We start from the raw sequence: 115343 nt of genomic DNA, 5'->3' as shown, positions 1-115343 counted from the left end.
TGGTTTACGTGAAAGGACACAAAGTACTGGAAATTCCAGTTATTTTTCTCGACTGCCTGCTTGGATAAAATCTGCCCGAAATCGCAAAGAAATTCTTAAAGCAATTTTGCGTTTAGAGCAAATGGCATCTACTATTCAACCATTAACAAATAAGTGAACAAACTCAATGATCGGATGTCTTATTGGTGAAGTCTTAGCTTTAGAAGCACCTACCGTACTTTTAAATGTAAATGGCGTGGGTTATGAGATCGACACGCCACTCTCAACATTTTGCCAATTACAAAAAGGTCAAAAAGTTACCTTATGGACACATTTAGCCGTCCGTGAAGATGCTCAATTGCTATATGGCTTCTCTAATGCTCAAGAAAAAACCATCTTTCGCACCCTGCTAAAAGTGAATGGTGTCGGTCCTAAAATGGCTTTAGGCATTCTCTCTACACTCAGTGTGGAAATGTTGGTACATACTGTTGAGAATGGTGATGTCAAAACTTTAGTTAAAGTGCCTGGCGTTGGTGCGAAAACAGCCGAACGTTTAATGATTGAACTTCGTGATCGCTTTAAAGCCTTTGCTACAGGTACCACACCGAGTAGTTCGACTTCAACTCAAATACAATTTACGGGCAATTCTGCTGTTGCAGAAGCTGAAGCGGCATTGCAATCTTTAGGTTATAAACCTTTGGAAGCACAAAAACTGATTAATGCCGTGAAAGCAGACTATACTGAAGCAAGCGACATTATCCGTGCTGCACTTAAATCCATGAATAAATAAGACAGATTAAGACACTCATGCAAGACCGTTTAATCAGTGGGGCTGAAAAACCCGAAGATCATTTTGATCGTGCCATTCGTCCAACCTCTTTGGATGATTATATAGGCCAACCTGTTGTACGAGAGCAAATGGAAATCTTCATTGGTGCTGCTCGTGGTCGTGGTGAAGCACTTGATCATACCTTGATCTTTGGCCCACCCGGTTTAGGTAAAACCACATTGGCCAATATTATCGCCCGTGAAATGGGGGGAAATCTTAAATCTACCTCTGGCCCAGTACTGGAACGTGCAGGTGATTTGGCTGCAATGCTGACCAATCTGGAAGAAGGTGATGTGCTATTTATCGATGAAATTCATCGCCTCTCTCCAGTGATTGAAGAAATTCTTTATCCTGCGATGGAAGATTACCAACTCGACATCATGATTGGTGAAGGCCCTGGCGCACGTTCGATAAAATTAGACTTACCACCATTTACCTTGGTTGCTGCGACAACACGTGCAGGTCTACTCACCTCACCTTTGCGTGATCGTTTTGGAATTGTGCAACGTTTAGAATTTTATTCAGTTGAAGATTTGACCCATATTGTGGCGCGTTCAGCATCATTAATGAATGTTCCCACAACAGCAGACGGTGCAAAAGAAATTGCTCGTCGTGCGCGTGGTACTCCGCGTATTGCTAACCGTTTGTTACGTCGTGTTCGTGACTATGCACAGGTTAAAGGCACAGGTGAAGTTACTCAACACATGGCACAACGTGCATTGGATATGTTAAATGTTGATAAAGATGGTTTAGATACTTTAGACCGTCGTTATTTATCGATGTTATTAGAGCGTTTTGATGGCGGCCCTGCTGGTGTTGAAGCTTTAGCTGCAGCAATGGCTGAAGATTCAGGCACCTTAGAAGATGTGATTGAACCCTATTTGATTCAGCAAGGTTATGCTATGCGTACTGCTCGTGGGCGTATTGCAACCAACCAAGCATATTTACAATTTGGGATGACACCACCTGAACCCAAATAATCGAAACAAAGGAATATTCAATATTCCCTTGTTTATTTTATAGTTTTATATAGAAAAGCCCTATACAAATAGGGCTTTTATAATGCTAATCGAAGATAAGTTTTATTAGAATTTAAACGTTGTGCTCAATTGAACACGGCGTCCTTCTTGGGTATTTTTATACCGATTAAAATAGTCTGCGCCTACTTTTTGATAATCAACAAAGTTTTTATCAAAGACATTATATAAACCCACAGCAATATCCCATTGATCATTTACAATAAAATTTGATCCCATATGCATCAAACCATATGCTTTAAAATCACCTAGTGCATCATAAACGTCTTGGTTCACTACAGGTAGACTATTATAGTAGTCTGGTGTAAAACGCGCACGTTCACTCCGGTATTCGCCTCGCGCCCATAATTGAATTTTATCATCCGCTTGCCATTTTAATGATGCATTGACCATATGTTTAGGCGTATCGTTTAATGGTGGATTACCGCTCGCTTTGTCCTTAATTTCTGCCTCCGTCCATGTATAATTTAGGCCAAATTTCCAAGTCGGTACAAACTCCCAATTTAAGCCTGTTTCAATACCATAGCTTTCTGCCTTTTGAGCATTGATCGGACGAGTAATATTCCAAGCACGTTTGTCAGTATCTCCAGCTTGCATTAACCATGGTGTACCAAGTCTTGCCATTTCGTCTTCACAGTCAGCTTTTACCTTAAGATCCTTGGCATCACAGGTTCTCTCCACTGGTCCATTAATTATTTTATCTTTAATCTGACTGAAAAATGCTGTGATGTTGGCATCAAAATTGGAACCATTATTAAAATAAGTACCCAGCTCAAAGTTATTACTTGTTTCAGGTTTTAAATTTGGACTTCCAAAAAGAGGAGTTCGTCCTTGTCCACCAACATTATAAATCCCATTGGTCAGGCGCTCCAAGCGAGGCGCTTTATAACCCTCACTATAGCCACCTTTAAATGTCCAATTGTCATTTGCATTCCAAACTAAATATGCTCTAGGTGTCCAAAAACTACCAAATGTATCATGATTGTCAAAACGTAAACCCGTTGTTAAAGCTAGATCAGGGGTAAGTGCCCATGTATCTTCAGCAAAAAGACCCAATTGCTGAAACGACACCTCCTTATTTACCCTTAATCCGTCTTTAATACTTGCATCCCACCATTGCCCACCAAGGGTAATATTGTGTCCTTTAAAATATTGAGTGGCCAATTTAGTATCAAAAATCGTATCCTCACTTTCTAAAAGACGTGGTGTAATTACACTTGAACCTGCTTGAGCACGTGCTGGAATAAGGCGACCAATGGTTTCAGTTTGAGTATTACTAATATTTGATTCCAAGGTCCCTATTTTATTGCGCCATGTATGTACAAGTGTTAGTCGATCTCTATTAAATTCTTTCGATTTATCATAACCACCATTTGCACCAAGCGTACCAAGTTGACTCTTACTGTTGTCATACCATTGTTCAGTTTTTTCATATTCTACCGAGAGATCGTGTTGTTTAGTTGGGGTAAATGTTACACGTGCCCCTATAGTTTCTAAATCTGATTTGGTTGGGTTATCACCCCTGTTTAGCTCTACTGAATTATCATTTACATCGAGATATCCCACATTGGACTGACTCCGTTGAGCCTTTCGTGCACGAAGCTGCACTCCTAATAAGTCCTGAACAATGGGTCCACTAAGAAAAGCATCTGCTGCACGATGGTTACCAAAATCAGAACTGTTTGGCAGTAACGTCCCTTCTAATGTGATAGAGCCTGTCCATACATTTGAAACTTTTTTTGTAATGATATTGACCACGCCACCCATGGCATCAGAACCATACAATGTAGAAGCAGGTCCTCGAATAATCTCAATTCTTTCAATTGCTGAAACTGGAGGAATAAAACTGTTATTTGACTCACCAAAACCATTTGGTGCAATATCTCCAGTACTGTTCTGACGGCGACCATCAATCAAAACCAGAGAATATTCCGCACTCATACCACGAATCCGAATATTTAATCCCCCGGTTTTTCCTTCCATAAGACTGACATCAACCCCCTCTACATCAACTAAAGCATCTGCGATAGAGTTTATACGTTTGCCTTTTAGATCTTGTGCGGTGATCACAGTAATACTTGCCGGTGCATCTTTTAGTTTTTGCTCATAACCCGCAGCAGAAACAACAATCGTTGAAAGTTGTTGTGTAGCATCGGATTCTACCTTGCTATTTGCAAAGGCTGAAGTTGTTGTAATTCCTAAAAGTGCGATTGAAATAGGACGAAGGTTAAACTTACTCATAAATAGAATTCCAGTAGATGGACGACATAAACAATTGAAAACAAATAAAACATCTAAATATGAATGATAAGAATTATCATTTGCAATAAAAAGCATACAAAAAACAATAAGCATAGTAAAGAGTTATTACACATTAATTTAATTAAAACTTAATAAAAAACTTTTGTTGGTTTTAATAGGCTTATTTAATTACATCGATCTCATTAAAAATTTGTTATTCAAAATAAATAAATCATTGTTAATGTTTGATTTTATTATTTTATAAAATTATCCTCGATACATCCTTTTTACTCAGCTTTGAATATAAATTCCTATACTCGATTGGCTGCTCATAAGTAGTTTAAAGTTAAAAAATGTCAAATCATCATATAATCATGCTGGTTATTTAAACAATTACAAAAAAATAATTTTGGAATGAACGGGTTTTGTCGAGCGTTGAAGTTATGAAATATAGAACGGATATTCAATTGCCATCATTTATTTCACGCTGCAAATGCAGATGGGCATACTCTTTTGATTAATGAGTTTTTCTTATTGTACGTTTAAAACTTTAAATTTATAAAAAAGCCAATTCAATGTTAATAATTTAATAAAAGGACAGTTGCTAATTTTGGCTGAGCAACACAAAAAGGAATCAAATTGAGTGAACTTGCATGGAATGTGAGTTTAAAAAAAATTTAACAGTGCATATCCCTAAAGCTCATTCGAGAGTCTTTTATACAAATATTCAAACTCACTGATATTGATCGTTATCGCCCGAAAATCAATATTTTCAACATGGATGTACTGGTTTCATAATCGAATAAATAGGATATTTAAATATGGATAACACTCAGAATATATTACAAAAATTTGCAATAAAAGTCAGTGATTGGTCAGAAAAATGGTTTCCTGATTCCTATATCTTTGCCCTGTTAGGCGTCATCATTGTCGCCATAGCTGCGATTGGAATAGGAGCATCTGTTCAAGACGTCGCAATTTCATTTGGCAATGGTTTCTGGAGTTTGATTCCATTTACGATGCAAATGTGTATGTTGATTGTCGTTGGTTATGTCGTTTCAGTATCTAAACCGGTCGAAATGCTGATCCAAAAAATGGCTCAGATTCCCACATCTGGAAGGAATGCTATTGTTTTTGTAGCGACCGTCAGTCTGTTGATTTCACTGATTAACTGGGCCATGAGTACGGTTTTAACTGCCCTTTTGGTGATTGCACTATCCAAGCGTAAAGAGCTGAATATGGATTATCGTGCAGCTGCCGCAGCCGCTATTATTGGTATGGGTGCAACTTGGGCACTGGGTATTAGTTCTTCCGCTGCCCAGTTACAGGCAAACAAAGCAAGCTTACCTGAACCACTTTATGACTTAACCGGTATCATTCCTTTTACTGAAACGATCTTTTTACCACAGTCTATGATTATGACTGCCGTATTGATTATCGTATCAATTGCCATTGCATTCTGGTCTGCACCTAAAGGCAATAGCATAAAAACCATTGATGAATTTGATATTCATTTTGAAGATGAAAAGACCGAAGTTCAAAGCCAAAAACGCCCAGGTGACTGGCTGGAAAACTCCCCTATTCTGAGCATTTTAATTGTGGTTTTAGGTCTGATCTGGATGTTTAATGAATTTACAAAAAGCAATCCGATTATTGCCATTTCCAGTTTAAACACTTACAACTTTATCTTCTTAATGCTCGGTATTGCTTTACACGGAACGCCTCGAAATTTTTTAAATGCCGTTTCTAAAGCTGTCCCTGCGGTTTCTGGCGTACTGATTCAATTTCCACTCTATGGAAGTATTGCTTTTATCATGACAAGTGCAATGAACGCACAGGATTTATCTCTATCTCATTATATTGCTGAATTTTTTGTATCGATTGCATCCAAAGAAACCTTTGCAATTGTCATGGGGTTATATTCAGCTATTTTAGGTTTCTTCATTCCATCAGGTGGTGGTAAGTGGATTATTGAAGCACCTTATGTCATGCAGGCTGCACACGATCTGAAAGTACATTTAGGCTGGTCTGTTCAGATTTATAATGCAGCAGAAGCTTTACCTAACTTAATTAATCCTTTCTTTATGTTACCTATGCTGGGAATTTTAAAGTTAAAAGCTAAAGATGTTATTGGGTTTACAGTTACCCAGCTTGTCTTTCATTTACCCTTAGTTTTATTCTTATTGTGGATTCTTGGTCGTACTTTAACGTATATGCCACCTACTTTTTAGGATGTAAAAGGCTTTGTTGTACAAAGTTATTTAAACGGCTTATTCAATATGTTACTTAAAATCAACTTTATTAATCAATATTTAGGAATAATTAGCATCTATTTTGGTCGACTCTAGGTCTACTTTTATGAGATCCTTAAATCGGCTTAATTGTTGATCTATGTAGAAATCTTTAATGTAAAAAAGGGTCTGATGTTTGTGCAGACCCTTTTTGAAAAACTAACTACGAAAGTTTCGTAATCGCTTTATAGCTGATGCTCAGATTGTGAGTATCAGCAATGTTCTCTTTTAAATTTGGCAATAAATTCTTTTTGAGCATCACTAAAAACATGATTATCTTCACCCCATCGTGTATTTAGCCTAACACCAAAACTATCCATAAAAGCCTTGTTTTGATCAGTTGTTAGGAAGTGATAAATCGCAGCAGGCAAATAGAATTTAAAACCTTCTGAACTTAAACTATAACACTCCTGTCCAAAATAATATAAATACTCATAGCTCACATCTTTCCATGTTCTGATCCGTTCATTTGGCCTACTACGTAAGTGAGCTGCTTCAAGTCCAATTTGTAAGTAAAATTCTGGCCAATCAAAGTTAATTTTAAGAAACAAGTCTTCAGTAGACATTTGTCTTTGTGACAGGAAATCATCATCAATTTGGTCAAAATAACAATAATAAGTATCGAAAAAATCACATTCTAACAATGAGCGATTTTCACCCAATTCAAAAGGTGGAAAAGTTTTCTCAAGTTGATCTTTAATATCTGCATTCATAATTAATTTTCACATAGACTCAAGGCATTTTGTGCATCAATCAAAGCAATAGCGTGGTTTGGATCAGGAGGTAACCAACAAGCATTTTCTTGAACTCTTGCATTGATTAAATTTCTAAAAAGAGTTGCATTAGCTGCTTTCACAGTTGTATCTGTTACATTCTTACAACTTTTCCCTCTTGTAGCATTTTTAGCATCTCTTGTGGCGCGAGTGTATGGCATAAATAGAGATTTATCACAAACCCAGCAACTACCATTTCTAACAATACCGCTTGGACATTTAGAATTGTTATCCAACTCATCAGCTATTGGTTTAGCTTTAGAATCATCCTGTTCAGCCTCTGACAAAATATTTGTAGCTGCTGCTAAAACAGTAAACTGTGCATCAAGATTATCACTTTCTGCATTTTCAATGACTTGTTGGGCAACGGTTATGAGGGAGAGGGTTTTAGTCTTATCTTCCACAAGATAATCAAATTTACCAAAAATTGAATTATGAATAACACAATAGCGATCTGCATGCAGATAAGCAATTTGACCATTTTGCACTCTACCAAGTTGAATACCAAAAGATGTACACAAAGCAATTAAGTCCGCATTATCGGCGTGTCGATACATTAAAGCATTTGACGAATTGCAACGATCAGCAGAAGATCCAGTACAGAAATAAATGTATGATTTACCAACTTGACCCTTTTCTTTATAGCGGATCAAATTATTCGCAGGATCCATCACCCAATCAACAGCACCTAATAATTGCTCAACAGCAAAAGATAGTGCAATACCTGCTACACCTCCACGTAAAACCTTAGCAACTTGTGAAGCATTAGGTGAGATTAGAACAGAAGATGTAAGCGAACCTTTTGTTCCATCATATAAAATTGATGCTCCTACAGCAGTAGGATTTGATAGTGTCCATCCACCAATTGAAGCGTTAACTAAAGCTGAATTTAATAAAAATAATAAGGAAGCTAGGAAAATTACTATTCTTCTAAACATGTATATTTTTCTCTTTGTGAAGTTATAAGAAATATTAATAATTGTTTTCAAAACATTAACATAATCATGCTCAAAAACAACATGAAAATGATGAAATGAACTTAGGTAAATTTACTCAAAATTATTTTAGTTGGGATGAGTTATTTACCGTTATTTGATTTTAAGCACGATTTTTTCCAGCCAGTGACAAACTCATTTATGGCCTTCTGCTGCCCTAGCATTGTTACATACACGGGCTTAGATAGCGCATCAGCAATCATGTCCTCTAATAACTGAGCTTGATGTTCCATTAACCCATCCTTTGTATCATCAAATACTTTCTTTAAATCAATCCCTCCTTGGCGCATTTGAATGATCATGTCGGCTGTCTCTTCAACAATTTTGCATTCATCGGCTTTATTTGCGAAAGCAGAAGAACTTAACAATAAAAGTAATAGAATTTTAAATTTCATATATTTGCTCTTAGAATTAGTATGATATTGTTAATTTATATTAATAAGAGAAGTTTTAAATGGCAAATATAATAAATTTTTTAATATATGCAATTGCATTATTTTTAGCTACATATGCGATCTTAGTAAATGAGACACATCAAACAACTGGTGTTGAAGCAGTCGTTGTTTTTTTTGGAATGTTTGCAATAGCAAAAATGTTTACATCACATAAAAACTGGGGCATCTAAGTGACCGTCCTCACTCAGAAGTCCATGCTTCAATCAATCTTTTGTATCAGCTGCTTTACCATTGCGCGATATTTCCTAATTTAACTTTTGAGTATGACCGTGAGAGTAATACAGTACTCAGTGATGCCACTTCATTTACAGAATCCCCTAACCTAATCTCCTTCACCCTTACTCTCCTCATTCGGATTGTAATCTTGTGCCATTTGAGAAAGCAGACCTTGTGCTAAAATTCGCGCCAAAGTCAGGGTTAAACTCTTGTGCAAATTTATAAGTGGGGCAAATCAATTTACTTTTCTACAATATAGCCTCTAAAGCTTATATACACGTACTGTTCAAGCAACAGTCTGCTGTTCATGTAGATTTCCGTTTCTCTCAAAACATCTCATAGATGCTTTTGGCGTAGTTGATAGGTTCCCTTATAGGTATTGTAAAATTCAATCAAGCAATCAGATCAGCAAGATAAAGTTCTTGTTTTTTCAACTGAATGATTTGAAATTGAATCAGTGCAAGTAAATACTGGCAAGCAATTGATAGATATGCAATAAACAACACAGGAATGCATAGCAACATGAGTAATAAATTCGAATTCCAAATCCGTGTATATATCGAAGATACAGATGCAGGCGGTATCGTATACCATGCCAATCATATCCGCTTTATGGAACGCGCACGGACAGAATGGCTACGTGCATCCGGTATTGACCACTATTGGCATCAAAAAGATTACAATTTTGTCGTGCATAAAATTGCATTGAAATATTCTCGCCCTATACTCATGGACGATCTTATTACTGTTACAGCAAGTGTAGTTTCATGTAAAGCTTCGTCATTTGTGTTGCAACAGAATATATATCGTGGTGAAATCATGCTTGCTTCTGGCGAGGTGGAATTGGCATGTTTAAGTACAGATATGAAACCTCGTAGAATTCCTGACGAAATCCGTGATTTAATTCTTCGAGAATTAGCTCACGAATAAAAAATACTTTTGGCACATGTAACTATGGCAACACAACTAGAATCTTCTTTACACATCTCTGATTTAATTTTACAAGCGAGCCCTGTGGTTCAATTGGTGATGCTAATCTTAGTACTCGCATCCGTTTTTAGTTGGTATTTGATTGCCAAGTTGCATATGGGCTATAAGAAAGCACATCAAGGCGATGAGCATTTCCAAAAAATCTTCTGGTCTGGTGCTGAACTCAATACCTTATATAACAATGCTCAGCTTAATTCTAAGCGAAGCGGTTTAGAAGATATTTTCTATCAAGGTTTAAGTGAGTTTTTAAAACTTAAAAAACGTCATGCTGAAACTGCATCAATGATTGAAGGTACTGAACGTATCTTGCGTGTAGGACTCAGTCGTGATCAAGGCCGTTTAGAGCAAGGCTTAAGCTCTCTCGCCAGTATCGGTTCTGTCGCACCTTATATTGGTTTATTTGGTACTGTTTGGGGCATTATGAGTGCATTCATTGGCTTAGCTCAGGTTGAACAAGTTACCTTAGCCACTGTTGCACCAGGTATTGCTGAAGCATTGATTGCAACTGCGATTGGTTTATTTGCTGCAATACCAGCAGTACTAGCATTTAACCATTACACTGCAAAAGGCGAAGAAATTTATTCAGATCGTGCATTATTTGCAGAAGAAATGGTGGCGCTATTACAACGTCAGTCTGTGGGAACTACACAGGAAGATGAATAATGACAATCCAACGTTCTGGACGTTTTGAGCGCGTCAAAAAGCCTTTAAAAAGTGATATGAATGTCGTTCCCTATATCGACGTCATGTTGGTTTTATTGGTTATTTTTATGGTGACAGCACCCATGATTACCACGGGTGTTAAAGTTGATTTACCTCAAGCAAACAATAATCCGATTCAATCTGAAGACCGACCAGCCATCGTGACTTTAGAAGCAGATGGTACGATTAAACTTGAAGACAAAAACCATAAAAATGAGGTTTTAACTTTAGATGAGTTAAAAACAGTACTTACAGAAAATCAGCAACAGGCTCAAGCAAATAACAAGCAATTGAGTGTCTTGATCAATGGTAGTGAATCACGCCCTTATGGTGAAGTCATGAAACTCATGTCTACACTGCAAGATGCTGGTTTAAGCCAAGTGGGTTTACTGACAGAGTCTGTAAAGTAAGTTATGAAAAATATTCAAAAGCCACAATCTAAAGAAAAAGCGATTGCACTTGGATTTACCCTAGGTATTCATGTGGTGGCGATTACTGGCTTACTTTTTCTCGGTTTAAGTCAACCACCTGAGCCACCCAAGCAAATTAAAACCGTTTTAATTAAGCCTGAAGATTTACCACCGCCTGAACCCAAGCCTTTAGTAGAAACTGATGCCACTGAAACGGCAGATAGCAAGGTTGCAGAAAATACTCAGCAAACAGCGGAACCCGATCAAACTGCAGCAGAAATTCCAACTGAAGCAAATAACACACCAGATACCAAGGCGATAGATACACAAAAAGCTGCCGAACAGGCCAAGGCAGCCGCATTAGAACAGCAATTGGCTATGGCAGCGGCTAAAGCAGCACAAGAAAAAGCCTTAAAACTTTCTCAAGCTAAAGCAGATGCTGCGGAAAAAGCCAAACAAGAGGCAGCTGAAAAAGTAAAGCAGGCTAAAAATGCTGCTGAGAAAGCTAAGGCTGAAGCTGAAGCAAGATCTAAAGCAGATGCAGCAGCTAAGGCTAAGCAAGAGGCGCTTCAAAAAGCCAAAGCGGATGCTGCGGAAAAAGCTAGACTCGCAAGACTCAATGCCGAAGCAAAAAGCAAAGCAGAAGCTGCAGAAAAAGTCAGAAAAGAAGCCGCAGATAAGGCCCAACAAGCCAAAGCGGATGCTGCTGCAAAAGCTAAAGCAGATGCTAACGCAAAAGCCAAAACGGATGCTGCTGCAAAAGCTAAAGCAGATGCTGCTGCAAAGGCTAAAGCGGATGCTAATGCAAAAGCCAAAGCGGACGCTGCTGCAAAGGCTAAAGCGGACGCTGCTGAAAAAGCCAAAGCGGATGCTAATGCAAAAGCCAAAGCAGATGCTGCTGCAAAAGCCAAGGCAGACGCTGCTGAAAAAGCCAAGGCAGATGCTAATGCAAAAGCCAAAGCGGACGCTGCTGCAAAGGCTAAAGCAGATGCTGCTGCAAAAGCCAAAGCAGATGCTGCTGCAAAAGCCAAAGCGGATGCGGACGCAAAACGTAAAGCTGATCTAGCACGCGAATTAGATGAAGAAAAAGCCTCTGCTGCTGAAAAAGCCAAAGAAGCTGCTGCAAATAAAAAGGCAGAAGCGAGAAAAGTTGCATCTTCTGCGAAAAAGGACTTCGAAAGTAAAGTTCGGAATGCTTGGCGTATGCCAGCTGGCTCAACAGGTCAAAAGGCAACAGCTCGTGTTACACTAACGGATAGCGGTTCTGTGGCCTCGATCATTGTCAATGCATCAGACCCAGATGTAAAAGCAAGTGTGGAACAAGCAGTTCGCAATGCTGCACCTTTCCCAATGCCATCTGATCCAGATGCCAGACGCGAAGCACGAAGTTTTAGTGCAAATTTTACAGTGAAATAATTTTAAAATTACACCCTGTCTTGGCAGGGTGTAATTTAATACAAGAACAATCACTCGGAAAAATCAAATGCGAGTTAAACCCATATTTGTAGCAATTTCATTATTTTTTCCAACTACATTATTATTTGCAAAAAATATCGAGCAAGAAAAAATACTTGAAGTAAATACGCAACAACACCCACCTTCTGCATCATACGAAAACAAACCGTCTGTACCAACAACAGAAGCATTACTTCAACAAAGTCAAATGGCTCAGCGGATAAATACCGCTAGAGTCAATCGGATTGTTAAAAAGTTGAAAAATTTAACAATTATCCAAGAAAATGCCGATGTTATTATTTACTTAGATGACAGCGGGAATATAAAAGATATTTTAATCACAGAACAAGACAGCGAAGCGTTTTCAAACGCAATCAAAACGGCGATTCAGCAAACAGCACCTTTTGAAATGTCTAAACAGTCATCGCTCAATCAATTATTAAAAGTGATTCGCATCAAATTCCGTGCTGAATAAGTCTCTATTCAACACGAGATAATATATTTTAATGACAGCAAAAATGGCATTGTTGTCAAATCTATAAAAAAGTAATTTTTACAGCTGCACCATTTAAAATACCCAAAGATCAAGCCGAAATTCATTGGTGTAATAAATTTGAATTTAATTTTTTTAGTAAATCTGTTCAATGATAATCTTTTGTTCACAATTACATGCTTTATATAGATTAAAATCATGTCTTTGTGCTACAAAGCTAAGCATAGTTAAAAATTGATATTTGAGTACATGAAGTCCAATGAAAATCATGCCTAAACATCTATTAGGATTCGCAATTATTGTTGCATTTAGTCCAGCATTGATCACCACATCATATGCACAATTGCAATTAGAAATTGCCAAAGCACCTGAATCTGCACCTAAAATTGCCATCATTCCATTTAGTAATGATCAATCTATCTACCCTATTGTTGAACAAGATTTAAATCGTTCTGGGCGCTTTACCAGTTCATCAAAAAATCTTCCTGCAACTGCAAACATAAACAATATAAATGCAGAAGCATGGAAAGCGGCTGGGGTTCCTTATGTGGTTTTAGGTGACTCTAAAACCAATGCAGATGGTTCATTGGCAGTACATTACCAACTCTATGATGTTGAAAAGCAAAAATTCCTATTAAATGAATTGCTCTCAATCCCAGCATCACGTGTGCGTTCTGCGGCACATATGATCAGTGACGCAATTTATCAAGCGCTTACAGGGATTCAAGGCGACTTCACAGGACGTATTGCTTATGTGTTACGTAACCCTGCAACACCAGAGACTCGTTATACCTTACAAATTGCAGATACCGATGGTGAGCAGCCTAAAACGGTATTAAGTTCAAGAGATCCTATTCTCTCACCTGCTTGGACGCCAGATGCGAAAAAAATTGCATATGTTTCATTTGAAACCAAGCGCCCTGCTATTTATATCCAAGACTTAGCCACAGGTGCACGAGAAAAACTCGCTGCATTTCGCGGTTTAAATGGTGCACCAAGTTTCTCTCCTGATGGGAAATCAATGCTGTTTACTGCGTCTATGCATGGAAATCCTGAAGTTTATCAAATGGATTTAGATTCACGTCAAGTGAAGCGCATGACTAACGATAGCGCAATTGACACAGAAGCACGTTATGCTCCAGATGGAAAATCGTTTATTTTCACATCTGACCGTGGTGGATCAGCACAAATTTACCGTTATAGTTTTGATGATGGCTCGACCAAACGTTTAACTTTCCGTGGTGCATTTAATGCACGTGGTACATTAAGTGCCGATGGTAAATATGTGGCATTGGTACACCGCCCTTCTGGTAGTAACTACAAAGTTGCCATTCAGGAAATTTCTACAGGTATCACCAATATTTTGACACCAACAAGTTTAGATGAATCACCAAGCTTTTCTCCAAATGGGCAAATGGTGGTTTATGCAACACGTGAGGGTAATCGTGGCTTATTGGCGATCATGTCTACAGATGGTCGCTTCCGCATGAACTTACCAAGCGAACAAGGTGAAGTACGTGAACCTGCTTGGGCCCCTAAATAATTTAATCAAGATGTAAATCACTTATTTAAAATTGAAATACCGGAGATCAACATGAAGTCAATTCAATATCTAGCTTTACCCTTATTAGCAGCAAGCTTGGTGATGACAGGTTGTGCAAGCCGTAAACCTGCTGCCACTGTAGAATCAGGAACCAATCCAAATAGTGCGACGACAGTAAATACCAGTGGTTTAAGTGAAGATGCTGCTTTAAATGCACAAAATTTAAATGGTGCTTCATCTAAAGGCGTGACTGAAGCCAATAAAGCATTTTTAGCAAAACGTGTGGTACATTTTGATTATGACAGTAGTGATCTTTCCAATGATGACTACCAAACACTACAAGCACATGCACAGTTCTTGATTGCCAATGCCAACTCTAAAGTGGCATTAACAGGTCATACAGATGAACGTGGTACACGTGAGTACAACATGGCTTTAGGTGAGCGTCGTGCTAAAGCTGTTGAAAGCTACCTGATCACCAATGGTGTTAAAGCAAACCAATTAGAAGCAGTAAGCTACGGTAAAGAAATGCCGATCAATGCTGGTCATGATGAAGCGGCTTGGAAAGAAAACCGCCGTGTTGAAATCAACTACGAAGCCATTCCTCCTCTTTTAAAATAATGCCAAAGTTGCATTATTAAAATAGACCATAAAAAATGCCCAATTCAATTGGGCATTTTTACCAGAGCTTATTCTTATTCAGCGCTTTCCTATTTCAAGATAAAATTTTGATTTAGTACAGTAAAATAAGAAACTGCTTAGCATGTTCAAGGTAATTTATATTAATAACGCCATTTCTTGAGTATTTGCTCATTAAATAACGCAATAAACCGTTCCTCTACCCATTCATCCACCTCATCTGGATGCGCTTCAGCAAAAAACTCAGACTGTACTAAAATCAGACAACCTTTAATATAGTCATCCACAGAGTCCAATATTTTACTTAAATAAGGCGTGTCGTCATGATCAAAGTAATAGATTTCTTTGCTAATATCATGAAAACAAAACATATTGCCATTACCAAGATAATCACTAAATGTAATCAGATGAGGTAAAACTGCTAAATCAGTCTGACTAAATTCAGGCGCATATTGCGGTGCATTTGCCCAAATATCTTTTAAGTAGCCAATATCATCAAATTGCTGTAATTGCTCACCAATATCAGCAATCCCAAAGTGTTGATAGAAGATCTTTAAAGATTCAGGTAAGCGACAATTTAAACGCTGTTCAAGTTTTAAAATTTGCTCATCATCAATTGCAGGTGCAATCTCATCATCATTTAAATCAGCAAGAGATTCTAAAATTAGGCGAGTTTTAACATCCCACTCCGGTTCACCAATTTTATTAAACGGAATGATAATGTCTGTTTTGTGATCAATCTCTATCATAAAGATTTATTGTTCGGAATTAATATAAAATAAATGAATAGAAAAAAGCGCTCATATCGCAATGAACGCTTTTTATTGATTAAGCCTTTGACTCATCTGGCTTGGGGCTTTGCATAGATTCAATCATGTCATGCTTATTGAATTCCTTGAATTCAGGCTTAGCTTCGTAATTCTTCCATGCTTCTTTCACTTTTTCAGCACTAATATCTTTTAAATCAATGCTTTCATTTGGAGTCGGAGTCGCTTCAAACTTTGTCGTTGTCATGTCAGTGCTCCTATACGCTATTGTACGTATATTCAACATAACACTTTCTAAAATACTTTCAAGGGTAATTTCACGACAAATAACACAGGATAATTTCTATTTTGTGCTGAACTCATCTAAAATAGCCTCCATTATTTGGTTTGTAAAAATTTATCGCTTTTGGAGCACCTCTGATATGTCATATCGCACCCTATCCCAATATTTAGAACAACAACAAGGGAACTTAACACCTGAACTTGCCAATGTGATTGAAACAATTGCCAATACCTGTAAAACCATCGATCAGGCTTTACAGAAAGGTGCTTTAGCTGGTGTCTTGGGGAGTGCACAACATGAAAATGTACAAGGTGAAGAGCAAAAAAAACTTGATGTGATTTCAAATGATTATTTGATTGATGCTTTAAAAGCCAATCCAAATGTAGGCGGACTCGCATCTGAAGAATTAGATGAATTTACCCCAGCTCAAGACAATGGCAAATATTTGGTTTTATTTGATCCATTAGATGGTTCAAGCAATATTGACATTAACATGTGTGTAGGAACAATTTTCTCTATCCTTCCTGCGCAAAATGCTGTAACGCAAGCTGAAGACTTCATGCAAGCAGGGATTCAACAAGTTTCAGCAGGGTATGTGCTTTATGGCCCATCAACAATGATGGCTTTGACCGTTGGTGCGGGCGTTGTGTTCTTCACTTACGACCCTGAAGAAAAGCAATTCTTACTCACTTCTGAAAATATTCAAGTTGCTGCGGATACCAAAGAGTTTGCGATTAACTCATCAAATCAACGTCATTGGGAAGCACCTGTAAAACGTTATATCGAAGAACTACAAGCAGGTAAAACATCTATACGTGAAAAAGATTTCAATATGCGTTGGGTGGCGTGTATGGTAGGTGATATTCATCGTATTTTATGTCGTAGCGGTATTTTCTTATATCCATACGATACTAAAGATCCTAAAAAAGCAGGTCGTTTACGTTTAATGTATGAAGCCAACCCAATGAGTATGTTAATGGAACAAGCTGGCGGCGCATCGACTACGGGCCGTACACGTATTTTAGAGATTCAACCGACTGAGTTACATCAACGTGTTCCTGTTATCATTGGTTCTAAGAATGAAGTTGAGCTTGTTACCAGCTACCACAACTAATTCTTCTCTCTTTTCTTACTCTCTATTTAGGGAGTAACGCCAGCTAGGGTCTGTTGCAATTTCTTTATAGAATGATCACAGACCCTACTTAATTTTTTGGACGTACTCTCCCATGCCTACAATTTTCCTTGAATCAAAAGACAATCCCAAAATTAAACACCTCAGAGGTTTAATTGAACAAAACACTTACCGTAAAAAACAAGGACAAACTGTACTTGAGGGAACCCATCTTACGCTTGCATGGTTAGAAAAAGGTCGAAAGATTAATTCAATTTTTACCACTGAACATGCCTTAGATCATGAAGATTTAGGCAGTATCCTTGACCAATATCAAGGTATCGTGTTTGTGGTCGGTGAATCTTTATACAAAGATTTAAGTACCCTTGGAACCAGCCTTGCATGTCTAGCCATTGTAGATTTACCAAGTTCAACTCAGGCACTGAATTTTACTGAAGACACGCTAATTCTTGAAAATGTCCAAGATCCGGGCAATGTTGGCACATTACTTAGATCAGCAGCAGCTGCGGGTATTGAACAAATTGTCTGTACCAAAGGTTCTGCATCGTTATGGTCACCACGAGTATTACGTGCCGGTATGGGGGCGCATTTTTCATTACACACATATGAAAACGTCATCCTTGAAGACTTGCTCAAGCAATTTAAAATTCCTGTGTATGTGACCAGTTCGCATCAGGCAGAAAGCCTTTACACTAAAAACCTGCGCAAACAGTGTGTTTGGATTTTAGGTAATGAAGGTCAAGGTGTTTCAGATTTCGCTCTTAAACGCGCTGAAGCGGTATCTATTCCGCAACCTGGTGGTCAAGAATCCCTCAATGTTGCAGTTGCTGGCTCGATTTGTTTCTTTGAAATGGTTAGACAACGACTATAAGGTTAATTTATTTTAAATATTGCCCGTTATTGGAAAAAATCATTTAAACTGAAAAAAATAATTGATTTACATGTCAACCCAAACCATTTTTTTAACGTTATAGAGATATGAATTTAAAATAATGGTGGGTACCCATGACGGGATTTTCCATCTCTATGGACTTAGCACCAAAGAAGTCACAGTCTGAAACAGCAAGTGCTCAAACGAGTACGAGCGAGCAGCGCCTGCGTTTTTTCATGCAGGACGTGACGGGTCGTGCCCTAGTGATGATGGAAAATGCAACCCAAGGTCACAATGGGATTGCGATGGATTTGGTACAGGAAGCATTTATTTCCTTACATAAATCTTATGCAGATAAATCCACTGAAGAATGGTATCCACTGTTCTATACAATTTTAAATAACAAATTACAAGATTGGCGACGCAAAGAAGCACGACGCGCTTCTCCATTTTCGTTATTTCGAAAAATTGATTTAGATTCTGATGATGAAGAAGCTATGGAAATTGTGGATGAATCCACACCTAATCCACTTCAATTTCTAGATCAAGATGTCACCGTTGAGGAAATTCAAGAAGCCATTAGCCGCCTCCCTGTACGCCAGCAACAAGCATTTATGTTACGTGCTTGGGAAGGATTTGATACACAAACCACTGCATCTATTATGAACTGTACAGAAGGTAGTGTAAAAACTCATTATCACAGAGCTATTCAAGGACTAAGAACTTCGCTCTCACATTTAAATCCGTATGGAGGTTCATCACATGAATAATGATGATTTCACCAAACAAGTGACGGCAAAACTGGATGAAGCTGCACGTCATCACCGCAATAAAGCAGTGGTGATGAACAATGTGCTTGACCATATCCAAGATAAACAAACCTCACGTTTTGGTCACTGGAAAATGACTGGTTTTGCGCTTGCAGCGGCAATTACTGGTTTTGTTGTGATTCCCAATGCTTTTGATATATCACCAGAATCACAAACCCCACAACAAGTGGTGATTAGTCCTAAACTTTCACCTCAAATGATGGAAGATTTAGACATGTTATCGGTATTTGGTGAGGATAAAAATTCTCATGGCAGCTAGAAAATTAGCTTTGGCATTTTGTGCTATTGGTTTTCTACAAACAAGTTTTGCTGGATTTGAACGTTTTTGGATTTTTTCTAAAGATGCGAACAGTCAAGTCAATGAAACATGGGATGCCCTTTCTGAGGATGAGCAAAAGGCACTGATTAAGCGTTATCAAAATTTAAAAGAAATTCCGACTGATCAAAGTGCAGCACTGCAACAACGCATGGATTGGTTTACTCAGCTTCCTGAACAAGAAAAGCAAAAAATGCGTGAAGTCTGGCAGCAAATGAGCACCGCTGAACGCAACGAAATGCGTAAAAAAATGCAAAAAGCGTCAACATCTGATGAGCGTAATGAAATTCGTGAACAATATATGGTGAAATATCAACAGAATATCACGAGTTCACACTAAGCATATTTTTAAATTTCATTCATTGCCAGTTATTTAACTGGCTTTTTATCATTAAACTCAGCATCTTCAAACTCAACATCGTCAAAATCTAAACACAGCATTACTGACAATTCTCCCCTCTCATGATTTTAAAATTAAAATGCTGAATTTCTAATTTTCAGACATAAAAAACCTGCACAAGGCAGGTTTTTCATCACTTAAATTCGAAACCGAATTACAAGCTATAATACATATCAAATTCAACTGGGTGAGTCGTCGTATTTAAACGACGTACATCTTCAGTTTTAAGCTCGATGTATGCATCCAACATTTCTTTTGTGAATACGCCACCTTTAAGAAGGAACTCATGATCCGCTTCAAGTGCTTCAAGCGCCATATCTAGGCTATGCGCAACTGTTGGGATTTTAGCTTCTTCTTCAGGAGGAAGATCATATAAGTTTTTATCAGCTGCTTCACCTGGGTGGATTTTGTTTTGAATACCATCAAGACCAGCCATCAATAATGCCGCAAAACCTAAGTATGGGTTCATCATTGGATCTGGGAAACGCGCTTCAATACGTTTACCTTTAGGGCTAGAAACGTATGGAATACGAATCGAAGCAGAACGGTTACGTGCAGAATAAGCAAGCATAATTGGCGCTTCGAAGTGAGGAACCAAACGCTTATACGAGTTAGTAGAAGGGTTTGTGATCGCATTCAATGCACGTGCATGCTTGATGATACCACCGATGAAGTAAAGCGCCATTTCTGAAAGACCAGCGTATTCATCACCAGCAAACAAGTTCTTGCCATCTTTAGAGATAGACATATGAACGTGCATACCTGAACCGTTATCACCAACCATAGGCTTAGGCATAAACGTCGCTGTTTTCGCATATTGATGCGCAACGTTCCAAACAGCATATTTGAACTGTTGAACTTCGTCAGCTTTACGAACCATCGTATTGAAGCTTACACCAATTTCTAATTGGCAAGATGCAACTTCATGATGGTGCACTTCTACACGACCAGGGCCCATGATGTCTTCGATACGTGCACACATTTCAGCACGCATATCTTGTGAAGAATCTACTGGAGGAACTGGGAAATAACCACCTTTAACACGAGGACGGTGACCAGAGTTACCTGCTTCATAGTCTTTACCTGTAGACCAAGCAGCTTCTTCAGCGATTAATGTATGGCGAGCGCCAGACATATCGATGTCCCATTTAACTTCGTCAAAAACAAAGAATTCTGGTTCTGGACCAAAGAATGCAGTGTCACCAATACCTGTTGATTTTAGGTATTCTTCCGCACGACGAGCAATCGAACGTGGATCACGGTCATAGCCTTGACCAGTAGATGGTTCAATAACATCACAAGTAACGACGATGGTTGCTTCAGCAAAGAACGGGTCAAGAAAAGCAGTTTCAGGATCTGGACGTAAAATCATGTCAGATGCTTCAATGCCTTTCCAACCAGCAATTGAAGAACCATCAAACATTTTACCATCTTCAAAAGTATCTTCATCGATAGTGTCTGATGGGTAGCTTACGTGCTGCTCTTTACCCTTAGTATCAGTAAAGCGAAAATCGACCCATTTTGCGCCACTTTCTTGTATGAGTTGAAGGACCTTGTTCGCCATGCTCATTTTGCTCCAATGAATTTTTGTTGCACTTGTGAAGTGCGTGTTAGTAGTTGGTATTTATATAGCAAGTAGCATACCAACTTTTAAAATAATTGCTAAAATATTGAATTTCTTATCAGAAAATAAGCTTAGCAACAATTAAATTCCATCTATTATACTGAGTGCAAATAGAATTGCACCATATTCAAACACACTTCTCGTTTTAAAATTATTACGCACAATTTTAACGCACTATTTTTGTGCAAACTGAATAAAATGTTTTATCTTGGTGCTTATATTACGCTAACAACACTTTTTATCGACTATTTTTTAAGATGATGGCAATTTTTTATTTCAAAAGCATTAAAATAAGGCGTATTCAGTATGTATACGCCTTTAACATTGTTCTATACAGCCTTTAATAAAGTAATTTGATTTTATAATTTACGATCTCCTATATCGACAATTAGCCAAATTCGACTTCGGCTCTTGCAATAAGTGCTTCAACCATGATCAATACATCATCTTTTTTTCTGGCGTCTACTGCAAAAATTGGCATGGTCAATTGATTTAACTGCATCCAATCTTTATACGGTTTTAATAGGTGCTGCGGATTTTCATCTATATGGGTCACACCGACCACAATATTGTTGAGATGTTCTTTAAAACTTTGAAAATAAAATTTTAAATCTTCAAGTGCATCTTTTTGCGTATGGTCAATCAACACCACCGCGCCGATTGCACCTTTACATATCACTGACCAAACAAAATCAAAGCGATCCTGCCCTGGCGTACCATATAATCCAACAATAACGCCTTCATCTAATTTGATTTCACCATAGTCAATCCCGACAGTGGTCAATGCCTTACTGTGCGCTTGCTCATCTGTATTTTGTGCTTCTGTAGATAAGACTGAAATTTCAGATAATGATTTGATTGCTTCTGTTTTACCAGCACCCATTTTACCGCCAAAAACAATTTTATACTTTTGTAAGATCACATCATCACCTATTTTTTAAACTTATCACTGCATCATATAAACTGGATATAGATTTGCTTATCGTGTCAGTTTAAACAAACTTGATTTAAGGGTTAATTTTTACAAGCCTTATTTGATTTGTATGTTTTTAGACACTTAAAGCCCTAATTTTTTCCTTAACTTACCAAAAAACCCACGTAAAATGCCTGAAGATTGTTTTTCCTCAGTATGCAGTTTTGCATCTTCAAGCGCTATTTTTTTTAGTGAATTGGTCAACACACCAATTGAAACAAATTTAGCGACTTGTTCTTTGCTATAGCCTGTTTTCTGAGCCACTTGGGAAACACTTGCTCCCAATTCAAAACACGCTGCAATTTTAAAAACCATTTGCCGTTCATTTTGATGATTCGGTTGTGGCCAATCTAGCAGTTTATAACAATCGTTAGAACTGATTGGAATATTGACATCATCTGAATACCACAATAAATTCCACACCCAAGATCTAAGTTCTATACCTTGAAAAGTACTCACAGACTGTGCCATTTGCATAGTTGCATAAGTAAAATTTAAAGAAACATCCGTCCCTTGTACTTTTCGTAGCGGATCTATCCAAACTTGTTGTGTGCGAATATTAACTAATGCGATGTTGCCTTTTGAGTCGAATACTTGAACATTGCCATTTCGCTCATTAAAAAGCTCAGGAACCACCTTGGTTAAATCGGCTTTTTTAGAAATCTGATTGACAATATTGACGGTTTTATCACTGACAGGTACATGTAAATAGCGATCTTTAAACCATTTTCGAATTTCATCTGAGGGTGAAAAAGGTAAATATAATTTATCTCCTTCTATTTGCCCTGATTTTTCATTCTTATTGACCAGACGTAAATAAGGGACTTTTTTGACACCGACCAAATTTTGAATTGTTGGTGAACTAAAAAACATATCATTCACAAGAAGAATATCTAAATGAGGGTCAGCAATATTCGCCCAACTTACTTGAAGTGAGTCATCATACATAGATCGTATTTTCTGCTTAATTGCATCGAGCACATTTAAACTCAAACCGAATATAGCGATTTTTATTTCTTCTTTCATTTAGCCCCCATGGCCCCATATAGAGTGTGAACAGTTTATCATTTTTATTTAGAAATAAAATACAAAACACTATATTTGCTGTAAAAATTTTGTACAAATTTAATATACTATTAAGCGTATAAAATACAAGAATAGTTATTAAAAAAAATCTCAAGTAAAATTTAACCCAGATAACACAAATAAAATATGTTATTAAATTTCAACTATTTAATTTAAAATCAAGCTAAGCAAGTGATATTTTAGCTGAGTAATAATGCCAATCAATTTTAATAAAACTAAATGTTTTATTAAAAAATATTAATAACATTTGTATATTAATATCGATAACATGAATAAATTTGTTTTCATTTGATCAATTAATCTTATATTGCTATGCATCCCAATTGATTTTTTTAGCGTGTATCGGTTTGCATCGCTTATTAAATAAGTAATATAAAATGTTTTAAAAATAAATTAGTGATTCAGTTTTCGAGTATTCACTGTGGCACAAAAATTTAAGACGAGCTGAGAATGACAACCTAGTTTTAGGAACTGTAGAGGGTGGATGGTAAGATGGTATAAAGGAAATCAATATATAGATATCGTACCTGAAAATAGAATTGTTCCATTTGGGAAAGAGGATATTACGAATAATGACTAACGAGATTAGAAAAATTAACTTTAAGGTTATAAAAAATGATGGCTTGTGTGCAGGGCTTTGTATGCAAATTATTCCCTTAAGCATTGAAAATAATAGGAATTATTTAAATTCTATTGTTATTGGCGAAACTGCTTTTTCTTTAATCAAAAGGTTTTTTTTTGAAGGTGAAGATAAATGGGCACATTGGAGAGATATTTATCTTGATTCAAAAAAGGTTGAAGTGATAATTGCGAGACTAGAAGCTTATAGAATGTATTTGGATACTAAAACAGCAATAAATGAAAATGACAATATCCAATTCATTTTTAATGAAAGTAAGTTAAATTTTATTGAAAACTTTGAATCATATAAAAATGATGCTATTGAAATGATGGATCAAATTGTTATTTTTCTAAAAAATATTTTAGAAAATAAAGTAGATGGAATAACTGTGATAGGCGTATGACGTTGTTGACTTCGAATAAAAATAGAGTGTACTAGCTTATATCTGCTCTAACGCTCACCTCTCCATCCAATGAAGAATTACAAAGAAACGAACAGCACCTTTATGTTAATCAAAAACGACTTTGTTTTAAATAATCTCATCTTTGCTTGACGTTCTCTGATATAACCACTATCTCCTTGCTATTATTGATCCTTATTAAGTTGCTTTGCTCGTAACCATAGCCGATTTTCGAAGTCAAAATATTTAAGTTTTGCTTGCCGGAATTTCCATCTAGATCACAGAGATGTGTAAATTTTTCATTACTCATAAATTGGGTCCAAAAAACCCACCGGATGAACTGCATCCCGAAAGTTGGACAATTTTGGACTAACTTGGAGGATACATTGCTCTGAGCTTGTTATAATTATTCTTGGAATTATTAAATATAAACACCATTTTTAAAGCAAATGTTAGCAGACCTAATTTTATGAAAAAAATATTACTAACTCTGAGTATTCTCCTATCCTGTTTTAGTCTTTCACTTGAGTCAAGTTTTGCTCAGAATGAAAGCACAGCTAAAATATCGAAATCCGAAAAACAAGATTTAATTGATGATTGGGTTGATTATAAATTAATTGAATACCAAATGGATGCATATTTAAATCAACAAAAAAATCCTAATATTGATCCAAATGATCAGAGTGTTGAAGCTTATTCTGAACAAATTAAGCAAAATTTTAAGCAGTATTTTCAGCAATACAAAATCAGCTATCAACAACTAAAGTCACGTACTTCTGAAATGCATGACCTCATTCAACTACAATTACAATATCTTGATCTCACTAAAGATCTAATGTTTAATCCAAAATATGAAGATACACAGCAAAGCCCAAATCAAGAAAAACAAGTGGCGCTTAAGCAATATCAAGAACTAAATGAACAGATAAAAAAAGATGCTGCAAAGTTAGAATTGCAGATGTTAAAGTATCAAAAAAGTTTGAGATAGTTTTTTCACTCAATACATTGTATTTTCATTGATTTTAAAAGTGCCCTAGTAAATTGCACTACCAAAGCTAGGCACTATTTAGTCTAACTTTAAGTGTGTTTTTCTATGGTTAAATATTTTCAAAAATTGAAACTTAAAGTTATTCAGTATTTTTATCTAGTTTAGCTTCTTTTAGGTAAAGCTGGTGTATTTGGTTAATTTCCATTGATATCACCTATTAAAAGTTCTCTCGAAGGAGGTTTGAATTTAATAAAATGAGTAAAATTATTGTTCAAGTCAAAATTAATATAATTTGATCCTGATGAAAAATTTGGATCGAACAACCCTCATATCCTGTAGCTTTATAATCTTGTAATGAGGATGCTTTTTACTCTACGCTCATCATTCTTATGACCCGAGTATTATAAAAAATCAGAAAATAAAACAAAAAAACAATTAATTCGCGCCTCTTAAATCTTCAATACAACTCTTCTCTTTTTCTTCCTTGTTACGTGCATCAACAGGATTCTTAACGCATTTACAATAATCGTAATACTTTCTCTCATCCAGCTCTTTGGGTGGAGCTATGCCCTGACATTCCGTTAGTACTGTCCCTAGTCTATGAAATTCTTTGCTTTCTTTATTTTCTGAGGGAATACTAGGTTTATAGATAATTATGAGTAGTGACACTATTATTGCTAAGAAAAATATATATTTCATCCAATCAATAGCCTCCCTAACCCAAAATATGTAAATCTGTTTATAAAGCAAACTTTAATATTAAATCAAGACTTGCTTAGTTTAATCATCCTTCGCAGTTTGCCATTTGTAAGATTCAACACCTAAACTCAACTGCCGTTGCTTATTAATATTAGAGTTAATCTGCCCCCATTTGATCTGCAGCAACTAAGCACACCCGATATGCTGTAGCTTGTCTAAGCAATGCAAAAGCCAATGATTTTTAACTGAACTAACTACAAATCACTTGAAAAAATGTATGATCAATATATTGAAGACTGGGCGGATATGGTCAGAAAAAATTTTACTCTGAAATTAAGAAAGGAAATATCAAACAACCGAATCGAATTTCAGAAAAAGATGTGTTCAAGTATGAGTCCTATGTAAAGCAAAAAGTGGAAGAATTTAAACAAGAATCTGATATCATAGCCTGCACCTAGCAGGCTTTTTTTATTTTGTGCTGTAACTAGGTACTTTTTTCAAAACGGGGAACCTAACGGGTATCCAAAACCACTAAACAAAATAAATTGATAAATTTCTATAGGTTAGTATCAATATGCTTCTAATGATCGATAATTACGATAGCTTTACGTATAACATTGTCCAATATTTTGGCGAGTTAAACCAAGACGTTAAAGTTGTTCGCAATGATGCCGTGACCTTAGAGGATATCGAACGATGGCAACCAAAGTACTTAGTGATTGGTCCTGGTCCTTGCTCACCCTCTGAAGCAGGAATTTCTATCCCTGCAATTCAGCATTTTGCAGGAAAAATTCCAACACTCGGTGTGTGCCTAGGTCACCAAGCGATTGGTCAGGCTTTTGGTGGCGAAATTGTGCGTGCCAAAACAGTGATGCATGGTCGTTTATCTGACATGTATCATAGTGACCAAGGGATCTTCAGCAACTTACCTTCTCCATTTTCAGCAACACGTTATCATTCACTCGTGATTGATCAAACCAGTGTGCCTGAATGTCTGGAAGTTACTTGCTGGACCAATGAAGCAGATGGTTCTATCGAAGAAATCATGGGTGTCAAACATAAGACATTGCCAATTGAAGGCGTGCAGTTCCATCCAGAATCCATTCTGAGTCAACATGGTCATCAGATCTTTAAAAACTTTTTAGAAATTTATGCTTAATATGCGTAGTACAAGATAATGAATATTCAACAAGCTTTAAATAACATCACTAAAAATATCGAACTCACTCAACATCAAATGGAGGAAGTGATGCGTACCATCATGCGTGGTGAAGCCACAGATGCCCAAATTGGTGCATTCATGATGGGACTTCGTTTAAAAGGTGAAAGTATTGACGAAATCACCGCTGCGGCACGTGTAATGCGTGAGTTTGCAATTAAAATTGATGTGGGGGATATCCCGCATTTAATTGATATTGTTGGCACAGGTGGTGATGGACAAAACCTATTTAACGTCTCTACTGCCTCTTCATTTGTTATTGCTGCAGCAGGTGCAACTATTGCAAAACATGGAAATCGTGGTGTTTCTTCTAAATCAGGCTCGTCTGATCTTTTAGAACAGGCCGGGATTAACCTTGATTTAAATATGCACCAGACAGAACGTTGCATCCGTGAAATGGGGGTTGGCTTCTTATTTGCCCCAAATCATCACAAAGCGATGAAATATGCGGCTGGACCACGTAAAGAATTAGGCTTCCGTAGTATTTTTAATCTCCTTGGCCCGCTTACGAATCCGGCTGGGGTACGTCGCTATGTGATTGGTGTATTTTCAACAGAATTGTGTCGTCCACTGGCCGAAGTTTTAAAACAACTGGGGGCTGAACATGTCATGGTGGTTCATTCTAAAGATGGATTAGATGAAATCAGTTTGGCTTCCTCGACTTATGTCGCTGAATTAAAAAATGGTGAAATCACGGAATGGATGATTCAACCAGAAGATGTAGATATTGAATCTCAAACCTTAACTGGTCTTTCTGTTGATAGTGCTGCTGAGAGCTTAGCATTAATCAAAGACGCGCTCGGTAAGAAGAAATCAGCAAAAGGTGAAAAAGCAGCCAGTATGCTGGCATTAAATGCAGGTGCTGGTATCTATGTTTCAGGTCTGACCAAGAGTTATAAACAAGGTGTCGCTTTAGCACATGATATTATCTATGGTGGGCAAGCTTTAGAAAAAATGGGCATTTTGTCTGAATTTACCAAAACACTCAAAGAGTATGAAGCTTAAGGATTAGAGGACGTTATCATGGTGGATATTGCCAATACAATGTTGGGTAAAATTGTTGATCGTAAATACGAAGAATTTGCTCAACGTTTAAAACAACGTAGTTTAAACGATGTTGAGGCGCTTGCCCAAGCTGCAACACCTGTGCGTGGTTTTGCAAAATCTTTATACAGTAAACGCCCAGGTGTGATTGCTGAAATTAAGAAAGCCTCACCATCAAAAGGGGTCATTCGTGAAAATTTTAACCCTGCTGAAATTGCTCAACAATACCAGCAAGCCGGTGCAGCCTGCTTATCTGTTTTAACAGATTTAGATTTCTTTCAAGGCGCTGATGAAAATATTCAGATCGCCCGTAGTCACTGTGAATTACCTGCGCTACGTAAAGATTTTTTGATTAATCCTTACGGCGTTATCGAAGCGCGTGCTTTACATGCCGACTGTATTTTATTGATTGTGGCTTGTTTGTCAGATCAACAACTTGAAGAAATGTCAAAGACCGCATTTGAGCAGAACCTTGATGTTTTGGTTGAAGTTCATGATGAAGCTGAACTGGAACGTGCATTGCAACTTTCAGAGCGTTGTTTACTGGGTGTGAATAACCGTAATTTAAAAACCTTTGATGTCGATTTAAGTACCTCATTGCGTTTGAAGAAGTTACTTCCACCATCACGTTTACTGATCACTGAAAGTGGTATTGCAACACCAGATGATGTGCGCATGATGCAAGAACACGATATTCATTCGTTCCTTGTGGGTGAAAGCTTTATGAAGCAACCACGCCCTGATCATGCATTTAATGCGTTGTTTGGTCTGCCTGAAACAGTGTAATTAAAAGTCAAAGGGTGAGTTCGCTCACCCTGTTTTCATATTTCCCCAATCACCCCTATAAATTTTTCAACTCCCAACATTCAAGTCACGATCAACGCAGATATAACTGTGTGAATTCAATTCAGTTCAAATTTGACAAGATTCAGACTATACTGAGCGCCTAATACCGTCCATTTACTGTTTTTTGCAATTATGAGTAAATCTGATTCCACATTCTCTAAATCACAGCTTGATTTATTAAAACAATTCAAAAAACAAATCACTCCTCCGCATTCTTCAAAAGTTGCAGTGCAACCTGAAAGTAAGAATGCACAAGTAACAGCACCTGAAGAGTTAGATGATGCTGATTTGTTTAAAACCGCACTCGGCGGTGTAACCAAACTCGATAACGGCAATATTGCCAAAATCGAGCGTAGTGATTTGCGCAAAAAACCAGATGCAAAAACCCTTGCCAAACGCGCGGCGGCTGAAGGCGCATTTGAAATTAATGATGCAGAATTGTCAGATACACAAGCGATTTTAAATCCTGTTGCAAGTCAGGCGGCTTTAAGCTATCGCATCGCAACACTACAACATAAAGTTTTTGAAGACTTAAAAGCTGGTAATCTACGCTGGTTTGAAGCTGTTGATTTACATGGTTGTACTGTTGAAGAAGCACGCTCTGCTGTATTGCAAATCATTCAAATGGCAAAAGATGAAAACCAAAATGTCATTAAAATTGTCCATGGCAAAGGTCCAGAAGCCATACTCAAAACTTATGTGAACGGCTGGCTTCGTCAACATCGTGATGTTTTAGCTTTTGTCAGTGCTCCTGAAAAACAAGGTGGCACAGGCGCAGTTTTGGTTTTACTGAAACGTGCTGAAAGAAATCCAAAATCAAATGGAAATCCATGATCATTTGTTTTAAATGATCAAAACTCTCTTAAGTGTCGGTTTATCTTGTAATTAGAAAATATTATTCATTTTTCTGATACAATGCCGTCCTTGTTCAAACCGTATAAGTGAACACGTTTTATGTCTATGCAGCAATCCTACGCAAATATTTTAACTGCCGTTGGCGAGGACTTAGACCGTCCTGGTCTGAAAGATACGCCTATGCGTGCGGCTAAAGCTTTTTCGTACTTGACGTCTGGCTATAGCAAAACGTTGGAAGAAGTGACCAATAATGCGGTCTTCCCTTCTGATAATGATGAAATGGTCTTGGTAAAGAATATCGAATTTTATTCGTTATGTGAGCATCATTTATTGCCTTTTCATGGTCGTGTACATATTGCCTATCTCCCTTCTGGCAATGTTTTAGGACTGTCTAAATTTGCCCGTATCACAGAAATGTTTGCTCGCCGTTTACAGATTCAAGAACAGTTGACCAAGCAAATTGCAGATGCAGTGGCTGAAGTTACCCAAGCACGTGGTGTTGCGGTGGTCATTGATTCAGCGCACATGTGTATGATGATGCGTGGTGTCAGCAAACAAGAATCGACCACACGTACCGTGTCATTTGTCGGTGATTTTAAAACAGATAAAGAAGCACGTCGTGAGTTTTTATCTGCCGTGCCTGAAGCACATTAAGACTGATCATTCAGTAAGCAATATAAATATCAAAGCCTCATTTTATTGAGGCTTTATTTTACGATAGGGTTTTACAATGTCTTTAATTTGGTTGGCAGGTCATGGTTTAACGCACAGTGAAACCACTATCGATTATCCTCGTGCTGAACGATTGGTTAAAGGAAATCCCAAACGACTTACACAAAGTTTGTATGAACATCCCAATATGAATTGTGGTATTTGGCAATGTGAGGTCGGTGCATGGGATATTCAATTTGCAGACAATAAACAAGAATTTTTTCAGGTGATTGAAGGTTCTGTACGTTTGCATGATAAAAACTCCTCATCATTTGTAGAAATTAAAGCTGGTGAAGCAGGAATTATCCCACCTTCATTTATCGGTACATTTGAAGTGCTTGAAGCAGTTAAAAAATATTTTGTTGTGGTTGAAGTTTAAGCCACTAAAACTTGTGACTTTTTTGATGATCGGCGCGTTCAAATATAAGCTTTTTTTATATTTTTTGCTTTCTTATAGCTTATATTTGTAAAACGCTCACTTACTGTCCACTTAAAACTATATGATTTAAATTATCTCAGCCTTATACCATTATTTTAAATGAAAAATTTACTGATCTTGATTTCAGCGTTAACTGCCACTAGCGCCTTTGCCGACAATCTAAATGCCAACGAATTAAAAGATGTGCAAAGTGTCACTAAATTATTTAAAAATAAAAATATCACCGCGATTTCAAACAACATTACCTACCCCTTACATCGTGAAGAACCCATCCCAAGTATTGCCAATGCAACCCAGATGAAACAACGCTTTAACCAAGTGTTTGATACTCAACTTATTCAAGAGATCGCCAACTCAAAACCATCACAATGGGAAAGTATGGGTTCGCGTGGTGTGATGCTCAATGGTGGCACACTATGGTTAGATGGTCATAAAATTAAAGCCATCAACTACAGTAGTGATGCTGAACAAAAATATAAAGCACAACTAATTTCACAACAAAAAAATCAATTACATTCATCAGTTAAAAATTTTAAAACACCTGAATTACAGTTTAAAACAGCCAAATTTCAAGTGCGTATAGATGCTATGCCCAATGGTAAATATCGTTATGCATCTTGGGGAACAAAACAGTCCCAAGCGACAAAACCTGATCTGATTTTAAATCAGGGTCGTGTTGAAATGGATGGTTCAGGCGGCAATCATCACTACATTTTTAACAGTGGTACATATCAATATGTAGTTTATCGTCATGTTTTAGGTGCAAGTGAAACACCAGATGTCACATTAGAAGTCACTCAAAAAGGCAAAAAGATCCTTTCTCAAGCAGGCAAATTATTTAAATAGTTTGTATCAATGATTGAGCTGAATCATTTTTCTCAAGTTTTTTCTAATTCATACAGATTTAAAGCGAGTCGAGCAAATCACCAGATGAACTGCTCGATAAGCTGTTCAAAATCATGTGCTGTGCGATATATCACAAACACACAGCCAATCCTTTAAGTATGATATTTGATTATTTTTTTTCAGCCAATTGATAAATCAATTGTTCCATTTGTTGCATGTATTGACGGTTCTCATGGTCCCACGGATGGAAGTTTGGACGGAAATAATCGATATAATTTCCCAATTGCTTTCTCAATACACCAATGCCGCCAAAGGTATAATGATAGGTCTTTTTCCAGCTGGATAAATCGCTTAACTTGCCTTCTCCTTTAACAATGGTCAAGAATACAGGAATCACTAAGCCCCAGAACACAATCGTTGCGATCACCAATCCAAAACTACGAACAGCATAGGCATAAGGACCATGCCCCATTGCAGTATTCCATACATCAAAAGCCACAGCTTTATGTTCTGTTTCTTCAAAAGCATGCCAACGCCAGATATTGGCATAATGTTCTTCAGCCCCTTCAAATAACTCAGGTGTCCGTAATACAGAATCTGCCAATAAAGCGGTAAAATGTTCTAATGCAATTGTTCCACTGAGCCAAAAATATGCAGGTAAATGCTGTTTAAGCAGACCAAAAATCTCTAAAACCAATGCTTCAAATTTTGGTGCAATCGGTGAGCGTGCAAATAAGGCTTGGTTATATTCTTCATGCTCACGTCCATGCATTGCTTCTTGACCAATAAAAGCCGTCACCGCTTTTTGTAATTCTGGGTCTTGGACTAAATCACGATGTGCCCTTACAGCATCAATAAAGAAGCGTTCGCCAATAGGCAAGACAATAGAAAACGTATTTAGCAATGCGGTAAAAATTGGACCTGCGGCGGTATGCCAATCTGCGATTCGCTCTGCAGGTAGATTAAATCTAACATCACGGCGAATAGGTAATGGCTCATGATACACACTCGATTTAATAAATTTTTTTAAAATGCCCATGGTTGATCCTGCCTCTGGCTGATTATCATTTTTTTAATTTAGCTGGTGCGCTTATTAGAATTTTACTTAACTGGGTATAATTCCATAGGTCATTTCGACTCATTTACATGTCATTGCATCTCTATTTCATGATATTTTGATCGAATAAGTCTCTCGAAGTATGTCGATATATGCTTGCGATACCATCAACAGCATGATCTAAATTGTGTAAAAAGTGGATCGTCCAAATGCCTTTTTTCGTTCAAAAATAGACTTTGCTGAAATGTCACATCAAGCATATTCAATAAAAAACGCCGAGTCATAACAGAAATTAAATGTAGGATATTTAAGAGAAGTACACTTAGTTTTTTAATTTATTTTTTAAACTTAAAGGTTTACACAACACTTAAGCTTGAACAAATACTTTAGTATTTACAAAGCAGTGCCTTAAACATCATGGCACTGCTTTGTTCAAGATATAAAAAATTTAGCCATTAGAATAATAATTTTTTGCGATGCTCATCGCTTTGTAATGGAACAACGTGGTCATCTTTTAAATCAACCCCTGAAAGTTGTAATTTAAATGAATTTCGCATCAACGCCATTAAACGTTGTGTGGCAATTTGAATACTCAGCCCTGCAGGTCGTACATTGGAAATACAGTTCCGGCTTGAATCCATACTGCCTTTTCGCGCTTTCCAAGTGTAATACACCCCCATACTGTCAGGTGAGCTTAGACCAGGCCGTTCACCAATCAACATAATCAATAAGGGTGCATTAAAACTTTCCGCCACTTCATCGCCTAATGCCACACGACTCCCTGTAGCAAGTACAATTGGCGCCAGTTTCCAGCCCTCAGCATCAATATGTTCACGTAAGGAATTGATATAGGCAATGGCATTCTCTTCTATTGCACGTGCAGATAAGCCATCACCAACCACGATACATACATCATATTGCTGTGGGTGCTGTTGTACATAAGTCGTGAGTTGAGTTTGAGCCTGTTCCGATAACTCACGGCCCAAATCAGGACGCTTTAAATATACTTCTTTGTCGGTTGCTTTGCTTTCCACAATGAGACTTTCAAATTTTAAATCTCTAAGCCGAGCTTGCATATTTTCAGTATCTAATTGGTGAAAAACAGCATCTTTGGCCTGTGCATGCGAGAGTTGAAACTTAAGCAATTCCTGAGTTGGAATGCTACATCCTACTCTTCCCATCGCAATTCGGGCATCAGTATATTGTTTTAACTTATGCCAAGGATCTTCATGAAAACCATTTGGAAAAGTTTCAAGTTTTGAGAGCTTCATGGTTTACTCTCCTTTTTATGATAATAATTTAGCAAAGTTTTTTGGCATACTGCTTGGCCAATGAATTTGCCGTTGTTCTTGGTGCAAAATTCCTTGCTGATCTAACCAAGCCGAAAACTCAGGGGCCGGTTTTAATCCCATTAACTGACGTAAATATAAGGCATCATGGAAAGATGTGGTTTGATAATTCAACATCACATCATCCGAGCCTGGAATTCCCATGATAAAGTTAATTCCCGCAGCACCAAATAGCGTGAGTAACACATCCATATCATTTTGATCTGCGTCGGCATGGTTGGTATAGCAAATATCACAACCCATAGGTACACCGAGTAATTTGCCACAGAAATGATCTTCTAACCCTGCACGAATAATCTGTTTCCCATCATACAAATACTCTGGACCGATAAACCCAACCACAGTATTGACCAATAATGGATTATATTTACGTGCCACTGCATAGGCTCGTGCTTCAATAGTTTGCTGGTCCACACCATGATGCGCATTACTGGATAAGGCACTGCCCTGTCCAGTCTCAAAATACATCACATTTTGACCAATTGTGCCTCGGTTGAGTGCTAAAGTCGCCTCATATCCTTCCTGAAGTAAATCCAAGGTAACACCAAAGCCTTCATTGGCCAGTTGTGTGCCTGCAATGGATTGGAACATTAAATCAATTGGAATATTACGTTCTGCAAGTTGAATCCCTGAGCTGATATGAGTTAACACGCAGGATTGTGTTGGTATTTCATATTCTTGAATAATATGATCAAGTAACTTTAACAATTCCGACAAATTATGTAAGTTGTCTGTGGCTGGATTAATCCCAATCACAGCATCACCATTGCCATACATCAAGCCATCCAATAGGCTGGCCGAAATACCCAATACATCATCGGTTGGATGATTTGGTTGTAAGCGAGTTGATAAATGACCTTTTAAACCAATCGTATTGCGAAATTGCGTCACCACTTCACATTTACTCGCAACCAGAATTAAATCTTGATTACGCATAATTTTACTCACAGCAGCAACCATCTCTGGCGTTAAACCCTTGGCTAAATTGGCCAATTTTTCAGAAGTTGCATCTTCACTCAGCAACCAATTGCGAAAATCACCTACAGTAAAGTGCGCAATTGGCGCAAATAAATCAGCACGATGTTCATCAATAATTAAACGCGTAATATCATCTTTGTCGTAGTCGATGACTGTTTCATTTAAAAAAGTTTTTAACGGGACTTCTGCCAAAGCCATCTGTGCTGCCACACGTTCCGTTGCATTACTGGCTGCAACACCGGCCAACTCATCACCAGAACGTAATGGGGTTGCCTTAGCCATTAAGGTCTTTAAATCTTGGAAAATATATTGTTGCTGAGCAACACTATAACGATAACTCATAATTATAATTCCTGTTCTGCTGCCTTAATGCTGGCAAATTCTTCTTCTGGTGTGCCTGAAATCAGATGATGACGACTATAAACAAGAAAATAAACAATGAAGACCACATAGATGCCCAAAGCGATAAACCAGACTTTTGGATCGACCAAGAAACCCGCAACCACGGCGACAATTGATAAGATCAACGCAATACTGGAAGTAAAAATACCACCAGGTGTTCGATATGGACGATATACATCAGGTTGTGAAATACGTAATTTGATATGCGCCATCATCATTAAAACATAAGAAATCGTCGCACCAAATACCGCAATCAAAATCAGTAAATCCCCCTGTTTGGTTAATGACAATAAGAAGCCAATAATCCCCGGAATAATCACGGCTAAATATGGCGATTTATTTTTGTTGGTCAATGATAAAGACGTCGGTAAATAACCCGCACGAGAAAGTGCAAAAATTTGCCGCGAATAGGCATAGATAATCGAGAAGAAGCTCGCGATTAAACCAGCCAAGCCAACAAAATTTACAAAGTTCGCCAACATGCCGTGCCCATATACTTTAACCAGCGCATCCACCAAAGGTGCACCTGAATCTTTAAGTACACTTGCACCTGCTGCACCTGCACTCAATATTAAAATCAAGATGGCAAAAGCAGCCAAGATCAACATTGCACCAATCAAACCGCGTGGTAATGATTGTGCTGGATTTTTAGCCTCTTCAGCAGCTAAAGGAACGCCTTCTACAGCAAGGAAAAACCAGATTGCATACGGAACTGCTGCCCAGATCCCTAAATAACCTTGGGGTAAAAAGCTACTCGCACCGGCTTTAGATGAATCAACTGCAATATCGAATAGATTGGCACTGTTAAAATGAGGAATCATCGCAACAAGGAACACCACCACTGCAACCACTGCGATCGCAGTAATCACAAACATGATTTTAAGTGCTTCACCTGCACCTTTTAAATGAATCCCCATAAAAACCAAATAACAGATTAAATAAATTAACCATCCGCCAACTCCAAATAAGGACTCACAATATGCACCAATAAAGGTCGCGATTGCTGCTGGAGCGATAGCGTATTCGATCAGAATCGCTGTTCCTGTTAAATAACCGCCAAATGGTCCAAAAGCCATACGGGCAAAACTGTATCCACCACCTGCTGTAGGGAGCATGGTCGACATTTCTGACATTGAGAGGCATATACATAGATACATGATCGCAGCAAAAATTACTGCGACAAACATACCGCCCCAACCGCCTTGTGCGATACCAAAGTTCCATCCAGCAAAGTCGCCTGAAATCACATAGGCAACCCCTAAACCGACCAAGAGTAACCAGCCAACAGCACCCTTTTTTAATTCTCGTTGAGCAAAATATTCTTTGGAATCTTCTGTTTTTACGATAGTTGATTGTTCATTTCGAGCGTCCATCATCGTTCCTTTTTAATTTGCCTTCTTTTGTATAAGCAAAAAAAGTGCCTTTCCTTGGATGACGTCAATGTTTTTTGTTCAATCCCATGAACATAACGTCTTGTCAGTTGTTAAAAACTGCTTTTAAATGAATCTACCAAACAAAGGTAGGAGAAAAGTTGAATAGCACCAAACTAGAGAATCGGAAAAAGTTATTGAAAATTGAATAATTAAAAGAAAAATAATGAAATTTATATATTTTATTTACTTTGTTATTTGTTTATTTAATTTAAGATATTATTTAGTATATATGCATAAATGGATTATGCGATGGACTCAAAACCACATGCTAAAAAGCCAACAATCAAAAATGAAAATTTAACCCCTACTCAAGCAAACTCACGTTCCCAGCAAGCATTACAATCCGCACTGATTCAATGTCAGCAGGATTTACTCAACACGGCGCTGCTCGCTGCTGTTGTTATACAAATCAGAGATCTGCAAAAAAACCTACTGTGGTGTTCCGCCAATACAGATCCATTCACAGGATTCCAGCAAGATCAGGATTTGGAAACAAAGCCAGATCACTATATTTATAGTGCGCCTATTCTTGATTTAACATCAGGGGAAGCATGTGGTGAAGTGGTTTTATTTCACAGCTTAAATCAAGCAAATATTTTTGGACAATTGGCCGTTACACAATGCGCCGAGATCATTGCACAAAAATTATATACACAGCCCTTTAATCGTTTAACTATCCATGCATTTTCAGTCCCACAGAAAATAATGATCAATAATCAGTCGATCCTTTTAACGCCACGGCAGTTTGAAATCATCTGTATTTTAATTCTAAATCCTTTGGGCTTAACCCTAGAACAGCTACATATTTATCTCTATGGCGATGAACAGATCAGCTTAAATACGCTTAAATCTGAGATTTCTTATTTAAAAAATAAGGTTGGCGAATTAATCTGTGCAAGAACCTATCAAATACAGGCAGAAATTCATGCAGATTTTAAAGAATTGGAAGATGCTGTCGATGCGGGTTATCTTGATACAGTCAAGCAACTCTACCAAGGTCATTTCTTTATAAAAACCAAAAGCCCTTTTCTAAACAATTGGCAGCAGATTCTAAGTATGAGGATCAATAATCTGCTTGTATAAACATCCTTGGCTTGCGATCGATTAATATCTATCTCAAAGCCTCATTCTCAAAATCCGATTTGCCAGATCTAGCTTTAAAAATAATGTACAAAGCCTAAACCAATTTTTTGCCAATCGAGTTGGTTTTGTTGTTGGTACTCCCAATTGACGTTTAATGAATTTTGACGATTGAGCGAATATTGTAGTGTACTCTGGATACGTAAATTCCACTCACTTGAATCTTGCCAATAGGGTAATTCGACTTGAACAATACTGTTTAAACGATCTGACCATACATTTTGGCAGCCTAATGTTGGTCCTAGTCCAACGCGCCAGCCTTTATCCAATGATGTACCTGCTTGAAACTGTGTTTGTAGTTCTGCATAACAAAGATGCTTACGATCATCATCTGCAAGGGTATAACCAGATTGGGCTTTTGCACTGACTACGCCATGTTGTTGCTGGTCACTAAATTGTCCATTTTGAATGGCTTCTTGCTGCCAGCCTAAAGTAAAACCCCAGGTTATTGGCATTTTAAACGGGGTGATGGGGTTATAAGAGTTTACTGTTAATACATCGAGATGTTCCAGTTTAAGCCGATCATCTCGCCATTGCGCAGCACCGTCCAGAAACAACAATTGCGTGCCTGTACGGAAGCCGCCCTGCGGATCTTTTAGTTCGTGATAGGCCTGACGATGACCAATTTGTACAAATTTTTCACCCTGAACCTCACCTGCTTCCACGGACCACTTACGTGAATCATGTCCATTAACTGGATCAACTTTCGGACGCACAGGTGCTAAACGCTGTTTCTCTATAGGGATTTGACTACGTAAGCCTAGCAGTTGTCTAAAACGCGGTTGAGTAAAGCTTGCATCGACCTGACGAGCAACGAATTGTAAATATAAATCGTCATAGGCCATTTCTAATATTTTTGCACGATCTTGATCATCATAACCAGCGATAGCCGCTTGCATCTGTTGTGGTTCTAATACTGCAATTGCATGGGCTTTTTTTGCCAATGCATGACCATGTTGTTTGGCCTGTGAATTTAATTGTGTTTCTAACGCTGGACGATATACCGCTTCTCTTACTAATCCCTGTTGCTCTACGGCTTTAATGGTTTCAATTGGGATCGCTGCATATGTAAATTGCTTGCGTAAATTCGAGCTTGGACGGACTAAATCAATCAACCCCAATAAACGATAGGCACAATTATCACTGACAAAATAATAAGGAAAACTGACCTTTTGCATTTCCCAAATATGTTTTACCAAAAAAGCGGTCTCTTCAGGATTTAAATTGAGTTCATATTCCCAAAGATCACGGCTTTCAAAATCACCATATTCTTTCACTTTGCGATAATAAGGCATTAAAGAATATTCACCAGGATATTTCCCAACTAACCCTTTCCATGCATAAGACCAATTGTCATCGCTGTTTACTGTGGCTGCATAATTCACAGCATAAGAAACTAAGTTGAGCTGTTTTTGATCTTTAGGATCAAGACGAAGCAAGGTATGTCCAAACATTGAGCTTGGATTGCCCATAAAATCAGTCGCATAAATCAAGGTCACTTGGTAGGGTTTGATTTGTGCATACCATTGATCAAACTCAGGACAGGACACAACGGGTAATTGTTGTTGTGAAATATTCAGTTGTTGTATCAACCATTGGCTACGTGCAGGAAATTTACAACGAATGGATTGATTGGCAGCCGCGGCTTGAAACAGTGCAGTGATATCTGCATTCATTTCATTTTGGATGTTCTGGCGACCATCTTGAGCAAAAAAATAACCTGAATAACTAACTTCGCTTTGATTTGTGCTTTTATGACTAGTGTTATGGTGATTTAAGTCTTTAGCAGAGGCATCTTCTGCATAAAGTAAACGTTTCCAGGTGATATGACTGGCTAATTGTTTTTGTTGTGCCAGTTTTAACGCATTTTCTAATGCATGCTGATTCTCTAAAGCGGATTCCGCATGTAAATGAACGGTAAACAATGAACTGAGTAAGCTTAAACTAAGTGCTAAATATTTCATTCAATCATCAATTTATATAGATATATTATAAAACTGCGCAATTAAGAAATGTTGGTTCAATACAAGAGTTCGCTCAATGTTTACTCCTGTTCGATTCATTTCTCAATAATGTATATTTGATAAAATTTAAATAAAAAAACCCTGCAACAAGGCAGGGTTTTTGATGCAATTAAACGTAAGCTTTTAACACTTCGTCTTTTGCCATCACTTGTTGAAGTGACGCTAATACTTGTAGAGAATTTTGATTTTCTGCTGAATAAATACTTGCAAAGTTTGACTTCGCTACAGCATTGAAACGTGCTTTATCTGCATCTTTAACATTTAACAATGAAGCAAGTACGTTTAGGCTTTCACCTTGACCTACAGCCATATCACGTGCAAGTGCTTCTGAGTTTTCATTGGTAAAGGTCACAACTTGCGCAGTCACTTTACCATTGCCATTACAACCTAAAGTACCAAACGTAATACCTAATAATTGGTTAGTAAAAAGACCATTGGTGGTCGCCGCTAAAATTTTCGGTACTTTTCCAGATTGACCAGCCCAAACTTGTGAACCTACACCACAACCCACATCTGGATCAGCCATAGCAACACTTGAACCCGCAGCCAATACAGCAGCCAAAGCGATTTTTTTTAACATATAATTCTCCAGAATTTTCATATGCATTGTTTTAATTCAACATATGTAAATTGTTATTTTCCATTATGTGTAAGTTTGATTACACCTATTTAGATTTATCACATAAATTCAGATATGCAAATCTAAATGTGACAATTACGAAATTATTTATTGTACTTTTTTAGTGACCATTCACCCTTTTTATTACGATCTCCAAGAATCTTAAGCACCAAAACCAGACTTAAAAGTAACAGTAAATACCACGAGCCTAGCTTACCCCACCCCACCATATGCCATGCATCTACTTGACTTGGATACAACCAAATTTTATTAAAAGTGCTAATATTTTCAGCTACCCAAATTATAAATGCCAAAACAACCAATACTGGCAATATCGGAAGCTGAAATTCATGCTGTTGTAGTTTAAAACGAATTTTTGTTTTCCAAAAAATCACCACACTCCAAATGAATAATACATTTCGAAAATCTGGAATAAAGAATTTGCTCATGAAATTGATATATGACAATAGTGCCAGACTCAACATATTGGCAAAACTGGGCAAATTTAAAAATGAAACCTGATACAAACGCAGTGAACGTGCAAAAAAACTACCGACTGCCGAATACATAAATCCTGCAAATAAAGGCACGGTCAAAATTTTAAAAACGGCAGGTTGCGGATATTGCCAAGAAGCAATTTGCGGGTGTGTTAAAAATATTTCCATCCCCATGGCCATGATATGAAATAAAGCAATAACTTTCGCTTCTGCCCAAGATTCTAGTCTTAAATACAATAAGCAGACTTGAATGATCAACGCATAAAATAATAAACAGTCATAACGGAACAAACCATAAAATTCATGGCTGCCCATCCTTGCCGTAATGACAAATGCAATCAGCAATAAAATACCAAATAAGGCAGCCGATGCTGCCTTAAATAGAAATTCATATAATGATTTAAAATAGATCATAAATGCATTTACAACAATAAGTTAACCTAAGTATTTGGCACTGTATTGGTGTACAGTGTCAATAAATGCTTTTGGTTTTTCAGGGTCAACCCATTGGGTAATACCATGACCTAAGTTGGCGATATAACCTGTTTTCTCACCATTGGCATAAGCATCATCCAACATGGCTTTGGTTGCTTTTTCAATAGAATCTGCTGAACCATACAATGTTGCTGGATCTAAATTTCCTTGTAGTGCTGCACGTCCATTGACGGTTTGGCGCGCCACGTTTAACGGGGTTGTCCAATCTAAGCCAAATGCATCTGCACCTGTTGCAATCATTGGCTCTAACCATTGACCACCGCCTTTGGTAAATAAGATCACAGGTACTTTACGCCCTTCATGCTCTCGTTTTAATCCTGCAACAATTTTCTGCATATATTTGAGTGAAAATTCTAGATATTCACGATGCGCCAATGCACCACCCCAGCTATCAAAAATTTGTACAGCTTGAGCACCAGCCTCAATTTGAGCATTTAAATAGTCAATTACAGCATCGGCTAAACGATCTAATAAAGCATGTAAAACTTCAGGTTGTGCATACATCATCTGTTTGGTAAAACGGAAGTCTTTGCTTGAACCACCTTCCACCATGTAGGTTGCCAAGGTCCACGGACTACCCGAAAAACCAATTAAAGGCACCTGACCACCCAAAGCTGAACGAATGGTTGAAACCGCATTCATGACATAAGCCAGATCAGATTTGGCATCGAATTTGGGTAAATTTGCCACATCCTGTTCAGTACGAACTGTTTTATGGAATTTAGGGCCTTCGCCTGTTTCGAAATAAAGCCCTAAGCCTAAAGCATCGGGAACAGTCAAAATGTCTGAAAATAGAATTGCAGCATCAAGCTCATAACGGCGCAAAGGCTGTAAAGTTACTTCACAAGCAAATTCTGTATTTTTACAAAGAGAAAGAAAATCACCTGCTTTCGCACGTGTTTCACGATATTCTGGTAAATAACGTCCAGCCTGACGCATCATCCAAACCGGAGTCGTATCTACAGGTTCACGCAATAAGGCACGTAGAAAACGATCATTTTTTAAGGTCGTCATTTACTTTCCCAATCAAAAATTAAATTCGCCCCATCATAGCAAAAAGGCCTGCTACATAACCATTTATAGAAAATTTTTCTCAATAAAGTTTTATTTGCTTGCTTTGATTTAAATTTCGTTTGGTATACGAAAATAAAACAAAACCAGCTGACAGAGAAAATGTCTATAGAAAAAAATGATTAACACAAAACAAATACTGCAACACCTTATAATTTCTGCAATACTTACACAGATTTTTAGTCATAAATTATGAATAATTCTTAAGGTTGATCTACATGTTCGTTCGCTCAATTCTTGCTTTGAGTTTAAGCTGTTTATTAACAGGTACAGCTTTTGCTGCATCTACAGCTGAGCAACCTCTAACGCCTAAAAAAGTTGCTGCTCCCGTTGAAGATCCTATTGATCCACTTGCTATTGACAGTTCTGCTTCAAGTGTAGAAACACAGATAAGCCAGCAAGAGCAACAAGACTTAGACAAAGCTGCAAACACGCTACAAAATTTAGAAAAAACTGAGGATAAAAACTCAGGTACTGCTATTGCCCCATCATCTCCACAGACCACGACTGCAAAAACGGCAAGCAATCCAAATGCACCGAAAGCATCATGGACTTTAGATGGGATCAACAATGCACAATGGTACGAAAATATTGGCAAGGGTCAATTCCCTGTCTATGCCCGTGCCCATGTCATGTTAAATAATGCACATGCTTCACCAGGTGCAATTGATGGTTCAAGCGGTATGAATACGCTGAAAGCCATTGCTTCATTCCAACAAATGAATGGCATTAAACCGACGGGTGAGTTGACCAAAGAAACTTGGGATGCATTAGTGTCTCAACAAGGCAATAAACCTGCTTTTGTGGAATACACGATAACTGCTGAAGATCTAAAAGGTCCTTATGCAAAATCAATTCCGCGTGATTATGCTTTACAAGCAAAAATGCCAGGTTTGTACTACACCCGTGTCACCGAAATGTTGGGTGAAAAATTCCATATGGATGAAGAGTTCTTAAAGAAACTTAATCCTAAAGCAACATTTAACAAAGTTGGTGAAAAAATCGTTGTCACCAATATCCGTAACGAATTGCCTGAAAATATCCATTTAATTGTGGCGCATAAAGGTGCGAAACAATTGTATTTATTTAATGCGCAAAACCAAATGGTTGGCTCATTCCCTGCCACAATTGGTAGTTCTGATACGCCATCGCCAACAGGAACCTATAAAGTTACCGGTGTTGCTCGCAACCCTTGGTATAGTTACTCGCCAAGTAACTTTGTACAAGGCAAAAACTTAAAACCATTATCATTACCACCTGGTCCAAATGCCCCTGTAGGCAACATCTGGATTGGCTTGAGTAAGAAATCATTTGGTATCCATGGTACGCCAAACCCATCTGCAATTTCGAAAACAGCTTCACATGGTTGTATTCGTTTGACCAACTGGGATGCCAATGATTTAGGTAAAAAAGTTAAATCGGGTGTAACGGTTAAATTCTTAGAATAATCTTATACTTGATGAAATGAAAACCAGTGTACATACACTGGTTTTTTTATTGCAAAAGCTAAAAACTTTATCGTTCCAAAAATAAAACAACATGTTGCTATTTTGCTATTTCATCCCAATTAGTTAAATATTAATATTTACTCATGTTAAAAAATAAAGAATTGGAGACTTGAGATGAATACTTTTTTACATCACAGCGAAAACCGTGGTCACGTAAAAATGGGTTGGTTAGACACCAAACATAGTTTCTCTTTTGGTAGCTGGTACGATCCTAAATATATGGGTGTTGGTTCTTTACGTGTAATCAATGACGATACCATTGCAGCACATAAAGGTTTCGGTACTCACCCACATGACAATATGGAAATTTTGACCTGTGTACTCAAAGGTACCATTTCACACAAAGACAGTATGGGAAATGAACGTCATATCCATGCGGGTGAATGGCAATTGATGAGTGCAGGTACAGGTGTACAACACAGTGAAATCAACCAAGGTGATGAAGCCGTTCATATGCTACAAATTTGGGTGATTCCAAATGTTCAAGATGCTGAACCGAATTATCAACAAATTGAACGCGATCCTAAAAAATCACCAAATGAATGGCAATTGATTGTGGGACCAAATGACAATGCGCCGATGCATATTCGTCAAGATGCTGAAATTAAAGCGGCATATTTGGAAAAAGGTCACACACTTGAAGTGAAAGCAACCCAAAAATTTAACTATGTACATGTGATTGAAGGTGAGATTGATATTGCCGGTCAAGTCGTTAAAGCAGGTGATGCTTATTTATTTGACGAAGATTCAACACTCACTGCACATGAAGATAGCCAATTTATTTGGTTTGATTTAAACAGCTAATCCGTATGCAATAAAAAACCTCCGTATGTAATATATGGAGGTTTTTTTATGTCGAGCTTATTGAATAAGTTAGCAGCAGTGTTTAAGCGCAATAATCTTTTTTCTGATCTTTAATCAATGATAAAGCAGCATTCCAAGCGGCCTGAATAATCGGTTCAGCGGCATCACTTTCAAATTGCTTGACCGTATATTCACATATTTGCTTACTCGGATAATGCAGTTTTGAGCTGCTCATGGCTTTGATCTGAACTTGACACGCCCGCTCTAAAAAATAAATTTCATGAAATGCTCTCGCAATACTATTACCAGTGGCGAGCAAACCATGATTACGTAAAATCATGCAACGATAATTGCCTAAATCCTCAACCAAACGCTCTCGCTCTGCGGTGGAAAAAGCGATGCCCTCATATTCATGATAAGCAATATTATTATAAAATTTCAGTGCATGTTGCGACAAAGGCAATAAACCTTTTTCTTGTGCAGACACCGCAATCCCATCTGCCGTATGGGTATGAATAACACAGTGAATATCATCTTTGGCATGGTGCAAGGCAGAATGAATAACGAAACCTGCAACATTGACCATTTTCCCTTGGTCATAATCGGCCACAATATTCCCTTCATGATCAATCTTCACCAAATCTGATGCTTTCATCTGATCAAATGTCACCCCATAGCGGTTAATCAGAAAATGATCAGGCTCATGCGGGACACGTAAACTGATATGGGTATCAATCAAATCGGTCATTCTATAGTGTGCAATTAAACGATACAGTGCTGCCAACTGACAACGTGCTTCCCATTCAGCCTTATCAATATGCTTTGGACGTTTCATCCTAAAATCCTTTTTATTGCCAATGTATAAAACATCATTACTTTTAACGAGAGTTCAACAAATTAACAAGTTTTAATTCGTGAATGGCGACTAAAGCATCAAATTTGAGTTTACAGAATATAAAAAATCCAAACCAATAATTGAATATTGATTTGGATTAAAATTATTAATTATCATATTTTTTATTATTATTTATACTTATTAAATTATTATAATAAAGCTTTATCTTTTATTTGTTTTTATTAAATTAAAAAATTAAATTATTATTTATTTTAATTCTTCATTATTGTTATAAAACGCCCTCATTCGTTGTTATAAAAAATAGATTTAAATACTGAGCTGATAGAGCAATTTCTTACCCTTAAAAGTTAAATCCTTAATAAAAACAATATCTCTATTGTCTAAGTAAGAAATAGCATCATCAATTTCAATGTAGTCTTCATCAATCAACCATGAAATATCCAGTTCGTTTAAATCAACCATACCGACTAAGTAAATAGCCTGATTTTTATTTTGTCGATTTTGAATGTTTTTTAAAATTTCGCGTATCTTAATCCAGTCTTTCATATTTTAAATCTCATCGTGCTTACAGGTTCTATTATATTTATTGGAGAATTAAATACTAGATAGAAAAATGCCCTATGCGACAAAATTTGTCGCATAGGGCATCACCATAAAAAACCACAATATCTGTATAAATTTCATCCATGAATATGAATCAGAATTTCCCCAACAATCGCTTTAAAATTGCAATATGAAAGCTTGAATTCATCCCCTATATGCTGTTTTCATACTTATAGTCAAATAAGGAAAAATCACCTCTGCTTGCAGCGCTTCTTACAAACTCACTGCGAGCGTCCTAATTTTTGTGCATGTGATTGACCTTTGCAAAATCACGATTCCATATTTCACTCGTGTACAAACTTTTGCTCAATGAGATGTCATACACAATCCCATTCCCCACAACCAATAAATGCCACGTTTTTCACGGTAAAATCTGCTGTTTAATCATTTGAAGTCACAATCTTATCCCTTTGCCTTAAGAAGACTGTGATATGGACTTTGCAGCATCACTTGATTCTAGCTTGATCTCATCGGGCTGTTTTTCTCCACGATTTAAAAATAGATTCAATAAAATTGCAGCCAAAGTTGCTGTACCAATTCCTCCAAGATCAAATGATCCAATATGTACACTAAAATTACCTGCCCCCATGATCAAGCTGACCGCAGCAATAATTAAGCTACTGTTTTTAGTGAAATCAATTTTGTTATCAATCCAAATCTTTGCACCAGCCACTGTGATTAAACCAAACACCACAATCGAAGCACCACCTAAAAGCGCAACAGGAATAGTACTGATCACCGCTCCAAACTTAGGTGATAAGCCCAACAAAATGGCAAAGATCCCAGCAATCACAAAGACAGTAGTTGAATAAATTTTAGTGACAGCCATAACCCCAATATTTTCAGCATAGGTTGTCATCCCTGTCCCACCAACAGAAGCTGATAAACTGGTACATACACCATCGGCAAAAAAAGCACGCCCCATATAAGGTGATAAATCACGACCCGTCATTGCAGATACTGCTTTAAAATGACCTAAATTTTCAGCGACAAGAATTATTGCCACAGGCGCAATTAACAGCATGGCATTGGCATTAAACGTAGGTGCAACAAAATGTGGTAGGCCTAACCATGCAGCATTGCTGATGACTGCAAAATCGATAGCTTTGCCAAAGCCCATTACATTGGCAAGGATAAAATATAAGACATATGCACAGACCAAACCCAACAACAATAATAAGCGACGCATCATGCCTCGGGTAAATACAGCAATCGCACTGATACACAGAATGGTTAGAATTGCCATCCAAGTATCAAATGAATTTGCTGAAACACTTTTAATGGTGACGGGTGCCAAATTTAGTCCAATGATCATCACGATTGCCCCCGTAACAATCGGTGGCATCAACTTTTCAATCCAACCCGTTCCCGTCTTCATGACAATTAAACCAATCGCGGCATACAGCAAACCACAAGCGATGGTCCCCCCCAAAGCCAAGGCAATATTCGGATTTGACCCCACACCTGCATAGCCCGTTGCAGCTGCAACAGCACCGATAAATGCAAAACTCGATCCGAGATAACTTGGCATTCTTCCACCCGTCATCAAGAAGAATAAAATTGTGCCGATACCTGTGATAAATATAGTTAAATTGGGATCAAAGCCCATCAACAAAGGCGCGAGAACTGTTGCACCAAACATTGCAAATGCATGTTGCAAGCCCAAAACGATACTTTTTCCGACAGGTAAATATTCATCAATTTGCACAGGGGTATGATCTAAATTTCCTGTGTATGGTTTAAATGATGTAAACCATGGTTCTTTTGTCGCCATTTTCTAAGTCCCCATATTGAGAGATCAACATACATTTTGAGGTTCACAGTAACTGCGTTTGAAATATAGAAGCGCATTTAAACTTGGGTTGTGACGAATTGCTTTGACCTGACAAAACAATACATCGTGGCTGCCGACCACTTGACTGGATACCACTTCACAATCAAATGAGATTAGGGCGTTATCTAACACGGGAGAACCTGTCACCAGTTCACTCCATTCAGCTTGCGCAAACCTCTGTTGCATCGGTGTTTTGCCACCAAAGAGATTCGATAATTCGGCTTGATTTGAACCCAATGTATTGACACACAAAACTTTATTTTCAGAAAAAATGTGATATACCGAAGCAGCCCGATTAAGACATACCAATAAAGTTGGAGGTGAATCCGTTACACTGCATACTGCGGATGCAGTAAAACCTGCCTGCCCTGCATCACCTTTGGTGGTGATCACATTGACCGCAGCACCTAGGTTAGACATACCTTGTCTAAAGATAGCTTGATCGATTTCTAAATGGACATTGGCTTCACACGGCGTGTTAAACTCAATTATTTCACCAGTAAGTGCACTTTCCTGTTTGATCATTTGCATCATGACGCTCCCACCTCAATGCGCAAATGTTCATCGAGGTTAAAATTCTTTTTGAAAAAAATGATTAAAACGCATAGACAAATCTAGACATGCTCTATCCCACATGTGCTACAGATGCAATTTCTACTAAGGCTTCGGGTTTAACCAGTCCGACCTGTACACAATATCGAGCGGGTTTATCATTGGGAAAATATTCAGCATAGACCCCATTTAATGCGGCATAATCCGCCCAATCTTTGACGAATATTGAGTTAAAGGTAATATCATCCATTGTCCCACCTGCAGTTTCGATGACGCTTTTAATGGTTTCTAAAATATGCCGGGTTTGCCCTGCGGCATCACCGACACAGACCACATCATTATTTTCATCAAAAGCCAAAGTACCTGAGACATAAACAATATTGTCTGCTTTGGTTGCTGGCACATAAGGTGCAAGGGGCTTAGCCGTACCTGCTGGGATCACAACTTGTTTCGACATTTTGAATTCCTTTATTTTTCCTGAAAGCATCTTCACCATAGACTTCAATACTAGAGAAGGCACAAGACACATAGCCTGTTGAAAACCATTAAGCCGTTCGACTGAAAGTGACGTGATTTGGCTGTGCCTGTTGAGTATTAAATGTCTTTACAAATGATGCCGTGTCAGACACCCATCCAAAAAAAGTTTGAATGTTATATAAGGCTGCCTCTTGCGCTGCTGGAGGACCCGCTTGATAACATGCATCTTTAAGCGCCACACCAAAGTATTCCAAGAAAAAACCATCTCTGAGGGTTGATTCCACACAAACATTGGTGGCAATCCCAACGAAAACTAAATTTCGGATGCCACGAGCACGTAAAATGCTGTCCAGCGCCGTATTAAAAAAACCGCTATAGCGTGGTTTCTCGATCACAATGTCTTGAGCTTGAGGCTTTAACTCATCAATTAATGCAAAATCCCACCCCCCTTTTGCCAATAACTTGCCTTGTAAATCAGGATTTTTACGCATGGTTTTTAAGGCATTGGATTTATGAAAGTTAGGAGAACCTAGGCCACCTGCTTCTATATATTGCTCATCCCATCCGTTTTGGAAATAGATCACTTGGATGCCCGCGGTATGTGCTGCATCAATGCTTTTTTTAATATTGGCAACCACAGGTTGAGTGGCGGAAACATCAAAACCTGCCAAATCTAAATAACCACCGATTGAGGTATACGCATTTTGCATATCAATCACGATAAGCGCCGTTTGTTCTGGTGCAAGCTGAATTGATTCTGGTTCTGCTTTTAAGACTCTGCCGGTTCCTGCATGTGCGGTAAAATCTGTACAGACCAGATGTTCTACAGCTTTAGCGTCATTCATCATAGTCATGCGCTTTTCTCCAAAACGGGTTGAGCTGGTTTTTGATAGCTTGCAACAACCTCTTTCCGGCAACTCATCAACGGTTGAATACGTTGTCCAAAATCCTCAACTCCTTGTATAAAATCATCAAAAGTTAAAAGAATCCCTTCTGTACCTTGAATTGTAGAAATTTCATCTAGCATCTTGGCTACATTTTCATAAGAACCAACGATTGTTCCCATGTTGATATTGACGGGTGAAACACTTGAAGCCATTTGACGAATATTGGTATCTGTACCCGATGTTTGATCTTTGCCGCCTTGGTTCATTAACCAATTAATCGCCTCTAGATCTGCCCCTTGGTTATAGCTCTCCCATTTCGCCATGGCGTGTTGATCTGTCTCTGCGGCAATCACCATAAACAGTACATAGGTTTGTACATCTCTTCCAGTTTGGTCGGTATGTACTTTTAAACGGTCATTAATTTCAGCGTAAGCGATTGGTGTATTTAACCCTTTGCCAAAGACAAAATTATAATCTGCATATTTTGCAGAGAATGCTAAGCCCGCATCAGACTGGCCTGCACAAATAATTTTCATATCAGCTTGCGGCTTAGGCTTAACTTGGCAATCCTCCATTTGGAAAAACTCACCTTTAAAATCAGATGTTCCTGTTGTCCAAAGTTCACGTAAAATTTCGACATATTCAGATAAATAATCATAACGTTTAGAGAAATAATCATTCCCTGGCCATAGCCCCATCTGGGTATATTCTGGTGGTTGCCAACCCGTCACAACATTTAGCCCAAAACGTCCATTTGAAATTGAATCAATCGTAGATGCCATACGTGCCACGATGGCTGGTGGCATCACCAAAGTTGCGGCTGTCGCAAAAATTTTAATTTTGCTGGTGACGGCAGCTAAACCCGCCATTAATGTAAAAGTTTCTAAGTTATAATCCCAAAATTCAGTTTTACCACCGAAACCACGCAATTTAATCATCGACAATGCAAAGTCAAAACCATAATGCACTGCACGTTGTACAATCTGTTTATTTAACTCAAATGTTGGCTTATATTGCGGTGCATTTTCTGAAAGCAACCAGCCATTATTTCCAATCGGACAAAACACACCAATTTTCATAGCTAAACCTCACTGGACAAAAAACATTCTAAAAAAATCTGATCAAAAATTTAAAACTTCACTCAGCTTATAATTATTAATAATGCATACTGCATGCCACTAAATTTAGACAATTGTTTTTATTGCAAAAATTTTAATTATTATTTTTTATTTTACCTTTTGGTAAAATTTATGATTTTCTTAAGCAAAAAAATTAAACTAAAATAGTGCATAAATGCGTCATTTTAGATCATTGAAAATTCTAAAATCTGATTGAACAAAAAATAAAAAACCGCATAAAAATGCGGTTCGATGGCATAACAATTGGCTTTTAATAAACCAGTATTTCAATACAATAAATAATCCAATAAAAATCAAAATTTAAACCGCAATTAAAGCTATAACAAAATCAATATTTATAATATTTTATAAGCATCCTCAACAGCTAATCGAGGCAATCTTGCATATATTCTTTATGAGTAACATAACCAATATTAATAATCCTATTAGCAGCTGTTATGCTTTGTCCTAACTTTCATTTTCTAAAGAAAGCACTGCCTTTCATCCTAGTTTGGCCTCAGATATCGTCAAAAAATATAAATCGTACAGGACAACAATTGGCAGAAGTAGCCCATTTTTTACTACATCATAAATCTACTGAATTTGTTCAGCACTGATTGCTTTATATCACCAGCCATTGTAGATTGTGGCCGCTAAGCACAATTGATGTGAATCCATTTTTAGGTTGTGGTTTATAGCACCTCTTCTACTAAATTTTGAATTAAAATCTGATTGAATGTCTTACTCTCCGTTACTGAGGATGCATGTGCTCCTGTTTCCAACAGTGTTAATACGCCATGCCCCAATACTTTTTTAAGATCGATACTCTTTTGATAAGGCACTAAAAAATCATCTTTGTTGGCAATATAATACACATCTGTTTTCGCCAAAGCTGCGACATGTTCAGGTAAAATTTTAAAATTCATCAATGCATTCATACGTACCAATACATTGTTGATGGGTGGAAAATCATCAAATCCAGAATTTTCAATATCCTGAATTTTTTGAATATGTTTTGAGATATAGGCAGGCGGATATAGGAATAAAGCTTGTACCCGTATATAAGCTTCAACACCTACATTTTCTAATAAAGTCATACGTGCCTGAAAACACTTCTGTGTATGCGGATCAAGCGCATCCCAAGCATTAATAAAAGTGAGACTGGTTAATGATATATCTGTATTCTGAACCAAAACCGCCAATTCTGCCCCGATGACTGCGCCCAAAGCATGTCCAATAAAATGGCATTGTTTGATCTGTTGTTGATGCAGAATATCGAGAATTTGTTTGGCCATATTTTTGATTGAGTATGATGTTGGCAATGCATCAGAATCTGCATGACAACCTTCTTGATCATAAACAAGCACTTGAAAATATTGGGTTAAGGTTTCAATTTGTGGTTGCCAAAATGAGGCGTGCCCACCTAAACCTGAAGATAAAACGACAATCTCAGCATCTTGCTGAGTAACACAAGGAAAAATTCGATAGCTCATTGTTTTACCATTCTATTAATTTGTTCATTTAATAACAGCAAAAAATATGCCGAATACTTGTTATGTTTAGGTTGGTTTTTTTGAGGCTTTTGATAAAGAATGTTAACGTTCGGATTTTTTATCCTATTCGTTTACACGCTCAACATAACATCAGAATATTTTTGACATAAAACTAAAAAGACTTTTGATGAAATGAATCTTTTTCAAATAATTCGACATCCCAAACATAGACCTACCTATTAAAATTTGGACATTGAATCAAATCTTTTTAATGTATCATAAAAAAAGCAACAAGAATGTTGCTTTAAAATAGCAAAGACTTTCAGCCTTATCCGTATAGATTGTTTCAATCAACGCATCCGTTTTAAGTTATAAGTTACAACGCCCCAAATTTCAAATTCTTGCCCTTCTTCAATATAAATATTTTTAAATTCTGGATTCTCAGCTTTTAACCAAACTTTCGGTGGATCAAACTGCTTGTCAATCATCAAGCGCTTCACGGTAAAATCATTATCAATACGGGCAATGACAATATCGCCAGATTTTGCAGAAATGCTACGATCTACAATCAAGGGGTCTTCAATATCAATACCAACATCAAGCATTGAAAGCGAATTTGCTTTAACAATAAAGGTAGAACTCTCATTTCGAATTAAATATTCATTCATATCCAATGATTGTTCTATACTATCTTGAACAGAAAATGGCACGCCAGCAGCGACTCGTTCTGTCGCAAGCGGAATCTGATAAACCTTATCATTCTTAGGCTGAATGGTCTGGATATTTATGCTAGAGCTTAAATCACTGAGCTGGCCGTTTTTGAAATTTTTCAGTAACCAGTTTTTGATAAAATCTACTTGTGACTCTGGGACACGGATGACTTTGGTCGGCTCACTAAACTGTGCCTTACGCCCAGCATTGGCTCTCGCACCTCCGTGTTCAAATTCTACTTTCTTAGACATTATTTATCCTATATGCTTCATAAAAGCCTGTAAAATCAATATAGCTTGAAAAAGTTACAAATTCAAGTTGACGGCAAGTTTTTTTTGAATAACAATAACTCTATCGATCAGTTTTGATACATCTATTTGAACAAGGACGACAAAGATAATCAATATACTTATCATAAATCAATAATTTAGAATACAGACATCTTGTTAATTTATTGATATTTTTGAATAAGTTCTCTGATCCCACTTAAGCACTTAATTGATTGATTTTCTATGTGGAGACATAAAAATGGCGACTCAACGTGATGCAATTCTTGGTTATGCAGACGAACAACATGCTTACTATATTCGTTTGATTGAAGACAATAATGTGTTAGGCAGCCAGTATGGTTTATTTTGTGAAAATACCAATAGCGATATCGCTGAAAGTATCATGACCACATTATTTTTAAAGAAATCATTTTGGCTCAATGGTTCTGAATTTAGTGATATTGTCAAAGGTTTAGAACCTCTTCCACTTTAAGCGGATGCCAACCTAATAAAATTGGATCTGCTTAAATATTCAACTGAAGTTTATGATTTGATATGTATTTCGTGATTAAAATGTCGTTGTATTCCCCTCGATACAACGACGATTTAATTTTCAATTGAGCACGCTATCGATTGCATTTAGATGTTTGTCTTAAGCACTGAACTTGTGAATCAACTGCTTACCATCCATAATCTCTTGTTTGATTATTTCTTTTTCGTTATTCCTACTTTATCCATTTCTTGATTATCTTGTCCTTTTATTGAGCCTCTACTGAGTTCTTTACCAGTCACTTATAAAGATCATTGATCACCTCGTATTCACGAGCTGCTGAAATACTCAGACTAATCCAATCCCTCCTGTTTATTCATGGCACTTATTTTGCTTAATAAATATTACGTTTTTCAATAATCGTAATACTCAAGCTAAAATGAGGGCGGTAAATATGGGTTATGTCGCAAAGGAAATTGGTCAAAAGAACAAGCTATTACTGAGCTTGTGTTCTTTTCTGATCCCTATTTTGCTCTGGTGTGCGGTCAGTTATTTACCTTTTATTTGGCACCCTCAAGTGCAAATTACAGATTCTGGTAGTGTCTCGTATTTTCAAGTTGGCAGCCGAGTTGAAAAAAGTGTGTTCTATAGTGAGGCACAAAATGCGGTCGATCACCATTCTGCACCACCACAAGGTATTTTAGTTAATCCCATTTACTTACCTGCACCACATGAAGTGGCTAAAGCCTTGGTGACTGCATTTACCACACCGCCAGAACAACCAGATACACCATGGTTTCATCAAAGCTTATGGCACAGTATTAAAATCGTTTTTTCCGCTTTTTTAATCTCTTCAATTTTTGGTATTCCGCTGGGGATCCTCTGTGGTTTCTCACAAAAAATATCGCTACTTACAGAACCTTTTGTTGAATTTTTCCGTTATTTACCTGCACCTGCATTCGGTGCGCTTGCTGTTGCCATTCTCGGAATCAATGATGCGCCTAAGATTGCAATTATTGTAATTGGAACGTTATTTCAACAAATCCTAATTATTGCCAATACAACCCGTATGGTCGATAAAGGCTTAATCGAAGCGGGCTATACCCTTGGAACTAATAAGCTTAAAAGCCTATTCAATGTGGTGATTCCTGCGGCTTTTCCAGATATTTACCGTGATTTACGTGTCTTGTTGGGTTGGGCGTGGACCTATTTGATTGTCTCTGAATTGATTGGTACGACCTCAGGTATTACATGGTTTATTACCCAACAAGCACGCTATCAAAACTTTGACAATGTATATGCTGCGATCTTGATTATCGGGGTGATTGGACTGGTGTGTGATGTGTTATTAATGAAATTGGGCGAGCGTATGTTCGCATGGAAAGCAGGGGCAAAATAATGAATGACTCAACTTTTAATTCAGCTGAATATTTTCAAAAAATTTATGCACGCCCTGTCATCTTAGAGGCTAAACAACTCAGCCAAGTATTTAAACATGGTAAAACTGAACGAACCGTTTTAAATCAACTGAATCTTAAAATCCATAAGCGTGAATTTATTTGTGTGATCGGTCCATCAGGTTGCGGAAAATCAACCTTAAGCCGAGTGATTGCAGGTTTAGATCCATACCATAGTGGTGAGATCTTGGTCGATGGCGAAGCTATTACAGGCCCAAGCCCTGAACGTGGCATGGTATTTCAGGGTTATACCCTATTTCCTTGGAAAACGGTTAAAGAAAACGTCATGTTTGGCCCACGAATGAAAGGTGCCAGCCAAATGACTGCGGAAGCCCATGCACGGGAATGGATCAATATTATTGGCTTAGACAAATACGAAAACCAATATCCACATCAACTTTCAGGTGGAATGAAACAGCGCGTTGCTATTGCACGAGCTTTGGTTAATGAACCAAAAATCTTATTGATGGATGAACCTTTTGGTGCGCTTGACCCGCATACCCGCCAGAAGATGCAAAAGCACTTAATGGATTTATGGCAAAACATTGATATCACGATTATTTTTGTTACGCATGATATGGATGAAGCTATTTTATTGGCTGACCGTATTGTCGCGTTAAAAGCCAATCCTGGTGAAATTAAAGAAATTATTGAAGTAGATTTACCACGCCCGCGTTCATTAGATGTTATGACAACTCCCGCTTTTCAACATTTAAGAGCGCGAGTGGATCAGTTGGTCCATGCTCAGGAAGATGAGCTTGATCCATCACTACAAGACTTACCCAAAATACCGCGTATGACCCAAGTCAGTACAGGTCAATAAGCAGACGGATTTTTAGAGCATTTGGGACGACCCAAATCGCTAAATTCTTTGTTGGACGGCCAACCTTGGTGATATTCATGTCAAACACATATGTTTTACCGCTTGTGGACATTTCTCTACTCTCCAGCCCTGAGCTTCAAGATCGACTCACGGTCGCACACGCTTTAGATCAGGCATGTAAAGATGTTGGTTTCTTATATTTAACAGGAGAACAATTTAACCCTGAGTTATTTCAAAAGCTTTATCACACTGCCCAGCAATACTTTGCCCAAGATACTGCCATTAAGATGCAGCATTATATTGGCTTATCAGAAAATCATAGTGGTTATGTGCCAATCGGTGAAGAACGCTTTGTTGAAACAAGTTATGATCTCAAAGAGGCCTATGATGTCAATTATGATCACCAGAGCCAAGCAGATCGTCGCCCCTTGGTTGGCCCAACACAGTGGCCTGATGACCCGATATTTAAGCAGCAAGTCTCTGCCTATTATCAGCATATCAAAGCGGTTGGGCATGAAATTTTCCAAAGTTTTGCATTGGCACTCGGTCTAGATGAGCATTATTTTGATGCACATATTTCCAAAGCTCCCAGCCAACTTCGCCTGATTCATTATCCTTACCATCCTGAAATTCAGGATAAAGAAGGTATCGGTGCGCATACCGATTATGAATGTTTTACTTTGCTCTTACCCACAGCGCCCGGATTACAAGTGCTTGATAAAACGGGGCAATGGATTGATATCCCCCTACTTGAAAATACATTGGTCATGAATATTGGCGATATGATGGAAATTTTATCCAATGGCCGATATTTAGCAACCAAACATCGTGTAAAAAAAGTGGCTGAAGAACGCTATTCATTCCCGTTTTTCTTCTCTTGTGATTATGACTATGTAATTCAGCCTTTAATCAAAGATCAGCCTGCACAATATGCGCCTTTAAAAGGTGGTGAACATCTTTTTAATCAAACCGCACAAACCTTTCAGTATCTCAAAGAAAAAGTGGCACGGGGCGAAATTCAACTTGAAAATGCCCGCCCGCTTTATTCATTTGGTTTAAGCCAAAATGAGGAGTCGAAATGAACTTATTAGACCTCTGTACACAACTTAAACCAACGGATGACTCAACCTGTTTATTGCCCCAATACTTATTGGGTGCTTTCCGCCGTAAGAGCATTACCTTTGCCAATGGTTTAACCGATGAAAACACCCTCGTCTATTGGTTTCAATCCAAGACATTTACCATTGATTTACGCTTAAAAGACCCTCGATCAACACCCGTTTTAGAACGACAAGGTTGGGTTGGCGATACCCTTTGGGATGCTCAAAATCAATTGCTTTCATGGCATCTCAGCAGTAATTATCAAAATCATGTGCAATGGCCCGAACCTGCCAAATTGTATTCGATTGGCAATGCCATACTCGAGTTTTCACCCAGCCATGCTTATGTTGAGGATTGGCGTCAACAAGCGACTCGCGGCATATATCTTGGCTTACGTTTATTTAAAATTGAAAATACTGAGTTAAATACCAGTTATCCTGCGGATGGCGGCTTGATCCTTTGTGATCATTTTATTGCCTTTGCCAAGTCTCGACATCCCGATATACAACAGGTTTTAAAATCTGCTGAGACGTTAACAGACGCTATTTCAAAGCAACAGATCAGTCTAGAAGCTATCCAAGACTATGAGGTTTCGATCAGTTTTGATCAACAGATCATTGATCTTAGTACTGTCACCGACAAAGTTGGAAGCAAGATTGATCTTGAAAATTTCCAACAGCTTGATCACAACACACTGGTACAACAGCGAATTATCGATGGTGAACATTGCCGTTTATATTTCACACTTGATGTATTTCAGGCAGATTTTTGTTTTACAACACTGACGGGCACTTCAACTGCTAGCCAAAGTTGGTTTGATCATGAAGAAAATCACCTTTTCCATCATGCAAAAATAGCCTTATAAGGAATATTTTCAAGCAATGTCTTTTTTATATTTAATCATTGCCATTGTGGCAGAAGTCATCGCGACTTCTGCCATGAAAGCCTCAGATGGTTTTAGTCAGTTGTCTGCATCGATCATCACCGTGATCGGATATGCGGTTGCCATTTATTTTTTATCACTGACCATGAAAACGATTCCTGTTGGTATTACTTATGCGCTTTGGTCGGGTGCAGGTATTATTTTAGTCTCTTTAGTCGGCTTCTTTTACTACAAACAACACTTAGATTTAGCTGCAATCATCGGTTTGATATTTATGATTATTGGAATTTTAATTATTCATCTTTTTCAAAAAGCACAGAAATATAATCAATAGATATTTATATTTTAATGTGATTGAAGGGATACCCTTGTTATTCAATTTAAACTTAACTTGCTGATTTTTTATCAAATCTACAGTAGTGAAAATTTTAAAATTTGTTTAGTTTCTAATGCGGCTCTAGCATTCAAATCTGTTTAAAGTTTGCGATTAATCTCTATGCTCTAAATAAAACTTTTGCAGCTAAAAAAATAGCCCAAGACATGCTTAGGCTATTTTTCAAATTATTCGACTCTTTTAAAAAACATTATTTCAGCTCTTGTAACAATGTTGGATAAATCAAACCATCGACATTTTGTTCAGTTTTATAAATCCCATTTTCCACGTTGAATTTATTGACGTGATACGACGAGCCATAGATCGAATCAAAGCCATTGCCTTTACTAAAGACTTTTTGATTGGCTTCTAAATCAAGTAAATGGGTACCATTCACCATCGTTTCGTATTGTTTTGGATCAACCCCAGAACGAATTGCCATAATTTTTACAGCATCTGCATGTGTCGCAGGATCATTGATGTATTTCACCGTCTTGTCCCACACTTGAAGGATCTTTTTCCATTCATCTTTATGTGCAGTTAAATGACTCATATTTACGGTCAAGGTGTCATAAATTAAACCGGGTTTATCCTTCGATGTATAAATGATTTTTGATCCTGCAACCGCTTTCAATGCCTGACTGGCTACAGGTTGCCATACTGCAATCGCTGAAACATCGGGGCTGGATAGGACTTGCGGTAATTGATTGGTCGCAGAATTGACCAATTTGATTTCATTGATTGGAATTTTTTGATCTGACATTGCTGTTGCAAGGAGCAAGTGATCGACCAGACCTTTTTCAACACCAACAGATTTACCTTTTAAATCCTGAATACTATTGATCCCATCTTTGGCAATAATCACATCATTGCCCGCAGAATAGTCCGTCGCCATAATCATCATGCCTTGGGTACCACCTGACGCCGTCACCAAGTTATCGCCATTGGTGACAAATACCGCATCTAATTGATTGGCTGAAAAGGCTGAGAGTGATGCTGAATAATCAAACCATTTAAACTCAACATTGAGACCAGCTTCTTTTAACCAGCCTTTTTCAATCGCAACCTGCCATGCCACAAAACCGGGCCAATCACTATAACCGATGGTGATTGCTTTCGCATTTGCTGAAGCTTGAGTAGCTTCTTTCGCTTCTGGAATTTTTGCTGTGTTGTCACAACCAGCGAACAACATCGCAGACAATAGTGATACTGATAATAAAGATTTATGGATCATACAGAAACGCCCCCTGTTTTTTCGCCTTTAAATTGTGTATTGCTTTGATTTAGCGACTGTATATATGCACGCCACCCCCCAAAATGACTGATATCTATAGCGTCATTGATTGCATAGCCCTCGCAGATAAAACCTTTAACCCAACTACCATCTTCAAGTTGTACATTACCGATTCCCAACGGCGCAGGAACCTCTGCAACGATTGCCCCAAAATTTGCCAATGGAATATCCCAAACCTCAACTTCAATAGACGTTCCTGTTGCATCAGATTGCAGACCGGGTTTTGCTGGACTGGTATTTTTTAAAGCAAATAATTTGTAATTTTTAGCGGTATAGGCTTTCTTTAATAAAGTCCCTTGACGTGTAGTGAGCTGAAAATTAAGTGGCATCGCTGTTAAATGTGCGCCCACAACCGCTAACTTGACTGAATTTTTTGAAGTAATCTCAAGCGTTTTTTGATAATGCTGCTGAGATTTCCCCAATGCAAGCGCTGTCAGTGCTTGCCATTTTTGGGCAAAATTTGCCAAAGCTTGATCGTGCCAAGCAGGCGCGATAAAAGTCACTCCACTGGGTAAACCATCTGCGCGAATTGTATTGGGCAATGCTATTGCAGCTAAATCGGCAAAATTGACAAAGTTGGTATAAGCCCCCATGTGTGAGTTCTTTATAATGGGGTCAGCTTCAACATCAGCAATACGATAAATCGTGGGTGAGGTCGGTACCATCAATGCATCATAGCCTTGTAAAGCCAAATTAATTTTTCGAGCCAATACAGCGCGTTTATATTCAGCTTGAAGTGCATCGGTGGCGCTAAAGCTATCTGCTTGGGCAATGATTTCAGCGATAACAGGATGTGCTTGTTCGCGTGTTACCACTTTTTCGACCGCTACTGTTCGTTCAGCAACCCAAGCCTCGTTATAGAGTGCTTTGGCAAGTGCATTAAAATCCGTAAAATCAATACTTTTAACTTCATAGCCGAGTGATTGAATTCTTTCTACCGCGATTGCGAAAGCTTTTTCAGTTTCGCTATCACCATAAAACTCAAGCTGTGCGGGTATGGCAATTTTCCCTTTAGAAAACTGAGTCGGAACATTGGCGGGGTGAGTACGTGAATATTCATCTGTTTCATCATAGCCTTGCATAACACTGGCAACCGTCCAAGCATCGTCACTGCTCAAAGCAAAGATAGAAATTACATCAATTGTTCTACAAGCAGGCATTAAGCCTGTGGTTGAAAACCAGCCTTTGGTCGGTTTAAGACCAACAATATTGTTATGCCCTGCTGGCACGCGACCCGAACCGGCTGTATCGGTCCCTAAGCTAAATGGCACCATACCATTTGCAACCGCAACCGATGAACCAGAGCTTGAACCACCGCTGATATATTCTGGATTAAAACTATTTTTGACCGCGCCATAAGGTGAACGTACCCCAACCAATCCCGTTGCAAACTGGTCAAGGTTGGTTTTTCCAATCACCACAGCACCAGCTTTTTTTAACTTGGCAATCACCACAGCATCTGTGGCTGCTAAATATTCAACGTCTTTACACGCAGCGGTGGTATGGAACCCTGCGACATCAATATTGTCTTTAACAGCAAATGGCACACCGTATAAAGGTAAATCAGCTATATCTTGCTGTTTTAACGCTTCGATTTGTGCCTGAATTTGCGTGGCAGATGCGATTTCAATCCAAGCATGATCGTCATTGTAAATGGTTTTAACATAATCGATTAAACCCTCAATCTTGATTTGCTGACTGGTATATGCCTTTTGCCAGTCTTGGATCGTCCATAAGTCTTGCATCACTCTACTCCCGATTTAATCATTTTGCAGAATTGGTGGCATCACAGCATCCATCAGCTCCAGATGCCCTTTGATCACACCCTTGAGTGCTGTAAATTGTTGGCTTATATGCCGAAGCTCAGAACTTGCCCCTTGCATCAGCATGACTTGTAAGATTTTTTGTTGATCAAGTTGAATATGCAGTGAACTGATCACTTGTGTTAAAAACTGTTGTTGTAAATCAATCAGTTGATTTCGAAGTGGCATTTGTCCTGCATCATAAAGGATGGTCAAAGTGCCGACCATGACTTCATTTGCTTGCGCCTGTTCCGCAATCAGGTGTTTATTGATCATGTCAACAATCGCTTGAGAGCGACTTTCGTAGTGCTGATCAACAATTTTCTGATCGAGTGCATTTAGCGTTGCTTCAGGTACAGTAATGCTGATTCGAGCCAACTTTTGTTTAGCCACAAAATTATCCTTTTAGCTTGTTGACTGAAGTATTTTGTTTGATATACAGGCCTGCGCGTACACTGAATAAATCAACAAAAAATGCTTTAAGCGGATGTGTTTTTTTAACTGTTGTTTTGACCTGATTCATAGCACAACTCCATCTCAGTATTACCAAATTCGGTTTTTGTATTACTGATATAGCAATGCAGAAAATGTGCCAGTTTTTAACCAAGTTTTTGCTGGTTTTAGCGTGTATTTATGGATGATTTTTGGGCAAAAACAAATTAAATGCACAAGCATAGCGCGAAGCGTTATATAGGTTTAACAGTAAAGCCTTTGCTATTTTAATTTTAATCGGCTAAGTCTTTATAACTTATAACACTTGATAGGATTATGGCTGTAAAGCAAATAGAAAAAATTAAATCTATGTTTAAAATAGAAAAGGAGCATCATCACTGATGCTCCTTTATTGATTTTTATCAGGCTACAGGTGCCAAGGTAAACAACACCTGTCCAGTCTTAACCGTCTGGCCTTTTTCAATGGTGATGGCTTCTACCTTCATCCGTTCAGGTGCAACAATCGGAATTTCAATTTTCATCGCTTCAATCACCGCAAGGGTTGCACCTTCTTCAACAATATCTCCAGAAGCACATTCGATTTTCCAAATTGAACCTGGCATATGTGATTCAACTGCACAACCACCTTCGGGAATACTGACCGCTTCACCATCCTCTACAGTATCTAAACTTTCAGATACATATTCTTGTAAACCTGCGGCATGCCAACGACGGCGCTCTGCTTCAAAGTTGGCTTGTTGGGTCTGTTTAAAAGCATGAATACTCTCTTGATTTGCAGCAAGGAAATCATTGTATTCTTTCAGATTAAGCACACCGTCTTCAATACGCAGTTGCAAACGCCCTGCTTTAAAATCTTCGCGCATCTGTAGCAATTCTGCTTCTGAAACCTCATAAAATTTAACCTGATCAAAGAAGCGTAATAACCACGGCTTGCCAGTTTCAAAATTGGCATTTTTACGATAGCGACTCCACATTTGTGTGGTACGTCCCACAAATTGATAGCCCCCAGGACCTTCCATACCATAAACACACATATATGCCCCACCGATACCAACAGCATTTTCCGGTGTCCAAGTTCTTGCAGGGTTATATTTTGTTGTGACCAAACGCTGACGCGGATCAAGTGGTGTGGCGACTGGTGCACCTAAATAGACATCACCCAATCCCATGACTAGATAATTGGCACTATAGACCACATCTTTTACCGCTTGCTTTGATGCTAGGCCATTGATACGACGAATAAACTCGATATTATCAGGGCACCACGGTGCATCAGGACGGACGATTTGTGTATAGCGCTCAGTCGCCAATTGGGTTTGTGAATCTTCCCATGCCAGTGGCAAATACACGGTCCGTGAAGGCACTTGCATATTGTGTATATCAGGCAGTTCCGCTTCCGCGTGTTGAAGTTTTTCCAAGAGCTCAAGTTGATCAATTTGAATTGAATCAAAATGAATTTGTAATGAACGAATCCCCGGGGTGAGATCAATAATTCCGTGGATATTCTGCTCTTTTACCCATTGCATCAAAGCATGAATACGGAAACGTAGATTTAAGTCTAAAACCAGATCACCATATTCAACTAATAAATAGCTATTCCCCGCAGGTCGATAAGTCACACTCGGTAAATCTGCTTGTGCTACCCGTGTAGCTAAAACAGCATTTTCTAATGTGTCATTTTCCGCGTGGAAAATAGGATTAAAATTCACCGCATCTGTGTCAGAAGCAATAAGACTTTGATGATATGTTTGATCCAAGGCTTTTGCTTGCGCATAACTGACAGGAATAAATTTAACTTTATCGCCTGCTTTAAGTTGACCAATTTTCCAAAGTTCAGAATGAATCACCACTGCTGGACAAACAAAACCACCTAAGCTTGGACCATCAGGCCCTAAGATGATCGGCATGTCGCCTGTAAAATCAATCGCACCAATTGCATAAGCATTGTCATGGATATTTGATGGATGTAAACCTGCTTCACCGCCATCTTCACGTGCCCATTCTGGTTTTGGGCCAATTAAACGAATACCGGTACGACTGGAATTATAATGAATCTCAAACTGGTTACTAAAGAATCTATCAATATCGTTTTTGGTAAAGAAATCTGGTGCGCCATGCGGACCATACATCACTGCAATTTCCCAATGACGCGCAAATTTAGGGATTTGATCTGCGGCTAAACTTTTGCTTTGAGCAGATGAATATTCAGTAATCGCAAGCATATCCCCAATTAATAAATTACGCCCTGCATGCCCACCAAACTGCCCCAGAGTAAAGGTTGCTTTTGATCCTAAATATTCGGGAACATGGAAACCACCTTTGATCCCAATATAGCTTCGGCATCCAGTGCTCATTGTTCCACACTTTAACACCTGACCTTTTTTAACATTCACAGTTTGCCACATTGGAACCAGTACGCCATCCAGTTTAGATGGCATGTCGCCGCCAGTAATCACAATCTGACTATCACAATGAAACTTTAAACTTGGCCCTTGTAAAGTACATTCCAATCCAGAAGTATTATATGGATTGCCTAAAAGTTGGTTGGCAACATTTAAACTTAAAGGATCAATTGCACCGGATGGTGGGACACCCACATCCCAATACCCTAAACGACCAGTAATATCCTGAATTGCGGTTTGAATACCGGATTGTAAAACCTCAATTTTTTGGGTTTTCCATACAAAGCTATTTAAGAAGCGTGTGGTTTGTGTCCCTGAATTAAACACCTCACCCGCAATAATATTTTGTAGGTATTCCAGATTGGTTTCAATTCCTGCAATCTGTGTATCTGCCAGACTAGATTGCATGGCTTGAATCGCCGCACCTCGATCTGACGCCGTCACAATGATTTTGGCAAGCATAGGATCATAATATGAAGATACATTTGAACCGGTTTCGACCCATGTTTCGACCCGTGCATTCTGATCAAATTGCACATAGGTCAGTAAGCCTGCGCTGGGTTGAAATTGTTTAATCGGATCTTCCGCATATAAACGAACTTGAATCGAATGTCCTTTTGACGCTAATTTTTCAGTGGGTGCTGTCCAATCGCCACTGGCCAAAGTCACCATCCATTCAACCAGATCTACAGCATAGACTTGTTCCGTCACACCATGCTCAACTTGCAGACGGGTATTCACCTCTAAGAAATAGAACTGCTCGGTTTCAGTATCCATCACAAACTCAACCGTACCTGCTGAACGATAATTCACAGATTGCATGAGTTGAATCGCGACAGTTTGAATATAGTCACGTTGCTCGTCGGTTAAATGCGGTGCGGGTGTTTCTTCTATGACTTTTTGATTACGACGTTGTACAGAACAGTCGCGTTCTCCTAAAGCCAACACCTGCCCTTTTCCATCACCAAAAATTTGCACTTCAATATGTCGAGCATGCTGCACAAATTTTTCTAAGTACAAACCTGCATCTTTAAAGTTGGCTTGGGCCAAATACGAAACGGTTTGATAAGCGTCTTTGAGTTCAGCTTCATCCCAAACCAAACGCATACCGATACCACCACCACCCGCAGTACTTTTTAACATCACAGGATAGCCAATACGTGCTGCTTCGGTGACTGCTTCTGATTCACCAGAAAGCAAAGAACTCCCCGGCAGCAGTGGCACTTGGCTTTTAATCGCCAGTTCACGCGCCGTATGTTTTAGACCAAAATCCAGCATTTGGCTTGAAGTTGGCCCAATAAAGGCAATACCCTGATTTTCACATAGGTCACAAAACTCTGCGTTTTCAGACAAAAAACCATAACCCGGATGGATTGCTTCAGCGCCAGTTTGCTTGGCAATTTGTAGAATTTTTTCAATATTTAAATAACTTTGTTGTGCTGGTGCAGCACCAATACAAAATGCCTCGTCGGCTAAAGTCACATGTAAAGAATCCTGATCAGCTTCTGAATAAACAGCAACGGAAGCGATGCCAAGTTTTTTAAGTGTACGAATCACACGACAAGCGATTGCACCACGATTGGCAATAAGAACTTTTTTAAACATATTTATGCTCCCATACCAGTGTGTATCAGCAATTGAATTTTCGTTGGGTTATAGCCATTACATGGGTTATTTAATTGTGGGCAATTTGAAATCAGTACGATTAAATCCATCTCAGCTTGAATTTCCACATATTTTCCAGCAGCAGAAATACCATCAGCAAAGGTTAAATGGCCGTCCGAGCTGACAGGCACATTCATAAAGAAATTAATATTAGGACCAATGTGCCGAACGTTTAACTGATGTTTTTGTGCAATCGGATGCTTGGCTAATGCATACATAAAATTATTACGGCAACTGTGCATTGGATAAGTGTCATGCGCATAGCGAACCGTATTACTTTCACATGAACAGGCACCGCCTAAGGTGTCATGACGACCGCAGTTATCATCGACAATCACCGCAATTGCACGGCCTAAATTACTGTATAAGGTTGTCCCTTTTTCAAGGTAAACATGCTGATTAATGGCCAGAGTATCTGTTGCGCTATAACGTTCTGCTGGGTTTTCTGCTGAAATAAATAAGGTATCGACGGCTTGATTGCCTTCTAAATCAACAATACGGAAATATTGGCCTTTTTTTACTTCGCCCATCCATGCTTCACCCGCAGGACAAACTTCATTTAACAAGGCTTGATCTAAAATAGGTTTTTCGATTGAAGTTAAAATGCTCATGCTGATTGTCCTTAAATGCGTGTGTTGTGAGATGAACTCAGCGCGTAATAACGCTGGTTATTGTCAAATGCACGTTGATTTTGCGGACATGAATCTCGACAAATATCGTTTTCTGTTAAGGGCAATGCAGTAAAAAGACCCATTTCTATATCAGCGGGAGCATATTGCGCTGAATGATCTAAGCCATGCGGTGCAGCCGATAAGAATACAAAACAATCCATTTCAAAACGCAGTTCAATGATTTGCCCAGTATTGTCTGAGCCAATATAAGACAATGCACCCGCATCATCTGGGGTCACTTTTGAAAATAAATTCACTGTTGCGCTGAGGTCGATTTGCCCAAGTGAATATTTGCTCATTTCAATCAGCAAGCCATCTAGGCCATTTTGAATCATTTGATTTCGGGCATCTTGGAATGTCTTTATTCCAAAAGTAGCTTGGATTTGTTCTGGACGACTTGGACCACACAAAGCGTCATTCCAGCCATGATCATCATGAATAATTGAGGCCATAACCCGCCCCAAATCGGAATACAACACATGACCTTGAGTTAAAAAAGCAGTATGTTGCCCTTTTAAACTATCTGGCATATTAAAACGTTCAAGCCTGTCATGGGCATTCACACAAAATAAAGAGACATTGGCATCGGCAGATAAAGCTTTAAATCGTAGTACGCTTCCTTTGGGAATGCGACCTGACCAGTGATGTCCACCGGGTAACTTTTCAGACCAAATGACCTGTTGATCATGATAATTTGTCGTATGCATAGCCACTCCTGTTCGGATAGTTTATTGACTTCCTCCCGGGCTTTTATCCCTCCGTGTAGTTCTTTCGAACCGCGAACTCTCGGTCCAGACATACTTTTTTAGACAAGTATCGGAACCCTAGATCACTTTTTATAATTTTATTTGATGCAAAGGATGTGCCAATTGAGTATTACGTTTTTAGGCTTTAGTAATACTAATTTTGTGCGATAAGAGTGCATTTCAGAACATAGAAAACAAAAATGAGTTATTAATGAGCTAAAAAATGGCGATGTGCCAAACAAAAATCCGTTCTAAATAAAACGATCTCTAATTGAAAGCCATCTCTAATAAACTCCTTTTCTAAAAGAAACCTGTCATAGAAACAACACGGCGCAAAAATATTTAGGCTCGTCGATAGGTTGGCGTAGGACATGCCAAACCTTGCGCTGCAAACAAAGCCAAGCTTTGTTTTTGCTCATATTCTGCTTAAGAAGATAATTCAGGGATATAGCGAAAACACCCGATAAAAAACACGCGCTCATTCAGGCCAAAACCAGCCTGAGTCAGCGCGTGTTAAAGTGCTTCATGGTACTCAGCAAGTAGGTGCTACACGATGACTCATTAATAATACATTTTAGTAGTACGTTGCTCTTTTTTTCGAGAATTTATCCAATTGCTTGAGAAAGCCATCAAAATAATCTTTTTCTTTTTCTTCTACACGATAACCTGCATATAAGGTTCGACGTAAACCTTCAGGCGCGACACAATCTAAACGACGAGAAACCACCCAGCCCTTTTGCTCATATTCATTGACCACCCAATCAGGCAGTGCTGCGATACCATGACCACTTGCCACAAGTTGAATCAACATTTGGGTTAAGTCTGTGGTGCGAATATGTTTTGGCTGAATATTGGCAGGAATAAATAATCTCGACATAATATCCAGTCGATGCTTATCCACTGGATAGGTCACCAAGGTTTCTTCCGCCAACTCTTGCACCGTAATTTCTTTCATTCGTGCTAAAGGATGCGTGATTGAGAGCACCAATCGCGATTCATATTCAAAAATTGGAAAATACTCTACCCCTTTTAGCGCAATTGGATCTGCTGTAATTAATAAATCAAACTCACCAGTTTGTAATAACTCATGCGGATTGGCTTCAAATCCTGAGGCAAAATCTAAATCTACATCTGGGTATTGTTGACGATACTGGTTTAGCAATGGCATAAGCCAATCAAAACAACTGTGGCATTCGGAAGAGAATACAATTCGTCCCGTTTGCCCATGCACAATACGGGTAATATCAGACTGGGCAATTTGCACTTGTGGCAAAATATCATCAGCAAGTTTCAGTAATCGTTGACCAACATTAGAAAAACTCACTGGACGTGAGCGACGATTCACCACTTCGACACCAAACCATTGATCTAACTCTCGAAGCTGGTGTGATAAAGCAGAAGGTGTTAAACACAAATCTCCTGCTGCTGCAACTAATGAACCATGTTCACGTAAAGCAGTAAGTGTTTTTAGATGTCGAAGTTCTAACATTCCGTCATTACCAAATTAATATGTTAAAGGTGATCTGGCTATAGCATAACGGATTGATGGTGTTTATGTTTAATTATTTTCACTTAAATTTCAAATTTGTTATTTTTATTCATTTTTAAATAATAAGCAAAACATTGAGGATACTTCTACTCATCCATACAATTAAATCACTCCATTTTTGAATGAACGAAATCTGGCGATTTAAAATATCATCCTTAAAAACTTTCAGCATAGACTGAAAACATTTCAGTGAATTCAAACACCACAAGACTTTAAAACTTTTACAATAGAAGATTATTCATTTTTTATATTGTTTAGCATGACTCTGGAACGCCAAAAGCTCACACTCCCCCAAGGCCACGACAAATTGTTGCTGCATTCATGTTGCGCGCCGTGCTCAGGTGAAGTCATGGAAACCTTAATTGAATCAGACATCGACTTTTCAATTTTTTTCTATAATCCAAATATTCATCCAGTCAAAGAATATTTAATTCGCAAAGAAGAAAATATTCGTTTTGCTGAGAAGCATAATATTCCATTTATTGACTGTGACTACGATACAGACAATTGGTTTGAACGTGCCAAAGGTATGGAAAATGAGCCTGAAAAAGGCATCCGCTGTACCATGTGTTTTGATATGCGTTTTGAGAGAACCGCACTCTACGCACACGAACATGGATTTAGTTTAATCAGCAGTTCATTGGGCATATCGCGTTGGAAAGATATGCAACAAATTAACGGCTGTGGAATTCGAGCTGCCGCACATTATCCACAAATTGAATATTGGGATTATAACTGGCGCAAAAGCGGCGGTGCACATCGTATGATCGAAATCAGCAAACGTGAAGAATTTTACCAACAAGAATACTGTGGCTGTGTTTATTCACTGCGAGATACCAATCGCTGGCGTATGAAAAATGGTCGTGACCGGATCAAATTAGGTGAAAAGTTTTATACCAATGTGATGGACGAGGAAAATTAATTTATCCAGACACCTCCCCTTATCACTGCTTCACATACCAGTTTTTCCAAGAGCTGGTTCCACGGACTTCTATTGGTACAGTTGGAATCAGCTGCTTTTTTAATACCTGAATTTGATCGACCTCTTCAGCCAATCGAGCTTTGACAGAGTGTATACACTCTCGATCCCCAAACTCACAACGGTCTAAATGTGTGCCACCGCATGGCCCATTTGCCAGACCTTTGGGGCAAGTTTCAGGGCAAATATATAAGGTTTCAGCCAGCCTACACTGACCACAACTCTCACACCCGACAATAAAATGTTTACTCAAATATTCCGCTTGTAACAGCAGTTTTGCTGCAAGGGCTTTATTCCAAAAACCCGCACTAAAAATATAAGCACCCAGCCCTTTGACCAAACTGGAATTAAACATGGTACTGTGAATGGTATCTAAAAATTGATATTTCACTTTCTGATGCAAATTACTCAGCTTAGACTTTTCTACTACAGCTGGACGTAATTCATTGCCAGTTTTAAGCTGCCATAATTGATCCCATAATTGTTGACATTGTTTAAGATCAAGATGTCGATACTGTTCAATATAACCCGTTAAAATCGCTTGCTCATCGGCTTTATGGCACGCAGAAAGATGCACGCCTGCATAACCAATATGCTGACAAATCAATATTTGTAAAGCACAACGTAAATAAGTATTTTCAGTTTGATCAGAACCATGTTCTTGAGCCAACACTTCAAGCATATGTGGTGTAATCACAATACCTGCAACATTATGTTTCAGCATAAATTTCGCTCGTGCTAAAGTCAGCGGCATCACACAAGCAAGAATTTTTTGTGTATAGTTTTCTTCAATTAAAAACTCATGCGCTTGTTTGAGTGCAACGAGGTCAAAGCCCAACTGGGTAATAATATAATCAGCGCCTGCTTGTAGTTTTTTATGCAGTTTTAAATACTGCGCTTGTTTTTCTGCTTGACTATATTTAAACGGGTTCAAGGCAACGCCAATATGAAAACCACCTTGTTGTTTGGCAGCGATGACCGCATTCACCGATTCCAAATAGCGTGTTCGAGCATGACTACCTTGCCCATCATGATGTTGTTTTAACCTATCGCCAGTCAGTAACAATAAATTTTGCTGTCCGTGTTGTTTGGCTTGCGTTAAAAACAGATTGAAATCATGTATATCTCGACCTTTACCTGCATAGTGCAATACTTTGTCAATTTGTTGCGGATAAGATTGTGCAGCGATTATGGGCGCAATATCATCATCTGAACGTACTCGATCTGACAAAGTCATACATACAGGAAAGCCCGCCAGTTGTGTTGCTACGGGCAATAGCTCTTGCATCGAAGGCAAATATTCCACCAAACAACAAAATTGGTTTTGAGCAAAGTATTGGGAAAGCTGAGACATAAAAAAATTTAGATAAATACAGCAAAATAAATAGGCCTGAATTATAGAATGTTTTAAAACGAATTGCTGTAATCATAAAATGCTTTCAAAATAATCTTGATAAAAATGCTTAGCTCCGTCAAGTAAACATTTTTGTTTACTTGGTCATCATTTTTGTTTACCATGTGCTTATGTTCAATAAAATGAGCTAAGTGTGAAGAGAAGTGATTTCATCAAAGAGTTAAAAGGTTTGGGCGCAACATTTGTAGAAGGTAGTAAACACACCAAGGTTTATTTAAATGAGAAACAAAGCACTATACCTCGCCATACTGAGTTAAAAACAGGACTGGTAAAAGCAATAAGAAAGCAACTAGGAATTTGAGGGTTCGCCCTCAAACCTTTCTTAAGATGAAATTGTTATTCACATTATTTCGGAGATTTAATACATGTTTTATCCAGCTAAACTTAAACCAGATCTAGAAGATGGCGGTTATGTTGTAGAGTTTAGAGATATTCCCGAAGCTATTACCCAAGGTGATACTTTAGATGAAGCCAAAGAGATGGCTCAAGATGCACTTATAACCGCTATGGACTTTTATTTTGAAGATCAAAGGTCTATTCCTTTACCAAGTAAAAACCTTGAAGAAGGTGAAGTATTTATTGAAGTTCCAATAAGTATTACGTCTAAAGTTTTACTTTTAAACTTAATGCTTGAGAAAAAAGTAACTCAAGTAGAACTCGCTAAATTGCTCCATAAACCTAAACAAGAGATTACTCGTATTGTAGATCTACATCACTCAACAAAAATTGATACTGTTGTTGATGCATTAAAAGCCTTAGGCAAACAACCCCAGCTTATAATCTAAAAAAAGAAACCCGCCAACAAATGGCGGGTTTTTTGTACCACAATATGTATGGTTATTCACTTACTATAGTGAACGTGTCAAAAAACTCAGACACATTAATGTAATTCCCTTTAATCAATATCTTCAATTAAATCAATTGTATGGAGAAATAAATTAATTGATTATAAAAAGGCTTGCAATGCCACACTTTATGTTCAAAGTTTAAATCTCTTTGCGTAGGCGACGCCTCACTTTTCAGAGATGAAAAGTGACAAAAATCTTCTGTTTAACAGGGCTCTTGCGCTGCAAACAAAGCAGTGCTTTATTTTTGCTCATATACCCCCGCCCAACGGCGACATCCCTGTCGCCCCACGGTAGGAGCACCATCGATGATTCAAAAGTAAAAAAACGAATTGATAACCAATAGTTTCTAAACGTTCATACAAAATATAAGCTTCATTTATGATTAATGACTTGATGCAAATTAATTGTGTGAATAATGAGGTGGTTTCACTATATCTAATATATTAATAAATAAAAATATTTTAATTTTAACTTTTTTATACTGAAAAAATGGGTATTGTTTCCAATACCCATAAAACTTATGTCTTACTATTCAATTCAAATAGTGAAAACTATATCTAAACTAAGCTGCTGTTAATATTTAAATTTCACATTCAGACGAACCATCATAGGATCTCCCCAATTGACCAATTGTGCATTTGGTGTGGTCCCTGCCAGATACTCTCTATCAAATAAGTTTTTAATTGTTAAACCTGCGCCCCAATTCTTGGCTTCATAACCCGCATTTACATCAAATAAGGCATAACTTGGTAAGTAGACAAAATCTGTATTACGTTGCGCTGTTCGAGAACCTTGATAACGAATCCCTGCGCCAATATTCCAGCCTAATTTATCTGGGCTAAAATAGTACTGGGTGGATAATGAACTGGCATTTTTAGGTACATGATTGGTCCGTTTACCAATATCACTGGCAATCACACTTTCAGTGACTTTCGCTGTTGGGATATAGCTATAGGTTGCTGTTGCATTCCATTGATCAGTTAATGCCGCTGCGATTTCTGCTTCAAAACCTTTGGTGACTTATTCACCTGTTTGGATTGAGAATTTCTGAGAGATATCTGTTTCAGTCACATTTTTACGGGTCAGATCATAATAGGCAATATAACCTTGTAGACGCTGATCCAGTGCTTGTAACTTGACCCCGACTTCGGCCTGTTTACCCTCTTCAGGATTCAGCAATTGACCATTTTCACCAGCATCTGTTACAGGCATAAATGAGGTTGAATAACTGATATATGGTGCAAACATATCATTGATACGGTACATCACCGATCCACTACCCGTAAATGCATTATCAGAGTTTTTGCTGTTGCTATTTTTTAATACATCGTCAATTTCAACCTGAGTCCAATCGTGTCGACCAGACAATCCAATAATCCAGTGATCATCTACTTTAATTGTATTGCGTAGATAGAGACCCGTAAATTGGCTATAGGTCAATTGCTGTGTTGGCGCGCCCAGTTTGGTACTGGTGATTCCATAGACTGGATGGTTAGCATTAAAAGAGTTGATAGTATCGTTTCTACGATAGTAATCACTACGCTCTCGCATCATATCGACACCCACCATCACATCATAGTTGATCTTTCCAAAATCAAAATTACGTTGCAGGTTGCTGTCCAAAGTATAGTTGGTATCTTGCTTATCTTGATTATTTACAGAACGTTTAATGTCTGGTAGAGGACTATTACCTGATGCCAATATCGGATTGCCTTGGGTATCAGTTTTGGTAACCGCAAAGTTTTGTTTAAACACCCAAGCATTATCAAAGTAGTGCGCATAATTTGCACCAAGACGATAAACATCGACATCATAACCATGATCAGGTTCACCAAAGAAGAGGCTTGAAGGGTATTTTTTATAATCGCCTTTGCTATAAGGAATGCCCTGTTGACGGATGTATTCACGGTGTTGATAGCTGGCAATGACGGATAAATCATCTTTATCGCCTAAATCAAAATTGTAAGATGGAGCAATATATTGATTTTTAAAATAAACATGGTCAGTCGGGTCATCTTGATCAGAGATCCGTCCTACTATACGAAAAGCGCCTTTTGCACGATTATCAGGGGCATAATTTAGGTCAAATGTACCTTCTTTTAAACCATAGCTTCCATAACTTAATGTGCCTTTGTAAGCGGTTTCTGCTTGCGGTCGTTTGGTGGTTAAATTGACTAAACCGCCTGGCAGCGCCAAACCAAAACCAACTGAGGTTGGGCCTTTGACCACTTCAATAGACTCTAAGCCAGAAATATCTTCCGCTCTTAAAACATTATCTGATGCTTGGATACGCAACCCATCAATATAAGTTTGTGAACTGGATATTTGTCCGCGAATAATAAAGTCATCCCAGCCTCTTCGTCCATATTGACCAGAGGTCACGCCTGCCACACCTTCTAAAGCTTCTGCTACTGTTTTTGCTTGCTTTTGTTCAATTTGCTGATTGGTGATCGCACTAATCGACTGAGCTGTTTCAAATAAAGGCGCTTTAGATCGCAATACCGCGCTTGCTGTTTTTGCTGCATAGGCTTTTTTATCACTGTCTGCTTGTACGATAATCGTTGGCAATTTATTGCTTACAGCATTTTGCGTTATCTCTGATTCTGACTCAGCATGAGCGGTGGAGAGCATGATGGCAAAAACTGAAAATGCGAGGGAGGATTTATTAAACTGCATTAAACAATGACCTAAAAACTTGAAGCTTAATTATAATCATTTTCATTTATATTTATCACTATTTTTTTACGCTTTCCTTTTGGTGACCTATGTATGAAAGGAATAACCCTTTAAATAAAACATGCTTTTTCTAATAATTCGACTGTATCAATCACATCACTGATAAGTTAGGCTTATTTTTTATAACGATTGGTCAAAAACAATAATGTATTTTATTTGGATGTTTTATTTTGCAGATGACTCATATATTGAGTCGGGCTTAAACCCAAAACGCGATGAAACATGGTGGTGAATGCAGCAGGATTTTTAAAGCCAAAATCATAAGCAATGTGCTGTATCGGCTGGTTTTGAATTAATTTTTCCAGACTTAACAATACACAAGCATGTTGTCGCCATTTTGAAAAAGACATCCCAACTTCACTTTTAAACAGCCGACTAAAATGCCGCTCGCTGATATAAAGTTGTGTCGAAATTTCTTCGGGTGATAAATGAATATTGGGCTGCTTTAAGAACTTTTGGCAAATTTCTAAAATGGCTTTATTTTCCGGCAAAGGTAAATGCAGTTCAATTTTTTCGGAAATAGCCAGCTCAGTTAAAATCAATTCTTGAATCAGCTCATCATGTCTTGAAAGCGGTTCATTTAACGCTGGTGCTTTTAAAAGTAATTGTCGAAGCAAAGGTGAAATTGACAGCACTTCGCAACATTCAATCTGCCTAGGGACATCTTCAGGAAGGATATACAAACTACAGGTTTTAACATTAAAAAAAGTCAGTTGATGCGGGACTTGCGGTGGAATCCAAACCGCCCTTTCAGGAGGAATGATCCAGTTTCCTTGTGGTGTTTCTACATGCATCACACCCTGAGCTGCATAGAGTAATTGTGCTCGTTTATGGCTGTGCATCTTCAACACATAATACTCAGCGTACTGCGTTTCTATCGCAATCATTTTATGTTTTAAATGCTCAACACTATGAATCGAAATTTGTTTCATATCCGTGTCTGATTTGAGTAATTAAATGCGGAATATAACAAATTTTATCGATCGAGAAATCCTTAAACTGGTATTTATTTTCAAAGATCTCTGTGTATGGAACTCTATCTTATTTTATTGGTTGCAGGATTTGTCAGTGGCATACTCACCATATTATTTGGTTTTGCCGGTGGCTTTGTTGTTGTTCCTTTGGTTTATTCGACAATTCGTATGCAATATCCAATTCATTCTACCGCCTATGATTTAGCTTTTAAAAGTGCAGTTGCCACCTCATTATTGTTGATGGTGATCAACTCTGGATTGGCAACTTATCAGCAATATAAACAGCGAAAAATACACAAACAATACATCTTCCCAATCGCATATTGGATTGCTGCTGGTGCAATTTTAGGCACTCTACTCGCCCTAAATATTTCATCACACCTGTTAAAATGGGCTTTTGCAATCTATTTGTGTATTACAATTTTTGATTGTCTGCTTCGTCAATTCAAACAGCCCCACTCAAATCCTCAAGCCGTAAGATTACTCACCAAAACAGAACAAGGTCTAGGCGGAATCTTTATCGGCGGAATTGCATCAGCATTGGGTGTCGGAGGCAGTGTAATGACTGTCCCCCTGTTCCGGCGCTGTGGTTTGGATATGTCTTCAGCCGTTGCCCTTGCCAATCCTTTGAGTATGCCAGTTGCGATTGCAGGTTGTATCACCTTGATCATTGGGCAAATCATTCAACCACAACATTTAGGTATGCATTTTATTGGTTATTTTTACTACCCTGCTTTGATTGCGTTGATTATAGGCGGCTTTTTCGGCATGAAACTGGCAATACAATGGACCGGAAAATTATCTAATCAAATGCATGAGCGAGGTTATATCCTGTTACTCACGCTGGTTTTAATCAGTATTTTATTTCAATAGGAAGACTGTGGCCTACAGACTTGAGGCTTATGTCTTGCGCCCAAGTGTTTTGGAGCTAGTGGACGATTTAAAAGACGCACAGCCAAGAAAAATGATTCAAATGAACAGAGCTTGCGTTGCCTAGAAATGAACAGTTAATCAACCTCTAATACATATAAATTAATCTGCGGTTTTGTTTGTATTGTTTAATCATACATGGTGGTTCTATCGTGTGGCGACATGGATGTCGTCGTTGAGCGGAGGTATATGAGCAAAAATAAAGCACTGCTTTGTTTGCAGCGCAAGAGCCCTCGCTCAACATGAGCAAAAACAAAGCACTGCTTTGTTTGCAGCGCAAGGTTTAGCATCCCCTACGAAAAGTGAGGCATTGCCTACACAAATCTATTTAAACTTTAAATGTAAAGTGAGGCATTGCAAGCTTTATAATCATACAAATCCATTTTTATAGAACGCTGATACTTTTAAATTTGATCTATGGCTTAATCGAGTAACATTTAAAAAAAACGCTAGCTAATTTTAAATATGACTATCCGTGAAGAAGTTTTGAGTTTTGGCACAATTGACATTAGTGTCGTGAGCATCAACCCCATTCGATGCCAACCTTTAAATTGATTAAACAAATAAGTCCGCACATGTTTAAGCTTCGGATGCCATGTTTCAATGTCTTTTTCATCATCCATACCAAACTTAAATGTTGCTTTGGTTTTACTCACAGTGTCGTGTAAAGCAGACTTTGTGCTCATCCAAGCATTAAGCATGTCAAAATGAATTTCAGCACCTGAAAACCGCTCGGCTAAAGCGGTTAACACCTGTTGATTTTGTGCTTGATTGAAGTACATCAATACCCCTTCAATCACAAACATAAAATGACCATTGGGATGCGTTTCTTTTAATTGATCCATCCACGTAGTTGATAACATTGAACTTGCAATAAAGTGTTCATTTTTATGCGCGGGTATCAGTTGCTGACGTTGTTCAATCACTTCAGCAATATCCAATTGATAAAACTCAGCATGTTCAACACTGTTACCGATACGTTGTATACGGCTATCTAAACCACAGCCTACAAATACAATAATCGGCTGATGATTAAGATAATGATGAAGTTGAATAAAGTCTTTAACCTTCTGATCAAAATGTGTTGAACGCAATGCAACACCAACAGACGTGGCCTTCTTGTTTTTATATTTTGAAAAATCATAATCAATTTTTTCCACCAACTCACAGGCTGTTTGATCATTGATTAAGGGATTTTTTTTCTGCGTTTCAACGGATTTGGCATATAAGGTAATCAGTAGCGTGTCTGCAATCTCATCTTGCAAGTTAAGCGATATTTTTTTCATTACGCATTCCTCATGTCATTTAGATTTATTTTTTGCAAATAATGCTTTGGGTGATTTTCCATAAAAACGAGTAAACGCAACTGTAAAATTATTGGGATATTGATAGCCCACCTGCCACGCCACTTGAGCCACATGTAGACCTGACTCAAGGAGGCTGTGGGCTTTTCGCATCCTCAATTGCAATAAATATTCAGTCGGATTGACCCCATACAGCTTGATAAAACAGGTTTTGAATTTATATACATTCATACCGATCACACTGGCGATATACTGCATCGTCAATGCTTGATCTAATTGATTGATCATTAAAGCTTTGGCTTTTTCCAAATTTTGCACATCCTGCATACTCAAGTTTGCAGATGAAACTGCTGATTCATCAGGCGCAATGAACGGCAACTGTTCTGATAACAAACTCAGTGCATGAATATGTTGTTGTAAGCTATGTTGTGGTTGATTGTTGTGCTGTACGAGTGAATGTGCCAATGCGCAAGCATGGACTTTACTGGTCATTGAAACAGGCTGAAAAGCGATTGGGTTGATATGGTTTGGGAGAAATAATGCCTTGAGCTGTTGTGCGCTTAGATATTTACTCAAAAATTCCGAGCTCATAATCAAGCGAAGCTGAGTAACCGTCTGTTGTTTTTGATAGTGACGTATTCCTTCAATGGATGGAAAAGTGTTGATACTGATATGGTCCGCTTTAAAACTGAGCTGCTCTGCATTCTTACTCTGATATTTTGAGCACCCTTGTAATCCAACAGTCAATACCATCACGGGGTTTGGGTGTGTTGCTTGGGTTTCTTCTTCTAATGCATATTGAGGACAATAGTGTAATTGGTTAATCAACAATCCATCTTCAATCTGTAGAGTATCTGCATAGCAATAACCAAAATCTTCAGGCAAGCCAATACATTGTTGCCGTGAAGAGATCTCTTGAACCGAACGCGCTACATCAACCCGCACACGATGATGTAATTGTGCCATCACTCAATACTCCATCTAGCTGAAAACTTCATTCCGCATAGTATTTTCTATAATCCGCATATAAGAAATAATAATCATTCTCATTTATTCAGTCATCATATCGTATCTTTGGATCGAATGTCTAGACTGAATGTTCTCGGCATTGCCTATGTAATTTTAAAAGGTGCTTTTAATGAATCTTTCTCTAAACCAAGCCGTACAAATACTGACTCAACCTCATCCTTTACATTTCATTTGGCAAATTTACCTGTCACAAATACAGGCGCAAGCCTTAGATTTTTCAATTGAAAAAAAACTCTTTGCATCATTATTTCAATTTGAAGATGCCACAGTCCTAGCAAAGAAACATGCTTTGCATCCGCAAAATACCGATTATCTATTACAGCTCTTGGCCAGTTTACAACTGTTAGACACCCAGTTTGACCCAACCAGACAAGCTATGCTTTATCGTATTAAACCAGCACTTAAAGACTACTTTGATCCGATATCAGATCAGTATTGTGCTGATGCGTTGTTATATCGCCAACAAGTGATTCAGTCTGTTGCTGGTCAACTTTCTGTGTCTTTTTCTCGTGATTTCCAAGCCCAATCTCGATCACCAGAAACGATCGGATCTGCATGGGCACAAGCGGCTCAAATACAAATTGCCCAAGAACAAAACGCTGTTACAGTTCACATTGCAGATGTGCTTTCTGACGTAGTCCGTGAATTTAAAACAGCAAGGCATTTTCTTGATGTCGGTGCTGGCGCTGGACGGGTTGCGATGCATTTGGCTGAAAAGTTTACTCAACTTGAATGTACCCTTTTAGAACTTCCGCATGTCATCGAGGCAATTCGTCAGAGGTGGTCCCACATGTTTGAACAACTAAAAGCTTATTTATAAGTGATACTCTGCTCTAGTTAAGCTACCTTATTTTGTTGTGGTAGCTGGTCATAGTAAAACTCATCTGGAGTCATTTTGTCCAGACTCGAATGAGGTCGTTTCAAATTATAAAATTCAAAATATGCGTTTAATTGCTTCTTCGCATCCAAAACATTGCTGTAGGCTTTGAGATACACCTCTTCATATTTAACGCTCCGCCATAATCGTTCAACCATCACATTATCAACCCATCGACCTTTACCATCCATGCTGATTTGGATGTCATTTGATTTCAATACATCAATAAATGCATCACTGGTAAACTGACTGCCTTGGTCTGTATTAAATATTTCAGGTCGACCATATTTTTCAATAGCTTCATTTAATGTTTCTATGCAAAATGTAACCTCCATACTAATCGATACTCTATGCGCAAGTACCTTGCGGCTATGCCAATCAATCACAGCACATAAATAAACAAAGCCTTTTGCCATAGGGATATACGTTATATCCGTAGACCACACTTGATTACTGCGCTGAATAGCCAATCCTTTGAGCAGATATGGATATTTGCGGTGAGCTTGATTAGCCTGGCTTAAATTTGGTTTGCAATATAACGCATTAATGCCCATTTTCTTCATTAAAGTACGTGTATGACGTCGTCCTATATGATGTCCTTGACGATTCAACAAATCACGCATCATACGGCTACCTGCAAAAGGGTATTGCATATGTAACTCATCCATACACCGCATCAGCTTCAGATCTGATGCACTCACAGGTTTTGGGCGATAGTAATAACAACCACGGGAGACTTTCAGCAGCTGAGCTTGCTTAGATACTGAAATCTGAAGTGAGTCATCGATTAACTTTTGTGGTTGAAGCGGCCCAGTTTCTTCAACACACCTTCTAAAAAATCAATTTCTAATGCCTGCTCACCGATTTTTGCATGTAGTTTTTTTAGATCGATGGGTGGTTCTGTTGGAGCTTTTGATTGATCGAAAGCTTGCGAGGAAGCTGAAATCAGTTGATTTTTCCAGTCGATAATTTGGTTTTGATGAACATCAAATTCAGCACTCAATTCAGCAAGTGTTTTTTCTGCTTTAATCGCAGCAAGTGCTACCTTAGCTTTAAAATCATTTGAATGATTTCTTCTTGGTCTACGTGCCATAAAATACTCCATATATTGATGTTTATAACATCATTTGGGGAGCAAAATATCACTTATAAGTGTTGTTCAAATTTCCTGATCCACCTCTGTTCTTCTGTACTACATTTTGTCGATGATTATGCTTTAATTTTACAAAGACTGCTTACAGCTCTATCACCCAATGGCGTATTGATTTGTTGTCATGCAGAAATTGACCCATCTCAATATGATGCAGGTATTCAAAGCTATTATCTCAATATGCGTATGCAAGGCAATTACGTTCCACAAAAGGACGACATTTATCGCAGCTTAAAACAACTGGGTTGTCAGCACATTGAAACGATCGAGAATGTGCGATTTCCTGTTGCCCCAGTTGATGTGCTGATTGCACGGAAATAGGTTATGAAAAAGCAGGAATATTTATGGCAATTTGCCTTTTTGGCTGGATAATTTTTTACTGGTAGCCCTATACAGTAATTTAATTTTAGGCAAGGTTCACTGTTGTTCTAACTTTATCCTTGCCTTTCACTCTTAAGTTATCAATGATTTCTAAATGATGTGAAATCATATCAGTCATGGGGTTGATATCATTCAATAAAGTATACCTGTATGCTTGAAAAGATGACGAAAATTATTTGCTGTGAGAAAGGTAAATCTACAGTTACTTAAATAAACTTTGCTACATTTGTCTAAGATACAGCCTTCTGATTATACGGACTCACCATATGGTCAATTTTTCGTTTTAAAACAAACCATGCTTTTTTATAAGCATTTTTATGCCGAACACAGGTCTATTATTTATTAAAGAGGATTTCATTTTTATTTAAATGAAATTTCTCCAATGTCCCACCAAGAAATTCAACAACCGAACAAGCACTAGCTGACGCAGTTACAATTTTAAAAGGTTTAACGTTATAGTGGATATCTATTAAATACCCAAATGCATCAATAAATACTATATCAATATTATAACGCATACCGATTGTATGGACTGAGCGACATGGTGTAATCAGCAAACATTGTTGATGGTTTAATTTTTTCCGAAATAAGAGCCCACTAGCTCTAGCAACAAAACTTCTAGCGACTATAATTTCAAATTTCTCATTACTCTGACTTAAATACATATCAACCAAACGCATCCTTCATCATGATATACAGTGGGAATCCGATCACGATAAATGTACAAGGAAAAATAAAAGCAACCAATGGGAAAAGCATTTTTACAGGAGCTTCTAACGCTAACTTCTCAGCGCGTAGAAAACGCTCAACACGTCGTTGCTCTGCCTGTCCACGTAGGATTGGTCCAAGGTTCATCCCCATATTTTCAGCCTGAATAATGGCTGATACCAAGTTTTGTACAGAGGGCTGATCGATGCGTTGTGTCATATTTCGTAAAGCATCATTCTTTGGAATACCCTTTCGTATATCCGCAAGCACTCTCGAAAACTCATTACGTGTCGGGCTCGTTACTGCTTTGGTAACAGATTGATCCAGCGCATTGACTAGGGTAAGTCCTGCTTCCACACATAAAACAATAATATCTAAAAAAAATGGTATTTCTTTTAGAATAATATTTTCTCTTTTTTTCTTTTGACTCTTCAACCAAAGTACGGGGTACACCAATCCATAAAGTCCAAATGCGATACTATATATCAGCTCAACACCAGACAAATACAACATGATTAAGGCAAGTAGTGAAAATACTGAAGCAAAAACAACCTGTGATGCAATAATCTCACTTGGTTTAAATACATAATCATACCCAGCATAGATAATTTTTTTTCTCAGACTATCTTTTATTTTTTTTGATATAAATGGCTTAATATAAAATGAGATGGCTTTTATTAATCCCCAGAGAACATAAAAAAGAAATGGTGGCTTATCCAAATACTCTCTATTTTCATCGGGAACAGCATAGACAAAACTAAAAATCTGCCAACATAGGAAAGAAATAACGCCACCTAGACCAATAAAACAAGCATATAAGATTAGATCATTCATGTTATACATCGATATCTACAATTTTTCTAATAAAGACCATTCCAAGCACATCAAATATCAGAATTCCTGTTAAAGCAATCCATCCAGCGGGTGTAGACCATAATTTATGCATCGCTTCAGGCTCCATCTGACACAAGACAAAGATCAAAGCAATGGGCATTAAGCCAACCACCCAAGCCTGCATTTTACCTTGTGATGTAAGCGCCTTAATCTTACCTTCCGATTGATTAATTTGGCGCAGAGTTTCTGCAGCTTTAGTCAAAGTTTCAGCTAACTCACCGCCTGTTTCGAGTGCGATACGTATACTTGTCGTCATTAATATAACTGCATTGATTGGCATGCGTTTTTGAAAATTTAAGAGTGCATCACTCAACGGTAATCCAACTTTCTGCTCTTTAATAATGAAAGAGGTGGTCCCACATGTTTGAACAACTAAAAGCTTATTTATAAGTGATACTCTGCTCTAGTTAAGCTACCTTATTTTGTTGTGGTAGCTGGTCATAGTAAAACTCATCTGGAGTCATTTTGTCCAGACTCGAATGAGGTCGTTTCAAATTATAAAATTCAAAATATGCGTTTAATTGCTTCTTCGCATCCAAAACATTGCTGTAGGCTTTGAGATACACCTCTTCATATTTAACGCTCCGCCATAATCGTTCAACCATCACATTATCAACCCATCGACCTTTACCATCCATGCTGATTTGGATGTCATTTGATTTCAATACATCAATAAATGCATCACTGGTAAACTGACTGCCTTGGTCTGTATTAAATATTTCAGGTCGACCATATTTTTCAATAGCTTCATTTAATGTTTCTATGCAAAATGTAACCTCCATACTAATCGATACTCTATGCGCAAGTACCTTGCGGCTATGCCAATCAATCACAGCACATAAATAAACAAAGCCTTTTGCCATAGGGATATACGTTATATCCGTAGACCACACTTGATTACTGCGCTGAATAGCCAATCCTTTGAGCAGATATGGATATTTGCGGTGAGCTTGATTAGCCTGGCTTAAATTTGGTTTGCAATATAACGCATTAATGCCCATTTTCTTCATTAAAGTACGTGTATGACGTCGTCCTATATGATGTCCTTGACGATTCAACAAATCACGCATCATACGGCTACCTGCAAAAGGGTATTGCATATGTAACTCATCCATACACCGCATCAGCTTCAGATCTGATGCACTCACAGGTTTTGGGCGATAGTAATAACAACCACGGGAGACTTTCAGCAGCTGAGCTTGCTTAGATACTGAAATCTGAAGTGAGTCATCGATTAACTTTTGTGGTTGAAGCGGCCCAGTTTCTTCAACACACCTTCTAAAAAATCAATTTCTAATGCCTGCTCACCGATTTTTGCATGTAGTTTTTTTAGATCGATGGGTGGTTCTGTTGGAGCTTTTGATTGATCGAAAGCTTGCGAGGAAGCTGAAATCAGTTGATTTTTCCAGTCGATAATTTGGTTTTGATGAACATCAAATTCAGCACTCAATTCAGCAAGTGTTTTTTCTGCTTTAATCGCAGCAAGTGCTACCTTAGCTTTAAAATCATTTGAATGATTTCTTCTTGGTCTACGTGCCATAAAATACTCCATATATTGATGTTTATAACATCATTTGGGGAGCAAAATATCACTTATAAGTGTTGTTCAAATTTCCTGATCCACCTCTATATCCCGTAACACCACTCACTTCATCACTTACATCAGTTTGCTTACCTGTTGCTAAAATCTTCACACCTTGCATCAATGGAACGGTGGCTGTTTTTTCAGCACTTTGCAGTGTTACCATTAAATCAATTAAGTCCCCTGGTTTAAGCATTGTTGAAATCGAGCTTTCATCATCGACAGGAATAGTTAAGGCTCTCCTTCCTGGAGGGATAAGTTTCGCGATATCTTTTTTGGCATCAACCATTGAGTACATAACAATATCCCCTGGTTTTAAATTAACCTTTAATGGCAATCCTTCAATTGAACCAAAATCTGTAGCCAATACAGCATTAGACTGCTGGTAGTCAGATGGAATATTCCTTTGTGAAACTGTATCTGTTGAAATCAGACCACCCGCTGCAAGATCTTTACTTGCAACAACATAAGCAACTTCAGGACCTTTTTGCGTCATACTCTCTACTTTATGATCAAAAGCTGTTTTAAAGCCCCAAACACTTAATATTCCAATTAGAATTGAAACAATAAGAGCCACAATTTTTTTATTAATATTCGGTAGATTCATTATGGTATTGCATCCATATTCAAAATTGTTGCATTAAATTTATTCATAAATAGTTCATATGCATTCTTAAACATCAAAAATAGACTTCCATCACCAAAGACACCATTTCCTGCAACAAGGATAATCAAAATAAAAACTAAACAGATTAAGTATTCTGTTGTTGCATTTCCAGTTATCTTATTTCGCATTTGAATGACTCTTTTTCACATTAATAATAACCAATGTATTGATGGATTTCCGAGCATCAAAGATCAAATTAATCTCATTTCCATCACCTAAATCAAAATATGAAAATGCATCATTAATATCACTCATTATTGCTCTTTTTTTCAGCTGACCAATTATGCTTTGGTAATCTATTCGCTTAAAGGTTTTAAATACCATTGTTCTATTAATCTCACCATAGTCTTCACTTTGAAAGTCAGTCGTTGGTTTTACAAGCTTTATATAATCTGGAAACTTCAATAATTTATAATTAGCTTTTGACGGACAAATTACTCTTCCAGAAAATGACTGTTGATTGGTTGAAAAAATTTGAATTGTAGTTCCACCATTTTCAGCAATATAAAAGAGAGAACCCTGTTTAGAAAATTTAATATTTTTCTTATCCAAAAAATCCATATAACAATCTAAATTGCACAATGGTGATACCAACTCATACATTTGAATAGAGGAGCCATTTAAAATGGTATTTTTACCTATTTGAACTAGATGCATATTTTTTTCTTTCAAATTATTAAACAGACAAGCCCTAGCTTCTGCAACCTGCAAGAAAACAATAAAACCAATGGATAATAAATATTTTTTGTGTATCATTTTAAAGTCGCTTTACGATCATTTGGAACGACTTCCATTTTATAAATACCATCTTTCTGAATCTTTTTCTCAAATCCCATAGAGGCTACGGCAGCATTATAAACATTATTTATATTTGCCTGAATTAACTCATAAGGTTGTAAATAAGCAGATTTTTTCACGATATTTTTTACATCATTCGAATCATTTGCTGCCCAATTATTTCTTAATGTTCCAGCTGAGGCTTTAATATCAAATGACTGTGCAATTGGAAAATCCCGAATACCTGTCACAAAATTTACTGGAACAGTCACTTCAACTGTATATTGGCCATCTGACTTTAAGCGCTTAAACGGTTTTGCAGCTACGCTCAAAGGATCAACACTTAAGGTCTGACTGTATTTCTCCTTTGTTTGTATTGCTGTAACCTGTACAGAGTCCCAGTTAACTAAAGAATTTCTTGACATATCCTGATCAGAGCCATCATCACAATCTGCATTACGGTCACTTAGAACATCCGCACCTGTTCGAGCAAAGAAACGCTGACCAACTTCACGAGAAAGCGTCTCTTGATCATTGATATAAATCCCTTTATTTACTCGCCAAGCGACATAATCTGCTGCTTGTTCTGATTTCAACTTAACAGTTGCGAGCTTAGAAACCATTGGAATGGCAACCATCAACATACTTAAAACGACTGCTGCAATGGCAAACTCAGCAATGGATTGGCCTTTTTGATTCTTCATCATATTTAATTCACCAATGCTGATTCTGTATTGACTAATGTTCTTTTTGCCACATCCATATCATCAGATAATCTTGTTTTCCAATATGGGCTAAACAAAGAACCATACTCATGGTTAATTTGGTTGCCTGAAACCTCTAACTGCCATGGTCGCTGAAAATATACTTCCGCTTGAGTAATTGCCTGCATGTCACCATTACTTAGTCCGCCCTTCTCTAAAGCATCGTAGTTATCTAGAACCGTAAAATCTTTACCAATGCTTAAATTAGAATTTCGATTTGATGTTACCAACTTATTACGAGATTTTTTCACTGAAACGACTAAAGGAAATATATTATCTTTATTATTTAAGTCTCTTAGCTCATAAAACTTGGGAATACCAGCGCCAGTAATTGCTCCACCATAATTCCTAACATCCCATTGCGGTGTATTCTTTTCAGCATAGCGTCTTGATTTAGGGTTTGTTGAACTAGCACCACCATAACTTCCTGATTTTGATGCCTTATCTTGTCCTAATTGGCTACCTAAAGCACTCCCCCAACCGATTGGAATCTCATCATGTTTCTTTCTTATTTTGAATCTTCTAATCGTTTTATAGTAATGATGAATAGATAAAGTATCGATACCTTTCCATTCATCTAACTGTACCAACTCTGTTCCACCAGCTTTATGAATACGATATTCATTCCACCCGCCTGGAGCGAGAACAAGCTTTGGGAAAATATCATTTTTACTACGGTTTGTAATAAATGGATCAGCTGAACTCAGAACAACATCAGCCATACGCTGTCGCTCTTGGGCAGTATATTGTTTAATAATTTGCGCTGGAAATTTGGAGGCACTTGCGATAAGTCGAATGTCATAGTCTGAACTATTGGCTTTAGCTAAATTGCCAAACTCTTTCGGAGCATTTAAAATTGTTGCATTGCTAGCCAGATTTAAACTATCTTGAGCAAGCTCTAAAGCCTTCACTTCAATGCCGTAACCTTTGATGTAAATCCCTAAAGAATCAGCAAAATAATTTAATCCTGTCCCTATATTTGAAAACACAGCACTCACTGGAGGAAACCATGATGTTGCACGACTGATATTAGTGGAAGTTTGGGCCGCGTATTTTGACCATGATGCAGTACTCACACCTTGTGCAATAGCGAGCTGATTTGCGATTTGTGTTCGATTTATATATGCATTGAGATTTAGTAGTCGTGCCTGACGTGTTGCTGTTGCATATGCTGACTGATCAGCAAGCATTTTTGCTTGTTGTCTCTCTGATAGTAACTGAGAAGTATTAAATATAAAAACGATGGTCAACATTAATATCAATGACATTACCAGCATTAACAAAGTTGACTGCCCAGATTGATAATTCATTTCAACCTCTTATAATAAAAACATGACTACCCTTTAAACTTAATATGTAAAAAGTAGTCATTTTCGTAAAAAAATAATTAATTATTTTTGTTGTTCATAAGTTCCTAACTGTTTATCAACGGTACCTTCTGCTGTCGCTTTATTTGCATTTTTCGTAGCTTCAGCACGTCCAGTTGTTGAAGATTGCCCGCCTAATTCTGCAGCTGCAACTGCAACTTGAGAACGTGCAGTATTACCGTAGTAACGAAACACACCAATTGCAGCCACTGCAATTAATGCAACTATTATAATATATTCAGTCATACCCTGACCCTGAATACGTTTTGGTTTCAATAATATAAACATATTTATAGATTTCATAATCGGCCCTATAATTAAAATAAAATTACTTTATATTTTCTGTAACACTATGTATTTATTTGTGTACGTAAATATATTATACTGTCCAGTGTATAAAAAACAACCTTCTTCTAAAAAAATAGGGTATGCGGTAAAATGAAAAAAAATATACAAAAAGGGGTTTCTCTTACTGAGTTCATTATAATTGCACCTTTACTTTTATTTATTGGTCTTATCGGGATTCAATATGGTCTTATTTATGTCGCACGTTTAAATGTGACCTATGCTGCATATGAGGCTGCAAGAGCTGGTGCAATTTATAATGCAGATCCAGCAAGAATTCAAAATGCTTTCATTAAGGGACTAGTTCCATATTTTGCAACACCAGGTATTTATTTGCCTGGCAACAATCATGTCGCTACACCTATAAGTAAAAACCCAAACCTTGCTCAAGTTGCTCTACAAGGAACCGCTTTAAAAGAAATAATTAAAAAAACAGAATCTGCCTTTATGCATATTCACATAATAAATCCATCTAAAGCTTCTTTTGATGATTGGAATGATGACTTATTAGCAAAAGCTTATCGTATTAAGACTGGGCAGAATGTTCGTATTATTTCTAATGATAATTTAGATACAAAAGCAACAACGATTAAAAATAAGTCTAAACAGAATATTCAAGATGCCAATGTATTAAAACTACGATTTGTATATGGCTATGAACCAAGAATTCCCTTAATGAAAAATATTTTTAGTTCATTGACCTCATTTTTTACCAGTAACCGAGATGCAGCGAATTTAAGAATGTTAGCTGCAGGTCGAATTCCGATCGTAGTCGATATTTCTGCACAAATGTTAAGCCCAGCGATTGAGGCTGGCTTACCAACCAACACAGTCAATAGAAATGGTTATCTTGTTGGTGAAGATTTAATTAATCGCCTTCAGGAAAATCAGGCCATGCAGTGGCAAGTCGGGCAAAAGAAAAATGACCTTTTAGATGGTATTCAAGACTCAGCAGAACAGTCCGCAATTTCTCAATTTGAAAAAGATGCAACTGATCTCAATGCAATTGATGATATTGGCTCTGCATTACTAGGAGGGTTGGCTGCTAACAACTCGCCAACAGGTAAGGCAGGTTCTTCGACGAATAGCATTATTGGAGATACCAATAACCTTATAAGTTGCTCTTCAGGCAAAACCATCACCAACTTTTATTAATTTTAGATTAAAAGAACTCGAATATGAAAAATACAATTTTTAAAATAGGGTTTATTAACCTTGGGCTTACAATTTTAGGGCTAAACTCGACTCTAACCCATGCTGGTGTTGTGGATTTTAGCCAATGCGGTATTGACTCTTCATTTGCAATTATCACACAAAGTGAAGGTCCAACTTATGCTTGTGGTGGTATCGACAATGGTGTCGGCAACCCTATTAATGTCCTCAATGGTAATAAGTTTGAAGCTGTTGAAGATTTTAAAGAACTTCCCGCTTTTAAAGGCCTGTCTTTTTCTCGTTTTTATAATAGTCAAAGTAATGCAAATACTGATCTAGGGTATGGTTGGTATAGCTCTTTTGATATCAAACTTTATGAACAACCCGATATCATTCAAATCCGTCTTGATTCAGGGCAACGGATCAATTTCAAAAAAAATAAGATCCATCTTGGTAATAACCAATTTGTGATTCGCGCACTTCCTTTAAACCCTGCCGATGGCTGGATTGAGAAAAAAATCGATGGGTCTGGATGGATTTGGCATAAAGCAAAAACCAATCAGGATTATTTCTTTCAATATTTAGGGGGTAAAGATCCTAATCTTGCACATATCAGCAAAATTACTTCACAAGCAGATAGTAAAAAAAATAGCCCTAATCTAAATTTTAATTTCTATTATGACCAACAGCAACGTCTTAGCATCGTTAAAAACTTAAAAGGTGACCAGCTTTCTTTTCTCTATTCAACAACCAAGTTTGGGCTACCTCAAGTTACATTAACCACACCAATCGGACGCTATTATTACTTCCTTGACCGCAACAATAATCTTGCCCAAGTCGTTTATCCTGATGGACGTCGTTTTCAATATAGTTATGACCCTAAGTTTCAAGGTGGAGATATTCATAACTTAACAGCGAAATGGGCCTTTGATCAAACTCAAAAAAAGTTTAAATTGATTTCTCAGTGGCAATACGATCGTCAAGATCGAGCCATCCTCAGCCAACATGCCAATGGGGTTGAGAAAGTCTCTATACAGTTTGATACACGTACCCATAAGGATATGCCAGCAAATTACACCACGAACAAAACCGTTTTTAAAAATATCGTCACCAATAGTTTAGGGCAGAAAACCACCTACTCCTATCGAATTGATGGGACTCAATTCCAGTTATTGGAAAGTCTGGGTGCGGGGTGTGCCAGTTGTGGCGAAGTCAATAAACGTTATCGTTTCAACTCACAAGGTTTAGTGACTTATGCCGCTGATCTCGATTCATCTGGAAAAGCCATTCGAACTATTGAGCTCAAATATAACGATTTGGGTGAAGTGACCACCAGAACGGTTTCTGGTATTGGAGTCGAGGCCCAGACAACGGCTTACGAATATGAGTCTTATCAGATTCAACAAAATACATTAGCACAAGTGTCTTCACCTTTTCTTAGTCAGTTGAATCAACAATATTACCGCAGGTTAAAAACAGAATTACGCAATAGCGTTGTACCTGGAAAACAATATCGTAAGCAGTATCTTTACAATCAGAATAATCAGCTCATTTCTGTTCAGGAAAATGGATTTTCTCCTTTAGGGGATCATTTGGTTCGAGAAACCAAGTATGGCTATGACTCACAAGGGCGTTTGGCTTGGGAGGACGGTCCTTTGCCGAATGGTCAAAGCAATTCTCCTCAAGACAGTGATATTCGAACTTATCAATATAATGCTTTAGGACAATTACAACATTTAGTACTCCCTGGACAACAAAGTGTTCAAGTGTTGTCATTTGATCAGTTGAATCGTCCAGAAAAAGTAAAGATTCAAGATGGACAACGAGCAATTCAAATGAGTCTTAGTTACTTAGGCTCAGAATTAACCGTATCCAAGTATGTTTACCATTCAGATAACACCACACATACGATAGAGCATCGCTATAATGATGATGGACAGCTGATTTCGACTAAAAATGGATCACAACAAACTGATTTTATTTATGATTTGGTTGGTCGTCTGAGTGAAACACGAAATCTGAATGGCCTCACCTATAGCAAACAATATAATACTGAGAATCTTGTAACGGATGAGACCATCACGGATCAAGATGGCAAGCTTGTTCAGCGTATCAATAATCAATTTAATTTGGATGCAGAGAACCTTTCTATAAAGGTGTCTGATTCGCTGGGCCTATTACAACAAACAACCCAAACAGGTCTGATGTCTACACGTAAAGATGCACTCAATCGTGTGTTTATTCAGCATATGGATGGACTTGGACGCAGCATTGCGTTGCAAACCGAAAACTCAAACCGTCAACTCATTCATACGACCTTATCTTCATATCAGCAAGGCCATGCTTCCCAATTTTCTGCAGGCTTACAACAAAATAAATGGATGGATGATTTTGGGCGTACTGTCGTGACTCAATCCCCTGCTATTGGGATCAGGCTGTTTCGATTTAATGAAGCCGATTTAGCGATCGAAATCATTGATGAAAAAAGATTAATTCAAAAAAACAAATATGATCATGCCTACAATTTGATTGAGTCTTCAGTTCAAAACCCTCAAACTCAAGTCGAAACGATTATTCAGAAAACAGAATTTGATGGTTCCAAACCAATTCGTCAGATGAGTCAAGATGAAGTACAACACTGGCAGTATGCTCAGGATGGTAAATTACTTCGTCACACCACCACCCAACTCGATAAAACCTCACACAAGAAGAATGTTCAACCTATTAATTTTATTAATCAACCGCATCAATTGAACAACATTGAAGATATTTTATCTGAAAAAAGTAAGCAACAAGACCATAACTTATCCATAAACTCATGGTCTGAAGATTATGAATATGATGAAAATGGTTTACTGCGTAAAGAAAAACGTCGTGATTTAACCATTCAGTATAATCGAGATCATTTAGGTAAAATTACTTCTTTACAGCTGATTAAAAATGGAAAAAAATCTTCTGTTGATCAAATTCAATGGAGTAGCACTGGGCAATTAACCCACTACCGTTTATCGACGGGTCAACAGTTATGGCGTACTTATGACAGCCGTGGTCGTTTGATTCAACAACGTTGGTACAGTCCTACATCACAATCTTGGTGGGGACGTTTGATTGTTAACATAAAATACCGCTGGTTGGGTCAGAATTTACCTGAGTCAGACATTCAAACTTCAAATTATGTGTATGATCAAGCCAACCGTTTAATTTATAGTAATGAATCGGGACGTCAGTTTTATCAATATGATGATCAAGATCAATTATTGGCGGTATGGAAAAGTGATCAGCAACATAAATTGAGCAGTTCTTGGTACCCAACTCAAGTCTACGCGTATGACACACAAGGTAACCGCCGTCTACAATGGCAAAAAGCAGATAAACAACAACCAGAAGCGATAAATCTTTATCGTTATGGTGAAAATGGTGATGCTTCTATACAGTTGCTCGGTGTATCTCAGCATTTAGTCAATAAAACAAATATACAAACAGGTCAACTCACGCGCCTCGCGGCTTATACACAGACTGGACAGCCTCATGCTTGGTGGCAAGCAGAACCTGAAGTAAATACTGTTTTAGATTATGTGCCTTCTGCAAATAGTGGTGCGCCACTATGGGACACATCTTCTACTTCGTGGCATGGGGTAAATGATCAAAATCACAATATTTCAATAGATCAACAATTTAATCAACAAGGTTTGATCTCTAAGCGTTCTGTGGCATTTAATACTCGAAATCAACAACGTGAGTTTTCTCAACGAAATGGTTATGTGAATGGTATTCGAATGTGGGAACAACAGCGTTTACGTATGCCAAATGAGCAGTTTTCAGATATTCATGCCCCAGAAATCCAAGATGTTGTTGTTGATCGTGATTATGTGATGCTGGCAGGTTTGCCTGTGATGCAGTTTAGTCAAATTTCGACTCAAAAACAAAATGAGCCATTAAATACAGCGTCTGCTTCGTTTAATGCGGTTCAATTCAATCGTATTGGTGCGCCAATAAAAGTATATGATGAAAATAATACTGCCCGTTGGCAAACGGATTATTCGCCATTTGGAGAACGCCTAAATACGATCAGTACGCATGATGATGAGGCAAAGTTGATTCGTATTGTTGATACTTTACCGATTTCTCAATCTATGGATGATTTACGTTATGCGATCTCGATTCGTTTACCCGGGCAAAATGAAGACCCGATCACGGGGTTATATGACAACGGTTATCGTCAGTATGACCCAACTATAGGTCGTTATTTAACGCCTGATCCGATGGGCACTGTAGATGGCTTAAATCCTTATTTGTATGTGGGAAATAATCCGTTAAATAAAGTGGACCCTTATGGGTTATATCAAACTGATATGCATTATTACATGACTTATTTCTTAGCCATTACTGCAGGTATTGATTCTGATAATGCTAGGCGTATTGCTTTAGCAACGCAGTTTGTTGATACTAATGATAATACAAGTCCTTATGATGATGAGGCTGGAGCTGGAAAAAGCCTTTACAATAATTACATGACAGAAAGATTACAATACTATCATTTTACAAATAATAGATTCGCTTACGATAAACCGTTCAAAGGAATGGAACTCGGCAGTTGGGATTTAGATAAACCTAAAGCTATGTCTGATATCGATTACCTAAAGTGGCGTCTTACTTCAAATTTAAAAAATATTCCTCAACTTAAAACATTAACCAAAAATTACAATAAAGCCGCGGAGTGCGGAAATCTAAATCTAAGTATGCAGTTTTTCGGAGAATATTTACATGCGTTTGAAGATACATTTGCTCATCGAGATCAGAATAATGATCCATTTGGTGTAAATATTGGTGTTGGTCATGGAACACATGGTTCTCACCCCGATTATACATACAACCATGATGCAAAATTTAATTTGCCAAATAACCTAGTAGGTTATGACTCTTGGTCAGTAAATGAAACAAGATCCGCTATAGCGCAAGAACAGACTTATAAAAAACTCGTAGAATATCGAAGAAATATTTTAAAAATTCCTGATAGTCAAACCAAAACTGTCCCATGGAATCAATTAAAAGCATACTTAGCAATTTATAATGCAATTCCAGATAATTTAGAGCCTAAAAAGGATGTTGGGTCACTCGATAGCATTCAGAAAAAGATTAGTTATTTACAAGCATTACTTAATGGCACATCGATCAAACAAAATATTTATGTTTATGATTATGTAGCCAAAAAAAGCAAAATTGTTCAAACACAACCTATTAAAACCAATTGGGGATATAAACCTAAGCAAGGGGAAAGTTTTGAGCTAATTAAACCCTTTAAAGATGAAAAAACTGGAGAAACTTTTCTTGGAGCTGGTAAAGATGGCTATTCAATTCCCAAAGCCATTACCAATCGAATTGAGGTCTTTCGTAATTTAACGAAAGCTGATAAGGATAACTATACCGACTTAATCTGGGATACCTCTGTGAGAAAATATAAATCAAAAGATGGTGAAGGGAAAACAATACAAAATATTGTACAAGCTTATCGATTATCAATGAAATCTATATTTAGTTCAAAATCTAGTCCATTCACGATTGAAGGCACAGCACCAGTAAAATGATTAGGAAGATGATAATGAAAAAACCTATTACGTTGTTGAGTATACTTATATTATCAGGTTGTTCTTTTGCGCAAAAAGAACAACCTGAAATAGAATATAATTTTCCAACCTGTGGTCAAAGTATATTAAATGGGAAATCAGTAACCAAAGTTTGCGCAACACGTGACTTTATTGCTTTGGAACCGAGAAAAAGAAAAAGGGATTGGTTAGGATTTTTAGCGGCTGAAGGGAGTAGTGGTTATTATGGCCCAAGAGATTCTGCAGGAGCTATTCTTGAATTTAAAAATCAAGAGCTCGATATGCAAGGACATGTTTGGGATTTTTCTAAACAAAGCAATCCAGGACTAATATTAAGAGGTCATGACAGTATCATTAGAAATGGTATTGTTCTTAATGCGAGCATACTTTTAGGCTCAAATAGTTATTTTTCACCAAATTTTGCTATAAACGAACAAATAAATAACTTAAATTTCAAGAAAAGTGGCTTTTTGTATGCAAATAATACTTACGATTGTAAAAGGTCAGGGCTTTATTCTTGTAAAGATAGTAATTTATTAGAAAATATATTTCTTAAGAATATTAAAAACAAAGCAAATGATTTAAGTCTACAATCATGGGGAGGTGGGATATTAAATTCAGAATTGATATTAAAAAATAGAATTAATATTTATGGTTCTAAAGCAACTATACTTCAGAATCAAATAATTTCTCAAACTGAACTAGGTGAAAATTCTATACTTTCAAAAGATAAAGCTGGAAGTAATAAAAGCATATTTTCTTTAACTAAGACAAGTTCATCTAGATTGGTAGATAAATCACCACAAATATTTCCAGATGAAAATAATGACACTACCGCGATTCCAAATGCTTTATATATCAAGTTCTCCCCTGATACTGTCATCGACGGAAATACTTTTACCCTCACCCATAAAAATGACCAGGCCTATGCCATCGTGTTAGATCACTCCCCTCGTGTTCGTATTAGCAACAATACTTTTAACGGTTTTAAAGTCCCTATTCTCATGGATCAATGGAGTTCGATTGTCGATGAAAATGGTAAAGAAATTAAACCTGAAAATTTCAATGCTTATGGAAATACCATCAATCCAAATAAATATGCGGGCAATGTCACCATGAATCGAAAAGGCGAAATTGTGAAGGAGTAATTATATGGTGTTGACGGGTTGATAATGGAGTTCAATCTTATTGGTACACCAAAGCATGTATTAAATGTTGAAAATCAGCGGAGTTCTAAACTAAAAATACTCCACAAATCTAATCACTCAAATACAGAATCAAAATAAAATCTTTGTTATTCAAGGTAAACCTGCTCAAGGAACCAGAAAATGAAAAAAATAATACTTCTTATAACTTCATTTATTTCATTGACCGCTTGTGGTAGTGATGAGATTGCGAATGGTATGCAATATGAGTTTCCTGAATGTGGTATCAGTCAACTGAATGGGAAAAATATTAAAAAAGTCTGTGCTACACGGGACTCTATCGCAAAAAGTGTTTCAAAAGACTATACACCTAAATTTTTACAAATTTTAGTGGGGGCTGGGCATACCAGTAACTACTCAGGAGGTCGTCCAGGTTTAATTTTAGACTTTGAGAATCAGGAACTTGATATGCAAGGATATATTTGGAATTTTTCTAAACAGGGTAATCCAGGATTAGTATTAGTTGGTCATGACAGTATCATTAGAAATGGTATTATTTTAAATGCTGATATAGTCTTGGGTGATTCATACTCTCCTCCAAATTTTGCGACAAGTAATCAAATAAATAACTTAAATATTGAGAAAGAAGGTTTTTTGTATGCAAATAATACCTATAATTGTAGGAGGTTAGGACGATATTCTTGTGAGGATCCTATTTTATTGGAAAATATATTTCTTAAGAATATTAAAAACACAGCAGATGATTTAAGTCTACGATCATGGGGAGGGGGAATATTAAATTCAGAATTGATATTAAAAAATAGAATTAATATTTATGGTTCAAAAGCAACTATACTTCAAAATCAAATAATTTCTAAAACTAAACTAGGTGTAAATACTAGACTTTCAAAAGATAAAGCTGGAAGTAATAAAAGTATATTTTCTTTAATTAAGTCGAATTCATCTAGATTGGTAGATAAATCACCACAAATATTTCCCGATGAAAATGATGATACTACCGCCATTCCAAATGCTTTATACATCAAATTCTCCCCTGATACTGTCATCAACGGAAATACCTTTACCCTCACCCATAAAAATGACCAAGCCTATGCCATCATTTTAGATCACTCCCCTCGTGTTCGTATTAGCAACAATACCTTTAATGGTTTTAAAGTCCCTATTCTGATGGATCAGTGGAGTTCGATTGTAGATGAAAATGGTAAAGAGATTAAACCTGAAAATTTCAATGCTTATGGAAATACCATCAATCCAAATAAATATGCTGGCAATGTCACCATGAATCGAAAAGGCGAAATTGTGAAGGAGTAGTTTTATAGTGTTGGTGAGTTTGTAATGCAGTTCAATCTTATTGGTACGCCAAAGCATGTATTAAATGCTGAAAATCAGCGGAGTTACAAAATAAAAATACTCCACAAATCTAATCACTCAAATACAGAATTAAAATAAAGTATTTGTTATTCAAGGTAACCCTGCTCAAGGAACCACAAAATGAAAAAAAAATTACTTCTTATAACTTCATTTATTTCATTGACCGCTTGTGGTAGTGATGAGATTGCGAATGGTATGCAATATGAGTTTCCTGAATGTGGTATCAGTCAACTGAATGGAAAAAATATTAAAAAAATCTGTGCTACACGGGACTCTATCGCAAAAAGTGTTTCAAAAGACTATACACCTAAATTTTTACAAGTTTTAGTGGGAGCTGGACATACCAGTAGCTACTCAGGAGGGCGTCCAGGTTTAATTTTAGATTTTCAAAATCAAGAGCTCGATATGCAAGGACATGTTTGGGATTTCTCTAAACAAAGAGATCCATATTTAGTACTTAAAGGTCATGATACTATGATACAAAATGGCGTATTTTTAAAAGTAAATACTATTCTTGGTGGTGGTTACTCCTCTCCTAATTTTTCTACAAACATACAAAACCTCCAATATATTGAAAATTATAATTTTCTATATGCTAAAGAAAACAATGATCAGTCCATACAAAATATGATTATTGAAAATATAAAACATTCAGGTAATAGCTTTTATTTATTCTCATGGGGAGGAAGTATATTAAACTCAAAATTTAGTCTTACTCAGAATATAAATATTGATGGTTCAAAAGCAACTATACTTCAGAATCAAATAATTTCTAAAACTAAATTAGGTGTAAATACTATACTTTCAAAAGATAAAGCTGGGAGTAATAAAAGCATATTTTCTTTAATTAAGACGAATTCATCTAGATTGGTAGATAAATCACCACAAATATTTCCAGATAGAAATGATGACACTACCGCTATTCCAAATGCTTTATATATCAAATTCTCCCCTGATACTGTCATCGACGGAAACACCTTTACCCTCACCCATAAAAATGACCAAGCCTATGCCATCGTGTTAGATCACTCCCCTCGTGTTCGTATTAGCAACAATACTTTTAACGGTTTTAAAGTCCCTATTCTCATGGATCAATGGAGTTCGATTGTCGATGAAAATGGTAAAGAAATTAAACCTGAAAATTTCAATGCTTATGGAAATACCATCAATCCAAATAAATATGCGGGCAATGTCACCATGAATCGAAAAGGCGAAATTGTGAGGGAGTAACTGAATCCGAATCTAAAAAAAAATTAACTAGAAATAGATGATTAGAGCAATTAACACAAAACTCACAATTTCAGTCACTCTACTTGATTTTACAGTCTAATTCGATGTAACTGATGATTTATCTAAAAACTTGAATAGTTTACTGGATATTCCAACAAAAAAAATACGATTAAACACTAAAAAATAATATGATTTATAATTTAAATTAAATCATTAAATAGAGTATTTTTATTATTTTAAGTTACTGATACAAACCGTATCTTCAAGCATTGAAATAATATTCAATTGCGATGGGGTTAATGTTCTTTCCGTATACCAAACTAAGCCTATATCAATATAAATATTTTTCATCGTCAAAGGTAAAATATCTACAAGATTGGCTTTTTTAAAATAATCGGCAAGCTGAAAAGATAAAAAACCAATCGATTCTGTTGCCAGTAGCACCCCGATATTGGTCAGTGTGGATAAAGACTCCACATAACGTTTGGATAAATTGACTTGATGACACAGTAAGAATTCTTCGATCACAATTCGAGTGGTGGCAAATTCAGGTGGAAGTACCATTGGGAATTCTGATAGATCCGTCCAAGTGAGATCCTGCTTGGTCACCAGTGGATGCCCTTTTTTCACCACTACCACAATCGGATCTTTATACAAATGCTTGGTTCTAAATTCTATGCCCAGTGGCTTTGCGGCCAGATTTCCGATCATCACATCTAACTCACCTGTACGAAGCAATGAAATTAAGACGTCTGAGCTGCCCTCTCGTGCGTTAATACTTGTGGAAACCATTTCATTTTCCACTCTTGCGATAAAATTTGGAAGAATGGACAGTGAAACTGCGGGCAACAACCCTATGGCAATACGGGTAGCCCGCCCTTCACTGATTGCCACCAAATCATCCCGTGCAGAGGCAATTTCATTTAGAATTTTTTTAGCATATTTTACTAAACATACACCTGCTTCTGTGGGTAACATTCCTCTTGTGGTGCGATCAAAGAGTTTGATATTTAACCCTTCTTCAAAGTCTGCCAACGTTTTTGAAATTGCAGGCTGAGTAACATTTAAATAATTTGCGACCTTTCCAATATGTCGCATCTCATCCAGCGTCACCAATAATTGTAAATGTCTTAATTTCAGGTTTGAACGTAAATAATGATCAATCTTCGCCATAATATCACCCCCAATATAAAATCCATTTATTTTAGATAAATTCCACTATATATAATTACCATTCACAATCCAATTAAATCCATAACCCTTTTATTATAAATCAATCTTTAAATATAAATAGACGCATAAATAGATTCAGTCAAAATTAAAATTCGAATATAAAGATCAAGGACGCATCTATGTATTTTAAATCTTTAAAGCATAATATCGCCAAACATATTTTATATGGCGTGACCCTAAGCTGTTTCAGTTTAACCACCCATGCAGAGTTCTGGCAAAGCAATCAGGCAAGTGTTTCATGGAGTAACCAATACCGAGAGCCTGCCAACCCCGATCAGGTATCCAAAACCATTCTAAATTTCACCCATTTAAGTGGTGATCCGTATGGACGTAATGTATTGGTTGCTAACATTTTTCTATCCAATGACAAAGACCCTAAAGCAAATGGTGATGGTGGCGCGACTGAATACTATGCGTTCTATCGTCGTTACTTTTCCTATAATTCAATTTTTGACAATAAAATTGAAAACAAACTGATCCGTGATATCAACCTGACTTTAAGGGTAGATAAGGGGTTGAAAAACTCAGCAATGGAACCTAACCCAACTAAAGCTCGTGCGGGTTTAAGCATGGATTTCAATGTTCCCAAAGGTTATTTTGAAGTCGGCGCAGACTGGTACTATGAAAGTGTAAATAATAATTTGGCCAATGGTCGGTTCAATTTCGATCCAACCTATGCACTGTGGGCCAACTTTGGTTTTCCCTTACATGACAAAGGCTTTGTTGATGGTTTTGTCGACTTTATTGGCAGTACGGGTCCAGGCTATTTTAACGAGGATGCCAAACCGGCCACCCTTTTTCAGATGAATTATATGTACGATGTTGGCGCTAAAGACGGCCTTAAACTTGGTTTCGGTTATGAATATTTCCGTAACAAGTATCAGATTGATAACCGAAAAGATCCCTATAGAAATGCATTACATAGTGCTCCATTTATTGCAGCACGTTACGTTTTCTAAGTCGATAATCAAGTCATTCCATTGGTGATGGCTTGATTGTTTTAATCTATAGTTAACCTGTCAAAAAACTCAGAGACAAACATATAATTTCTATTAATTAATATTTTAAATTAAATCAATTATATGCAAGAAATAAATTATTTGATTATAAAAAGCTTGCATTGCCACACTTTACATTCAAAGTTTAAATACCTTTGCGTAGGCGATGCCTCACTTTTCGTAGGGGATGCCAAACCTTGCGCTGCAAACAAAGCAGTGCTTTGTTTTTGCTCATGTTTGGCGAGGGGTCCGTCCTGTACCCCCGCCCAACAGCGACATCCATGTCGCCACACAGTAGGATCACCATCTAGGATTCAAAAGTACTAAAAATGAATTGATGACCAACTGTTTCTAAAAGTTCATGTAAAAACATAAGCTTCATTTATGATTAATGACTTGATAGAAATCACTTGTATAAATAATTAAGTGATTTGACTATATTTTTATCTTAACGATTCTTTTATCTTAGCGAATTTGCAATTTAATCTCTGCGACTCCCTCAACAGAACCTTCTAGTAGATCTCCCACCACTACAGGCCCGACACCCTCTGGCGTACCCGTAAAAATTAAATCTCCTGCTTGCAACGTATAATAAGTGGAAAGATCTTCAATCATCTCAGCAATATTCCAGATCAAATGCTGGGTGTTTGAATGCTGAGTCGTTTTACCATTTACCTTTAATTCAATATTTACGCATTTACATCCACTGTTACCTCCGACGCTGGAACAATATCGGATAATACTGCGGACTGATCAAAATTTTTACCCAGATCCCACGGTTTTCCTTGATCACGTGCAATAAGCTGTACATCACGACGTGTCATATCCAGACCACAGGCATAACCGTATATATGATCAAAAGCTTGATCTGCGCGAATATTTACCCCAGATTTACCAATCGCAATTACCAGTTCAATTTCATGGTGATAATTTTGGGTTTTCAGTGGATAGGGAATCTCACTGCCTGATGGAACATAAGTTGCCGCATCTTTTAAAAAATAAAAAGGCGATTGCGTCGATTTATCTACACTCACCCCCATTTCCGCAGCATGCGCGATATAGTTGCGCCCCATACAAAAGATACGGTTGACTGGAAATTTTTTGGATTGATTGACGATCGGTATAAGGACAGGTGCTTTAACTGGGAAAAGTGTTTCTACTGACATTCTGATATTCCTCATTTTTTAATAGATAAAACCATCGGGCAGTTATACTGCCCGAATCAAGGGATTAACCCAGAATTGCAGTTGCTTCAATTTCCAGTAGGATTTCAACTTTGGCTAAAGCCTGCACTTCTACAAGCGTACAAGCCGGAAAATCGCCTTCAAAGAATTCCTTACGCGCTTTCCAGACCGCGGTGTTATTGGCAATATTGGTGACAAAGATGGTCATTTTGACAATATTGTTCATCGTGCCTCCAGCCGCTTCAATTAAATCCTTAATTTTCTGAAAAATCACTTGCGACTGTTCATATTCATCACCCAGCACGGTTTCACCATCTGGCTGCCGTGCAGTCATTCCAGAGATAAATACCTGATTGCCCACTTTCAGGCAGTTTGACCACAAGCCCGGTGCTGGCTCTTTAACTGTTGGAGACATAATCCTTTCTTTTAACATGTTGTTTTCCTTACATTCCTGACACAATATTTCTAACTCAATACTTCTTACTCGATATTTTTAACTCAATATTCCTCGCCCACTTTTCCTGATGAAAGATGAATGTGTGAATCCCAAGCACTTTCACGACTCCAGTTAATGCATACGCTCTGGCGACGCACATAGCCTTTCCATGAGTCTGATCCTGCGGTACGTCCACCTCCCGTTTCCTTTTCACCACCGAATGCCGCGCCAACATCTGCCCCGGTTGTTCCCATATTGACCCGAACAATACCGCAATCACTTCCTGCCGCAGACAAGAACAGTTCAATATTGCTTAGATTGGAGCTATGGATACCTGAAGCAAGCCCCTGTGCAACGTTGTTATGAATAGCAATGGCTTGTTCAAGGTCGTCATATGGCATCACAAATACAATCGGTGCAAAAGTTTCGTGCTGTACGCAATCCCATTCAGGTTCAACATCCGTAATCAAACATGCCTCGACATAAAGCCCCGGACGCTCAATGCGCTGACCGCCATAAACCACTTTAGCGCCAAGTTCCTGAGCGCGCTGAATCGTTGCCTGATATTGCGCTACCGCAGCTGTATCAATCAGTGGACCGATGATGGTCTCTTGTTCACGTGGGTCACCAATACAGATCTGATCAAACGCCTGTTTAAGCAATTCAATCAGTTCATGCATGACACTGCGATGCACAATCAGACGACGAATACTGGTACAACGCTGGCCTGTGGTTCCCATCGCCCCAAAAGTAATGGCACGCGCTGCAAGTTGTAAATCAGCAGTTTCATCGACAATACAACCATTATTGCCTGAACATTCGAGCATATATTTACGCCCCAATGTCTCGCTTACGATACTTGCGACTTTTTTACCCACACCCGTAGAACCTGTAAATGACACCATATTGATACGCAGATCACGGATCATCAGTTCAGCCACAGCGCTATCCGCAGGAATAAACAAAGAAAAAACCCCTTCCAAATTCATTTCCAGCATGGCTTGATTGGCCAGTTTCTGTAAGGCAATTGCGGTCAGTGGGACTTTAGGACTGGGTTTCCATATCACCGTATTGCCACCAATGGCTGAGAGGAAAGCATTCTGCGCCCAAACTGCTGCGGGGAAATTATAAGCACTGATTACCCCCACCACACCCAGTGGTAACCATTGATCATACATTCGGTGTTTCACCCGTTGCGACTGTAAAGTGAAACCGTACATCATGCGAGATTGCCCTGTCGCAAGGGTTGCCATCTCGACCACTTCTTTGAGCTCACCTTTGGCTTCCATCACGGATTTACCTGTATCTAGCGCAACGATACCCGCCAAGGCCTGCATGTTTTCCTGTACCAACTGACCAATACGCTGCACCAATTCACCACGGCGCGGCGCTGGAACCATGCGCCATGTTTTCTGATACGCCACTGCAGCCTGTATAATTTCCTCATAATCTTCTGCTCTAGATGCTGCAATCTGCCCGACTATTTCATTATCAGCCGGACAAACTGCATAAATAAGTTCACGCCCTTCAAGCGTAGACCAACCTTGTTTTACACCAAAGGAACCTGCATGCAGTTGATCCAAACCAAAAGTTTTTAACACCTGTTGTGTATCAAACAGTGCATCTTCTGGATATTTTTTTTGTGCAATATTCATCATTGTTTTAACCTATTCTCTTGATTTTCTTTCTTTACAAAATCACCAATACTTTCATCTGTGTGATATGCAGGTTTTTCGTAATAATGTGGACCATCATAAATCTCGATCAGTCGACTAAACTGATGTGCCAGTGTAGGGCCATGCGGATGGTCTTTCGGGTTCATATAAAAGCAGCCAGATTTCAGTATAAAACCCACATCGATATATTCGTATTCACCTTCAAGGCAGAACATAAACTGATTGGACGCATGGATATGCTTGATCGGGATACAGCCACCTTTTTGAAATTCAAGCAGTGCAATCGTGCCACCAGTGTCTACATTCTTCCAAAGGAAATACTGACGAAACCCGTACTCAGGAAAATTAATCCATTCATCATCATTGAGTTCAGTGGTATTGAGTAGCACTTCCAAACTTTTAAATGTTCCTGTATTGATATTCATTCTTGTTGCTCCTGTTTTTGCTCAGCTTTCCATCTGCTGTATTCCAGACGACTTTCTGCTGTGGCGGGAAAAAGCCCAAAAATAGATCTTCCCTGTCGAATATGCATCGCAGCAAAAGCTTCATATTCGCAAGCATCCAGTGCTGCATCCGCAACCTGATCCACCAATGCCTGTGGAATGACCACCACACCATCCCCGTCCCCCACCACAACATCACCGGGATAGATCGCAACACCACCACATCCAATCGGTTCATTCAAAGAGATCGGATGCAATGCAATCGGCGTTGCTGGTGGTGCATTGTGTTTCTGGAAGCAAGGCAAACCCACCGCATAAATTGCGGGAGAATCACGATAGCCACCATCAGTGACCACCCCAGCAACACCTCGATATTTAAGTCGGGCTGCCATCATGTCTCCCATACTGGAGCCACGAGTACAGCCAAAAGCATCCATGACCAGTACAGCCCCTTCAGGACATTCCTCAATGGCACGGCGATGCAGATTGTCATCACGACTGTAATTGCTCATCCTGCTCAAATCTTCACGTGCAGGGATAAAGCGCAAGGTATAAGCAGGTCCCACCAATTGTTGCTGAGTCGTACTAATCGGATAAATACCCTGCATAATCACGTTACTAAAACCATGCTTAAGTAAAACGTTGGCAATATTCGCCGTACCCACCCGCATCAGTTTTTCACGGGTCGGAGCCTTTAATACGTATGTCATAAGATCTCCTACTGGAAAAACTCCAGTTCTGGTGCCATGCCCCATTGAGTGGTTTCGGTTGCAGTACCGTTGAATTTCATCGGCTGTGCATGCTGATCAAGCATGTCACCATCGGTATAGTGCTCGACCCTAAAACCAAAAGGATCTTTCCAGTAGTCAAAAATCTGGCTACCGAGCATATGCCGCCCAACCCCACAATCCAGTTGATAACCCTGCGCGACAAGATAATCATGTGCGGTCATCACCGCATCCAAATCAATCACTTCAAACGAACAGTGGTGCACACCCACCCAGTCCGACTGCAAAATCAAAATCGAGTGATGATCTACTTTTTCTGCACCTTGGTTAAAGCGCAGGAACGTTCCCACAATCGGCCCGTCTTCACCGGGTGGGACAAAGTAATCTGAGGGAAGCAAATCAAAACGTTGCTCAAGCCATTGCACCGATGCATCATGATGACTGACATGCAGTACAAAATGCCCAAGTTTGATGGCCTGACAAGGTTTGCACGTTACCCGTATAGATTCATTCAAGCGTGGTTTACAGGTGGCATTGTTTAAGTCAAAAGCCTTACGCTCTGTGATATCAACATGTTTGTCTCGTCCCCAGATGGCTTTGATTTCAAAACCGTCTGGCATGTGCATGACCACTTCATAGCCACCGCCTAGTTCAGATGAAAGCTGTACCACTGAAGACCCCTCAAGTTTGGCCAATTCAGTCAGATCTTGCAGACAAGACACCTCGATTGAAGCACCAATAAAATGCTGCTTTTCCGCACGATAGGTCACATGTATATGGTGTTGCTCGCCACTGCCCCGCATATACAACACCTCATCAGTTTTATTGACACAGCTCAGACCAAAATCCGTCATAAACTTTTCCATGACCGCCAAATCTGGCGCGGCATACGTCACCTGAGCAATTTCAATGGGTTTCACCATATTTCAATTCCTTTTCCTGTTAGCCTGCAATCTGAGCGTATTTCCCACTGTGAAACACCAGTGGTTTTACCCCGTCTTGTTGCTGCAAATGCGTGACCAGTCCAACAAATAAGGTATGATCACCACATGGATAGCTAAACTGCAGTTTGGTCACCACCTGAACAGCAGCATTTTTGATCACAGGAAAATCCGCGATATATTCAAATTCGGGCTTAAAATGTTCAGCGTGCTTTCCAGCAAAATGGTTACTGACCTGTATCTGATCTTCATGCAAAATGCTGATACCAAAATACTCACCCAAACTGATTTTTTCATGTGATGCTGCGCTATTGCCAACTGAAACCAGCACCATGGCGGGTTCCAATGAACCTGACATAAAAGCATTTGCTGTCATGGCATGGGTTTGTCCATCATGACAAGAAGAAATCACCACCACACCTGTTGCAAATTTTCCCATCGCCTTGCGAAATTCAAGTGGTGTAAAATCCACATCGGTCTGGTTTGCTTGCATGATCTTCACCATTTCACCCAGTGTTGTTCGCTGTAAGTTCGCAACTGTCATTTTCTTGGTCCTTCTATTGACGCATGCTGCTGAATTAATTTTTATTTAAAATACTCACATCATCAGGGTTGATCAGGTCGGGAACTGTCCAGCCATAAATGTCATATTCATCCATGGCTTTTTGAGCAAAGTCCTTACAGTAATCGAGCATCCCTCTAGACTGTGCCGCAAACAGATTGGTCTGGCGGGTCACATCATTACTGCCAAGATAGTTAATTTCATATAACTCATGCCGAGCGCCAAATTCAGTACCAATCGCATCCCAGAGCATTTTCATGACTTTGACACGCTCAATCGCATCCTTACCATTTGATCCGCGAAGATAGGTGGCGAGATAACCTTGAATGTGGGGATTTTTAAAATCATCGGCATGGGAATTAAGATAGATCAAGCCGCTTGCCACGATCTGTTCAATGATATTTTTGATTTTTGGCATCGCCAATTGGCTGATGACTCTATAGGCCCCTGCATGATGCGGATCTGGACGAATCATGCCATTCCAAGCTTCAGCACTTTTCGCCATTGCATCTGACAGTGCCCAAAAGGTATTGCGCCATGCAATCACTTCGCCCATCTGAGACATCACACCATGAAATTTGTCTGCGCCTGTAATTTCGAGTGCTTTTGCTAAAGTACCGACTAAAAAATCAAGTTTGACCGCAAAGCGTGTACAGCCATGTAAAGAGGCACGCTCTAAATAACCAGCTTCAGTGTTATAAGCATTTGCCTGTTGTAAATTGTTATAAATAAAAACGTCTTCCCATGGGATAAAGACATTATCCAATACCAAAATGGCATCATTTTCATCAAGACGGCTTGACAGTGGATAATCAAATGGACTGCCAAGCACTGCTGCACGATATTCATTTGAGGTACGGCAAAGTAATTTCACCCCAGGTGCATTGGTCGGTACGATAAATACTGGGGCGAATGCTGGATCTTGAAACATCACTTGCCCGACATGTGCAATAAATGTGAAATGAGTTAAAGCCGAGCCTGTGGCAACAACTTTAGCGCCAGACACATAAATGCCTTGCTCATCTTCCTTAACGACACGAATAAAAACATCTTTACCTGCATCTGCGCCAAGACCTCGATCAACAGGTGGATTCATCAATGCATGGTTAATAAACCACGTTTTTTCTTGTGCTTTTCGATACCAACGACGTGCGTTTTCTTCAAAACCCTTATAAAAATCTGCATTTACCCCCAGTGTTCCAATAAAACAGCCTTTATAATCAGGCGACCTCCCCATCCATCCCCATGAAATACGTTGCCATGCCGCAATCGCATCACGTGCAGCCACTTGCTCTTCAACATTATGGGCAACACGAAAAAAACGATGAGTAAAACCACCCCATTCTGTCGGTGTGGTTAAAATATCCTTGGTTTCAGGCGCATGTAAGGCATCATACATTCTGGCAATCATTCGTGCTGAATTACGAAATGCGGGATGCTCGGTAATATTTTCGACCCGCTCACCATAAATCCATACTTCACGCCCATCATTGAGACTGTCTAAATACTCCTGTCCTGTAAATGGAATATAGTCCTTGTTCACTGCAACACTTTCAGTATCTAATTTACTATTCATGTCCCATATCCTTATATTCACTTTATTTATAATTGCTTAATCTTTAAGCATAAAATGATGTTAACAAGGTTATTTATATGCGTCCAATCATGTATTTAGTCTTCATATATAACCTTTTTATTATGAATAAAAATTGCTTAAGCATTAAAAAAGCCACGTTGATAACAACATGGCTTTTGAGTGCGAATACCCGTTAGTTGAATAAAATTATTGGCTCAATATTCGAAAATCTCCACTTACACCACGACAACTATAGATCACTTACTTTGAGAAAGTAGCTGAGCGACTTGAAATACAATGAATGTAAGCAATGCAAAACACCAGTTTTAAAATACAGCCTTTAACTGGGTTTAAGTTAATAATAAATCTTGTATAGTCCAACCTGTCAAAAAACTCAGACCCAAGAATATAATTTCTCTTAATCAATATTTTTAATTAGATCAATTGCATGGAAAATAAATTGTTTGATTATAAAAAAAGCTTGCAATGCCACACCTTACCTTCAAAGTTTAAATACCTTTGCGTAGGCGATGCTTTACTTTTGAAAGAGGTGCCAAACCTTGCGCTGCAAACAAAGCAGTGCTTTGTTTTTGCTCATGTTGAGCGAGGGGTACGTCCTATACCCCCGCCCAACGGCGACATCCATGTCGCCACACGGTAGGATAACCAGCTAGGATTCAAAAGCACAAAATTTGAGTGTCAATCCGCTGCATCCAGTGCAACATCAGCCTCGACAAAATGGGTTGCGGTTCCTTCAGGCATCAATTTTCTGAGTATAGGATACATCAAGAAAGTTAAGCCCAATGTCACAAAGAAACCCAGTTCAAACATTTTGCTTGCGATCAACGCGATCCCAATACCCGAAGCAATAATCAAAGTAATCACCCCTGCCCAATTGCAGCTTTCAACCTTTGCCGTCTGCAATGAAAACTGCCCTTTCCTCACATAGTAATAGTCAATAAGCATCACGCCACACAAGCCCATGGTCATACAACCCAGATAAGAGAGCCAAGCGACAAACTGACCTAGAATCCCTGCCCCGATCATCATCAAAGCAAAAATATTACCAAGCACCACCATAAAGGCGCGCCCCGGTTTTTTTCCAGTCAGCGCATCCAACAAATTGACCAATGCAAGTGAACCCGAATACGCATTGATCGCTTGTGCTTTGGCCTGTGCAGCATAAATGGTGACAAATCCAACCCAGCCTGCAAGCACCACAAAAAATGCACCAGTATTGGTCATGGCAAAACCAGCAGCGGCTTCAGACGCCTGTTGTGGTGACAGACCCGCTTGACGATGCATCAGATATTCAGCCACTTCGGGTATGCCACCAATCACCACCAACCCACCCAATACAATCATGATCAGGTTTTGCATAATCGGCCCAGCCATCGCCAGAACTTTAACATCCTGAGTATTACGGCAATATCTAGCAAAATCGATTGTGACCAGTGCAATTGTGCCCGCAGTTGCCCCCATCAAAACCAGTGCCGTGCTGAGTTTTGGCCAGAACCCACCAGCAACTGAACCCGTAGAATTAAAAACCAGCATCGGGTCCATACCACGCACAGCATAAAGGTGATAAATCATATAGAACGTGACCACCAGTGTAATCACGATCATGTATTTTGAAACCCTTAACGCAAGCTGCAAACCAAATATCGCCAGCAAAATCCATGCAAGGGTCAACACTCCATACAAGGATATTTTGACCAGTATGGTATCTTGCAAGTTGAACATCAGCAGCGTTCCTTCATACAACAAGGCACTTTCCAATGCCAGAAAGCCCAGAATCATAAAGGCAAAAATAGCTGCCCCCAGTGATGAACCTTTGACACCAAAACCGAAAAACCGTGATGTGACCGTACTCGACATACCCGTTTGAAAGGTCATCTTTCCAAGGTAATAACCCATACTATAACCAACAATAGTTGCGATAAATCCTGCCAGTAGCCCAATCCAAAAGCCTGAAAGTAATACTGTAAATCCACCAACGGCAAAAATGACCAGCGCTGTCGCAACACCCATTGGACTCATCGCCAGTTTAAACCCACTCTGACGCTCTGCCATGGGCACACTAACCAATGCATGATCCTCTACAGCTTGTGCGATGGTGGATCCAGCCTGATTTACGTTCTGTGAACTATTTTTATTTGTATTCATCATCGTCCCTTTTATACAGATCCTAATACACCAATCCTCTGGTGATCATTTATAAACAGTGATTTATCTGTTTAGCCTGAAGGTATTTTTTGAATGAATACATGCCAAAGTCCAATCATCTTTCGATGAGAATTCATAACCGAATGGATATATATTGCATCGAGATCGGTAAATCACTAAAGATCTTTCATAAATCAAAAAATGATCATTTTGAGAGAATTATATTGGTATTGAAAGTCCCTTCTCCCCTTTGGGAGAAGGTTAGGATGAGGGTGCTTTTATGTTGATTTATTGATTTAAAAAGGACTTATGAAAGAAGTCTACTGATAAAAAATTATTATTTTAAACACTCGAATATATCGTGATTTGTTAAACATTGCTTAAGTGGGAAAATGAGCAGTGAATATCAATCCATGTCATGACTACTATATAAATTAACCTGCGTTTTTGTATTGTTAAATCATACATGGTGGTTCTATTGTGAGGCATCGCCTACACAAATCTATTTAAATTTTGAATATAAGATGTGGCAGTGCAAATTCCTCAGTCTTATGAATTATCTTTTATCAAATGCTATAAATTCGATGATTTATAAGACTTCACCTCATTTAGAAATCATCTAAAAAATATACTTTTATAAGAAAACTATTCTATAAAAAAACGAGAAGTAAAACTTAATCCTTAAATCAAATTTACTTCTCGCTATGTCAAATTTTGAACATAAACGCATTAGAATTTCTGCGAAATACTCACCTTATAATCTCGACCTGTACCTGTCATATACTCACCCAAATACATTTTGTAATCACGGTTAAATAAATTATCGATCGAGAAATTCAGCGTCGGGCCTTTTACACCAATTGGCTGCCAGTCAGCATAAACGCTATGCAGTGAATAGCCTTTAGTTTTGGGTAATGAAAATGAAGATGCAGCGATCGATTTATCATTATCTGAAAGGCTTCGATCTTGTGCAGCAACAAAGATCCCTCTCCATCCCATGGTTAAGTGATGCTCAGGCACATTCACCCCTAAAGTCGCTGTGGCTTTTTTCGGTGGGATATTGGTCATCCATGTTTTTTGATCAAACCACGGATTTACCGGGGAATTATCACGTTGCCCGCGAATATAGGAATAGGTTAAACCAGCAAACCAAGTTGGTTGATTATAGAAAGCTTCGGCTTCATAGGCTTTGATGGTGTAATCGGTCACATTACGATAAAAACCATGATCATAATTGCCTTTACAGTCTGCTACGCTACCTTTTCCTGTGTTTGCATTATTTTCTGCTTGTGCTTGACAAAATGTTGAGCGATTACGAAATATCTCATCACCGCCGCGATTATGATGATAGGTTAAACGCACTTGCAGATGATCTTCATCACTAAACACATCATCAAAATTCATCTCATTGCCGACACGTATCGCCAACATCTTTTCAGGAACTAAATAACGACTGGTAGATGGAACAGTGGTTGCTGCGGATTGCACATAATATTGTTCATCAACACGAGGCGCACGCCATGTTTTACTGACATTTGCAAACCATGTCATATAGTCGGCTTGTTTCCAAGACATTGCCAAACGTGGCGACCAGCCCGTATAGGTTTTACTGGAATAATCATGCCCTGCTGCTGGATCATTAAATCGTGATGCACGATTTGGCTTGCCGTTATTTTCAATATGATCATAACGGAGTGATGGGGTAATGACGAAATTGTTAATCTGATATTGATCTTCAATAAATGCACTCAGCATTTGCTGATCGCCAGCAGGCATATAGTTCGGTTCATAATAACCAAAATTATAATCTGGCTTTTTGGCATTGTTTTTGTCATAAATCAGCGAGTTTTGTTCCATTTTCTGGTATTGCGCACCAATTTTTAATTTATGCGTGCCCAGTTTTGTTTCAATATCACTGATATTACTCATTTTTAATGCTGTATTGGTATAGGTTACCCAGCTTTCATTGCCTAACAATGCCGCTGAACCTGTCACACTTGGCAAGCGTAGATCATGCTGATAGGTTTTGGAGTAGGATGCGACGGCTTTTAAATTTAGATATGGGTTTGCATCTGGATTAAATTCATAACTTGCAGAGTAACTGGTATCTTCCTGATCACGGTCAACCAAACGGCGTTTCCAAGCCTCGTCATAACCATATTTGGCAATATCAGCTTCAGTCGGCACTGCATCTTGATCACGCATCGCTGCAAAAGGCTCCCAGCCCTCATGTCCACTGCGCATGGCATTTAAAGAAATTTTGTGACCATCGGCAGGATAAAAATTCAGTTTGGCTAAATAGGTTTCTTGCTCTTGCCCAGAATATAAAAACTCAGTTCCATCAGGACGCTTTACATTTCCACTGTCTCGGTTGGTATAGTAAAACAAACCATCGACCAGCCCATTGTCAGCTTTACCATATACAGCGCCAGTATAGGTATTTTGGCTGTTGTTGGAAAAACGTGAATATTTTAAAAATGCGCCAATATTTTTACCCTCATCCAGTAAATCAGTGGCATCTTTAGTTTCTAGTGTGACCTTACCACCAAAACCACCATTTCCGACTTCAACGTTATGGGGCCCTTTATCCACAGTGATTTTCTTTAAAATCTCAGGTTCAATAAAGACTGAACCTTGTCGATATTTATCAAAGGTTTTAACAGAATCGTCCAAGGTAATGGGTACATCGGCGACCCCGCCCATGCCGAGAATATTAATCGTTTGCCCTCCCGGACGTGGCGATCCTGCTGAACCGACACTGGGCATATGATCGAGCAATTGTGCAACATTATTGGCCTGATAACGATCAATCGCTTTTTGATTAAGTACACTCTGACCAAATTGTATGGTGTCTTTTTTTACCGCCTCGACCACAATCGGAGTCATCTGATAAATTTGGTTTTCAGCATTTGTGGTTGATGTTGCTGTTTTTCCTGTTGTTGTTTTTTCTGTTGCAATGTTTGCTGTATTGACTACAGACGTTTGTGTAGCAACAGGCTTTTCAATAAGTAGATAACCTGCGGAAGTTTTTTGAATCTGGAATGGGGTATTCTGCACCAATAATGCAAAAGCCTGATCTAGGGTATATTTACCCTTCATCGTCTTTACCCGATAACGATTGGTTTTTGCTGGATCGAGTAACAACGATACATTGGCTTGCTGTGCCAAGCTATTTAAAGCTTGAGTCAATGAACCGCTTTGCACTTGATAAAAGCCAACAGGTGAAGCGTTATTTGCATGCGTTTGTATACTGATTGCACTCATTGA

Annotated in this window: 107 protein-coding genes, 3 pseudogenes and 1 riboswitch (2 of these 111 only partly in view); of the genes and pseudogenes, 47 read left to right on the top strand and 63 right to left on the bottom strand. The window is 38.1% G+C overall.

What is annotated here, in order from left to right; translation table 11 throughout:
- The 3 genes in view from L3V46_RS07470 to ruvB are tightly spaced (at most 17 nt apart) and all read left to right on the top strand, a layout consistent with a single transcriptional unit that may run on beyond the window.
- A protein-coding gene (locus tag L3V46_RS07470; RefSeq protein WP_239045342.1) for a hypothetical protein crosses the window boundary here: on the top strand, positions 1-157 show its 3' portion. It extends 521 nt beyond the left edge of the window; the window shows 157 of its 678 coding nt (coding positions 522-678); its start codon lies off the left edge, out of view; its stop codon occupies positions 155-157.
- 9 nt (positions 158-166) lie between these two features.
- On the top strand, positions 167-769 hold the full coding sequence (ruvA, locus tag L3V46_RS07465) for a Holliday junction branch migration protein RuvA (protein WP_239045341.1): 603 nt from the start codon (positions 167-169) through the stop codon (positions 767-769).
- 17 nt (positions 770-786) lie between these two features.
- The gene (ruvB, locus tag L3V46_RS07460) at positions 787-1788 is read left to right on the top strand and encodes a Holliday junction branch migration DNA helicase RuvB (RefSeq protein ID WP_004724408.1); all 1002 of its coding nucleotides are present in this window, start codon (positions 787-789) and stop codon (positions 1786-1788) included.
- A gap of 105 nt (positions 1789-1893) precedes the next feature.
- Here the strand turns inward: ruvB and L3V46_RS07455 are convergent, their stop codons facing one another.
- Positions 1894-4086, bottom strand: coding sequence for a TonB-dependent receptor (locus L3V46_RS07455; protein WP_239045340.1), 2193 nt, complete (start codon positions 4084-4086; stop codon positions 1894-1896).
- Positions 4087-4907: 821 nt separating this feature from the next.
- Here L3V46_RS07455 and L3V46_RS07450 point away from each other — a divergent pair.
- Positions 4908-6317, top strand: coding sequence for a TIGR00366 family protein (locus L3V46_RS07450; RefSeq protein WP_239045339.1), 1410 nt, complete (start codon positions 4908-4910; stop codon positions 6315-6317).
- Positions 6318-6589: 272 nt separating this feature from the next.
- On the opposite strand, the gene L3V46_RS07445 is transcribed toward L3V46_RS07450, so the two are convergent.
- The 3 genes from L3V46_RS07445 to L3V46_RS07435 form a co-directional block, all read right to left on the bottom strand.
- On the bottom strand, positions 6590-7090 hold the full coding sequence (locus L3V46_RS07445; protein ID WP_239045338.1) for a hypothetical protein: 501 nt from the start codon (positions 7088-7090) through the stop codon (positions 6590-6592).
- A 2-nt stretch (positions 7091-7092) separates the two neighbouring features.
- The gene (locus tag L3V46_RS07440; protein ID WP_239045337.1) at positions 7093-8088 is read right to left on the bottom strand and encodes a hypothetical protein; all 996 of its coding nucleotides are present in this window, start codon (positions 8086-8088) and stop codon (positions 7093-7095) included.
- 140 nt (positions 8089-8228) lie between these two features.
- Positions 8229-8540, bottom strand: coding sequence for a hypothetical protein (locus L3V46_RS07435; protein ID WP_239045336.1), 312 nt, complete (start codon positions 8538-8540; stop codon positions 8229-8231).
- 59 nt (positions 8541-8599) lie between these two features.
- Between L3V46_RS07435 and L3V46_RS07430 the strand changes: the two genes are divergently transcribed.
- From L3V46_RS07430 to pal, 8 genes are all read left to right on the top strand, one after another.
- On the top strand, positions 8600-8770 hold the full coding sequence (locus L3V46_RS07430; protein ID WP_239045335.1) for a hypothetical protein: 171 nt from the start codon (positions 8600-8602) through the stop codon (positions 8768-8770).
- Positions 8771-9338: 568 nt separating this feature from the next.
- On the top strand, positions 9339-9746 hold the full coding sequence (gene ybgC, locus L3V46_RS07425) for a tol-pal system-associated acyl-CoA thioesterase (RefSeq protein ID WP_004724526.1): 408 nt from the start codon (positions 9339-9341) through the stop codon (positions 9744-9746).
- A gap of 24 nt (positions 9747-9770) precedes the next feature.
- Positions 9771-10469 carry a protein TolQ gene (gene tolQ, locus L3V46_RS07420; protein ID WP_004724528.1) on the top strand — a complete coding sequence of 233 codons (699 nt, stop codon included), beginning with the start codon at positions 9771-9773 and terminating at the stop codon, positions 10467-10469.
- Entirely contained in the window at positions 10469-10918 is a 450-nt protein-coding gene (tolR, locus tag L3V46_RS07415) for a protein TolR (protein WP_004724530.1), read from the top strand. Before tolQ ends, tolR begins: the two co-directional genes overlap by 1 nt.
- 3 nt (positions 10919-10921) lie before the next feature.
- Positions 10922-12334: a cell envelope integrity protein TolA gene (tolA, locus tag L3V46_RS07410; protein ID WP_239045334.1), complete on the top strand. Its 1413-nt coding sequence runs from the start codon at positions 10922-10924 to the stop codon at positions 12332-12334.
- Positions 12335-12401: 67 nt separating this feature from the next.
- Complete coding sequence (locus L3V46_RS07405) at positions 12402-12848, top strand: hypothetical protein (protein ID WP_034611744.1); 447 nt, start codon at positions 12402-12404, stop codon at positions 12846-12848.
- Between the two features lie 277 nt (positions 12849-13125).
- Positions 13126-14409 (top strand): Tol-Pal system beta propeller repeat protein TolB, encoded by a 1284-nt coding sequence (tolB, locus tag L3V46_RS07400; protein ID WP_004724537.1) that lies wholly within the window; start codon positions 13126-13128, stop codon positions 14407-14409.
- Between the two features lie 51 nt (positions 14410-14460).
- On the top strand, positions 14461-15030 hold the full coding sequence (gene pal, locus L3V46_RS07395) for a peptidoglycan-associated lipoprotein Pal (RefSeq protein ID WP_239045333.1): 570 nt from the start codon (positions 14461-14463) through the stop codon (positions 15028-15030).
- Positions 15031-15191: 161 nt separating this feature from the next.
- Here the strand turns inward: pal and L3V46_RS07390 are convergent, their stop codons facing one another.
- Both L3V46_RS07390 and L3V46_RS07385 read right to left on the bottom strand, forming a co-directional pair.
- On the bottom strand, positions 15192-15797 hold the full coding sequence (locus L3V46_RS07390; protein ID WP_239045332.1) for an SMI1/KNR4 family protein: 606 nt from the start codon (positions 15795-15797) through the stop codon (positions 15192-15194).
- 79 nt (positions 15798-15876) lie between these two features.
- Positions 15877-16062: an NF038105 family protein gene (locus L3V46_RS07385; RefSeq protein WP_004724542.1), complete on the bottom strand. Its 186-nt coding sequence runs from the start codon at positions 16060-16062 to the stop codon at positions 15877-15879.
- Positions 16063-16237: 175 nt separating this feature from the next.
- Between L3V46_RS07385 and L3V46_RS07380 the strand changes: the two genes are divergently transcribed.
- The 5 genes from L3V46_RS07380 (at position 16238) to L3V46_RS07360 (ending at position 19587) form a co-directional block, all read left to right on the top strand.
- Positions 16238-17212: a class 1 fructose-bisphosphatase gene (locus tag L3V46_RS07380; protein WP_034611751.1), complete on the top strand. Its 975-nt coding sequence runs from the start codon at positions 16238-16240 to the stop codon at positions 17210-17212.
- Positions 17213-17324: 112 nt separating this feature from the next.
- Positions 17325-18101, top strand: coding sequence for an RNA methyltransferase (locus L3V46_RS07375; protein WP_004724547.1), 777 nt, complete (start codon positions 17325-17327; stop codon positions 18099-18101).
- 155 nt (positions 18102-18256) lie between these two features.
- Positions 18257-18871 (top strand): RNA polymerase sigma factor, encoded by a 615-nt coding sequence (locus L3V46_RS07370; protein ID WP_035371023.1) that lies wholly within the window; start codon positions 18257-18259, stop codon positions 18869-18871.
- The gene (locus L3V46_RS07365; RefSeq protein WP_105714121.1) at positions 18864-19190 is read left to right on the top strand and encodes a hypothetical protein; all 327 of its coding nucleotides are present in this window, start codon (positions 18864-18866) and stop codon (positions 19188-19190) included. Before L3V46_RS07370 ends, L3V46_RS07365 begins: the two co-directional genes overlap by 8 nt.
- Positions 19180-19587 (top strand): DUF3106 domain-containing protein, encoded by a 408-nt coding sequence (locus L3V46_RS07360; protein ID WP_239045331.1) that lies wholly within the window; start codon positions 19180-19182, stop codon positions 19585-19587. The genes L3V46_RS07365 and L3V46_RS07360 overlap by 11 nt, the downstream gene beginning before the upstream one ends.
- A gap of 214 nt (positions 19588-19801) precedes the next feature.
- On the opposite strand, the gene glnA is transcribed toward L3V46_RS07360, so the two are convergent.
- The 3 genes from glnA to L3V46_RS07345 all read right to left on the bottom strand — a co-directional run bounded on the left by glnA (position 19802) and on the right by L3V46_RS07345 (position 23270).
- Positions 19802-21217, bottom strand: a complete 1416-nt coding sequence (gene glnA / locus L3V46_RS07355) for a type I glutamate--ammonia ligase (RefSeq protein WP_016539490.1) — start codon at positions 21215-21217, stop codon at positions 19802-19804.
- Positions 21218-21659: 442 nt separating this feature from the next.
- Complete coding sequence (locus L3V46_RS07350) at positions 21660-22193, bottom strand: ATP/GTP-binding protein (protein ID WP_004724559.1); 534 nt, start codon at positions 22191-22193, stop codon at positions 21660-21662.
- 135 nt (positions 22194-22328) lie between these two features.
- Entirely contained in the window at positions 22329-23270 is a 942-nt protein-coding gene (locus tag L3V46_RS07345; RefSeq protein ID WP_034611755.1) for a hypothetical protein, read from the bottom strand.
- 632 nt (positions 23271-23902) lie between these two features.
- Here L3V46_RS07345 and L3V46_RS07340 point away from each other — a divergent pair.
- Entirely contained in the window at positions 23903-24355 is a 453-nt protein-coding gene (locus L3V46_RS07340; protein ID WP_239045330.1) for a hypothetical protein, read from the top strand.
- A 46-nt stretch (positions 24356-24401) separates the two neighbouring features.
- Here the strand turns inward: L3V46_RS07340 and L3V46_RS22865 are convergent.
- A pseudogene (locus L3V46_RS22865) lies at positions 24402-24662 on the bottom strand (phage tail protein); the annotation flags it as partial.
- A gap of 159 nt (positions 24663-24821) precedes the next feature.
- On the opposite strand from L3V46_RS22865, the gene L3V46_RS07335 reads away from it, so the two are divergent.
- Entirely contained in the window at positions 24822-25340 is a 519-nt protein-coding gene (locus tag L3V46_RS07335) for a hypothetical protein (RefSeq protein ID WP_239045329.1), read from the top strand.
- 435 nt (positions 25341-25775) lie between these two features.
- On the opposite strand, the gene L3V46_RS07330 is transcribed toward L3V46_RS07335, so the two are convergent.
- Positions 25776-26039, bottom strand: coding sequence for a hypothetical protein (locus L3V46_RS07330; protein ID WP_239045328.1), 264 nt, complete (start codon positions 26037-26039; stop codon positions 25776-25778).
- Between the two features lie 574 nt (positions 26040-26613).
- On the opposite strand from L3V46_RS07330, the gene L3V46_RS07325 reads away from it, so the two are divergent.
- From L3V46_RS07325 to L3V46_RS07295, 7 genes are all read left to right on the top strand, one after another.
- Positions 26614-27198: an aminodeoxychorismate/anthranilate synthase component II gene (locus tag L3V46_RS07325; protein WP_239045327.1), complete on the top strand. Its 585-nt coding sequence runs from the start codon at positions 26614-26616 to the stop codon at positions 27196-27198.
- An 18-nt stretch (positions 27199-27216) separates the two neighbouring features.
- The gene (gene trpD / locus L3V46_RS07320) at positions 27217-28263 is read left to right on the top strand and encodes an anthranilate phosphoribosyltransferase (RefSeq protein ID WP_239045326.1); all 1047 of its coding nucleotides are present in this window, start codon (positions 27217-27219) and stop codon (positions 28261-28263) included.
- 18 nt (positions 28264-28281) lie between these two features.
- Positions 28282-29088, top strand: coding sequence for an indole-3-glycerol phosphate synthase TrpC (trpC, locus tag L3V46_RS07315; RefSeq protein WP_034611768.1), 807 nt, complete (start codon positions 28282-28284; stop codon positions 29086-29088).
- 192 nt (positions 29089-29280) lie between these two features.
- On the top strand, positions 29281-29982 hold the full coding sequence (locus L3V46_RS07310; RefSeq protein ID WP_034611770.1) for a Smr/MutS family protein: 702 nt from the start codon (positions 29281-29283) through the stop codon (positions 29980-29982).
- Between the two features lie 126 nt (positions 29983-30108).
- Positions 30109-30657 (top strand): GTP cyclohydrolase I FolE, encoded by a 549-nt coding sequence (gene folE, locus L3V46_RS07305; protein ID WP_171064926.1) that lies wholly within the window; start codon positions 30109-30111, stop codon positions 30655-30657.
- Positions 30658-30733: 76 nt separating this feature from the next.
- The gene (locus L3V46_RS07300) at positions 30734-31093 is read left to right on the top strand and encodes a cupin domain-containing protein (RefSeq protein WP_239045325.1); all 360 of its coding nucleotides are present in this window, start codon (positions 30734-30736) and stop codon (positions 31091-31093) included.
- Positions 31094-31252: 159 nt separating this feature from the next.
- On the top strand, positions 31253-31999 hold the full coding sequence (locus tag L3V46_RS07295) for a hypothetical protein (protein WP_239045324.1): 747 nt from the start codon (positions 31253-31255) through the stop codon (positions 31997-31999).
- Positions 32000-32168: 169 nt separating this feature from the next.
- Here the strand turns inward: L3V46_RS07295 and L3V46_RS07290 are convergent, their stop codons facing one another.
- From L3V46_RS07290 to eat, 4 genes are all read right to left on the bottom strand, one after another.
- Complete coding sequence (locus tag L3V46_RS07290) at positions 32169-33038, bottom strand: metal-dependent hydrolase (protein ID WP_239045323.1); 870 nt, start codon at positions 33036-33038, stop codon at positions 32169-32171.
- A 473-nt stretch (positions 33039-33511) separates the two neighbouring features.
- On the bottom strand, positions 33512-34327 hold the full coding sequence (gene eutC, locus L3V46_RS07285; RefSeq protein ID WP_239045322.1) for an ethanolamine ammonia-lyase subunit EutC: 816 nt from the start codon (positions 34325-34327) through the stop codon (positions 33512-33514).
- A 15-nt stretch (positions 34328-34342) separates the two neighbouring features.
- Positions 34343-35725 (bottom strand): ethanolamine ammonia-lyase subunit EutB, encoded by a 1383-nt coding sequence (locus tag L3V46_RS07280; protein ID WP_004724618.1) that lies wholly within the window; start codon positions 35723-35725, stop codon positions 34343-34345.
- Between the two features lie 2 nt (positions 35726-35727).
- Complete coding sequence (eat, locus tag L3V46_RS07275; RefSeq protein WP_004822717.1) at positions 35728-37158, bottom strand: ethanolamine permease; 1431 nt, start codon at positions 37156-37158, stop codon at positions 35728-35730.
- Between the two features lie 309 nt (positions 37159-37467).
- Here eat and L3V46_RS07270 point away from each other — a divergent pair, with 309 nt between their 5' ends.
- Positions 37468-38301, top strand: coding sequence for a helix-turn-helix domain-containing protein (locus L3V46_RS07270; protein ID WP_239045321.1), 834 nt, complete (start codon positions 37468-37470; stop codon positions 38299-38301).
- Positions 38302-38375: 74 nt separating this feature from the next.
- On the opposite strand, the gene L3V46_RS07265 is transcribed toward L3V46_RS07270, so the two are convergent.
- The 4 genes from L3V46_RS07265 to hemE form a co-directional block, all read right to left on the bottom strand.
- Positions 38376-40322, bottom strand: coding sequence for a DUF4105 domain-containing protein (locus tag L3V46_RS07265; RefSeq protein ID WP_239045320.1), 1947 nt, complete (start codon positions 40320-40322; stop codon positions 38376-38378).
- Positions 40323-40491: 169 nt separating this feature from the next.
- Complete coding sequence (locus L3V46_RS07260) at positions 40492-40962, bottom strand: DUF3015 family protein (protein ID WP_004822723.1); 471 nt, start codon at positions 40960-40962, stop codon at positions 40492-40494.
- Between the two features lie 143 nt (positions 40963-41105).
- Positions 41106-41912, bottom strand: coding sequence for a DUF817 domain-containing protein (locus L3V46_RS07255; RefSeq protein ID WP_239045319.1), 807 nt, complete (start codon positions 41910-41912; stop codon positions 41106-41108).
- Positions 41913-41933: 21 nt separating this feature from the next.
- Positions 41934-43007, bottom strand: a complete 1074-nt coding sequence (gene hemE / locus L3V46_RS07250) for a uroporphyrinogen decarboxylase (RefSeq protein WP_034611784.1) — start codon at positions 43005-43007, stop codon at positions 41934-41936.
- A gap of 275 nt (positions 43008-43282) precedes the next feature.
- Between hemE and L3V46_RS07245 the strand changes: the two genes are divergently transcribed.
- Positions 43283-44512: a L,D-transpeptidase family protein gene (locus L3V46_RS07245; RefSeq protein WP_034611785.1), complete on the top strand. Its 1230-nt coding sequence runs from the start codon at positions 43283-43285 to the stop codon at positions 44510-44512.
- A 174-nt stretch (positions 44513-44686) separates the two neighbouring features.
- Complete coding sequence (locus L3V46_RS07240; protein WP_004724634.1) at positions 44687-45376, top strand: pirin family protein; 690 nt, start codon at positions 44687-44689, stop codon at positions 45374-45376.
- Between the two features lie 82 nt (positions 45377-45458).
- Here the strand turns inward: L3V46_RS07240 and L3V46_RS07235 are convergent, their stop codons facing one another.
- The 9 genes from L3V46_RS07235 to umuD form a co-directional block, all read right to left on the bottom strand.
- Positions 45459-46211: a class II aldolase/adducin family protein gene (locus tag L3V46_RS07235; RefSeq protein WP_056517856.1), complete on the bottom strand. Its 753-nt coding sequence runs from the start codon at positions 46209-46211 to the stop codon at positions 45459-45461.
- Between the two features lie 327 nt (positions 46212-46538).
- Positions 46539-46778 carry a hypothetical protein gene (locus L3V46_RS07230; RefSeq protein WP_004724636.1) on the bottom strand — a complete coding sequence of 80 codons (240 nt, stop codon included), beginning with the start codon at positions 46776-46778 and terminating at the stop codon, positions 46539-46541.
- Positions 46779-47250: 472 nt separating this feature from the next.
- Entirely contained in the window at positions 47251-48609 is a 1359-nt protein-coding gene (gene rutG, locus L3V46_RS07225) for a pyrimidine utilization transport protein G (RefSeq protein ID WP_239045318.1), read from the bottom strand.
- A 24-nt stretch (positions 48610-48633) separates the two neighbouring features.
- Complete coding sequence (gene rutF, locus L3V46_RS07220) at positions 48634-49200, bottom strand: NADH-dependent FMN reductase RutF (RefSeq protein WP_035371025.1); 567 nt, start codon at positions 49198-49200, stop codon at positions 48634-48636.
- A gap of 94 nt (positions 49201-49294) precedes the next feature.
- The gene (gene rutC / locus L3V46_RS07215) at positions 49295-49678 is read right to left on the bottom strand and encodes a pyrimidine utilization protein C (protein WP_239045317.1); all 384 of its coding nucleotides are present in this window, start codon (positions 49676-49678) and stop codon (positions 49295-49297) included.
- Between the two features lie 88 nt (positions 49679-49766).
- Entirely contained in the window at positions 49767-50543 is a 777-nt protein-coding gene (gene rutB, locus L3V46_RS07210) for a pyrimidine utilization protein B (protein WP_239046761.1), read from the bottom strand.
- 5 nt (positions 50544-50548) lie between these two features.
- Positions 50549-51664, bottom strand: a complete 1116-nt coding sequence (gene rutA / locus L3V46_RS07205; RefSeq protein WP_239045316.1) for a pyrimidine utilization protein A — start codon at positions 51662-51664, stop codon at positions 50549-50551.
- A 731-nt stretch (positions 51665-52395) separates the two neighbouring features.
- Positions 52396-53196: a pyrimidine utilization protein D gene (gene rutD, locus L3V46_RS07200; protein ID WP_239045315.1), complete on the bottom strand. Its 801-nt coding sequence runs from the start codon at positions 53194-53196 to the stop codon at positions 52396-52398.
- A gap of 350 nt (positions 53197-53546) precedes the next feature.
- Positions 53547-54158 carry a translesion error-prone DNA polymerase V autoproteolytic subunit gene (gene umuD, locus L3V46_RS07195; protein WP_004822739.1) on the bottom strand — a complete coding sequence of 204 codons (612 nt, stop codon included), beginning with the start codon at positions 54156-54158 and terminating at the stop codon, positions 53547-53549.
- Positions 54159-54435: 277 nt separating this feature from the next.
- Between umuD and L3V46_RS07190 the strand changes: the two genes are divergently transcribed.
- The 6 genes from L3V46_RS07190 to L3V46_RS07165 all read left to right on the top strand — a co-directional run bounded on the left by L3V46_RS07190 (position 54436) and on the right by L3V46_RS07165 (position 59264).
- A complete protein-coding gene (locus tag L3V46_RS07190) occupies positions 54436-54669 on the top strand; it encodes a hypothetical protein (RefSeq protein WP_004724652.1) in 234 nt (77 codons plus the stop codon).
- A 451-nt stretch (positions 54670-55120) separates the two neighbouring features.
- Positions 55121-56065 (top strand): ABC transporter permease, encoded by a 945-nt coding sequence (locus L3V46_RS07185; RefSeq protein WP_004724654.1) that lies wholly within the window; start codon positions 55121-55123, stop codon positions 56063-56065.
- Positions 56065-56946, top strand: coding sequence for an ABC transporter ATP-binding protein (locus L3V46_RS07180; protein WP_239045314.1), 882 nt, complete (start codon positions 56065-56067; stop codon positions 56944-56946). The genes L3V46_RS07185 and L3V46_RS07180 overlap by 1 nt, the downstream gene beginning before the upstream one ends.
- Before the next feature lie 77 nt (positions 56947-57023).
- Positions 57024-58028: a 2OG-Fe(II) oxygenase family protein gene (locus tag L3V46_RS07175; RefSeq protein WP_239045313.1), complete on the top strand. Its 1005-nt coding sequence runs from the start codon at positions 57024-57026 to the stop codon at positions 58026-58028.
- Entirely contained in the window at positions 58025-58912 is an 888-nt protein-coding gene (locus L3V46_RS07170; RefSeq protein ID WP_239045312.1) for a hypothetical protein, read from the top strand. Before L3V46_RS07175 ends, L3V46_RS07170 begins: the two co-directional genes overlap by 4 nt.
- Positions 58913-58928: 16 nt before the next feature.
- Positions 58929-59264, top strand: a complete 336-nt coding sequence (locus L3V46_RS07165; protein WP_239045311.1) for a multidrug efflux SMR transporter — start codon at positions 58929-58931, stop codon at positions 59262-59264.
- A 250-nt stretch (positions 59265-59514) separates the two neighbouring features.
- On the opposite strand, the gene L3V46_RS07160 is transcribed toward L3V46_RS07165, so the two are convergent.
- The 8 genes from L3V46_RS07160 to L3V46_RS07130 all read right to left on the bottom strand — a co-directional run bounded on the left by L3V46_RS07160 (position 59515) and on the right by L3V46_RS07130 (position 69825).
- Positions 59515-60537, bottom strand: coding sequence for an ABC transporter substrate-binding protein (locus L3V46_RS07160; protein ID WP_004822748.1), 1023 nt, complete (start codon positions 60535-60537; stop codon positions 59515-59517).
- Entirely contained in the window at positions 60534-62345 is a 1812-nt protein-coding gene (gene atzF / locus L3V46_RS07155; RefSeq protein ID WP_035371026.1) for an allophanate hydrolase, read from the bottom strand. Before atzF ends, L3V46_RS07160 begins: the two co-directional genes overlap by 4 nt.
- 12 nt (positions 62346-62357) lie before the next feature.
- Positions 62358-62792, bottom strand: a complete 435-nt coding sequence (locus L3V46_RS07150; protein WP_004822751.1) for a hypothetical protein — start codon at positions 62790-62792, stop codon at positions 62358-62360.
- Between the two features lie 4 nt (positions 62793-62796).
- Complete coding sequence (locus tag L3V46_RS22830; RefSeq protein ID WP_004822754.1) at positions 62797-62922, bottom strand: hypothetical protein; 126 nt, start codon at positions 62920-62922, stop codon at positions 62797-62799.
- Positions 62923-63253: 331 nt separating this feature from the next.
- Positions 63254-66859, bottom strand: a complete 3606-nt coding sequence (uca, locus tag L3V46_RS07145) for an urea carboxylase (RefSeq protein ID WP_239045310.1) — start codon at positions 66857-66859, stop codon at positions 63254-63256.
- 2 nt (positions 66860-66861) lie between these two features.
- The gene (locus L3V46_RS07140) at positions 66862-67530 is read right to left on the bottom strand and encodes an urea amidolyase associated protein UAAP2 (RefSeq protein ID WP_239045309.1); all 669 of its coding nucleotides are present in this window, start codon (positions 67528-67530) and stop codon (positions 66862-66864) included.
- A gap of 11 nt (positions 67531-67541) precedes the next feature.
- A complete protein-coding gene (locus L3V46_RS07135) occupies positions 67542-68297 on the bottom strand; it encodes an urea amidolyase associated protein UAAP1 (RefSeq protein WP_034611830.1) in 756 nt (251 codons plus the stop codon).
- A 30-nt stretch (positions 68298-68327) separates the two neighbouring features.
- A riboswitch (guanidine-I (ykkC/yxkD leader) is annotated at positions 68328-68429 on the bottom strand.
- Positions 68430-68910: 481 nt separating this feature from the next.
- Entirely contained in the window at positions 68911-69825 is a 915-nt protein-coding gene (locus L3V46_RS07130) for a LysR family transcriptional regulator (protein ID WP_004724679.1), read from the bottom strand.
- A 319-nt stretch (positions 69826-70144) separates the two neighbouring features.
- On the opposite strand from L3V46_RS07130, the gene L3V46_RS07125 reads away from it, so the two are divergent.
- Positions 70145-70807, top strand: coding sequence for an epoxyqueuosine reductase QueH (locus L3V46_RS07125; RefSeq protein ID WP_239045308.1), 663 nt, complete (start codon positions 70145-70147; stop codon positions 70805-70807).
- A gap of 22 nt (positions 70808-70829) precedes the next feature.
- On the opposite strand, the gene L3V46_RS07120 is transcribed toward L3V46_RS07125, so the two are convergent.
- A complete protein-coding gene (locus L3V46_RS07120; protein ID WP_239045307.1) occupies positions 70830-72218 on the bottom strand; it encodes a methylenetetrahydrofolate reductase C-terminal domain-containing protein in 1389 nt (462 codons plus the stop codon).
- Positions 72219-72411: 193 nt separating this feature from the next.
- On the opposite strand from L3V46_RS07120, the gene L3V46_RS07115 reads away from it, so the two are divergent.
- Both L3V46_RS07115 and L3V46_RS07110 read left to right on the top strand, forming a co-directional pair.
- Positions 72412-72579, top strand: a complete 168-nt coding sequence (locus tag L3V46_RS07115; protein ID WP_016539635.1) for a type II toxin-antitoxin system HicA family toxin — start codon at positions 72412-72414, stop codon at positions 72577-72579.
- A 64-nt stretch (positions 72580-72643) separates the two neighbouring features.
- The gene (locus L3V46_RS07110) at positions 72644-73063 is read left to right on the top strand and encodes a type II toxin-antitoxin system HicB family antitoxin (RefSeq protein ID WP_096734630.1); all 420 of its coding nucleotides are present in this window, start codon (positions 72644-72646) and stop codon (positions 73061-73063) included.
- Between the two features lie 636 nt (positions 73064-73699).
- Here L3V46_RS07110 and L3V46_RS07105 read toward each other — a convergent pair.
- A pseudogene (locus L3V46_RS07105) lies at positions 73700-75802 on the bottom strand (TonB-dependent siderophore receptor).
- A gap of 212 nt (positions 75803-76014) precedes the next feature.
- On the bottom strand, positions 76015-76794 hold the full coding sequence (locus tag L3V46_RS07100; RefSeq protein WP_239045306.1) for a helix-turn-helix transcriptional regulator: 780 nt from the start codon (positions 76792-76794) through the stop codon (positions 76015-76017).
- A gap of 96 nt (positions 76795-76890) precedes the next feature.
- Here L3V46_RS07100 and L3V46_RS07095 point away from each other — a divergent pair, with 96 nt between their 5' ends.
- Complete coding sequence (locus L3V46_RS07095) at positions 76891-77709, top strand: sulfite exporter TauE/SafE family protein (RefSeq protein ID WP_239045305.1); 819 nt, start codon at positions 76891-76893, stop codon at positions 77707-77709.
- A gap of 506 nt (positions 77710-78215) precedes the next feature.
- Here L3V46_RS07095 and L3V46_RS07090 read toward each other — a convergent pair.
- Both L3V46_RS07090 and L3V46_RS07085 read right to left on the bottom strand, forming a co-directional pair.
- The gene (locus tag L3V46_RS07090) at positions 78216-79052 is read right to left on the bottom strand and encodes a class I SAM-dependent methyltransferase (RefSeq protein ID WP_239045304.1); all 837 of its coding nucleotides are present in this window, start codon (positions 79050-79052) and stop codon (positions 78216-78218) included.
- A gap of 15 nt (positions 79053-79067) precedes the next feature.
- On the bottom strand, positions 79068-80036 hold the full coding sequence (locus L3V46_RS07085) for an AraC family transcriptional regulator (RefSeq protein WP_239045303.1): 969 nt from the start codon (positions 80034-80036) through the stop codon (positions 79068-79070).
- A 172-nt stretch (positions 80037-80208) separates the two neighbouring features.
- On the opposite strand from L3V46_RS07085, the gene L3V46_RS07080 reads away from it, so the two are divergent.
- Complete coding sequence (locus L3V46_RS07080; protein WP_239045302.1) at positions 80209-80919, top strand: methyltransferase; 711 nt, start codon at positions 80209-80211, stop codon at positions 80917-80919.
- A gap of 17 nt (positions 80920-80936) precedes the next feature.
- On the opposite strand, the gene L3V46_RS07075 is transcribed toward L3V46_RS07080, so the two are convergent.
- Positions 80937-82069 (bottom strand): IS3 family transposase gene (locus L3V46_RS07075; RefSeq protein WP_225367773.1). Its coding sequence is split into 2 segments (ribosomal slippage): positions 80937-81817 and positions 81817-82069, totalling 1134 coding nucleotides; the frame shifts between segments, so codons are not numbered across the junction.
- 18 nt (positions 82070-82087) lie between these two features.
- On the opposite strand from L3V46_RS07075, the gene L3V46_RS07070 reads away from it, so the two are divergent.
- Positions 82088-82447, top strand: a complete 360-nt coding sequence (locus L3V46_RS07070; RefSeq protein WP_239045301.1) for a class I SAM-dependent methyltransferase — start codon at positions 82088-82090, stop codon at positions 82445-82447.
- Between the two features lie 395 nt (positions 82448-82842).
- Here L3V46_RS07070 and L3V46_RS07065 read toward each other — a convergent pair whose 3' ends face one another.
- The 10 genes from L3V46_RS07065 to L3V46_RS07020 all read right to left on the bottom strand — a co-directional run bounded on the left by L3V46_RS07065 (position 82843) and on the right by L3V46_RS07020 (position 89512).
- Positions 82843-83187, bottom strand: a complete 345-nt coding sequence (locus tag L3V46_RS07065; RefSeq protein ID WP_239045300.1) for a DUF192 domain-containing protein — start codon at positions 83185-83187, stop codon at positions 82843-82845.
- On the bottom strand, positions 83174-84049 hold the full coding sequence (locus L3V46_RS07060; RefSeq protein ID WP_239045299.1) for a type II secretion system F family protein: 876 nt from the start codon (positions 84047-84049) through the stop codon (positions 83174-83176). Before L3V46_RS07060 ends, L3V46_RS07065 begins: the two co-directional genes overlap by 14 nt.
- Before the next feature lies 1 nt (position 84050).
- Positions 84051-84449 carry a type II secretion system F family protein gene (locus tag L3V46_RS07055; protein ID WP_343212683.1) on the bottom strand — a complete coding sequence of 133 codons (399 nt, stop codon included), beginning with the start codon at positions 84447-84449 and terminating at the stop codon, positions 84051-84053.
- 67 nt (positions 84450-84516) lie between these two features.
- Positions 84517-85649, bottom strand: a protein-coding gene (locus L3V46_RS07050) for an IS3 family transposase (RefSeq protein WP_225367773.1) whose coding sequence is annotated in 2 segments (ribosomal slippage) — positions 84517-85397 and positions 85397-85649 — 1134 coding nt in all. Because the reading frame shifts where the segments join, the coding sequence is not laid out codon by codon here.
- A 49-nt stretch (positions 85650-85698) separates the two neighbouring features.
- Complete coding sequence (gene cpaB / locus L3V46_RS07045; RefSeq protein WP_239045297.1) at positions 85699-86298, bottom strand: Flp pilus assembly protein CpaB; 600 nt, start codon at positions 86296-86298, stop codon at positions 85699-85701.
- Entirely contained in the window at positions 86298-86486 is a 189-nt protein-coding gene (locus L3V46_RS07040) for a hypothetical protein (protein ID WP_239045296.1), read from the bottom strand. The genes cpaB and L3V46_RS07040 overlap by 1 nt, the downstream gene beginning before the upstream one ends.
- Positions 86476-87114 (bottom strand): hypothetical protein, encoded by a 639-nt coding sequence (locus tag L3V46_RS07035; protein ID WP_239045295.1) that lies wholly within the window; start codon positions 87112-87114, stop codon positions 86476-86478. The genes L3V46_RS07040 and L3V46_RS07035 overlap by 11 nt, the downstream gene beginning before the upstream one ends.
- The gene (locus L3V46_RS07030) at positions 87111-87842 is read right to left on the bottom strand and encodes a hypothetical protein (RefSeq protein WP_239045294.1); all 732 of its coding nucleotides are present in this window, start codon (positions 87840-87842) and stop codon (positions 87111-87113) included. Before L3V46_RS07030 ends, L3V46_RS07035 begins: the two co-directional genes overlap by 4 nt.
- 2 nt (positions 87843-87844) lie before the next feature.
- A complete protein-coding gene (locus L3V46_RS07025; RefSeq protein WP_239045293.1) occupies positions 87845-89209 on the bottom strand; it encodes a Tad domain-containing protein in 1365 nt (454 codons plus the stop codon).
- 81 nt (positions 89210-89290) lie between these two features.
- The gene (locus L3V46_RS07020) at positions 89291-89512 is read right to left on the bottom strand and encodes a hypothetical protein (RefSeq protein WP_239045292.1); all 222 of its coding nucleotides are present in this window, start codon (positions 89510-89512) and stop codon (positions 89291-89293) included.
- 192 nt (positions 89513-89704) lie between these two features.
- Between L3V46_RS07020 and L3V46_RS07015 the strand changes: the two genes are divergently transcribed.
- The 5 genes from L3V46_RS07015 (at position 89705) to L3V46_RS06995 (ending at position 100133) form a co-directional block, all read left to right on the top strand.
- The gene (locus L3V46_RS07015) at positions 89705-90766 is read left to right on the top strand and encodes a TadE family protein (RefSeq protein ID WP_239045291.1); all 1062 of its coding nucleotides are present in this window, start codon (positions 89705-89707) and stop codon (positions 90764-90766) included.
- A gap of 23 nt (positions 90767-90789) precedes the next feature.
- Positions 90790-96348, top strand: coding sequence for a DUF6765 family protein (locus tag L3V46_RS07010; protein WP_239045290.1), 5559 nt, complete (start codon positions 90790-90792; stop codon positions 96346-96348).
- A gap of 14 nt (positions 96349-96362) precedes the next feature.
- A complete protein-coding gene (locus L3V46_RS07005; protein ID WP_239045289.1) occupies positions 96363-97514 on the top strand; it encodes a hypothetical protein in 1152 nt (383 codons plus the stop codon).
- A gap of 180 nt (positions 97515-97694) precedes the next feature.
- Positions 97695-98843, top strand: a complete 1149-nt coding sequence (locus L3V46_RS07000) for a hypothetical protein (RefSeq protein WP_239045288.1) — start codon at positions 97695-97697, stop codon at positions 98841-98843.
- Between the two features lie 180 nt (positions 98844-99023).
- The gene (locus L3V46_RS06995; RefSeq protein ID WP_239045287.1) at positions 99024-100133 is read left to right on the top strand and encodes a hypothetical protein; all 1110 of its coding nucleotides are present in this window, start codon (positions 99024-99026) and stop codon (positions 100131-100133) included.
- A 231-nt stretch (positions 100134-100364) separates the two neighbouring features.
- On the opposite strand, the gene L3V46_RS06990 is transcribed toward L3V46_RS06995, so the two are convergent.
- A complete protein-coding gene (locus L3V46_RS06990) occupies positions 100365-101306 on the bottom strand; it encodes a LysR substrate-binding domain-containing protein (protein ID WP_034618322.1) in 942 nt (313 codons plus the stop codon).
- 179 nt (positions 101307-101485) lie between these two features.
- Between L3V46_RS06990 and L3V46_RS06985 the strand changes: the two genes are divergently transcribed.
- Complete coding sequence (locus tag L3V46_RS06985) at positions 101486-102325, top strand: hypothetical protein (protein ID WP_239045286.1); 840 nt, start codon at positions 101486-101488, stop codon at positions 102323-102325.
- A gap of 504 nt (positions 102326-102829) precedes the next feature.
- Here L3V46_RS06985 and L3V46_RS06980 read toward each other — a convergent pair.
- From L3V46_RS06980 to L3V46_RS06935, 10 genes and pseudogenes are all read right to left on the bottom strand, one after another.
- Positions 102830-103530, bottom strand: a pseudogene (locus L3V46_RS06980) (fumarylacetoacetate hydrolase family protein).
- A gap of 64 nt (positions 103531-103594) precedes the next feature.
- Complete coding sequence (locus L3V46_RS06975) at positions 103595-103981, bottom strand: RidA family protein (protein ID WP_239045285.1); 387 nt, start codon at positions 103979-103981, stop codon at positions 103595-103597.
- Positions 103982-104046: 65 nt separating this feature from the next.
- Positions 104047-105642 (bottom strand): aldehyde dehydrogenase family protein, encoded by a 1596-nt coding sequence (locus L3V46_RS06970; RefSeq protein ID WP_239045284.1) that lies wholly within the window; start codon positions 105640-105642, stop codon positions 104047-104049.
- Positions 105639-106085, bottom strand: coding sequence for a cupin domain-containing protein (locus tag L3V46_RS06965; protein ID WP_034611855.1), 447 nt, complete (start codon positions 106083-106085; stop codon positions 105639-105641). The genes L3V46_RS06970 and L3V46_RS06965 overlap by 4 nt, the downstream gene beginning before the upstream one ends.
- Positions 106082-106813 carry a dimethylmenaquinone methyltransferase gene (locus L3V46_RS06960; RefSeq protein WP_034611853.1) on the bottom strand — a complete coding sequence of 244 codons (732 nt, stop codon included), beginning with the start codon at positions 106811-106813 and terminating at the stop codon, positions 106082-106084. Before L3V46_RS06960 ends, L3V46_RS06965 begins: the two co-directional genes overlap by 4 nt.
- Before the next feature lie 8 nt (positions 106814-106821).
- On the bottom strand, positions 106822-107754 hold the full coding sequence (locus tag L3V46_RS06955; RefSeq protein WP_239045283.1) for a VOC family protein: 933 nt from the start codon (positions 107752-107754) through the stop codon (positions 106822-106824).
- Positions 107755-107773: 19 nt separating this feature from the next.
- Positions 107774-108316, bottom strand: a complete 543-nt coding sequence (locus tag L3V46_RS06950) for a flavin reductase family protein (RefSeq protein WP_004822799.1) — start codon at positions 108314-108316, stop codon at positions 107774-107776.
- Positions 108317-108350: 34 nt separating this feature from the next.
- Positions 108351-109910, bottom strand: coding sequence for a 4-hydroxyphenylacetate 3-hydroxylase N-terminal domain-containing protein (locus L3V46_RS06945; protein WP_034611845.1), 1560 nt, complete (start codon positions 109908-109910; stop codon positions 108351-108353).
- Positions 109911-110609: 699 nt separating this feature from the next.
- Complete coding sequence (locus tag L3V46_RS06940) at positions 110610-112076, bottom strand: hypothetical protein (RefSeq protein WP_239045282.1); 1467 nt, start codon at positions 112074-112076, stop codon at positions 110610-110612.
- Between the two features lie 729 nt (positions 112077-112805).
- Positions 112806-115343, bottom strand: the 3' portion of a protein-coding gene (locus L3V46_RS06935; RefSeq protein ID WP_239045281.1) for a TonB-dependent hemoglobin/transferrin/lactoferrin family receptor. 63 nt of this gene lie beyond the right edge of the window; only the last 2538 of its 2601 coding nucleotides appear in the window; the start codon falls outside the window, past its right edge; it ends in the stop codon at positions 112806-112808.

Source organism: Acinetobacter sp. AG3 (genome assembly GCF_022343575.1).
GTDB classification, from domain to species: Bacteria; Pseudomonadota; Gammaproteobacteria; order Pseudomonadales; family Moraxellaceae; genus Acinetobacter; species Acinetobacter guillouiae.
The sequence above is the reverse complement of the archived record's forward strand: the minus strand, read 5'-3'. Positions and strand labels throughout refer to the sequence as shown.

Excerpts from the sequence above, each read along its gene's own strand:
- ruvA (WP_239045341.1), top strand. The coding sequence starts at position 167 with ATGATCGGATGTCTTATTGGTGAAGTCTTAGCTTTAGAAGCACCTACC.
- ruvB (WP_004724408.1), top strand. The coding sequence starts at position 787 with ATGCAAGACCGTTTAATCAGTGGGGCTGAAAAACCCGAAGATCATTTT.
- L3V46_RS07455 (WP_239045340.1), bottom strand. The coding sequence starts at position 4,086 with ATGAGTAAGTTTAACCTTCGTCCTATTTCAATCGCACTTTTAGGAATT.
- L3V46_RS07450 (WP_239045339.1), top strand. The coding sequence starts at position 4,908 with ATGGATAACACTCAGAATATATTACAAAAATTTGCAATAAAAGTCAGT.
- L3V46_RS07445 (WP_239045338.1), bottom strand. The coding sequence starts at position 7,090 with ATGAATGCAGATATTAAAGATCAACTTGAGAAAACTTTTCCACCTTTT.
- L3V46_RS07440 (WP_239045337.1), bottom strand. The coding sequence starts at position 8,088 with ATGTTTAGAAGAATAGTAATTTTCCTAGCTTCCTTATTATTTTTATTA.
- L3V46_RS07435 (WP_239045336.1), bottom strand. The coding sequence starts at position 8,540 with ATGAAATTTAAAATTCTATTACTTTTATTGTTAAGTTCTTCTGCTTTC.
- L3V46_RS07430 (WP_239045335.1), top strand. The coding sequence starts at position 8,600 with ATGGCAAATATAATAAATTTTTTAATATATGCAATTGCATTATTTTTA.
- ybgC (WP_004724526.1), top strand. The coding sequence starts at position 9,339 with ATGAGTAATAAATTCGAATTCCAAATCCGTGTATATATCGAAGATACA.
- tolQ (WP_004724528.1), top strand. The coding sequence starts at position 9,771 with ATGGCAACACAACTAGAATCTTCTTTACACATCTCTGATTTAATTTTA.
- tolR (WP_004724530.1), top strand. The coding sequence starts at position 10,469 with ATGACAATCCAACGTTCTGGACGTTTTGAGCGCGTCAAAAAGCCTTTA.
- tolA (WP_239045334.1), top strand. The coding sequence starts at position 10,922 with ATGAAAAATATTCAAAAGCCACAATCTAAAGAAAAAGCGATTGCACTT.
- L3V46_RS07405 (WP_034611744.1), top strand. The coding sequence starts at position 12,402 with ATGCGAGTTAAACCCATATTTGTAGCAATTTCATTATTTTTTCCAACT.
- tolB (WP_004724537.1), top strand. The coding sequence starts at position 13,126 with ATGAAAATCATGCCTAAACATCTATTAGGATTCGCAATTATTGTTGCA.
- pal (WP_239045333.1), top strand. The coding sequence starts at position 14,461 with ATGAAGTCAATTCAATATCTAGCTTTACCCTTATTAGCAGCAAGCTTG.
- L3V46_RS07390 (WP_239045332.1), bottom strand. The coding sequence starts at position 15,797 with ATGATAGAGATTGATCACAAAACAGACATTATCATTCCGTTTAATAAA.
- L3V46_RS07385 (WP_004724542.1), bottom strand. The coding sequence starts at position 16,062 with ATGACAACGACAAAGTTTGAAGCGACTCCGACTCCAAATGAAAGCATT.
- L3V46_RS07380 (WP_034611751.1), top strand. The coding sequence starts at position 16,238 with ATGTCATATCGCACCCTATCCCAATATTTAGAACAACAACAAGGGAAC.
- L3V46_RS07375 (WP_004724547.1), top strand. The coding sequence starts at position 17,325 with ATGCCTACAATTTTCCTTGAATCAAAAGACAATCCCAAAATTAAACAC.
- L3V46_RS07370 (WP_035371023.1), top strand. The coding sequence starts at position 18,257 with ATGGACTTAGCACCAAAGAAGTCACAGTCTGAAACAGCAAGTGCTCAA.
- L3V46_RS07365 (WP_105714121.1), top strand. The coding sequence starts at position 18,864 with ATGAATAATGATGATTTCACCAAACAAGTGACGGCAAAACTGGATGAA.
- L3V46_RS07360 (WP_239045331.1), top strand. The coding sequence starts at position 19,180 with ATGGCAGCTAGAAAATTAGCTTTGGCATTTTGTGCTATTGGTTTTCTA.
- glnA (WP_016539490.1), bottom strand. The coding sequence starts at position 21,217 with ATGAGCATGGCGAACAAGGTCCTTCAACTCATACAAGAAAGTGGCGCA.
- L3V46_RS07345 (WP_034611755.1), bottom strand. The coding sequence starts at position 23,270 with ATGAAAGAAGAAATAAAAATCGCTATATTCGGTTTGAGTTTAAATGTG.
- L3V46_RS07340 (WP_239045330.1), top strand. The coding sequence starts at position 23,903 with ATGACTAACGAGATTAGAAAAATTAACTTTAAGGTTATAAAAAATGAT.
- L3V46_RS07335 (WP_239045329.1), top strand. The coding sequence starts at position 24,822 with ATGAAAAAAATATTACTAACTCTGAGTATTCTCCTATCCTGTTTTAGT.
- L3V46_RS07330 (WP_239045328.1), bottom strand. The coding sequence starts at position 26,039 with ATGAAATATATATTTTTCTTAGCAATAATAGTGTCACTACTCATAATT.
- L3V46_RS07325 (WP_239045327.1), top strand. The coding sequence starts at position 26,614 with ATGCTTCTAATGATCGATAATTACGATAGCTTTACGTATAACATTGTC.
- trpD (WP_239045326.1), top strand. The coding sequence starts at position 27,217 with ATGAATATTCAACAAGCTTTAAATAACATCACTAAAAATATCGAACTC.
- trpC (WP_034611768.1), top strand. The coding sequence starts at position 28,282 with ATGGTGGATATTGCCAATACAATGTTGGGTAAAATTGTTGATCGTAAA.
- L3V46_RS07310 (WP_034611770.1), top strand. The coding sequence starts at position 29,281 with ATGAGTAAATCTGATTCCACATTCTCTAAATCACAGCTTGATTTATTA.
- folE (WP_171064926.1), top strand. The coding sequence starts at position 30,109 with ATGCAGCAATCCTACGCAAATATTTTAACTGCCGTTGGCGAGGACTTA.
- L3V46_RS07300 (WP_239045325.1), top strand. The coding sequence starts at position 30,734 with ATGTCTTTAATTTGGTTGGCAGGTCATGGTTTAACGCACAGTGAAACC.
- L3V46_RS07295 (WP_239045324.1), top strand. The coding sequence starts at position 31,253 with ATGAAAAATTTACTGATCTTGATTTCAGCGTTAACTGCCACTAGCGCC.
- L3V46_RS07290 (WP_239045323.1), bottom strand. The coding sequence starts at position 33,038 with ATGGGCATTTTAAAAAAATTTATTAAATCGAGTGTGTATCATGAGCCA.
- eutC (WP_239045322.1), bottom strand. The coding sequence starts at position 34,327 with ATGAAGCTCTCAAAACTTGAAACTTTTCCAAATGGTTTTCATGAAGAT.
- L3V46_RS07280 (WP_004724618.1), bottom strand. The coding sequence starts at position 35,725 with ATGAGTTATCGTTATAGTGTTGCTCAGCAACAATATATTTTCCAAGAT.
- eat (WP_004822717.1), bottom strand. The coding sequence starts at position 37,158 with ATGGACGCTCGAAATGAACAATCAACTATCGTAAAAACAGAAGATTCC.
- L3V46_RS07270 (WP_239045321.1), top strand. The coding sequence starts at position 37,468 with ATGGACTCAAAACCACATGCTAAAAAGCCAACAATCAAAAATGAAAAT.
- L3V46_RS07265 (WP_239045320.1), bottom strand. The coding sequence starts at position 40,322 with ATGAAATATTTAGCACTTAGTTTAAGCTTACTCAGTTCATTGTTTACC.
- L3V46_RS07260 (WP_004822723.1), bottom strand. The coding sequence starts at position 40,962 with ATGTTAAAAAAAATCGCTTTGGCTGCTGTATTGGCTGCGGGTTCAAGT.
- L3V46_RS07255 (WP_239045319.1), bottom strand. The coding sequence starts at position 41,912 with ATGATCTATTTTAAATCATTATATGAATTTCTATTTAAGGCAGCATCG.
- hemE (WP_034611784.1), bottom strand. The coding sequence starts at position 43,007 with ATGACGACCTTAAAAAATGATCGTTTTCTACGTGCCTTATTGCGTGAA.
- L3V46_RS07245 (WP_034611785.1), top strand. The coding sequence starts at position 43,283 with ATGTTCGTTCGCTCAATTCTTGCTTTGAGTTTAAGCTGTTTATTAACA.
- L3V46_RS07240 (WP_004724634.1), top strand. The coding sequence starts at position 44,687 with ATGAATACTTTTTTACATCACAGCGAAAACCGTGGTCACGTAAAAATG.
- L3V46_RS07235 (WP_056517856.1), bottom strand. The coding sequence starts at position 46,211 with ATGAAACGTCCAAAGCATATTGATAAGGCTGAATGGGAAGCACGTTGT.
- L3V46_RS07230 (WP_004724636.1), bottom strand. The coding sequence starts at position 46,778 with ATGAAAGACTGGATTAAGATACGCGAAATTTTAAAAAACATTCAAAAT.
- rutG (WP_239045318.1), bottom strand. The coding sequence starts at position 48,609 with ATGGCGACAAAAGAACCATGGTTTACATCATTTAAACCATACACAGGA.
- rutF (WP_035371025.1), bottom strand. The coding sequence starts at position 49,200 with ATGCAAATGATCAAACAGGAAAGTGCACTTACTGGTGAAATAATTGAG.
- rutC (WP_239045317.1), bottom strand. The coding sequence starts at position 49,678 with ATGTCGAAACAAGTTGTGATCCCAGCAGGTACGGCTAAGCCCCTTGCA.
- rutB (WP_239046761.1), bottom strand. The coding sequence starts at position 50,543 with ATGAATGACGCTAAAGCTGTAGAACATCTGGTCTGTACAGATTTTACC.
- rutA (WP_239045316.1), bottom strand. The coding sequence starts at position 51,664 with ATGAAAATTGGTGTGTTTTGTCCGATTGGAAATAATGGCTGGTTGCTT.
- rutD (WP_239045315.1), bottom strand. The coding sequence starts at position 53,196 with ATGAGCTATCGAATTTTTCCTTGTGTTACTCAGCAAGATGCTGAGATT.
- umuD (WP_004822739.1), bottom strand. The coding sequence starts at position 54,158 with ATGTCTAAGAAAGTAGAATTTGAACACGGAGGTGCGAGAGCCAATGCT.
- L3V46_RS07190 (WP_004724652.1), top strand. The coding sequence starts at position 54,436 with ATGGCGACTCAACGTGATGCAATTCTTGGTTATGCAGACGAACAACAT.
- L3V46_RS07185 (WP_004724654.1), top strand. The coding sequence starts at position 55,121 with ATGGGTTATGTCGCAAAGGAAATTGGTCAAAAGAACAAGCTATTACTG.
- L3V46_RS07180 (WP_239045314.1), top strand. The coding sequence starts at position 56,065 with ATGAATGACTCAACTTTTAATTCAGCTGAATATTTTCAAAAAATTTAT.
- L3V46_RS07175 (WP_239045313.1), top strand. The coding sequence starts at position 57,024 with ATGTCAAACACATATGTTTTACCGCTTGTGGACATTTCTCTACTCTCC.
- L3V46_RS07170 (WP_239045312.1), top strand. The coding sequence starts at position 58,025 with ATGAACTTATTAGACCTCTGTACACAACTTAAACCAACGGATGACTCA.
- L3V46_RS07165 (WP_239045311.1), top strand. The coding sequence starts at position 58,929 with ATGTCTTTTTTATATTTAATCATTGCCATTGTGGCAGAAGTCATCGCG.
- L3V46_RS07160 (WP_004822748.1), bottom strand. The coding sequence starts at position 60,537 with ATGATCCATAAATCTTTATTATCAGTATCACTATTGTCTGCGATGTTG.
- L3V46_RS22830 (WP_004822754.1), bottom strand. The coding sequence starts at position 62,922 with ATGAATCAGGTCAAAACAACAGTTAAAAAAACACATCCGCTTAAAGCA.
- uca (WP_239045310.1), bottom strand. The coding sequence starts at position 66,859 with ATGTTTAAAAAAGTTCTTATTGCCAATCGTGGTGCAATCGCTTGTCGT.
- L3V46_RS07140 (WP_239045309.1), bottom strand. The coding sequence starts at position 67,530 with ATGAGCATTTTAACTTCAATCGAAAAACCTATTTTAGATCAAGCCTTG.
- L3V46_RS07135 (WP_034611830.1), bottom strand. The coding sequence starts at position 68,297 with ATGCATACGACAAATTATCATGATCAACAGGTCATTTGGTCTGAAAAG.
- L3V46_RS07130 (WP_004724679.1), bottom strand. The coding sequence starts at position 69,825 with ATGTTAGAACTTCGACATCTAAAAACACTTACTGCTTTACGTGAACAT.
- L3V46_RS07125 (WP_239045308.1), top strand. The coding sequence starts at position 70,145 with ATGACTCTGGAACGCCAAAAGCTCACACTCCCCCAAGGCCACGACAAA.
- L3V46_RS07120 (WP_239045307.1), bottom strand. The coding sequence starts at position 72,218 with ATGTCTCAGCTTTCCCAATACTTTGCTCAAAACCAATTTTGTTGTTTG.
- L3V46_RS07110 (WP_096734630.1), top strand. The coding sequence starts at position 72,644 with ATGTTTTATCCAGCTAAACTTAAACCAGATCTAGAAGATGGCGGTTAT.
- L3V46_RS07100 (WP_239045306.1), bottom strand. The coding sequence starts at position 76,794 with ATGAAACAAATTTCGATTCATAGTGTTGAGCATTTAAAACATAAAATG.
- L3V46_RS07095 (WP_239045305.1), top strand. The coding sequence starts at position 76,891 with ATGGAACTCTATCTTATTTTATTGGTTGCAGGATTTGTCAGTGGCATA.
- L3V46_RS07090 (WP_239045304.1), bottom strand. The coding sequence starts at position 79,052 with ATGAAAAAAATATCGCTTAACTTGCAAGATGAGATTGCAGACACGCTA.
- L3V46_RS07085 (WP_239045303.1), bottom strand. The coding sequence starts at position 80,036 with ATGGCACAATTACATCATCGTGTGCGGGTTGATGTAGCGCGTTCGGTT.
- L3V46_RS07080 (WP_239045302.1), top strand. The coding sequence starts at position 80,209 with ATGAATCTTTCTCTAAACCAAGCCGTACAAATACTGACTCAACCTCAT.
- L3V46_RS07070 (WP_239045301.1), top strand. The coding sequence starts at position 82,088 with ATGTTTATAACATCATTTGGGGAGCAAAATATCACTTATAAGTGTTGT.
- L3V46_RS07065 (WP_239045300.1), bottom strand. The coding sequence starts at position 83,187 with ATGCGTTTGGTTGATATGTATTTAAGTCAGAGTAATGAGAAATTTGAA.
- L3V46_RS07060 (WP_239045299.1), bottom strand. The coding sequence starts at position 84,049 with ATGAATGATCTAATCTTATATGCTTGTTTTATTGGTCTAGGTGGCGTT.
- cpaB (WP_239045297.1), bottom strand. The coding sequence starts at position 86,298 with ATGAATCTACCGAATATTAATAAAAAAATTGTGGCTCTTATTGTTTCA.
- L3V46_RS07040 (WP_239045296.1), bottom strand. The coding sequence starts at position 86,486 with ATGCGAAATAAGATAACTGGAAATGCAACAACAGAATACTTAATCTGT.
- L3V46_RS07035 (WP_239045295.1), bottom strand. The coding sequence starts at position 87,114 with ATGATACACAAAAAATATTTATTATCCATTGGTTTTATTGTTTTCTTG.
- L3V46_RS07030 (WP_239045294.1), bottom strand. The coding sequence starts at position 87,842 with ATGATGAAGAATCAAAAAGGCCAATCCATTGCTGAGTTTGCCATTGCA.
- L3V46_RS07025 (WP_239045293.1), bottom strand. The coding sequence starts at position 89,209 with ATGAATTATCAATCTGGGCAGTCAACTTTGTTAATGCTGGTAATGTCA.
- L3V46_RS07020 (WP_239045292.1), bottom strand. The coding sequence starts at position 89,512 with ATGACTGAATATATTATAATAGTTGCATTAATTGCAGTGGCTGCAATT.
- L3V46_RS07015 (WP_239045291.1), top strand. The coding sequence starts at position 89,705 with ATGAAAAAAAATATACAAAAAGGGGTTTCTCTTACTGAGTTCATTATA.
- L3V46_RS07010 (WP_239045290.1), top strand. The coding sequence starts at position 90,790 with ATGAAAAATACAATTTTTAAAATAGGGTTTATTAACCTTGGGCTTACA.
- L3V46_RS07005 (WP_239045289.1), top strand. The coding sequence starts at position 96,363 with ATGAAAAAACCTATTACGTTGTTGAGTATACTTATATTATCAGGTTGT.
- L3V46_RS07000 (WP_239045288.1), top strand. The coding sequence starts at position 97,695 with ATGAAAAAAATAATACTTCTTATAACTTCATTTATTTCATTGACCGCT.
- L3V46_RS06995 (WP_239045287.1), top strand. The coding sequence starts at position 99,024 with ATGAAAAAAAAATTACTTCTTATAACTTCATTTATTTCATTGACCGCT.
- L3V46_RS06990 (WP_034618322.1), bottom strand. The coding sequence starts at position 101,306 with ATGGCGAAGATTGATCATTATTTACGTTCAAACCTGAAATTAAGACAT.
- L3V46_RS06985 (WP_239045286.1), top strand. The coding sequence starts at position 101,486 with ATGTATTTTAAATCTTTAAAGCATAATATCGCCAAACATATTTTATAT.
- L3V46_RS06975 (WP_239045285.1), bottom strand. The coding sequence starts at position 103,981 with ATGTTAAAAGAAAGGATTATGTCTCCAACAGTTAAAGAGCCAGCACCG.
- L3V46_RS06970 (WP_239045284.1), bottom strand. The coding sequence starts at position 105,642 with ATGATGAATATTGCACAAAAAAAATATCCAGAAGATGCACTGTTTGAT.
- L3V46_RS06965 (WP_034611855.1), bottom strand. The coding sequence starts at position 106,085 with ATGAATATCAATACAGGAACATTTAAAAGTTTGGAAGTGCTACTCAAT.
- L3V46_RS06960 (WP_034611853.1), bottom strand. The coding sequence starts at position 106,813 with ATGACATACGTATTAAAGGCTCCGACCCGTGAAAAACTGATGCGGGTG.
- L3V46_RS06955 (WP_239045283.1), bottom strand. The coding sequence starts at position 107,754 with ATGGTGAAACCCATTGAAATTGCTCAGGTGACGTATGCCGCGCCAGAT.
- L3V46_RS06950 (WP_004822799.1), bottom strand. The coding sequence starts at position 108,316 with ATGACAGTTGCGAACTTACAGCGAACAACACTGGGTGAAATGGTGAAG.
- L3V46_RS06945 (WP_034611845.1), bottom strand. The coding sequence starts at position 109,910 with ATGAATAGTAAATTAGATACTGAAAGTGTTGCAGTGAACAAGGACTAT.
- L3V46_RS06940 (WP_239045282.1), bottom strand. The coding sequence starts at position 112,076 with ATGAATACAAATAAAAATAGTTCACAGAACGTAAATCAGGCTGGATCC.